Below are 113,156 nucleotides of genomic sequence, written 5' to 3'. Positions count from 1 at the left end.
CAACAACTGGCAATTCCTTTACGGACGTCGATGTGTCGGCGTACCCATCTCGTAACTCTTCGACACCTAGGGAGAACGCGATGGGTTTGAGACGAACGCGTGCGGTGGTGGCGCTGGCTGGTGCGGCCGTGCTGACGGCAGCCCTCGGCGCCTGCGGTGGTGACGACTCCGGTGACGGCGGCGGCAAGACCCTCAACGTGCTGATCGGCGCCAACACGCAGTACCCGGCGGAACAGCAGGCCTGGCAGAAGTCCATCAGCGAGAAGTTCAAGGCGCAGACCGGCGCCGAGGTGAAGTTCGAGACGTTCGCCAGCGCGAGCGACGAGCTGACGAAGATCCAGACCTCGGTGGTCGCCGGCAGCGGCCCGGACGTGTACGCGATCGGCACGACCCTGACCCCGACGGCGTACTCGACCAAGGCGTTCGTGACCCTGGGCGACGAGGAGTGGAAGAAGATCGGCGGCCGGGAGAAGTTCGTCCCGTCGTCGCTGGGCATCTCCGGGCCGGACGAGAAGAACCAGATCGGCATCCCGTGGGTGGGCCGGCCGTTCGTCATGGTCTACAACACCGAGCTGCTGAAGGCGGCCGGCATCGACAAACCCGCAACGACCTGGGACGAGCTGACCGCGCAGGCGAAGCAGCTGACCAAGGGAGACCAGTACGGCCTCGCGGTGGCCTACAAGGACAACTTCGACCCGTGGAAGTTCATCTGGGGCATGTCGGTGCAGGCGGGCAACCCCATCGTCGACGGCAAGACGGCACGCATCACCGATCCCGCGACCAAGAAGGCGTACCAGACGTTCTTCGGCTGGATCGGCACCGACAAGGTGGTGGATCCCGCGGCTGTCGGCTGGACGAACTCGCAGGCGCTGGCCGCGTTCGCCAAGGGCAAGACCGGTTACTTCGCGCTGACCTCGGCGCTGGCCGCCAAGGCCCTCGATGACGGCGCGGTCAAGGGCAAGTGGGCGTTCACGCTGCTGCCGACCGTCCCGCCGGGCGCGACGACCCGCCCCGCGAACGGCGTGGAGGCCGCGAGCATCCTCTCCGGTGACAACCTGCTGGTCGCGGACTACTCCAAGAACAAGGACCTGGCGTTCCAGTTCGTCAAGCTGATCACCGATCAGGAGGCGCAGCTCGACATCTACAAGGCCCTGGGACAGCTGCCCGCGAACGCCGCGGCCGCGCAGACCCTGACGGCGGACCCGAAGCTGAAGGCGGTCGTCGAGGCACAAGGCAAGTCGGTGGCGACACCGTTCAGCGGGGCCTGGGCCGACGTCCAGCTGGCGCTGACCAACGCGGTGGTCCAGTCGATCCCGGACCTGGCCGGTGGTTCGATGACCGACGCGAAGATCGACGAACGCCTCGCCGCGGCGCAGAAGGCCGCACAGTCCTCGCTGGACCGGGTGAAGTAGCCCGTCATGGCCGACGACCGGACGGCAACACCGACACTGGGCGAGCCGGCCCCCGCCGAACCCGCAGGCGACGGGCCGGCCCCGGACAGCACCGGGCGGCGGCGCCGCGGCGTCACCGAGCGGCAGCGCCCCCTGTGGCTGCTCGCACCGGGCGGACTGCTGATGACTCTCGTCATCGGTCTCCCGCTCCTGGTGGCGGTGTACATCGCGCTGATCGACCTGGACCAGTACACGCTGCGCCGGTGGCTCCAGGCGCCGTTCGTCGGCCTGGACAACTTCGTCGAGGCGTTCGAGTCGGGGCTGCTGCACTCGATCTGGATCAGCGTGTCGTTCGCCGTCATCGCGACCGTCGCGACCGTCCCGCTGGGGGTGGCGGCCGCGGTCGTCACCCAGAACGCCTACCGTGGCCGCGCCTTCGTGCGGGCGGTCTTCCTGATCCCGTACGTGCTGCCGTCGTTCGTCGTGGCGACCGTGTGGCGGACCATGCTGCAGCCCGACGGCATCGTCAACACGACACTGGAGAAGGTGGGTGTCTCCGGCGGGCTGTGGCTCAGCGGGCCGAAGTCGTACTGGACGCTGATCCTGGTGGAGATCTGGGCGGCCTGGCCGTTCATCTACCTGATGGCCCTGGCGGCACTGCAGAGCGTCGACAACGAGGTCCACGAGGCGTCCGCCATCGACGGCGCGGACTGGTGGCCGAAGCTGACGCGCGTGATCCTGCCGTACCTGCGGGGGCCGGTGCTGCTGGCCTGCCTACTGGCCACCCTCAACCACATCAACAACTTCACGCTGCCGTTCGTGCTCTTCGGTGCGCCCGCACCGGACGACGTCAACGTCATGCCGATGGTCGTCTACGTCACGAGCTTCCAGAGCCTGCGCTTCGGGCTCAGCGCGGCGATGGCGATCGTGTCCCTGCTGCTGATCGCCGTTCCGCTCTTCGCCTATCTGCGGGCGGTCCGGCTGGACGTGCACGAGGAAGGAGGCCGGAGATGACGGCCGCCGTCGAGTCCCACCGGCTCCTGCCCCGGCCCCTGCTGGTGATCATCACCGTCGCGTTGTGCGCCGCGGTGCTGGTCCCGGTCCTCTACATCCTGCTCGCCTCGCTGAACACCGATGTCGGTGTCGCCGAGGGGCAGTTCTGGCCGGGCTCGTTCTCCGGGGAGAGCTACACGAAGATCTGGACCACGGCCGATCTGACCACCGGCATCGGCAACAGCCTACTGGTGTGCGGGCTCGTGGCGGTCGCGTCGGCGCTGCTCGGCACGATCACCGCGTACGTGCTCGTGCGGTACACGTTCTTCGGGCGGCTCACGATCCTGCGGGGTCTGGTCGGCCTGCAGAGTGTGCCCGGCACGCTGATGCTGCTGCCGGTGTTCGTGCTGTTCTCGTCGGCGGGCAACTACCTCGGCCTGACCGTGATCGGCACCCGGTGGGGACTGTTCCTCGCGTACCTGACCTTCGCCCTGCCGTTCTCGACCTGGGTGATGGTCACCTACCTGCGCGGGCTGCCGCGGGAGCTGGAGGAGGCGGCACGCACGGACGGCGCCTCCACCCTGGTGATCCTGTTCCGGATCATCGTCCCGCTGAGCCTGCCGGCGATCGTGGTGTCGGGCATCTTCGCGTTCCTGCTCGGCTGGAACGACGTGCTCTTCGCCTCGGTGCTGACCCGGCCCGAGACGCACACGGCTGCGGTTGCCCTGCAGATCTTCGGCACCACGCAGGAGGGTGGCGCCCTGCCGGTGTACTCGCAGATGATGGCGGCGGCGCTGATCTGCGCCGCACCCGTCGTGCTGCTGTACCTGGTGTTCCAGCGTTATCTGGTCGGCGGCCTGACCGCCGGAGGCGTCAAGTGACCAGAGCTGCCCTCATCGGCTGCGGGGACGTGTCGGTCGTGCACCTGGAGGCGATCGCCGAGCTCCCCGGCGTCGAGCTCGCCGGTGTCTGCGACACCGATCCCGGCCGGGCCCGGGCCGCTTCAGAACGGTACGGCGTCCCGGCGTTCACCGATCACCACGAGCTCCTGACCGCCGTACGCCCGGAGGTCGTGCACGTCACCACCCCGCACCACCAGCACGTCGATGTGGCGATCGACTGCCTCGACGCCGGCGCCGGCATCCTCGTCGAGAAACCCGTCGCCCACACCGTCGAGGAGGCCGACCGGCTCGTCGCGGCCACCCGGTCCCGTCCCGAGCTGCGGGCCGGCATCTGCCTGCAGAACAGGTACAACACGACGAGCCGGGCCGCGCACGACCTGCTGGCGTCCGGGGAGCTGGGCACGGTCCTCGGCGCCTCGGCCACCGTGCTGTGGCACCGCGAGGCGGCGTACTACGCGGCCCGTCCGTGGCGCGGCCAGGTCCGCAACAGCGGCGGCGGTGTCCTGATCAACCAGGCGATCCACACGCTCGACCTGCTGCAATGGCTGCTCGGGGACGTCGTCGGCGTCCGCGGCCACAGCGGCCGCTACCTGCTGAAGGACATCGACGTCGAGGACACCGCGCACGCGGTGCTCGAGCACGCCGGCGGCGCCCGGAGCACCTTCTTCGCCACGGTCACGCACGTCACCGACTCGCCGGTCACCATCGAGATCGTCACCGAACGCGCCGTGCTGCTGATCCGCGGCGACCTGACCGTCACGTACGCGGACGGGCGTGTCGAGACGGTCGCCGAACGGCCGCCCGGCAGCGGTGGACGCGCGTACTGGGGAGCGTCGCACGAGCTGCTCATCGCCGACTTCTACCGGACCCTGGCCGGACCGGCACCGTTCTGGATCTCACCGCAGGAGGGGGCCGGGTCGCTGCGCCTGGTCCACCGGATCTACCACCAGCCCCGCTGACGCACGAAAGGACACCGCCGATGTGGACCCTGTCCGGATTCATCGACGAGATCTCGCCGGACTTCACCGAGCAGTGCCGCACCGCCGCGGACCTGGGCCTGAAGTACGTGGAGCTGCGCAGCGCCTGGGAGGTCAACATCCTCGACCTCGAGCCCGCGCGGCTCGGCGTGATGAAGGAGACGCTGGAGGCGTACGACCTGGAGGTGTCCAGCATCGGGTCGCCGATCGGCAAGATCTTCATCGACGAGGACTTCCCGGCGCACCTCGACCGGATGCGGCACGCCGCGGACGTCGCGCACCTCTTCGGTGCGCCGTACATCAGGATCTTCTCCTTTTTTCTGCGCCCGGGGGCAGATCCGGCCGCGCACCGCGACGAGGTGATCCGGCGGATGCGCGCGCTGGCCCGGGTCGCGGAGGAGTCCGACCTCGTCCTGCTGCACGAGAACGAGAAGGAGATCTACGGCGACGTGCCGAGCCGATGCCTGGACATCGTGCGGTCGGTCGACTCCCCGCACCTGCGGCTCGCCTGGGACCCGGCGAACTTCGTCCAGGTCGGCGTCCAGCCTTACTCCGAGGGGTACGCCGTGCTGCGCCCGCACGTCGAGTACATCCAGATCAAGGACGCGCGCGCCGCCGACGGCAGTGTCGTACCGGCGGGTGAGGGTGACGGCGAGGTCGCCCGCACGATGCGCGCTCTGCACCACGACGGCTTCGACGGGTTCTTCTCCCTCGAACCGCACCTGAGCGCCGGGACCGCCGCCGGCGGCTTCTCCGGCCCGGACCTGTTCCGCACCGCGTGGCAGGCCTTCACCGACCTGCTCAAGGCCGAGGGGATCGAGTACGCATGAGCACCATCCGCAGGATCGCCGTGGTCGGCGCCGGGGTCATCGGCACGCACCACGGGCTCGTCATCAGTCAGCTGGCGGACCGGGCCGAGCTGGTGGCCGTGGCCGACGTCGAGCTCGGCCGGGCCGAACGCCTCGCCACCGAGCGTGGTGGCCGGGCCTTCACCACGCTGAGCGAGGCGCTGGCCGCCGTGGACGTCGACATCGTCGTGGTCTGCACCCCGACCGGCCGGCACGCCGAGGTGGCGATCGAGGCCCTCGCCGCCGGCAAGCACGTCATCGTCGAGAAGCCGGCCGACATCACCGTCGAACGCACCGACGACATCATCGAGGCCCGGGACAAGGCGGGCACCCTGATCACCGTCATCTCGCAGCACCGTTTCGACCCGGCCACCGAGACGACCCTGGCGGCCATCGCGAACGGCGAGCTGGGCCGGGTCACCTCCGGCATCGCCTCGATCGACTGGTGGCGCGGGCAGACGTACTACGACTCCGGCGACTGGCGTGGCACCTGGGCCCTCGACGGCGGCGGTGCGCTGATGAACCAGGGTGTGCACACCGTCGACCTGCTGGTGGCGGCGCTGGGCCGGCCCGTGGAGGTGTTCGCCTACACCGGCACGCTGGCGCACGAACGGATCGAGGTCGAGGACGTCGCGACGGGTGTCGTACGGTTCGAGAGCGGCGCGCTGGGTGTCCTGCACGCCACGACGGCCGCGTACCCGGGGCTGAGCGCGCGGTTGCAGGTCCACGGTGACCGGGGCTCGGCGGTGATCGACAACGACCAGCTGTCGTTCCTGCACACCACCGCACCCGGTGCCGAGCCCGACGACCGGCTGATGGGCGTCACCGCGCAGCGGGAGATGCCGACCGCCGGCAGCAACCCCGGGATGCTCTCCGACGCGCACCGCCTGCAGTACCTCAACTTCCTCGGCGCCCTCGACGGCACCGAGGAGCTGCGGGTCGACCTGGAGACCAACCGCCGGTCGATCGCGGTGATCACCGGCGCCTACGAGTCCGCGCGGACGGGGAAGCCGGTGGCCCTGTGAACCGCATCGCTGCCAACCCGATCCCGTACTGGAGCCGGGCGGGCAAGACCCGTGAGGTGTTCGACGAGGCGTTCCGCGACTTCCAGGAGATCGGCTTCACCGCGGTCAAGGCGGACGTCCCCGACGGCATGACCCCGTCCGAGTACGCCGGGTGGATCGCGGGTTACGGCCTCGCGCCCGCGCTCAGCCTCTTCAGCTCACCGTTCGACGAGACCGTCGAGCTGGCCGAGGAGATCGAGCGGGCCAAGGTCTTCGCGGCCGGCCAGGTGGCGCTCGGGCTCGACCGTACGATGATCTCCTCGATGGCCGTGCCCGCCCGGATGGCGCAACCGGCGGTCGGAGCCGATTTTGACGCCGGCCGGCTGGACCGGGCGATCGACAACTGCGGCACGGTCTGCCGGGTTCTGCAGGCCGAAGGGCTGCGGCCGCTGCACCACTCGCACGTCGGCGGCGTCTTCGAGACCGAGGACGAGATCGTCCGGCTGCTCGACGACCTCGGCGCCGGCGTGATCGGCTTCGGGCCCGACACCGGCCACCTGCGCTGGGCCGGGATCGACCCGGCCCCGTTCATCACCCGGTACGCCGACCGGCTCGGCGGCATCCACCTCAAGGACTGCTTCCCCGACTACCTGAGCCCCGCGAGCCGCCACGGAATGAGCTACCACGAGGTGCAGGCGACCAAGCGGCTGTGGGCCGAGCCCGGTCGTGGTGTGATCGACCTCGACGCCGTGCTGGCGGCCGTCCCGGCCGGTTACGACGGCGACTTCATGATCGAGGTGGACGAGCCCAGCATGGACTCGAAGAAGGAGTCCCACCGGATCTCCCTCGAGTGGGCCAAGGGGGCACTCTCATGAGCGCACGCATCGGCGGCGCCGACCGCATCCTCACCGAGGACGAGGTCCGGCAGTTCGTCACCGACCAGCTCGGAGGCCTCGACCTCGACGGTCGCAGCGTCTGCGTCCTGGTCCCCGACGGTACGCGTGTCTGCCCGCTCCCCCTGCTCGTCGGCGCGGTCCACGGGGCCCTGCACGGCCGGGTGTCCCGCCTCACCGTGCTGATCGCCCTGGGCACCCACGCGCCGATGAACGACGAGGCGCTGGCGGTGCACCTCGGCTACGCCGGGCGTGAGCTGGGAGAGATCTATCCGGGCACGACTGTCCTCAACCACGAGTGGTGGCTGCCGGAGACGTTCGCGCACCTCGGCACCGTCCCCTCGGCCCGGCTCGAGGAGCTGTCCGAGGGCCGGATGAGCGGCGACGTGGAGGTCCTGCTCAACCGGGCCGTCGTCGACCACGACGTCGCGCTGGTCGTGGGCCCGGTGCTGCCGCACGAGGTGGTGGGCATGTCCGGCGGCAACAAGTACTTCTTCCCCGGCGTCGCCGGCCAGCGGATCATCGACGTGTCGCACTGGCTGGGCGCGCTGATCACCTCCGCGGAGATCATCGGGACCACCGATCTGACCCCGGTGCGCGCGCTGATCAACGACGGCGCGGCCCTGATCCCCGCCGACACGTACGCCCTGTGCGTCGTGACCGCCGAACCGGCCGGGCTGCACTCGGTGTCCTTCGGCGACTGCATCTCGTCGTGGGAGAGCGCGGCCGAGATCAGCGCCGCCACGCACGTCACCTACCTCGACGCCCCCGTACGCCGGGTCCTCTCGCTGATCCCGGCCATGTACGACGAGATCTGGACCGGCGCCAAGGGGTTCTACAAGGTGGAGCCCGTGGTGGCCGACGGCGGCGAGGTCATCCTCTACGCCCCGCACATCACCGAGATCGCCACCAGCCACCCGCAGATCCACGAGATCGGCTACCACTGCCGCGACTACTTCGTGAAGCAGTGGGACACCTTCAGCGGCATCCACTGGGGTGTGCTCGCCCACTCCACGCACCTGCGCGGCGCCGGCACGTACGACGCGGCGACCGGCGAGGAGCGGCTGCGGGTGAACGTCACCCTGGCCACCGGCATCCCCGAGGAAGTCTGCCGGTCGGTCAACCTGGGCTATCGCGACCCGGGGACGATCGACGTCGCGGCCTTCGAGGCGGATCCCGACACGCTCGTCGTGCCGCGCGCCGGGGAGGTCCTCTTCCGTCTGCACTGACCGGTCGACTGCCGGATGACCAGCCGGACGGGCAGCACCAGCGGCGCGCCCCGGGAGCGGGCACCCTGGGCGACCGCGATGCAGTTCTGCACGCCGGTGAAGCCCATGCGGTAGAGCGGCGAGGCGATCGTGGTCAGGGCCGGCTCGACCAGCTCGTCGAAGATGATGTTGTCGAAGCCGACCACGCTGACCTCGTCCGGCACGGCGACACCGAGCTTGCGCAGGCCCTTCATCACACCGATGGCCACCGCGTCGTTGTACGCCAGCACCGCGGTCGCCCCGGCCTGCGCCACCCGCCGGGCCGCGCTCAGACCGGCCAGGACGGTGGGCTCGTTCGGGCCGATGCGCCGCACCTCGAGCTCCAGCTCGGCCGCGGCCTCGCGCAACGCCCGCCAGCGCATGCCGTCCGACCAGCTGGTCTCCGGACCGGCGACGTAGAAGATCCGCTCGTGGCCCAGCGACCCGAGGTGCTCCGCGGCCCGCCGGATGCCGCGGTCGATGTCGTTCACCACGCAGCTCGCCTCGGGGATGATCCGGTTGAGCAGGACCACCGGCTTCTGCTTGATCACCATGCGCAGGGACGAGTCGGTCATCCGCGAGCTGGCGATGACGATGCCGTCGACCTGCTCCAGCTCCCGCTCGATGGTCTGCCGCTCGACCTCCGGCGACTCGTTCGTGTGGGAGAGGATCAGCTGGTAACCGGCCTCCCGGGCGGCCTCGTAACCACCCTTGATGATCTCGCCGTAGAACGGGTTGGTGACGTCGGCGATGACCAGCGCGATCGACTCCTGCGCGATCCGGTCGCCGGGACGCTGACCGCCGCCCCGGCCGGTGCGGTACCCGAGGCGTTCGGCCGCCTCGAAGATCTTCTGCGCGGTCTCGGCGTTGACCCGGCCCGGCCGCGCGTAGGCCCGGGACACGGTGGAGGCCGCCACCCCCGCTTCCAGGGCGACGTCGTAGATCGTCGGGCGCCGATCCATGTCCCGCATGTTACGTGCTGTTTGCCGAAGTGGGACCCCACCGCGGCCGGTGAGGACAGTACGCAGGGCTGAGATCACCTAGGGTGAGATATCGCCAGGTTCTGCGAGACAGCACACGGACCGGCCCCGCGGCGGCCCCGAGGGTGGAGTGAGTTGCGTAGGATTCCGGCCGCACGCCTGCACCCGAGATGATCCGAGGAGCACGATGCCGTTAACGCCGGCCGACATCCACAACATGGCCTTCAAGAAGCCGCCGATAGGGAAGCGCGGGTACGACGAGGAAGAGGTCGACGCCTTCCTGGACGAGCTCGAGCAGGAGCTGATCCGTCTCCTCGAGGAGAACAACGCCCTGCACGGCCAGGTCCAGCGCGGCGGCGCCGGTGGCCCGTCCGGCCCGGCTCCCTCGTCGATGGCCCTCAACGCCGAGTTCTCCGACCTCAGCGCCCAGCTGGAGCGCATGCAGGAGGCCCGCGCCCGGGCCGAGCAGAACGCCCGCAGCATCCAGGCCCGCCTCGAGCAGGCCCGCAACGCCACCCCGGCCGCCCCGGTGTCCTCGCCCGACAGCGACGACCGCAACGCGCGGGTCCTGATGATGGCGCAGCGCACGGCCGACGACCACATGCGCGACGCGCGGATGGAGTCGGACGCCCTGCTCAACGACGCCCGGGACAAGTCCGACCAGATCACCAGCGACGCCCAGCTCAAGGCCGGGACGATCGAGGGTGACGCCCGTCGCAACCACAGTGAGGCGATGAACAGCCTGGGCACCAAGCGCGCGGCGCTGCTGGACGAGATCGAGCGGCTCGGACAGCTCGCGCAGAGTTACCAGTCCGCGCTGAACAGCCACCTGACGCAGCAGCTGCAGGATCTCGACAGCGTCTCGTCCTCGACCTGAGACCGTGCACCATGGTTGAGAGCTCCGGTGCATCGCCACCCGCGATCGACAGCACGGTCCCGCACACCGCGCGCATCTGGAACTACTGGCTCGGCGGCAAGGACAACTTCGCCGCCGACCGCGCCGTCGGTGATCAGGTCCAGCGGTTCCTGCCCGACATCGTGACCTCGGCGCGGGCCGACCGCGCGTTCCTCCAGCGCGCCGTCCGCGTCCTGGTCGGTGCCGGCATCCGTCAGTTCCTCGACATCGGTACGGGTCTGCCCACCGCGAACAACACCCACGAGGTGGCGCAGGCGCTCGCACCCGACAGCCGGATCGTCTACGCCGACAACGACCCGATGGTGCTCGCGTACGCCCGGGCGTTGCTGACCAGCACCGACGAGGGCGCGACCGACTATCTCGACGCGGACGCCCGGGACACCACCGCCATCCTGGACGGTGCGGCGAGGACACTCGACCTGACGCAGCCGGTCGCCGTCATGCTGCTCGGCGTCCTCAACTTCGTGGGCGACGACGACGAGGCCCGCGCCGTCGTCCGGAACGTCATGGCGGCCGTGCCGTCCGGCAGCTATCTGGCGCTCGCGCACCCGACCACGGAGATCCGGCCGGAGGAGTCGGCGGTCGCGGCCCGCCAGTGGAACGAGACCGCCAAGCCGCCGATCACCCTGCGGAGCAAGGCCGGCCTCCTGGAGTACTTCGAGGGTCTCGACCTCCTGGAGCCGGGGGTGGTGACCTGCACGAAGTGGCGTCCCGAGCCCGGCGACCCGACCGCCGGCACCGACGTCTACCAGTTCTGCGGGCTCGCCCGGAAGCCCTGAAACAGGTCCACCCGGCGGGTCTGATCAGGCCTGCTCGAGTGCCTCCTCGGCGCGTTCCGGGCTGCCCTCGGCCAGACCACGGTCGATGCTCCGACGGTAGGCGAGCCACAGCACGGCCCCGGCGACCAGCACAGCGCCCTCGGTGACGGTGAGCGCCCAGATGATGCCCGGCAGCCCGAACCAGAGGTTGCCGAGGAGCACCACCGGGATGAAAAGGACACCCTGGGTCACCGACATCACGGTCGCCGCCATCGCCAGGCCGGCCGCCTGGAAGAGCGACGTGATCAGACCCGTGAAGCCGTTCGCGATCATCGCCACCAGCTGCGCCGTCATGATGGTGACGCCGATCGAGAGGACCGAGGGATCCGCCACGAAGGCGGAGAACAGCTGCTCCCGGAAGACGAACACCACCACCGAGAAGATCAGCGCGATGCCACCGACCGTGACCGCCGAGCCCCGCAGCGCCGCCGCGAGACGGCCGCCGTCCCCCTTGCCGTACGAGTAGGCGAGCAGCGGCAGGACACCGAACGTGACCCCCATGATCAGGAACTCCGGCACCTGGGCGATGCGGACCGCAACACCCATCGCCGCCAGCGGTCCGTCACCGTAGGCCGCCGCGAGGTTGTTGAGCACCAGCGACGTGACGATCAGGAAGGCCGACTGGAGCAGCGTGCCGACACCGACACCGAGCACGGGCTTGAGCACGGCCGGCGACAGCGTGAACCAGCGCGGCGCGAGCCTGATGTGCTCGCTGTTGCGCTGCAGCCAGAAGGCGAAGTAGCCGATGACGACCAGGTTCGCGAGACCGGTCGCCAGCGCCGCGCCGGCGACACCCCAGTGCAGGACCAGGATGAACAGCACGTCGAGGACGAGGTTCGCCACGGTCGAGGCGATCAGACCGATCATCACCTGCCGGGCGGCACCCTCGGCCCGGACGAGCTGCTCGAGACACACCGACGCGGCGAGCACCGGGACGAAGGCCAGCATGACGCCGACAAAGGCGTTCGTCGCGGGCACGGCGGCGGCATCCGCGCCGAGCAGCGCCACCAGCGGGTGCAGCAGGAGCAGGCCGGCACCGCCGATCACCACCCCGACCAGCACCGAACCCCAGAAGGCGAACGACGAGACGTGCTTGATCTCCCCGGCCCGCGCCGGGTCGTGCTCCGCCGCGCCGAGCAGCCGCGACACGAGCGCGCCGCCACCGACACCGAAGACGTTGCCGACCGCCATGACCAGTCCGAGGATCGGGGCACCCAGGGTGACCGCGGCCAGCAGCGCGGTGTCGTGCAGCGAGCCGATGAAACCCGCGTTGATCAGGTTGTAGACGGCGCCGACGATCATCGCAGCGGCCATCGGCAAACAGAGGTGCACAAGGGCACGGGTGATCGGGGCGGCCGAGAGGTACCAGCGGTTGGTGCCGACGGCCGCGGCTGTCGCCGGGTTGTCCAGGTTCGCAGTGCTCATGACTGCTCCTTCGTGTGGGCAGGACCGAGCGCACGACGGCATCCACCGGCGCGTCCGGGCAGGTTCGAGGGCACGCCGACGGTGTCCGCAGGCGCGTTCAAGGCGGGATTCGGGGCACGCCGACGCTCTCCGTGGGCGCGTTCAAGGCAGGTTCGAGCACGCGCCGCGGTTGCGGGCGCGTTCATGGCAGGGTCGAGCGTGCGCCGCGGTCGGCGCGCCTCCAGGCAGGGTCGAGCGCGCGCCGCGGTTGCCGGCGCGTTCATGGCAGGGTCAGGCGCGCGCCGCGGTTGGAGGCGCTTTCAGGCAGGGTCGGGCGTGCGCCGGTGTCGCCGGCGCGTTCCGGGCTGGTGGGTTACCGGGACGGTTGCGGGAGCTGCGCGGTGATCTTGTTCAGGAGGGTCTGCAGGGTGGCCCGCTCGGTCTCGTCCAGCGGGGCCAGGATCGTCTCGTCGGCGGCGGCCATCGCCGACTCGAACCCGGCGATGAGCTCGGCGCCGGCCGCTGTCGCGTGGACGCGTTTGCTGCGCTCGTTGCCGGGCTCGGTGCGGCGTTCGACCAGGTCACGGCGCTCGAGGCCCTGGAGCAGGCTGGAGACGCTCGCGGCGCTGGTGCGGCTGACCTCGGCGATGTCGCGCTGGATCGCACCAGGGTTCCGCACCAGATAGCCCAGCACGAAGGCCTGCTCGTGACTGAGCTCGCGGGCGCGGATCCAGTCCTCCCCGGCCTTGCGCTGCGCCCACCCGATCCAGCGGACCAGTTCGAGTGCGGTGGTCATCCTCGGTGCTTCCATGGTCAGAACACTAACCGTTAGAGCCCTAACTGTCAACGCTCAAACTGTCAGGGGTCGACGATCCCGGTGCGCACCGCGTGCAGAGCGGCCTGAGTGCGGTCCTGCACACCGAGCTTGGTCAGGATCGCGCTGACGTGGGTCTTCACCGTCTTCTCGGCCAGGCCGAGCTCGCGGGCGATCTCCCGGTTGGCCCGGCCACGCGCGATCGCGGCCAGCACCTCGTGCTCGCGAGCGGTCAGCCGCGTCTCGGTCCGGCGCTGCTCCCCCTGCGCCAGCATCCGCGCCATGTCGGGATCGAGTAGGACGTGACCCGCATGCACCGCGCGGATCGCCGAGGCCAGCGCGGGCGGGTCGATGTCCTTGGAGACACAACCGTGCGCACCGGCCCGCAGCGCGGGCAGCACCGTCGCCGGCTCGGTGAAGCTCGTGATGATCAGGACCCGGGCCGGGTTGCCGGAGGCGCGCAGCCCGCGCAGCGCCGTCAGCCCGTCCGATCCGGGCATCCACAGATCGAGCAGAACCACGTCCGGGCGCAGCTCCTCCGCCACGGCCACCGCCGTCGTCCCGTCGGCCGCCTCGCCCACGACGCTCAGGTCGTCCTGCAGGTCCAGGAACGTGCGCAGACCCTGCCGCACCACCGGATGATCGTCGACCACCAGCACCCGGATCGGCTCACTCAAGGGGCACCTCCAGACGCACGGTGGTGCCCTCTCCCGGCCGCGACAGCACGTCGAGCCGGCCGCCCGCGCCCCGGGCCCGCTCGCGCATCGAGGCCAGGCCGAACTGACGCGACGCCTCCCGCGGGTCGAAACCCCGGCCGTCGTCGCCGACCTCGAGCACCACCGAGCCGCCGGCGGCCCGCAGCGTCACGGTCACCACCCCGGGCCCGGCGTGCCGCAAGGCGTTGTGCAACGCCTCCTGGGCGATCCTGAACGCCGCTTCCTCGCGGACGGCCGGCAGGCGTGGCACCGCAGCGCCGGCAAAACGGACCGCGGGCGCATGGACACGGTCGAGCAGGTCGGCCTGTTTGCGCAGCGCCACGTCGAGGCCGTCCCCCGCCAGCTCGGCCGGGCGCAGACCCACCACGATCGCGCGCAACTCCTCGGTGGCCTCGGCGGCCAGGCGGCGGACGGTGTCGAGCTCCGCGAGCGCCCTCGTGGCATCCCGGGTGACGAGGGTCGCCGCGGCGTCGGCGGTCAGCCGGAGACTGAACAGCTTCTGGGCCACCGCGTCGTGCAGCTCCCGGGCGATGCGGTTGCGCTCGGCCACGATGGACAGTTCGCGACTCTGCTCGTACAGCCGGGCGTTGACCAGGGCGATCGCCGCGTGGGCGGCGAGCAGGCGCAGCAGCTCCTCGTCATCGGCGGTGAAACCGCCCGGCCTGGTCTTGTTGGCCAGGAAGATGCTGCCGAGGATCTCGTCGCCGTGCAGGATCGGCACGCCGAGGAAGTCGGTCAGCTCCGGATGGGCGGCGGGCCACCAGCCGAACCGCGGATGCGACCGCACGTCGGTCAGCCGGACCGGCTCCGGGTCGCGCAGCATCGCCCCGAGCAGGCCGTGCCGGCGTGGGAGCGGGCCGATCGCCCGCCACTGCTCGTCGCTGATGCCGTCGGTCAGGAACTCCGCGAAGGTGTCCGCCGGACCGGGCACACCCAGAGCGGCATATCGAGCATCGAGCAGGCGGCGGGCCGACGCGACGATCGTCTGCAGGACGTCGCGGACCGACAGGCGGGCGGTGACGGCGAGCACGGCCTCACTCACCTCCCGGAGCTCGGCGCGGTCGCAGGCGGTCATGGGATGAACCGTACTCAGCCCGGGCCCGGGCGGGATCGGACCAAGGGCGTAGTTCCATGGTCTGACGCCGGGTGAGTCTCCAGGCTGATGGCAAAGAACCCGGACGGCCCTAGCGTCGGCGGCATGAGATCCGACAACCCAGTAGCGATCATCACCGGGGCGTCCCGGGGGCTCGGCCTTGCCCTCACCGCCGGTCTGGCCGGCGCCGGCTGGCGGCTGGTCGTCGACGCCCGCGGCGCCGCGGACCTGACCGCCGCGATCGCGGAGCTCGGCGCCGGGGACCGCGTCGTCGCCATACCCGGGGACGTCACCGACGCCGCGCACCGCCGGGCGCTGATCGAGGCGGCCGACCGGCTCGGCGGGCCCGACCTGCTGGTCAACAACGCCGGCATCCTCGGACCGAGCCCGCTGCCGTCACTCGCCGATCACCCGCTCGACGCGTTCCGGGAGGTTCACGAGGTCAACGTCGTCGCGCCGCTGGCTTTGATCCAGCTCGCCCTGCCCGCACTGCGGTCCAGGGACGGCGCGATCGTGACCGTCACCTCCGACGCGGCGGTCGAGGCGTACCCGGGCTGGGGCGGGTACGCCTCGGCCAAGGCCGCCGCCGAGCAGGTCACCAGCGTGCTGTCCGTCGAGGAGCCGACCCTGCGTGTGTGGTCGGTCGACCCGGGTGATCTGCGCACCCGCATGCACCAGGAGGCGTTCCCGGGCACCGACATCAGCGACCGGCCACTGCCGGAGACGGTGGTTCCAGCCTTCCTGAAGCTGCTCGCCGACGCACCGCCGTCGGGGCGGTTCCGCCTCGCCGACCTGCTCACCGGGGCCAGCCGATGATGATCGACTTCGCGCTGCCACCGGCGCTGGAGGCCGACCGGCCGCCGCCCGCGCGCGACGGTGTGCGGATGCTGGTCGGCGAGCGATCGAGCGGCCGGGTCACGCATCACCGGTTCACCGACCTACCGGACCTGTTGAGGCCCGGCGACGTCCTGGTGGTCAACACCTCGGCCACGCTGCCCGCGGCGGTGCCGGTGACCGACAGCCCGCTGACCGTCCACTTCTCGACCGAGTGCGACGACGGCTCCTGGCTCGTCGAGCTGCGCCGCAACCGCGGCAAGGCCACCGAACCGTTCCCCGAGGGCTCCAGCGGCCGGCGTTATCCGCTTCCCGGCGGCGGGGCAGTCGTCCTGGGGGAGCCGTGGTCGGCCGGACGCCTGTGGCGGGCCGAGGTCGTGACCGGCGGCGCCCGCTCCGTGCAGGCCTTCCTGTACGCCCACGGCCGACCCATCCGGTACGGCTATGTGCGGCGGAGGTGGCCACTGGCGGCGTACCAGACGGTTTTCGGGGTCAGTCCCGGCAGCGCCGAGATGCCGAGTGCGGGGCGGCCGTTCACCGACGTGCTGGTCACCCGGCTCGTCACCGCGGGCGTTCTGTTCGCCCCCGTGCTGCTGCACACCGGTGTGGCGTCGCCGGAGGCGCACGAGCGGCCGTACCCGGAAAGATTTGTGGTGCCCCCGGCCAGCAGACGGCTGGTCGCGCGGGCCCGGGCCGACGGTGGCCGGATCATCGCGGTCGGCACGACCGCGGTCCGGGCGCTGGAGACCGCCTGGGACGGCCCGGCGCAGGGCTGGACCGAGCTCGTGATCACCCCGGACCGTGGCTTGCGCGCGGTCGACGGGCTGCTCACCGGCTTTCACGAGCCGCGTGCTTCACACCTCGACATGCTGGCGGCCGTCGCGGGGACACCGCTGCTCGAACGCTGTTACGCGGAGGCGCTCGACGCCCGCTACCTGTGGCACGAGTTCGGCGACGTCAACCTGCTCCTGCCGTGACACCGTGCTCAGAGCAGGACCGCGACCATCAGCAGGAGCAGCGGGAGCCCAGCGGCGAAGAGCCCGAGCCGGACCACGGCCGGGTCGGAGAGGATCTCCCGCAGCGGGCCCGCGCCCCGAACGCTCGTGTGGCTTGCCATCGTCGTGTCTCCCTCGTGTCGTCAGCGGCCGGTGCCGCGATGAGGACGACTATGTCGCCCGGACGGCCGGTGCCGCATCGACGCTCAGCGGGGTTTCGAGCAGCGCGGATCTACAACTTTTGGCAGAGAGATGACATCATTGTTGTCATGTCACAGCGCCGCGGAGTCGCGCTCTACGAGGTCCTCCGGCACGTCCGGCCGCTCGTGCTCAACTCGGCGCGGGTGGTCGAGGCGACCCTGCGCCCCCAAGGGCTGACCGTCGGCATGCGAGCCGTACTGGAGGTCCTCACCGAGCACGGCCCGGCCACGGCGCCGGCGCTCGGCGAGCTCCTGGACCTGCCCCGGCAGGGTGTCCAGCGGCACGTCAACGACCTGATCGACCGAGGCCACGCCGAGAGGAGGGTGAACCCGGCCCACCGGCGTTCGGTCCTGATCGCCCTCACCCCCACGGGCACCGCGGTGATCACCAAGATCCGCGACGACGAACTGCACCGGCTCGCCGCACTGGCACCGGAGTGCACCCTGGCGGAGATCACCACCGCCGCCAAGGTCCTCGGTGCTCTCAGCCGTGACGTCCGCCGCCAGTCATGACTTCCGACGTCTTCGGCCTGACCAGCGCCAACCGCCGCATGATCGCCGACTTCCTGGAGACGCTCGACGACGACCAGTGGGCCGCACCCACGCTGTGCGAGGGCTGGACCGTGCACCACCTGGCCGCCCACCTGGTCCAGCCGATGCTGGTCGGCTTCGGACGGTTCTTCCTCACCGCGCTGCGCTACCGCGGTGACACCGCCCGGACCGTCGACCACTTCACCCGGCGGCTCGCCGCACGGCCCCGCGCGGAGCTGATCGCCCTCCTGCGCGAGCACGCCGCCGACCGGGTCGATCCGCCGCGTGTCGGACCGTTCGGCCCCTTCGCCGAGACCTGCATCCACCTGCGCGACATCGCGCGCCCGCTGGGGCTGGCGGCGGACGTGCCGGCCGAGCACTGGCGCCTCCTGCTCGACCATCTGACCTCACCCGGCGTGGCCCCGGCCCTCGTGCCGCCCGGCCGACTCGACGGCCTCCGGCTCGAAGCCACCGCCTTCCTCACCGACTCGGGCCCCAACACCGGCTCGGGCCCCAACACCAACTCCGACCACAACACCAGCCCTGGTCACGGCACCGGCTGGGGTCCGGGTGCCGGCGCCCTGATCAGCGGGCCGCTCGAGGCGTTGGGCCTGGCTGTCACGGGACGTCGGGCCGCCTTGGCCGACCTGCACGGCCCCGGCCTCGCCACCCTCCAGGCCCGGCTGTGAACCGCGGTCCAGCAGCAACGACACCCAGGTCCACCCGGCCTGCCCCGACCACTGAGCAGCTCTCCCCGTACCCGAGAAGGTTTCGGTGAGGCTGCGAAGGCCGCTACCGATCGGGCCCAGGCCTCGTTGCCGACCGGCAACCTGTTTGAAGCTGGGGCCGGCCACGTCCACCGGCTGTCCGGGCTCCCGGCCCGGACCGGCAGGATGATCGGATGAACAGACGCCGGCGCCGCCTTCTGATCACCCTCGGCGTCGTCCTGCTGACCACCGCGGGGCTCTTCACCGCGAACAGCTCCGCGTTGTGGGGCGACGACGACGGCCGCCCTCTACTCCTCGCTCACCGGGGCATCGCGCAGACCTTCCCGCTCGACGGAGTGGACAACAACACCTGTACGGCCGCGCGCATCCACCCGCCGGATCACGCGTACCTGGAGAACACCCTCGCGTCGATGCGGGCGGCGTTCGAGGCCGGTGCGGACATGCTGGAGTTCGACGTGCAGGTCACCGCCGACGATCGCCTGGTGGTGTTCCACGACTCCACGCTGGAGTGCCGGACCGACGGCTCCGGCCGGATCCGCGACCACACCCTCGCGGAGCTGCGGCGGCTCGACCTCGGCCACGGGTACACCGCGGACGGCGGTGCCACGTACCCGTTGCGGGGTAAGGGATCCGGTCTGCTGGTGACCGTCGAGGAGGTGGTTGCCGCTTTCCCGGACCGGGAGCTGCTCATCGACCTCAAGAACGACGAGGCGGACGAGGGTGAACGCCTGGCCGCCTACCTCGCCACCCTGCCCGCGGAGCGGCTCGCCACCATCGGCGTCTACGGCGGCGACGCGCCGGTCGAGGTTGTCAGGAGCCGCCTTCCGCAGGTGCGCGCCACCTCACGGAAGATCATGAAGTCCTGCCTGACCGGGTACCTCGCGCTCGGCTGGAGCGGCCACGTCCCCGGCGCCTGCCGGCACACCGAGCTGCATCTGCCGGAACGCTACGGCCGCCTCATGTGGGGCTGGCCGCTCCTCTTCGCCGACCGCATGCGCGAGGCGGACACCCGCGTGATCCTCGTGGCCGGTGACGGGCCCTGGTCGGCCGGGTTCGACCGGCCTGAGGACCTCGAGACGATGCCCGCGGGCTGGTCCGGGTGGCTCTGGACCAACCGCACCGACCGGATCTCCCCCGTCCTGCGTCCGTGACCGCCAGAAAATCTCCCGTACGCGGGGCAACCGGACCGTGGCGCACCCTGTCTAGTACGGGTGAGAGCTCAAGCCGGCAGAGGGAGCGTCCGTGGTCACGGACATCGAGACCGAGTTGCAGTCGTTCGTCGAGGCGAGATATCTGCACCTGCGCCGCACTGCCTACCTGCTGTGCGGTGACTGGCACCGGGCCGAGGACCTGGTGCAGACCGCCCTGGCCAAGGTGGTCGTCGCGGCGCGGCGCCGCACGATCGACAGCCTCGACGCGTACGCCCGGACGGTTCTGACCAGGGTCTACCTCGACCATCGGCGCCGCCATCCGTGGCAGCGCGAGCGCCCGCTGGCGGAGCTGCACGAACAACCGGTGGCCGACGGCGACCGGGCACTCTCCCTGACAGTCCTCGCCGCTCTCCGCGCGTTGCCGCCCCGGCAGCGTGCGGCGGTGGTGCTGCGCTATTGGGAGGACCGGAGCACGGAGGAGACGGCGGAGGCACTGGGCGTCTCCACCGGCACCGTCAAGAGCCAGTGCGCGAAGGCCATGGCCACGCTGCGCGGATCCCTCGCCGGGGTCCGGCCGGAGCTGTCGCTGAACGGAGGAGGCGGAAAATGACCGGAGAGCACCACCTCAGGGATCTGCTGGAGCACGCGACCACCCACGAGCCACCGCCCGGGGCGGGAACGGCCGAGGTGTTCAGCCGGGCCCGTTCGATCCAGCGGCGGCGGCGCGCCGGGGTCGGACTCGCTGGTGCGGCCACGCTGGGCGTGCTGGTGGCCGCCGGAGTGACCTGGTCCGGGCCTGCGGCCACCCCCGAGCCGACCGACGGCGTGGCCCCGGCGACGGCGGCGCCCGCCGGCACACCGTCGGCACAGGCCCGGACGCCCCTCACGGCGACAACGGCTCTCGACACCCTGCGGACGTTGCTGCCGAAGGGCAGCCGGGTCAGCAACGAGGTGGCCCGTAAGGGGTTCGCGAGTCTGGTGGTCAAGGACGCCGGTGGCCGCACCACCGTCGAGGTGAACGTCGATCCTGAGTTCTCCACCGACGCGGGGAAGGCCTCTCCGGCGGATCTCCTCGACCGGTACGACTGCGCCAAGCGGACGGATCCGCAGGGCACCGAGTGCACCGCGGCGACCCGGGACGACAGGACGCGGATCGTGTCCATCGACGGTCCGGCCGACGAGCCGGGCGCCTCGGAAATCGTCCGGCGGCAGGTGGACGTGCTCGGGCCTGACGGGCAGCGGGTGGTCGTCACCGTCTGGAACGCCGTGGACGTCTCCTCCGGCGAGGTGACGCGGCCGGCGCCCGCGCTGACCGGTGCGCAGCTTCAGGAGATCGCCACGAGCAAGCGGTGGAACACGGCACCGACCGGCGAGGGCGGCGCCCCGAACTAGATCGCCACTATCGGACGAAAGTGGCGATCCACTAATCGTCCGGTCCAATGTGGATCTATGGTGGCCGCTTTCTGAGATCAACAACTCGCCGGGTGACCGAATAGCAGGACAGTGTCAAAAGATTTACCGAAGCCGCTCCACACACCGTGTGTATTTGACGCCGTCGAATCAGCGTTCACAAGGCTGTGACATGCGGCATTCAGCGCGTTACCCGGTTTTGCATGATCGATGAGCATTACACGCCGTGACCGGACTGCCGGGAATGCATTTCTTCCGCGCCGGAAGGGACAGCGAAGAGATTGGCCGACAACTATGCTCGCCTTTGGATTGATCCAATGATCGGGAACCGTGCCGACCTTTGATCACAGTCAGCCGGTCCTGATCACAGTCAGGTGGGTGGCCGCGGCGGCCAGGCCGCGACCACCCAGTTGTCCTCGCTCATCGACCAAAGGAGTCAACATGAGGACAGGAAGCAGGGTACTCCGTCACCTGGGTCTCGCATCCCGGGCCGGATTCGCCGCAGCTCTCGTCGGAGCGGGCATGGTGGCCCTCTCGGCCAGCCCGGCCGCTGCCACAACCGCCAGCAGCAACTGCAGCGCCACCTCGTTCGGCCCGATGTGTTACTACTTCCAGTCGTCCTACCGGGGCTCGCGCGCAGCGATCAACGGCTGGGTCAACGACCTCTACGCCTACGAGTTCAGCAACACCGGCGCGGGCGCCTATCAGGACGTCGCCAACAACGCCGGCTCCGGCGTCAACGCCGACACCCGGTGCGTCGCCCGGATCTGGGAGCACGGCACCCAGACCGGCCGCGTCAAGGAACTGAACTGGAACGGCTACGTCGGCGACCGCGATTCGACCCTGGACGAGCTGAACAACAACAACCGCTCGCAGAGCTGGCGTTCCTGCACCTAGGAACGACGCGCAGTAAATATCATCGACCCGGGAGGCCGGCGTTACTTCGTCACGGCCTCCCGGGCCCTGCCGCGCGCCTTTGCTGTATTCCGCAAAGGACACGATCGCGCGCTTTCCGTATTCCGCATGAATCGTCGCGCTGCCCCTTTTTCTCCGATGATGAGAGGACCACCATGAACAGGTACACCACGCCGGTCCGGCTGGCGGCCGCCCTCGCGCTGTGCCTCGTCGCGGCGGGCTGCAGCGACGACAAGCAGCCCGGCGCCGCCTCGGACGCGCTGACCGTCAACTCCCCGCCCGTGGTCGGGGCCGCGCCCCAGCTCGACCTGCTGGACGGCAAGGTCTTCCCCGTCGAGGCCTACAAGCTGACACCCGAGAAGACCCGCCAGCTCAACAACGCCCAGACGGTGCTGGCCAACAAGTGCCTCGCCCGCTTCGGCTTCCCGCCGTCGCTGCGGGAGGTCCCGGCGTCACAGCCGATGGACGCTTCCAACAGCCGCCGGTACGGCATCACCGACGGAGCGGTGGCAGCGAAGTACGGCTATCACCAGCCGGGTGGCAGCGACGGGCAGACCAGTCGCCCACCTGCCGAGCCGGTCACCAAGGAGCTGAGCCTGGTGCTCTACGGCGCTCCCGACCCGACCGGCACCGGCAAGCAGACGGGCACCGCCGCCAACGGCGCCGAGATCCCCGCCGGCGGCTGCATGGGCGAGAGCAAAAGCAAGCTCAGCGCGGACGCGTACGAGCGGGTCGACCCGGGGCAGTTCGCCAGCGACATCGAGCTGGCCGCGGGCAAGCAGGCCGACGCGGACCGCCGTGTCACCGGCAAGTTCGCCGAGTGGTCCGCGTGCATGAAAACGGACGGCTTCGATTACAGCGACCCGTTCCAGCCGCTCGACGGCGAGATCCTCAAGAGCAGCCTCGCCCAGCCGGTGCCCAGCGCGCTGGAGATCCGGACAGCCGTCGCCGACGTCGAGTGCAAACAGAAGGTCAACCTCGTCGGCGTCTGGTTCACCGTCGAGGCGGCGTACGAGGAGAAGTTGATCGAAAAGAACCAGGAGCGGCTCGCCGACATCAAGAAGGCGATCGACGCGATGCTCCAGTCGGCCGCCGGCGTGACCGGTTGAGCAGCGACAACAGCCGCCGACGGAGGTAGTGATGTTCGGGTTCGCCTGGGACAGGCCCGACGGGGAGCAGATTCTCGAGGAGCCGGCTGCCGCTCCGGCGCCGGCGCCCCGGGAGGACGGTCCCGTCCGGCGGAACGGCCGGCGGCGGTGGGCGTTGCTCATGGCCGGCGGGGCGACGCTGTTGTCGCTCGGCGGGCTCATCGGGGCGTCGTTCGTGCAGTCGCCCGAGCAGCAGCGCGCCTCGGCGCTGCCGCCGGCTCCGAGCGTGCTCACCGCCACCGTGGAGGAACGGCTGCTGGCGTCGACGGTGGTGACCCGCGGCGAGGTCGGTGCGGACAGGCAGGTCGAGGTCACCCCGGCGAGTGCGCAGGGTGCCGAGGTCACCGTCGTGACCGCCGTCCGTACCAGGGTGGGCGCCAAGATCAAGCCTGGTGACGTCGTGCTGACCGTCTCGGGCCGGCCCCTGATGATCCTGCCGGGTGCCATCCCGGCTTACCGCGACCTGAAGCCGGGCGACGAGGGTGACGACATCGCGCAGTTGCAGTCGGCGCTGCGTCGGCTCGGCCACTACGACTCGGGTGATCGCCGCGGCTGGTTCGGGCCGTCGACCAAGGCCGCGGTCCGCCGCCTCTACGCCGACATCGGGTACGAGGTGCCCGACACGGGCGGGCCCGGCGGCCAGGAGGACCGCGAGCCCTTGCGGGCCGCGGACGATGCGGTCGGCGCGGCCCGCTCGGCCGTCACCTCGCTGAAGGCCCGGCTGGCCGCGGCGACCCCGCCGCCGTCCGCCCCTGGCGAGCCGACCCTCAAGGACCAGCTCAAGGCGGCCAAGCGCACCTTGGCCCGCGCCGAGCAGGACCGCAGGGACCTGGTCGCACGCACCGGTCCGATGGTGCCGCTGGCCGAGGCGGCGTTCCTGACGACGTTCCCGGCCACCGTGGTCGCGGTCGGCCGCAAGGTCGGCGACCCCGTAGAGGCCCCGCTGATCACCTTCGCCACGGGCCGGCTCACCGTCACCGCCAAGCTCCAGCCGGAGCAGGCATCGCTGCTGCGGCCCGGGATGCCGGTCGAGATCCTCTCCGAGACCCTGCGGGAGAAGGCCACCGGTGTGGTCGGCACGGTCGGCAAGCTGACCACCGACCGGTCCGGCGGCGACGGCGAGGAAGGTCAGGCGGCGGGCCTCCCCTACGTCCCCGTCACGGTGACGACCAAAAAGGCGCTCGGCAACCAGTGGAACAATCTCGACGTCCGGCTCACCGTGACCGCGGCGCAGACCAGCGGCAAGGTCCTGGTCGTGCCGGTCTCCGCGGTGAGCGCCTCCGCCGACGGCACCACCACCGTCAGCGTGTCCCGACCTTCAGGCGACCTGGTACGCGTCAGCGTCGAACCGGGCGTGTCCGGGGACGGATTCATCGCGGTGACCCCGGCCGCCGACGCCACCCTCGCCGCCGGTGACCGCGTGGTGGTCGGCCGATGACCGCGCCGGTCGTCCGCTTCGACGCCGTCGCCAAGACGTACCCCGGCCCGCCGCCGGTCCACGCCCTGCACGCGGCCGACCTCACCATCGAACGCGGTGAGTACGTGGCGGTCGTCGGCCCGTCCGGCTCGGGCAAGTCGACGTTCCTCAACCTCGTCGGGCTGCTCGACCGGCCGTCGAGCGGATGTTACGAGCTCGACGGCATCAACGTCGGCAGCCTCCGCGAGTCGGACCGCTCGGCCGTGCGGGGCCGCCGCGTCGGCTTCGTCTTCCAGTCGTTCCACCTGCTCCCCTATCGCAGCGCGGTCGAGAACGTCGCCCTGGCGCAGCTCTACACCGGACCCCCGGGCCCGGAACGCCGGCAGACCGCACTCGCCGTGCTGGACCGCGTCGGGCTCGCGCACCGGGCCGAAGCCCTGCCGACCATGCTGTCCGGTGGTGAACGGCAGCGGGTCGCCATCGCCCGCGCCCTCGCCAACCAGCCCAGCCTGCTGCTCTGCGACGAGCCCACCGGCAACCTCGACAGCGAGACAGCCGCAACGGTCCTCGCCCTGCTCGACGAGGTGCACGCCGCCGGCTTCACGGTCATCGTGATCACCCACGACGCGGAGGTCGCCGCCCGCAGCCCGCGCCGCATCACCATCCGCGACGGGGTGCTGCATGGATGAGCGTTCCCGGCTGTCGCTCAGAGACCTGGTGGGCGAGGCCGTCTCCGGCATCCTCCAACGCCCGGGCCGCTCGACCCTGACGATGCTCGGCACCGTGCTCGGCATCGGCGCGATGGTCGCCATCCTCGGCCTCACCACCACCGCGGGCGGCCAGATCGACCGCCGCTTCACCGCCCTGGCCGCCACCGAGGTGACGGTCGAGGACGTCGGCGCCGACCAGGTCAGCCACGAGATGAGCTTCCCCGCCGACGCCGGCAGCCGCATCCGCCAGATCAACGGCGTGGTCCGCGGCGGTGTCCTCTGGCCTCTCCCCCTGCGCAAAGCCACCATCAGCGGCGTCCCCGAGGTGAGCGGCGAGAGCAGCGGCCTGGCCCTCTACGCCGCCGAACCGGACGCCCTCGCCACGCTGCACCCCGTGATCACCACCGGCCGCACGTTCGACGCCTTCCACGTCAGCCGCCGCGAACGCGTTGCGGTGCTCGGGATCGGCGCGGCGAACCGCCTCGGCATCACACGGCTCGACGCATACCCGGCGGTGTTCATCAACGGGTCCCCGTACACCGTCATCGGCATCATCTCCGAGCTGGAACGCCAGCCCGAACTCCTGCTCGGCGTCATCCTGCCGTCGTCGACGGCGCTGACCGCGTACGGGCCACCCGTCGACCAACCGGCCAAAATGATCGTCGAAACCCGCCTGGGCGCGGCCCGCGTCGTCGCGCAGCAGGCACCGCTCGCCCTGCGCCCGGACGCCCCGGACCGCTTCCGGGCGATCGCCCCACCGGACCCCCAGTCCCTCCGGGGCAGCGTCACCTCCGACCTCAACGTCCTCTTTGTCGTCCTGGCCGCCATCACCCTGATCATCGGCGGCGTGAGCATCGCCAACACCACCTTCGTCGCCGTCCTGGAACGCACCGGCGAAATCGGCCTCCGCCGCTCCCTGGGCGCCCGCCGCCGCCACATCGCAGCCCACTTCCTGGCCGAATCCGCCGCCCTCGGCACACTCGGCGGTCTGGTCGGCACGAGCCTCGGCGTGGTCGTGGTCGTGGTGGTCGCTCTGATCCAGGACTGGACGGCGGTGCTCCAACCCTGGACGGTGCTGCCCTCGCCCGCGGCGGGAACGCTGGTCGGGGTCGCCGCCGGGCTCTTCCCCGCCATCCGCGCCGCCAAGATCGAGCCGGTCGAGGCCCTGCGCCGCTGAATTTCAAGGAAGCCGGAGCCCACGGAGACCCCAACTTCAACGAAGTCGGGGCGTCCGCGACCCCGCGAGGGCCCAGGTCCAAAGAAGTTGAGGGCTTGTGGCCCACGCAGACCCCAACTTCAACGAAATTGGGGCGTCCGCGACCCGCGAGCGCCCAAGCCCAAGGAAGTCGAGGCCTCATGGCCCACGAAGACCCCAACTTCAACGAAGTCGGGGGCGTCCACGATCCGCGAGCGCCCAAATCCAAGGAAGTTGGAGCCTCCACCGTCCGCAGGGGCCCCGATCGAGCCGGTCCGGGCCGGCAGGCCGCTGAGATCAAACCGGCCAAGTGCCGCAGCCCACTCGGATGGGCCGGTCCAGGCACGCACGGCGCTGAGATTGAGACGGTCCAGGCCCACACGAAGCCGAGACTGAGCCGGTACAGGCCGGCACGTCGCTGAGATTGAGACGGTCCTGGACCGCGAGCTGGGCGGCCTCAGAGGGCGAAGGTTTTGGGCCGGTGACACCGGCCCGGAGCGGGGCAGAAATTGACGGGGTCCGATGCTAGCGTCGGCTGGTCGTCAACGGGGGGAACGTTCATGGCAAACAAATTGAGCCGCACTCTGTCCATTGTCGCCGGCTTCGCACTGGTCACCGCCGTCCAGGCCGCTCCGGCTCAAGCCGCTGCACGGCCGACCGGTGTGCTTCTGCTGTCCGGTGGTGGGGCGACACATGCGGTCGACGTTCGCAGCGGCCGCGTGATCGCCGAGGTGGGTGATGGGTTCGACGCCGCTGTGTCGCGGCGGGCGAGTGTGGCCTACGGACGGGATGTCGATCCTTGTCATCCCGACGTCGAGGGTTGTTTCGGGGCGGCCGACCTGCTGACATCGTCGGTGGCCGGCACCGGAGAGCGACTTCTTGTGCACAATCCTGAGGCGCAGGGCGGTGTTTCCGATCCTGACTGGTCGCCTGACGGGGCGCTGATCGTCTACTCCTGGCACACGCCCGGGGAGCGGGGGCTCAATCTGGTTCGTGCGGATGGTTCCGGGAACGAGCAGATCGTTTCGTTCAGTGGGCCCGGGACCTTTGCGCCCAGTGGGCGGAGCGTCGCCTTTGTCAAGGACGGCAACCTGCAGGTCATTGATCTGGGGACGCGGCAGGTTCGGCAGGTGACCAGTGACGGGCTGGCTGCGTGGTCGGCGCCGGACTGGTCGCCGGACGGGCGGTTCCTGGTCTATGCGGGCGAGTCGACGTTCTTCGTCGTTCCCGCCGCTGGTGGCACACCGGTGGCCGCCGCGTGGCCGGCGATGATGCACTCGGTCGGGTCACCGGTGTTCTCACCTGACGGCCGCAGCGTCGCCTTCACCGCGACCGAGAGCTTCCCGGACCCGGATCAGCCCTGGGTGCGGCGCGTCTTCACGGCGGCGGTGGACGGTTCGCGGCTGACGCCGGTCAAGGACACCTACGACGAGGCCACCGACTGGTTCGGGCTCTGATCGGCCGTTGTCACCGTGCCGGCCGCGCCGTCGACGGTGATCAGCTGGCCGTCGGTGATGCGGGTGGTGGCGGCGGGTACGCAGATGACCGCGGGGATGCCGTATTCGCGGGCGACGGTGGGGCCGTGCGCCATGATGGCGCCGGTTTCGGTCACCAGACCGGCCGCTGTGAGGAACAGCGGTGTCCAGCCGGGGTCTGTGGTGCTCGTGACGAGGATGTCCCCGGGTTCCAGGTGAGCGGTGGCCGGGTCGAGCACGACCCGCGCTCGGCCGGTCGCCCGCCCGGCTGACGCACCTACGCCTCGCAGAGCGTCGTCGGGTGCCGGGCCGGCGGTGAGCAGGGACTCGATGTCGGTGCCGTCGGATAGCAGGGCGACGGGGACCGTGCGGCGGCGCAGTTCGCGCTGGTGCACCGCTTTGCGGGTCGTGATGACGGCGCGGAGGTCGAGGTTGTCGTGGACGGCGGCGTGGACCTCGCCCAGGGTTGCGAACACGATGTCGTCCCGGTCGGCGAGGCGGCCGGCGGTGGCGAGGTCGGCGCCGATGAGGAGGAGCTGGCGGCGCATCTCGCGGAGGGAGTAGAGGCCCGCGAACTTGCCGGACTCACGGAGGCCGGCCAGTGCTCGGGCGCGGCGCAGGAGGAAGCCGGTGAGGCGTCCGCGTACCGGTCGGCGGCGGCGGGCCCGGGCAACCAGGTCGTCGAGGGTTGCTTCGGCGGTGGTGGCGGCGCGGGCGAAGCGGACATCCGGTGCCTGCTCCGGATCCTGCACCCGGAGGTAGTTGGCGATCATCGCGAGGACCGGTGCCGGGTTCTCGTCCCAGCGCGGCACGCCCAGGTCCACCTCGGCGGCGCCACGGTGGCCGTACCGGGTGAGGAAGGCGGTGAGGCCGATCTCCGGGAGTGTTCCGGCCAGAAAGCGCTCGGCGAGCTCGGTGGGGGGCGTGGTGAGCACGAGGTCGCGGTGCTCGCCGACCTGCTGTGAGAGCCTCCACAGCGCGAGGTCCATCTCGATGGTGACGTTGTGCGGCATCCCCGCCAGGACGGCGTGGATCTCGTCCGGTCCGGCGAGACCCTTGAGGAGCTGCTCCGGCGCGGCGGCGGCAAGCATCCCGGCCACGATCGTCCAGGTGATGGCATCGGCACCATCCGGCGCATCCTGCCGCCGCACGAACCGCAACCGTTCCGCAGCCACCTCCAAACCACCGGGCACCGCCGCCGCCAGCCCGCGAGCACCGGAAACCGCCGCCGCCAGCCCGCGAGCACCAGAAACCGCCGGCGACAGACCGCGAGCATCGGACACCGCCGGCGACAGACCCCGATCACCGGGAACCGCCGGCGGCAACTCGCGGGTACCGGACACCGCCGGCAGCAGACCGTCGGCGCCCGAAGCAGCAGGCAAGGGTTGTAGGTGGTCGGGCGGCGCCGAGGCGAGGCGGAGGTTCTCGACGGCTTGGAGCAGGCGGCGGCGCGCCTTCTCCGGCCGGGCCAGGGCACCCACCACCCCGCTCACGCCGCGAGCCGCGGTGGCGAGCGACGGCATCGTGGCACCCGGCCGGGCGGCCGCAGCGTCCGGGGCGAAGCGAGGATCCTGAAGGACCCATTCCATCGCCGCCTGGGCGCGCGGCCCGAAGTCGACGGCCATGAGCTTGATCAGGCGTTTGCGGGTCGCGGGGTGGCGGGCCAGGTCGGTCAGGTCGCCGTAGAGGCGGCCGCCGATGTCGACGATCTCCGCGCGGACACCCAGGGCCGCGAGCATCGCCGCGATCCGGTCGGACAGGGTCGACAGGCCGAGGGGCGTGACCGGCTGGAGCATGCCCTGCACGTGCCCGAACTCGAAGTACACGCGCAGATCAGGTGTCGCCGGCGGCAGCGGGAACAGCGTGGTGATCGGCCGCGACTGCAGCAGCCACAACGTCCCCGAGCGGTCGAAGGCCCACTCCACGTCGACCTCGCCCGGCAGGCGCTCCCCCACGGCCTGCAGCTCGGCCAGCTGCTCGGGTGACAGGCATCCACCGGCCGGGGTGGCGGACGCACCGAGGACGTAGTGGTCGGCCTGCACCGTTCCGTCGACGACCGCGCTGCCCGGGCCCGGGGCGGCGTCGACGACCATCTCCGTGCGGCTGCCGGTCAGCGGGTTCGCCGTGAAGAGGACGCCGGCGACCGAGGCGTCGATCATGCGCTGGACGACGACTGCCATGCGTACCGTGTCGGTCTGAAGGTCGTGGGCTTTGCGGTAGGCGGTGGCGCGAGGGCTGTGCAGCGACTCCCAGCAGCGGGTGATCGCGGCGAGCAGGGCGCCGGGGCCGGTGACGTCGAGGATCGTGTCGTGCTGCCCGGCAAAGCTGGCGTCCGGCTGGTCCTCGGTGGTCGCGCTCGAGCGGACCGCGACCGGCCCGCCGCCGAGCTTCCCGTACGCGGCCAGGATCTCCGCCTCCGGCAGGACACCCTTCCGGTACGCCTCCGTGGTCACGCAGAAGCCCGGTGGCACCCGGAAGCCCTGCTCGATCAACGCGCCGAGACCGGCCGCCTTACCCCCGACGAGACCGACGACGCCCCCGGTGAGGCCGGTCACGCCTCCGGGGAGGGCGGTGACAGCCGTCACGTCGGCCAGTGCGAGCACCTGCATCGGACCCCTCCTCGTTGCAATACGACTGCAATGTAACCCACACTATCCGGCCGGCGCCACGACGGCAATGCCTGATTGGACCCGAGAAGTCGGAAGAAACGCTGGTCGTTCACACCCCTGAAATGCTCCCCGTAAACATTGCCGGCGTGTTTCTATTCGCGCCAATGACAATCGCCTTTAGGGGAGGGTGACCGTGTCATATCGGCGCAGCCTGTCCGCGTTCGCCGCGGCCGCCTTGATCGCAGCCTCGTTTTTCGTGATCGAATCCGCCACGCCCGCGGCCGCCGCCGTATTGCCTTCCGGATTTCGCGAGCAGATCGTGCTCACCGGCCTTGACCAGCCGATAAACGTCGAATTTGCGCCCGACGGGCGGGTCTTCGTCGCGGAGAAAGCGGGACGGATCAAGGTATTCGACTCTATCGCGGATCCGACACCGACGCTTTTTGCCGATCTTTCCGCCAATGTGCACAACCAAAATGATCGAGGACTTCTCGGACTGGCCCTACCGCCCGACTTTCCTGTCCGACCGTACGTTTATGTGCTCTATACGTACGATGCGCCACCGGGACAAACGGCGCCGGTCTGGAACGACAACTGCACCTCGGTCGGCGGCACGAATGGTGGCCGGTGCATCGTCACCGGCCGGTTGTCGCGCCTGCAGGCCGCCGGCAACGTCATGACCGGGCCCGAGCAAGTGCTGGTGCAGGACTGGTGTCAGCAGTTCTCGTCGCACTCGATCGGTGACCTGCACTTCGGCGGTGACGGCATGCTCTACGCCAGCGCCGGTGACGGCGCCAGCTTCAACGTCGCCGACTACGGCCAGCTCGGCACCCCGATCAACCCGTGCGCCGACCCGCCCGGCGGCACGATGACACCGCCGGCGGCCCAGGGTGGCGCGTTGCGGTCCCAGGACGTGCGCACGACGGGCGACCCGGCCGGCCTCGACGGGACGATCCTGCGCCTCGATCCCCTCACCGGTGCGGCGGCCGCCGGCAACCCCGCCATCGGGTCGGCCGACCTGAACACGCGGCGGATCGTCGCGAGCGGCCTGCGGAACCCGTACAGGTTCGCGATGCGGCCGGGTACGAACGAGGTCTGGATCGGTGACGTCGGCTGGAACACCTGGGAGGAGATCAACCGCCTGAGCAACCCGACGGCCGGGGTCGCCAACTTCGGCTGGCCCTGTTTCGAGGGCACCGGGCGTCAGGGCGGGTACGACGGCGCGAACCTCGACATGTGCGAGAACCTCTACAGCGCAGGCGGGCAGACGGCGCCGTTCTACACGTACCAGCACACCGAGAAGGTGGTGAGCGGCGAGACCTGCCCGACGGGTGGGTCGAGCACCTCCGGCATGGCGTTCTACCCCACTTCGGGCGGTGACTATCCGGCCGCGTACCAGGGTGCGGTGTTCTTCTCGGACTACACCCGCGACTGCATCTGGGCGATGCGCCCGGCCTCCCCGGGCGGTGTGCCCGTCGCGGCGAACAGGATCACCTTCGCCGCCTCGGCCGCCAACCCCGTGGATCTGGCGATCGGGCCGGGCGGCGACCTGTACTACGTCGACGCCGGTGGCACGATCCGCCGCGTGCGGTACTTCGCGGGCAACCAGCCGCCGAACGCCGTGCTCGTCGCGGCCCCGACGACCGGCCCCGGCCCGCTGACGGTGTCGTTCGACGCCACCGCCTCCGACGACCCGGATCCCGCCGACGAGGGCCTGCTGCGGTACGAGTGGGACTTCACCGACGACGGCACCGTGGACGCCCGGACGGCGACCGCGACCTTCACCTATCCCCCGGGTGGGCCCTACACCGCACGCCTGCGGGTGATCGACACGCTGGACGTGGCCGACACGCAGACCGTGGCGATCCAGGCCGGCAACACTCCGCCGGAGGCCGTCATCGACACCCCGGAGGCGGGCACCACGTTCGCCGTCGGCCAGAACCTCACCTTCACCGGTCACGCCACCGACCCGGAGCTCGGTGACCTGCCTGCATCCGCGCTGCGCTGGCGGCTGCTGCAGCACCACTGCTTCACCCTGGACAGCTGCCACATCCACACCGCGCAGGAGTGGAACGGTGTGGCCGGCGCGTCGTTCCCTGCGCCCGACCACGAATATCCGTCCTATCTGGAGCTCGTGCTGACCGCGACCGACTCCGGTGGCCTGTCGTCGACGACCACCCGCCGCATCGACCCGCGCACCGTCGACCTGACGTTCACCAGCAACCCGTCCGGGATGATGGTCGCGGTCGGCAGCACCGCGCAGGCCACGCCGTTCACGCGCACGGTCATCCAGGGCTCGGAGAACTCGGTCAGCGGTGTCACGCCGCAGAGCGCCGCGGGCACACCGCAGATCTACGCCGCCTGGTCCGACGGGGGCGCGCAGACCCACGTCATCGTCGCTCCTTCGACCCCCAAGACCTACACCGCCACCTTTGTACGCCAGCGCGTGACGCAGTCGCAGATGCGCGTACGGTCGGTGGACAGTCAGGAGACCGCCGGGCAGGACGGACGCGGTCTGAACGTGCTGGACGGCAACCCGGCGACGATGTGGCACACCCAGTGGCAGGCCGCCGATCCGCCGCACCCGCATCAGATCCAGCTGGATCTCGGCGCCACCTACAGCGTCACCAACCTGTACTACCTGCCCCGCCAGAACAGCGCGAACGGCCGCATCGCCCGCTTCGAGATCTCGGTTTCGACGGACGGCACGACGTGGGGCACCCCGGTCGCCACCGGCACGTGGCCCAGCACCACCGCCGAGCAGACGGTCACCTTCGCCGGGAAGACCGGCCGGTACGTGCGTCTCCGCTCGCTCTCGGAAGTGGGCGGCCGTGCCTGGGCCTCGGCCGCCGAGCTGAACGTGGGTGTCGCCCCGCGCGTCCCCCGGGTGACGATGAAGGTCCGTTCCGTCGACAGCCAGGAGACAGCCGGCGAGGACGGCCGCGGCGTGAACGCGCTGGACGGCAACAATGCGACCTACTGGCACACGCAGTGGCAGGCCGCCAGCCCGCCCCACCCCCACGAGATCCAGCTCGATCTGGGCCGTGCGGGCTCGGTCAGCTGCGTCTACTACCGCCCCCGCCAGAACAGCCCTCGCGGCCGGATCGCCACCTTCGAGGTCCACACGTCGACCGACGGCACCAACTGGGGAACGGCCGCCGCCACCGGCACCTGGCTCGACACCGTGAACGAGCAGAACGCCTGCTTCAGCGCCCGGACCGCCCGCTACCTCCGCCTCCGCGCCCTGTCCGAAGTGGCCGGCAACCCGTGGACGTCGGCCGCGGAGGTCGGGGTGATCGGCCGTTGAGAAACCGCCATAGGCGGACATAACTCCCGTTACGCTCACTGCATGATCAACCCACGATGGCTGCGAGCGGCCGTCGCCGGCATCATCCTGACCGGCGCGGCCGCCTGTGGTGAGGACAGGCCCGCGGATCCGATGTCCGCAATCGTCGAGGCGTCCGAAGTGTTCCTGGCCACGCTGGACGCCACGGAAAAGACGAAGGTGCCCCTCGGGATCAAGCTCGGCGACCTCGACACCGAGGAACTCGCCGCCGCGAAGTCGGTCCTGAGAACGGCCCTTGGCACCGGCTTCGACCGCGTCACCCAGATCCTCCAGGCCGCCGACCAACTCCCGGGTGGAAGCGGTTCCTACTCACTGACATTTCTCGGTACGCCCACCGCGGCCGGTTCCTGGGAGCTGCACTTCCGCGGGCGCCTCCTGGCCGTCACCCGGACGTACCGGGCCGGTGCGGTCGCCGGCGCCTCGCCGTTCTTCGTGGCGTCCGAGCCGGCCAAGTGGACCAGTGCCGACGGCGAGACCCACGCGCCCCTCGACGACATGAGGAAGGCAGTGCTGGCGATGACCGGCAGCCTGAGCGGGGCGCAGCAGGCGAAGGCCAAGCTCCGGAAGACGTACTCGGATGTGCTGGCCGGGCCGTTCCCGCGGACCAAACAAGGGCTCGCGGTGAGTGCCCTCTCCGCGGAGCAGCAGAAACTGGTCCTCGCCGCGGTCCAGCCGTGGGTGGCCGGCGAGAGGCTCCTGAGCACCTACGCGGCCGAGCTGGACGGAACCTTCATCGGCTGGTCCGGCACACCGGGGCTGACGAACCACGCCGACTACGTCCGCATCGACGGCCCACGCGTGTGGGTCGAATTTGTCTGCCAGGACGGCAAGATCCTCCGCGACAAGATCAGCTACCGCACGGTCTACCGCGACCGCTCCCCTCCTTGAGGGACTCGGCGCGCAGGTACCCGTCGACCAGCTCGACGCGCGCTTCCAGCGTCCCGGCGGGAACGTCCACCAGCTCGAACCCGTACTCCCGGTACGCCTCCTCGTGAAACCTCTCGAACCTGACCGAGTCCGCCAGCCCGATCCGCCGCGCCGCCGTCGGCGTGATGAACCCCAGCAGCCGTACGAAGAACACCCGCCGCTGATAGATCCCCTGCGCGACCACCCGCTCGACCTCGGCCGCCAGCCCGGCGGTCACCGGCCGATCGCTGTACCGCGCCAGCGCCAGCGTGCAGATCGGCGACCGATCGAACACCTGAACCACACCGGTCGCCTGCTGCTGCCGCTCCCGCTGCACCCGCGCCACCGCATCGACAAACCCGGCACCCCGCCACGGCTCGTCGTCCCCACCCGCCTGCCCCCACGCGATGACATCGGTCGCCGCCTCGTCGACAACGGCATATCCGAGCTTGCGCAGGGCCCTCACCAACACGGTCTTTCCAGCCCCCGGCGCCCCGGACACGATGTACCTGAGCATGATTTCCTCCTGTGGTCCGGATCCGGCCCGGGCACGACAAACCGACGGCCGGGGCCGCGACGAAGAAGTGGTGAGTCGGCCCGCTTCGCTCGCGAAGAACGCGGCGGCGGGGGTCACGACCGTGGCCGGGCTGCTTCTGCCCGCCGATCAGCGACCTGCCCCGACAGACTACGCGCAGGCCGCGCGGGTGGTCCTACGCTGGGCGGATGGATCGTCGACGGTTGAGCAGCATCGCGCATACGCATCATCCGATTGCGGCGCCGGTTTTCGGGGTGAATGTCAATCGGTTGTTGCGGAGGACCGGGCGGGAGCCGTCCGCGCGGATTCTTGACCTCGGGTGCGGGGAGGGCGCTTGGGTGTTGCAGGCGCTCACGCATTTTCCGGACGGGCATGCGGATGGTGTGGACCTGGACCCGTACGGCTTGGAACGGGCGCAGGCCGCCGCCGGGGAGCGGGGGCTGGCCGACCGGCTGACGGTGCACGAGCGGGACGCGCGGACCTATGTGGCCGACGGCGATTACGACCTGGTGTTGTGTGTCGGGTCGACGCATGCGTTCGGGGGGTTCGCCGAGACGCTGGAGCTGGCCGGGCAGCACGTCAACCCGCACGGCGTTCTGCTGGTCGGTGAGTGTTTCTGGTCGGTGCCGCCGACGGCGGCGGCCCTGGAGGCGCTCGACGCCAAGGCGGACGACTACACCGACCTGGCCGGGCTCGCCGACGTCGCGGCCCGCGCGGGGTGGGCGCCCGTTTACGCCCATGTCAGTGACCTCGCCGAGTGGGACGACTACGAGTGGTCGTGGACGGGGTCGCTCACGGAGTGGGCGCTGGACAACCCGGGCCATCCCGACGCCGCGGACGCGCTCGCCGTCGCCCAGGAGCACCGCGAGCAGTGGCTTCGCGGGTACCGCGGTGTCCTGGGCTTCGTGACGCTGGTGCTACGCCGCCTGGGGTGAGGCGGGATCGGACGGGTCGGGGTCGGTGTCGGGGACGACCTCCTCGGGCGGGGCCGGGTCGCTGAGCTGTTCGCGGATGTAGTTCCAGACGACCGCGATCAGCGCGGCGACCGGGACGGCGAGCAGGCTGCCCACGATGCCGGCCAGGCCACCGCCGAGGGTGACCGCCAGCAGGACGACCGCCGCGTGCAGGCCGAGGCCGCGGCTCTGGATCATGGGCTGGAAGACGTTTCCCTCGAGCTGCTGGACCGCGACGATGATGCCCAGCACGATCAGGGCGTCCGTCGGGCCGTTCGAGACGAGGGCGATCAGGACCGCGACGAAGCCGGCGAAGAGCGCGCCGACGATCGGGATGAACGCCGTGACGAAGGTCAGGACGGCGAGCGGGAGGACGAGCGGGACGCCGACGATCCACAGGCCGACGCCGATGAACACCGCGTCGAGCAGGCCGACGAACGCCTGGGAGCGGACGAACGCGCCCAGGGTGTCCCAGCCGCGCGAGGTCACGATCGGGATGTCGACGGCGAGGCGGCCGGGGAGCTGACGGGTCAGCCACGGCAGGAAACGCGGGCCGTCCTTGAGGAAGAAGAACATCAGGAAGAGCGCCAGCACGGTGGTGACGACGCCGTTGACCACGGTGCCGACACCGGTCAGGGTGACCGTGATGATGCTGCCGACGCTGTCCTGCACCCGCTGGATCCCCGTGTCGAATGCCTGGGTCACCTGGTCGTCGCCGATGTTGAGCGGCGGGCCGGACGCCCATTCGCGGACCTGCTGGATGCCGTCGATGACACCGGTGACGAGCTGACCGGACTGCGAGGCGACCGGAACGGCGATCAGCACGATGATGCCCGCCGCGACGAGCAGGAAACCGACCGTCACCGTCGAGGCGGCGAGGGCGGGGTGCCAGCCGTGGCGGCGCAGGAAACGGGCCACCGGCCAGGTCAGCGTGGTCAGCAGCAGCGCGATGACCAGCGGCCAGATCACCGACCAGGTCCGGCCGAGAATCCACAGGGCCACCCACGCCATCAGCAGGACGAGCAGCGACTGCGCGGAGATGCGTGCCGACGTACGCAGTGCGGCTTGCGTTTTCCTGGAGCTCAAGGAGGCGGACATGGGGATCACCTTAGGGATCACCCCACCACGTCCGCAGCGCGAACCGCCCACGTACGCCGGCACACCGGCCTCAGGTCACTTGCGACCGTCCCGCATCGCCTTGTAGATCCAGGGGGTGATGTTGTCGACACGCGCTGCGTTCTCGACGCTGCCGTGCGGGCACGACGGGCCGTTGCTCACGACCGCCACGAGCGCCGGGCCGCGCTTGCCCTCCAGGAAGAAGGGGCCACCCGAGTCGTACGGGCACGGTGTCGTGTCCGGCTCCGGGGCGTGACCGGTGAGGCCCGTGACGGAGTCGGCCAGGGAGACGACGCTCATCTGGCCGGTGCGCAGCCGCGTCTCCGGCACCGGGTTGGCGCTCTGGGTCGACCCGTAGCCGGTCAGCCGGACGACAGCGCCGATCTCGGGCGCCCGGTTGCTGAGGCGGATCGGGCGGACGGTTCGGATCGGGGTGTCGAGTTTGGCCAGCGACACGTCGGCGGTCGTCGACTGGCGCACGGCGACGACCTTGACCTCGCGGCCGCCGGTGCCGGTCAGGTCGGTACGCCCGACCGTCGCGGTGGTCAGGTCGGCCACGGGCCGCTCGACGCGGACACCGTCGGCGTCCCGGAAGCAGTGCCCCGCGGTGATCACCCATTGTGGGGCGATCAGGGCGCCCGAGCAGGCGCTGTTGCGCTTGCCACCGGTCGCCGTGGGGATGCCGGTCATGGTGAGCTTGACGGAGAAGCTGTACTTCCCGTCGGGGACGGGTTCGCCGTTGGCGATCGCGTTCGCCGTGCCGGTGAAGGCGTAGGCCGTGACAGCGGCCACGACCGGGATGAGTAGACCGGCAGCCAGCTTGGTCTTGGTGCTGCGTCGCACGCTCGGAGCTCCTCTGCGGTGGTCGGCACGGCCGCACCGGCGGCCGCGATGTCCACCGGACATTGATCCATGTCGGCGCAAGGGCCGCAAATCAGCGGATCAGGTCTGCCTCGTTGTGAGCCGGACGGCGGTGTAAGCGCGCAACACGAAGGTCGGCCGCTGCACCGGCTCCGCGGCGAGGGCCAGGGCGGGCAGGTCGAGCAGCGCGGCCAGACCGGCCTGCAGCTCGATGCGGGCCAGCGGAGCTCCGAGGCAGAAGTGCAGGCCGGCACCGAAGCCCAGGTGCGGGTTGGGGTCCCGGCCGACGTCGAACGTGTCCGGTTCGGCGAAGACGGCCGGGTCGCGGTTGGCCGCGCCGAGCAGCGCGGCGACCTCGGCACCGGCCGGGATCGTCACCCCTTCGACCTGCACGTCGGCGGCGGCGATCCGGACGAACATGTGCAGCGGCGGGTCGTAGCGGATCATCTCCTCCCCCGCGGCGGGGATCAGGCCGCGGTCGGCGCGGAGCCGGGCGAGCTGGTCCGGGTGCCGCAGCAGGGCCACCACACCCCCGCCGAGGGCGTTGACCGAGGCCTCGTGACCGGCGTTGAGCAGCAGGATCGCCGAGGCGACGAGCTCGTCGGCAGAGAGCTTGTCGGTGCCGTCGCGGACCGTCACCAGGTGGCTGACGAGGTCGTCGCGCGGTTCGGCCCGGCGGCGGTCGGCCAGGTCGCGCAGGTAATCGGCGAACTCGGCTGCGGCGGTCAGCGCGGCCGCCTCCACCTCGGGGGTCCGCGTCACCTCGTACATCCGCACGATCGCGGCCGACCAGGGGCGCAGCCGGTGCCGGTCGGCCACGGGCACTCCGAGCAGCTCGGCGATGACCGTGACGGCGAGCGGCTCGGCGACGTCGGCGAGCAGGTCGAACTCCGGCCCGGCGGCCCGCAGCAGCGCGCCGGCCTCGGCGGCGACGGCCGGGCGCAGCCGCTCGACGTGACCGCGGACGAAGGCCTTGGCGACCAGCGACCGCAGGCGGGTGTGCACCGGCGGCTCGTTCTCCATCATCTGGTGGCGGTGCAGCAGGTTGAACGGCTCGTAGACCTCGGCCGGCTCCCGGTCCTGCCAGAACCGGCCCAGCCGCCGGTCGCGCAGCACCGCGTTCGCCGCGGCGTGACTCGCCGCCAGCCACCGGCCGGTCGGTTCGTGCCGGCTCACCGGCGCTTGCTCCCGGAGCAGACCGAGCACCGGGTACGGGTCCCGCACGAACCCGGGATCAGCGAAGTCGACCTCCATCCCCGCACGGTAGCGGCCGGACCGCCGGATGGGGCAGCACCACGTGCCCGCCCGGCGCACGGGTGCGGATCGCTGGCCCAGGGGGCTTATGCTCGTCCGTGCTCGACCATCGAGGTAGCGAAAGGTCCAGCTTGTCTGCCATGTACCCGGCTCCGCCGCCGATGGAGCGGCCGACCACCCTGCGGGTGTCGTCCGCCCTGCTGTTCGGCGTGGCCGCGCTCGCCCTGGTGGGCGCGGTGATCGAGCTGCTGTTCGTCAACACCGGCCTGAGCGTCTACCGCGACACCTGGACCGGCGAGACCGGCTCGGGTTTCGGGAGCATCTTCGGCGCGACCCTCGACATCTTCTTCGCCGCCGGGCTCAGCATCCTGGCCATCCTCAACGGCCACGGCCGGCGCAACGCCCGCGTCGTGACGCTCGTCCTCGGCGGTCTCTTCTTCTTCTGCGGCGGTTTTGCCACTCTGGCCGATCGGCCCGACGGCGCTTCCCGGACGACGGGAGACGGCACTCTCGGTGACATCCTGCCCACGGCGTACGGGATCACGGTCGCCGGTCTGGACGTGCTGATCACGCTCGGGATCCTGGGCGCCCTGGTGCTGCTGGTGCTGCCGCCGTCCAACCGGTTCTTCATCAACGCGCAGCTCATCAGGGACATGCCGCCACCGCCGGTGGTCGTCTACCTGCCGCAGCCGGTCGTGCCCGCACCCCGGGGCCCCGAGCCGCCGCCGCACACGGGCAGCATCCCGGCGATCGACCCGTGGGCCTCTCAGCAGGACCGGCACCAGCAGTAATCAGGCCTGGGGTGTGCGGCCGGCGTAACGGCCGCTGGGGCGGAAGCGGCTCGGCTGGTCGGCGTACTCCTCGAGAGCGTGGGCGATCCAGCCGGCGGTCCGGGCGACCGCGAAGATGACTTCTCCGGCGTCGGCGCCCAGGCCGTGCAGCAGCGCGAAGGCGGCCAGGGCGAAGTCGATGTTCGGCGCGGTGCCGGAGTGGTCGGCCATGGCCGTGACCAGGGCGTCCAGCACTTCCCGGGACGGCCCGTCCGCGGGGAGGCGATCGAGCAGCGCGGTCGCCCGGGGGTCGCCGCCGGGGTAGAGCAGGTGCCCGAAGCCGGGCACCCAGCCGTCGGCGCGGAGCCGGTCCGAGATCGCGCCGACCACGTCCCCGGTCCGCACAGCCTCCGACACCAGGGCGTACGCCAGGGTGCTCGCCGCCCCGTGCAGCGGACCGTCCAGAGCGGCCAGTCCGGCGCCGACCACGGCGTACGGGTGCGCCCGGGTGGAGGCGGCGACCCGGGCGGCGAAGGTCGAGGCGGCGAGGTCGTGGTCGGCCAGCAGCACCAGAGCGGCGTTGAGCCCGGCCGCCGCCGCCGGCGCAGGCGCACGGTCGCTGAGCCGTGACCACAGAACCTCCGCGAGGCCCGTCCCGGACACGGCGGAGCGTTCGGGCAGGGCCGCGACCATCGTCCCGAGCAGGGTGCGGGCGGTGGTGACGACCGCGGCGGGTGTCGTGTCGAAGCGCATCCGGTCCGCCGAGCCGGCCGCGGCGACGACGACTCGCAGCCGGTCGGCCGGGCGGGTGTCCGGCGGCAACGGCGCGGAGACGGCCTCGGCGAGGGCCAGCACCCCGGCGGTGGGCACGAGTGGTACGTGCTCCAGGTGTCCGGTCCAGAGCAGCGTCGCGACGGACTCGTAGGACGCCTCGGCGGCCAGGTCGCGGGCGCGCCGCCCGCGGTAGAACAGCTCGTCGCCGGTGATCAGCGTCAGTCCGGTGTGGATCTCCGCGACGGGACCCTGACGACGGCGTCCGGCCGCGAACGCCGCCACGTCGGGCTCGGCGAAGAGGCTCTCCTTGCCGTCCGCGTTGCGCCGGCTGGCCAGCAGTCCCCGGCTGACATACGCGTACACGGTGGCCTTCTTGACGCCGAGCCGGCGGGCGACCTCGTCTGTGGTGAGCAGGCGTTCGGAGGTCATGTGGTCATCTTCTCATGTTGACTGGATCAATGTTGACAGGTGGATGACTGCGCCCGACATTGGAGGCATGCTGACTGTGAAACCCGGGCTCGCCGACGTGGTCGCCTTCGACACCCAGATCGCCGAGCCGGACCGCTCCGGCGGCTCCCTGCGCTACCGCGGGATCAACATCGAGACCCTGATCGGCCGGGCGAGTTTCGCCGACGTGTGGGGCCTGCTGGTCGACGGCGACTTCCGCCGGGCGCTGCCGGCCGCCGAGCCGTTCGCCGTGCCCGTGCACTCCGGCGACATCCGGGTCGACGTGCAGGCGGCGACGGCGATGCTGACGCCCTACTGGGGGCTGCGGCCGCTGATCGACATCGACGAGGCGCAGGCGCGCGAGGACCTTGCGCGTACCTCGGTCATGGTCCTGTCTTTTGTCGCCCAGGCCGCGCGCGGCGTGGGCCGGCCGGCCGTGCCGCAGCGCCGGGTCGACGAGGGCCGCACCGCCACCGAGCGGTTCATGATCCGCTGGCAGGGTGACCCGGACCCGCGTCACGTCGAGGCGATCGACCGCTACTGGGTCTGCGCCGCCGAGCACGGCATGAACGCGTCGACCTTCACCGGCCGGGTCGTGGCCAGCACGGGCACCGACGTGGCCGCCTGCCTGTCCGCCGCGGTCGCGTCCCTGTCCGGTCCGCTGCACGGCGGCGCACCCGCCCGGGCGCTCGGCATGGTCGAGGCCGTCGAGCGCGGTGGCGACGCCCGCGCCTACGTCAAGCAGGTGCTCGACAGCGGCCGGCGGCTGATGGGCTTCGGCCATCCCGTCTACCGGGCCGAGGACCCTCGCGCGCGCATCCTGCGGGCCGCGGCCCGGGAGCTCGGCGCTCCCCGGTACGAGGTGGCGCTCGCCCTGGAGAACGCCGCCCTGGCCGAGCTGCGCGAACGCAAACCGGACCGGGTGCTGGAGACCAACGTGGAGTTCTGGGCGGCGGTCGTCCTCGACTTCGCCGGCGTGCCGGCGGAGCTCTTCACACCGCTGTTCACCTGCGCGCGGACGGCGGGCTGGAGCGCGCACATCATCGAGCAGAAACGCCTCGGGAAGATCATCCGGCCGTCCGCCGACTATGTCGGACCGGCCGGCCGCTCCCCGGAGTCGCTGCCCGGCTGGGACCGGCTCTCTGTGACGATGGGGGCATGATCCTGCTGGTACCCGCCGACGCCCTGCGCCCCCGCCGCCCGGACGAGCACTTCGCCCCCGAGGCGGCGGCGGCCCGCGAGTCCGGCCTGGACGTCGCCGTGATCGACCACGACGCTCTCGCCCGCGGCGACGACCCGGCCGCCGCGGTCGCCCGGGTGCCCTCCGGCGGGACCGCGGTCTACCGGGGCTGGATGCTGCACTCGCCGCAGTACGCCGCCCTGGCCTCGGCCCTGGCCGCGCGCGACGTCGTGCTGCGCACCAGCGCCGACCAGTACCGCCGGGCGCACGAGCTCCCCGGCTGGTACGACGCACTCGCCGCGGTCACGCCGGAGTCGGCCTGGACGACCGGTGACGACCGGGACGCGTTCGAGCACGCCTGCGACACCCTGAGGAGTGGCGCGGCGGTCCTGCGGGACTACACCAAGTCGATGAAGCACTACTGGCACGAGGCCGCGTACATCCCGGACATCAGCGATCGGGAGGCGGCTTGGAGGGTGGCGAGCCGCTTCCGGGAGCTGCGCGGCGACGACTTCACGGGCGGTTTTGTGCTGCGCCGCTTCGAGACCTTCACCGGCGGCGCGGAAGCGCGGACGTGGTGGGTCGACGGAGTCTGCCGTCTGGTCACCGCTCACCCGGACACCCCGGACACCGTTCCGCCGGCCGACCTGCACGAGGTCACTCCCCTGGTCACCGCTCTGGGCCTGCCCTTCGTCACGGTCGACCTCGCCCAGCGCGACGACGGCCGCTGGCGGGTCATCGAGCTCGGCGACGCCCAGGTCAGCGACCGCCCCACCACGACCAGCCCCGGGGAACTGATCGCAGCAGCCGTCCACAGCGAATGACATGGAGCCCGAAGCCGGATTCGAACCGGCGTGAACCGCTTTGCAGGCGGACCCCTGGCCACTCGGGCATTCGGGCAGGGTCGTGCCCTCGGCTGGAATCGAACCAGCGACGACCAGGTTCGGAACCTGGCGCTCTGTCCGCTGAGCTACGAGGGCCTGGGGTGATCACGGGGAGTCGAACCCACGCCTTCCAGGACCACAACCTGGTGTGCACACCGGTACACCATGATCACCGTGCCCGCGGAGGGAGTTGAACCCCCGGCATCCGGTTTGTAGGACCGGCGCTCTTCCAGTTGAGCTACACGGGCTTGTTGCCGCTCCGGCGGAAGGATTCGAACCTTCACCTGTACGCAGTAACAGTGCGCTGCCCTGCCGTTGGGCGACGCCGGAATGAGGTGCGCGGAGGAGAGGCGGGTCGAACGCCTACGGGCAGATGCCCCAACGGTTTTCGGGACCGCGGCCGTCGCCAACTGTCGGCTGGCTCCTCCCTGGTGATACCTGTTCGTGCCCCGAGCAGGATTCGAACCTGCGACCTCCTGATCCGTAATCAGGCGCGCTCTCCGCTGCGCCATCGGGGCCCTGCACCCGCCGCGTGCCGGCGGGGTGGTGCGGAAGAGGCGGGATTCGAACCCGCGGACGCTTGCGCGTCTCTCCCTTAGCAAGGGAGCGCCTTGGGCCTCTCAGCCACCCTTCCTCCCGGCGTCCCGTACGGGGGACGCTCGTACCCGGAGCGCGATTCGAACGCGCACTGTGCTGGTTCTGGGCCAGCCGCCTCCTGCCGTTGGGCTACCCGGGCTTGTTGCTCTGCGAGCCAGCGGGCGGACTCGAACCGCCTGCCTCCGGATTACGAAACCGGTGCACGACCTGTCGTGCTGCACTGGCGTGAGCGGCTGCCGGGATTCGAACCCGGGACCTCGACGTTGGCAACGTCGCGCTCTGACCTGACTGAGCTACAACCGCATGCGCAGGCCGTGCCGGGGTCGAACCGGCGGTCTCCTGGTTGAGAACCAGGCGAGTTGACCACTACTCCAACGGCCCATCGGTCCGGAGCCCGGGGATCGAACCCGGCGTGTCCTGCTCCCGAAGCAGGCGGGTTACCCAGCTCCCTCGCTCCGGCTGAAAAATTGCATGTGTCATTCGCTGTGGAATTGTCAAAGACCATTGCATGGGCGGCAGGAATCGAACCCGCAACACACGGCTTTGGAGACCGTTGCTCTACCGGATTGAGCTACGCCCATAAGAGGTGTAGACAAAAAGAAAGCCGCCGTTCCCGGTGGGGACGGCGGCGCCGAGGCGGCTGGTCTGCCGCGTCAGTCGTGCCGTCCTGCCAGGTGGAGCCGATTACGCTCGCGACTGTGCGGTCGCACCTCGACGGAGCCACACAGCTCAGAACCACACAGCTCGGAACCACACAGCGAACCTCGCTGCGAGCTGGTCCACGACTGCGTGTTCATCGGGTGCTCCTTGTCTGATCGGTCTTACTCCGGTAGGTCTTGGCGACAAGGACAACAGTACGGCCGCGCTCAACCCCGGGCAAGGTATTTACCGCGCCTATTTTCGCAGTGACAAAGAATGGCTCAGCCGCGCGTGCGAGTGCGGCGCAACAGCCAGAGGAAATAGGGCGCACCGATCAGGGCGGTCACGAGTCCGGCGGCGATCTGCGCGGGAGCGAAAACCGTCCGGCCGAGGGTGTCGGCCACGCTGACCAGCAGCGCCCCGAGCCCGGCGGAGACGGGCAGCGCCCACCTGTGCCGTGCCCCGACGAGCGCCCGCGCCGCGTGCGGGGCGACGAGCCCGACAAACGCCAGGGCACCGACCGCACACGCGGCGGCTGCGGTCAGGACGGCGGCCAGCGTCAGGTGGAGCAGCCGGGTGCGGTCGAGGGGCACACCGAGGACCCGCGGCACGTCCTCGTCGATCGCGACCAGGTCGAGCGTCCGGGCGCCGGCCACGGCCAGCGGCAGGCCCACCAGCAGCGCGACCGCCACCGGCACCAGTTGGCCGGAGGTACGCCCGTACGTGGATCCGGACAGCCAGGTGAGTGCCAGGTTGGTGTTCCACGGCGAGGCGACGAGCACGATGAGCGTGGTGACGGCGAGGGCTGCCGCGCTGACACCGATACCGATGAGGACGAGCCGGTCGGAGCCGGCGCCCCGCCCCGCCGCGAGCCGGTAGACCAGGGCGAACGTCCCGAGCGCGGCCAGGGTCGCGGCGCCCATGACCGGCCAGACGCCGATCCCGGGGAACAGCAGCACCACGGCCACCGCGCCGACACCGGCGCCGGGTGTGACACCCAGCAGACCGGGCTCGGCGAGGGGGTTGCGGCTCACGCTCTGCACGACCGCACCGGCGAGCGCCAGGGCGGCCCCGCCGAGCAGGGCCGCCAGCACCCGGGGCCAGCGCTGGTCGAGGACAAACGTCACCTCACGGCCGGCGGCGCCCCGCCACCAGTTGGTGACGTCGCCCAGCAGGACCAGGCGGTCGCCGAGCAGCAGCGCGGCGACGAACGCACCGGCGAGCGCGACCACGAGCACCACGGCGACCGCCGTGACCCAGAACCGGGAGCGGACGGTGCCGTGGCTGCCCCGGGCGGGGCCGGAGGCCTGGCCGCCCACCGGGATCCGCCGGGCGAGATGGACGAGCAGGGCCGCACCGGCCAGCGTGGTGACCACACCGGTCGGCACGGAGATCGAGGCGGCCGCGGGCAGCACGAGGCGCAGCAGCACGTCCGCGCCGACGATGATCAGGGCACCGAGCAGGGCGGCGAACGGCAGCACCAGCAGGTGCCGGCCGAGCCCGGGCACGCGGCGGGCGACCAGACGGGCGACGACCGGACCGGCGAGGCCGACAAAGCCGATCGGCCCGGTGATGGTGACCGCGGTCGCCGCGAGCAGGACGGCGAGCACCACGGCGAGCACCCGGGTACGCCGGACGTCGACGCCCAGCACCCGGGCCGGGTCGTCGCCGAGGCCGAGCACGTCGAGGCGGTGCGCCAGCAGCAGTGTGCCCAGGACTCCGACGGCGACCAGTGGTGCGCCCAGGGCGACCTGGCCCAGGCCGGACTGCACGGTCGAGCCGCTCCCCCACGCGAACAACCCCACGGTGTTCTGCTGGAAGAGCATGAGCAGCACGGAGGTCAGTGCGTTGAGGGCCAGCGCGACGGCGGAGCCCGCCAGCACGAGCCGCGCCGGGCCCGCCGCGCCGCCGCGGGCGACGAGCAGCACCAGCCCGGACGCGGCCAGTCCGCCGAGGAAGGCGACCAGCCCGCCGACGACAAACGGCACGGCGATCCCGAACGCGGCGACGGCCACGACGGTGACGTACGCACCGGCGTTGACGGCCAGCGTGTCGGGGCTGGCCAGCGGGTTGCGGGCCACCGACTGCAGCACACCGCCGGAGATGCCGACGGCAACACCGACGAGCAGGGCGGCCAGCAGCCGGGGCAGCCGGCTGGCGACGAGCACGGCCACCGTCTGCGCCCGGCTGTCGTCGGCGGCGGCCCACGGCGTGACCGCGCGGAGCAGTTCCCCGAGACTCAGTGCGGCGGTGCCCTGCGTGAGGTGCACTGCCGAGAGGACCAGCAGCAGCACCAGGGCCGCCCCGAACGCGATCAGCAGACCGCGCTTCGAGGTCCCCGGTACGGTCGCCGGGTCACGGGGCGGTGCGGCGACCGTACCGATGGTGCCGGTCATCGTCAGCCGGTGAACGCGGCGACGACGGCGTCGACGTAGGCACCGGCCGACGGCGGTCCGCCGAACATCCAGATGCCGTCCGGGATGCGGTGGAGGTTCTCCGCCTTGGTGAACGGCAGCTGCTTCCACACGGCGTTGCCGGTGAGCGCCTTGACGAAGGCGGGGCCACCGTCCGCGTCGTTGGCGACGTACAGGAAGGTGGTCTCCGGGTTGGTGATCTTCGTCAGGCCCTCGATGTCGGTCTGCGCGAGGCCGTAGTCCTTGTCACCGCCGGTGGTCCACTGGTTCTCCAGGCCGAGCTCAGCCGCGACACCGCCGAAGAAGGATCCGGGCGTGTACATGCGGACCGAGACGGTGCCAGAGTCGATCCAGCCGTCGGACATCGTGAACGGCGCGTTCTTCTTGCCCGCCTTGGCCAGCGCGTCCTTGCCTGCGGTGATCTTGGCGTCGAAGTCGGCGATCAGCTTCTCGCCCTGGGCCTGCGTACCGGTGGCCTGGGCGAGGGTCTGGACCGTGCGCTTCATGTAGCCGATCGGGTCGGTCCCGTCGGAGCCGCGCAGCGCGATCACGGGGACCTGGCCGGCCAGCGACGCGATGACGTTCTCGGGCAGGTCGGTGGTCGTGACGACCAGATCCGGCTTGAGCGCGACGATCGCGTCGACGCTGGGCTCACCGCGCGTGCCGACGTCGGGTGTCGACGCGTCGATCGGCGCCACGGTGTCGTAGTTGTTGTAACCCTTGACGTCGGCCTGGCCGACCGGCTTCACACCGAGGGCGACGAGACCCTCCGTGAGTCCCCACTCGAGGGACACGACCGCCTTGGCCGGCGCGTCGAGGTGCACCTTGCCGCGCTCGTCGGTGAGGTCGACCGGGCCGGACGACACGCCCGTCGACGGGCCCGCGGTGTCCGCCGGGTTTTCGGTGGTGCCGCAGGCGGCGAGCAGCAGCGCCGACACGGCGGCCGCGGCCACGAGCGTCCGGCGGGGAAGGGTGATGCGCATGGTTTTCCTTCGGGGGGTCGGGCACCGGCCGGTGCCGTGATCAGGCGGGAGACAGACCGCGGAAACGGGTGGTGTGCCGGCCGACCGGCTGGGTGCGGACACGCCCGTCGTCGTCGACGTGGACGTCGATGCGCACGCCGTAGACCTCGGTCAGCACGTCGGCGACGAGCACGTCGGCGGCGCGCCCGGTGGAGCGGATCCGGCCCTGGTGCAGCAGGATCACGTGGTCGGCGACGGCGGCGGCCTGGTCGAGGTCGTGCAGGACCACCCCGACGGCGACGCCGTGCTCGTCGGCCAGATCGCGCACGATGTCGAGGGTCTCGATCTGGTAGCGCACGTCGAGGAACGTGGTGGGCTCGTCGAGCAGCACCACACCGGTGTCCTGCGCGAGGCAGGTGGCGAGCCAGACCCGCTGCAGCTCACCGCCGGACAGCTCGTCGACGGGACGCTCGGCCATGCCGGTCACGCCGGTCAGCCGCATGGCCCGGTCGATGACCGCGGACCCGTCGGCGTCACCGGATCCGAAGCGGCCACGGTACGGGTGCCGCCCGTACGCGACGACCTCCCGGACCCGGACGCCACCGGGAGTGGGGTGCGACTGGGTGAGCAGGGTGACCCGGCGGGCGAAGTCCCTCGGCCGCAGGGCGAGCGCGTCGGTGCCGCCGCCGAGCGTGACCGAACCGGACTGCGGGGTGTGCAGCCGCGCGAGCGACCGCAGCAGCGTCGACTTGCCGGAGCCGTTGGGCCCGACCAGCGCGACAACCTCGCCGGCGCGCAGCGTGATGGCCGCCTCGTGGACCACGGTGCAGCCGTCGTAGGCCAGCGTCAGCCCTTCGCCCGTCAGGTTCATTAGGGCAGGCTAACCTAAGGTCGAAGCCGCTGGTGCGGCGGCCGGTCAGTCCTCGGTGCCGAACGCGGCTCCCAGGCCGGTGAGGTCGACCGGGCGGCGGGCGCTCTCCGGCACGTGTTCCAGCAGCGGGCGCATCGCCTCGAGGGCCGTGAGGATCTGGCGGGCGACACGTTCGACCGGCTGCATGGCGTCGACCGAGACGAGGATGCCGCGTTCGGCGTACCAGGCGACGATCGGGTGGGTGACCTCGTGGTAGAGCGCGAGCCGGCGCCGGATCACGGGTTCGGTGTCATCGGTGCGGTGCTCCAGGGCGGCGCGGGCCAGCAGCCGGCGGATGAGCTCGTCGTCACCGGCCTTGAGGTGCAGCGCCACGTTCGCGGTCATCCCGAGACCCAGGGCGATCTTGTAGAGCGTGCGCGCCTGGGCCATGTTGCGGGGCATGCCGTCGAGGACGTACCCGCCACCGTTCTCCTTGGCCGCCGCGAAGGCGTCCGTCACCATGTCGAGGACGATCTCGTCGGGGACGAGCTCACCGCGGTCGAGATGGTGACGGACGGCCCGGCCCAGCTCGGTCTGCTTGGCCACGTGCTCCCGGAGCAGGTCGCCGGTCGCGATGTGCGCGATGTTGAAGTGCGCGGCGATCACCGCGCCCTGGGTTCCCTTGCCCGCGCCCGGTGGCGCGACCATCAACACCCGCATGAGTCGTCCTCTCCCGGCCGCCGGCACCCGCGCGACGAACGATCAAGGCTGACATCCGGCAGGCCGGTTGTCACGGACCCGCGCACCGGGTCTTTCCGGGCGCGGGTCCGTGACGCTCAGTCGACGGTGAGTTCGGTGCGCAGCTTGGCCAGGGTGGTGCTCAGGATCCGGGAGATGTGCATCTGCGAGACGCCCACCTTCTCGGCGATGACCGACTGCGTCTGGTTGCCCCAGAACCGCATGGCCAGGATCTGCCGCTCGCGGGCGGTGAGCCGGGCCAGCGCCGGGCCGAGGGCCAGCTGGATCTCGACCAGGTCGTAGCCGTGCTCCTCCTCGGCCAGCGTGTCGGCCAGCACGACCGTGGCGTCGGCGGCGACCGGCGTGGACAGCGAGGTCGCCCGGTAGGCCCGGCCACCCTCGAGTCCTTCGAGCACGTCCTCCTCGCTGACACCGAGGTGCTGCGAGATGTCGGCGACGGTGGGCAGCCGGTTGAGCTTGTGGAAGAGCGTCGCGTTGGCCTCGTTGATGGCCAGCCGCATCTCCTGCACCTTGCGGGGCACCCGCATCGACCAGGTGCGGTCGCGGAAGTGACGCCGGAGCTCACCGAGGATGGTGGGAACCGCGAACCCGACGAAGTCGTCACCGCGTTCGGCGTCGAACCGGTCGACCGATTTGATCAGTCCGACCATGGCGACCTGCTGCAGGTCGTCGAGGTTCTCGCCGCGCCCGGCGTAACGACGGCCCAGCCGCTGCGCCATCGGCAGCCAGGCCTCGATGGTCCGGCGGCGCAGGGCGGCCCGGCGAGGATCGTCCGGAGCCATGGCCGCGAGGGCGATGACCATCTCGTTGGCACGCTTGTCGGCGTCGGTGGGCGGGAATTGGCCGGACCTGCGGGGCTGGTGTGTGCGGCAGGCGTCGGCAACCGATGCATTCATGGTGGTTCCTCTCGAACGCAGCGCGCTCCGGAGGACCCCCAGGGCGCGCCACAGCACGAGCGCGAGGAACGGTACTCAGAGTGTCGGGCCGGCACCGTCCTGCGGCGTCGTACTGCACGTCAGGACTCGGCACCTGGCTTGACCGATGACTGGACGCTAGCCGAAAGGATGATGTCGGGCAAGCCGAAAGGACCAAGCATCACCGGACGTTTTCCGCCGGGACGGTCTCCTCCGCCCCGCGGCGGCCGAGGCTCCCGGCGTCTGCCGGTCCTCTATGCTGGCCGTCTGTGGCCGGTACCCCGGAAGGCGCCGGCGAGCCCAGCGTCAAAAAGCGGCGCAGGTCCCGGACAACCCACTCGGTCCGGTGGGGGCATTCCTGCAGTGACCTGCGCACGTCCGCGGCCGACGCCTGCGGTGTGCCCGCTCGAGGGGAATCCGCCGTGACCGACCAGGAGCCGATCGACCCTACCGAGGCCTTCGCCGAGCTCGGCCGGATCAAGCTCACCGAGACCAGCCTCGACGATGTCCTGCAGAAGGTCGCCGAGCTGGCGAAGCGGACCATTCCCGGCGCCGCGGAGGTGTCGGTGACCCTGATCCGGGACAGCGTCCCGCACACCGCGGCGTTCACCGGTGACGTGGCGCTCCAGCTCGACGAGCGGCAGTACGAGCTCGGCACCGGCCCCTGCCTCGACGCGGCGGCGACCACCTCCACGGTCTCCCTGCCCGATCTCGCTCAGGAGGACCGCTGGCCGGACTACCGGAAGCGGGCGCTGGAGGCGGGAGTACACAGTGCCCTGTCGGTCGGACTGCCGGTGGCGCAGCGGGTCACGGGCGCCCTCAACATCTACGGCACCGAGCCGGACGCGTTCGACGAGGACGCGGTCGTGCTGGCGCGGACGTTCTCCGGTTATGCGGCCGTGGCGCTGGCCAACGCCCACCTCTACGACGTCACCGCGACCCTGGCCGAGCAGATGCAGGCTGCAATGGAGAGCCGCGCGGTGATCGAGCAGGCCAAGGGCATCATCATGGGCGAACGGCGGTGCTCTCCCGACGAGGCGTTCCGCATCCTGAGCAAGCTGTCCCAGGACTCCAACCGGAAGCTTCGCGACGTCGCGCAGGCACTGGTGGCCACCGCGGTGCGGGACGGAAACTGACGCTTCCCCGGTCTCACGGCGCCCGGACCCTCGGGTAATATGACAACTCTGCAACTGATGGGCCCATGGTCCGTCAGGGAACCAGCGTCAAGCAGCGGCGCGGGTCCGGAGGACATCGATCCTCCGGGCAGCAATCCGCCCGTTCCGCACATTTGCCCGGCTGTGGCGCTGTGCCCGCTGCGAGGTTTCTGGACGTACATGGCGCAGGATCCCACCGATCCGGGTTCCGTCTTCGCGGAGCTCGGCCGCATCAAACTCTCCGACACCGACCTCGACGGCGTCCTGGACCGCGTCGCCGGTCTGGCCAAGGCCAAGCTGCCGGGGGCCGCCGAGGTCTCGATCACCCTGGTGCCCCGCACCGGCCCGCACACCGCCGCGTTCACCGGCGACACCGCCCTGCAGCTCGACGAGGTGCAGTACCGGAAAGGGACCGGCCCCTGCCTGGACGCCGCCGCCGGCCAGGCCACCGTCTCCGTCCCGGACACCACGGACGACGACCGGTGGGACGGCTGGGCGGCGCACGCCTCGGCGGCCGGGATCGGCAGCAGCCTCTCGGTCGGCCTGCCGATCCTCGACACCATCGACGGTGCGGTGAACATCTACGGGCGGCGCCGGCACGCCTTCGACGACGCCACGATCCGGCTGGCCCGGACGTTCGCGGGTTATGCGGGCACCGCCCTGGCCAACGCCCACCTGTACGACAGCACGGCCAGCCTGGCCCAGCACATGCAGGCCGCCATGGAGAACCGTGCGGTGATCGAGCAGGCCAAGGGCATCATCATGGGCGAACGGCGGTGCACCGCCGACGAGGCGTTCGCGATCCTCACGAGGGCCTCGCAGGACTCCAACCGCAAGGTCCGGGAGGTCGCCGCGGCGCTGGTCGCGGCGACCCAGTCCCCGAACTACCAGCCCCCGGGTGGCGCCTCGAGGTGAACAGCCTTGAGGACGGTCAGCTCGTCGAGCAGCTCCGGGCCGTACCCGAAACCGTCGCCGCTGGCGCGGCGCGGTTGCGCGGCACCGCCCGGAGCTCCACCGAAGACGGCGTTGATCTTGACCGTGCCGGCCGCCAGCTCCCGCCAGGCGCGCTGGGCGTGACTCATCGAGGCCGTCAGCACGGTCGCGGCCAGGCCGTAGCTTGAGTCCGCGGCCCGTTCGAGGGCCACGTCGAACGAGTCCACCGTCACCACCGCCGCGACCGGGCCGAAGGTCTCCTCGCGCACGACCGCCATGTCGTCGGTGCAGCCGGTGAGCACCGTCGGCGGGTAGTGGGCGCCGGGACCCTCCGGCACCGACCCACCGGTCAGGATCCGGGCGCCCGCCCCGGCTGCGGCCTGCACCTGGGCATGCACCGCGTCGCGCAGCCGGGTGTCGACCAGCGGGCCGATCTCACCGGCCCACTTCTCCGCCTCGGTGACCAGCGCCGCCGAGAACGCCTCGGCCTGATCGGCGTGCACGTAGATCCGCTCCACAGAGGTGCAGATCTGGCCGGAGTTCGCAAAAGCTCCCAGAGCGGCCTGCCCCGCCGCCCAGACGGGGTCGACGTCGGCGTCGACGACGAGCGGGTCACTGCCGCCGTTCTCCAGCAGCGCCTTGGCGCCGGTGCGGGCACAGGCCGCCGCGATGGCCCGCCCGGTCGCGGTCGACCCCACGTGGGCGACCACGTCGACCGGGGCGCCGCTGAGTGCCGCACCGGTCTCGCCGTCACCGCTGAGCAGCGAGAGGACCGCGTCCGGGAAGTGGGGTGCGAGCAGCTCGGCCAGCCGGTGACCGGTCGCCGGGGTGCGCTCGCTGGGCTTGTGCACCACGGTGTTCCCGGTGACCAGGGCCGCTCCGATGAGGCCGCACGACACCGCGACGGGATCGTTCCACGGCGTGATCACGGCGACGACACCCCGCGGGCCGTACGCCATCAGGTCGATCGCGTCGTCGTTGCCGGCCAGCGCCTTGCCCCGATGAGTGGGTCCGAGCTCGGCGTACTGGCGCAGGGTGCCGACACCCGCGGCGATCGAGTCGGCCGCTCCCCCGACCGGCTTGCCCATCTCGGCGGACATGATCGCGGCGAGTTCCCCGGTCGCGGCCTCCACGGCGTTCGCGGCCGCGTGCAACGCCGCCGCGCGGGCACCGGGAGACGTCCGCGCCCAGCCGGGCGCCGCGGCCCGGGCGGCGTCGACGGCGGCACCGACCTCGGCCGGTCCGGCGATCGCGCACCGGGTGACCGGGGAGCCGTCGGCCGGGTCGAGCACGGTCAGATGACGGGAGGAATCACCGGTCGTCCAGGCGCCGGCGATCAGATGTCGGGTCTCGTACATGGTCGCCGCATGCCCGGCGGCGAATCCCTCAAACGGTCACCGCACGACTATCAGTGCAGGTCCGGAAGGGAGAAATATTTTCCCGAGAAGTCGATGATCAAGAGAATAGGTGGTAGATCGCCGGGTACGCCGCCCACCCATGCGAGTCCTGGGCATCAACGCGATCTTCCATGACCCGGCCGCCGCCCTGGTCGTCGACGGACGGACGGTGGCCGCCGCGGAGGAGGAACGGTTCAGCCGGCGTAAGCACGGCAAGCGACCCGTTCCCTTCTCCGCCTGGGAACTACCCGAGCTGTCCGCCGCCTGGTGCCTGGAGTCGGCGGGCCTGCGTCCGGACGACCTCGACGCGGTCGTCTACTCCTTCGACCCGGCCCTGAGCCGCGACGCGGCCGAGCTCGGCCTCAACGACCCGTGGGACCACCTGCGCGTCGACTACGCCCGCCGGGCACCACAGTTCCTCGCCGCGGCACTGCCCGGCCTCGACCCCGATCGGGTCCGTTTTGTTCCGCACCACGTCGCCCACGCGGCGTCGGCCGGTCTCGCCCTCGGCGACGACACCGCCGTGCTCGTGCTCGACGGCCGGGGCGAGACCGCAAGTCACCTCGCCGGCGTCTACCGCAGCGGGTCGCTCGACGTCCTGGCCGCCCAGCAGCTCCCCCACTCCCTCGGGCTGCTCTACGAGGACCTCACCCGTCATCTGGGCTTCCAGCACTCCAGCGACGAGTACAAGGTGATGGCGCTCGCGTCGTACGGGACCCCGCGTTTCCTGGGGCTGCTGCGTGAGCTCGTGCACGCGAACGACGACGGTGGCTTCACTGTGGAGCGCATCGACTGGTCCGCCCTGGCCAAGCCCCGGACCGCCGACGCGGAGATGGGCGAGACCCACGCCGACCTCGCCGCCAGCGTCCAGGCCCGCCTCGAAGAAGTGCTGCTGGACCTCGCCCGCTGGACGTACGACGCGGCGGGCGGGCCGTCCACCCTGGCCCTGGCCGGTGGCACCGCGCTGAACTGCGTGGCGAACGCCCGGATCGCGGCCGAGGGACCGTACGACCGGGTGTGGGTGCAGCCGGCGGCGGGCGACTCCGGCACCGCGCTGGGCGCCGCGCTCACGGTCGCCCGCGACGCCGGTCCGCTCGTACCCTTCACCGGCGCCGACCTGGGCCGCGGCTGGAGTGACCAGGAGCTGGAGGAGGAACTGCGCCGGGCCGCGCTGCCCTACACCCGGCCCGCCTCCATCGCCGCCGAGGCCGCGCGGGTCCTGGCCGGCAACGGCATCGTCGCCTGGTACCAGGGCCGCAGCGAGTACGGGCCCCGCGCACTGGGTCACCGGTCGCTGCTGGCCCACCCCGGTGACGCCGACACCACGACGCGGATGAACAACGTGAAGGGCCGGGAGCAGTTCCGCCCGATCGCGCCGATGGTCCGGGCCGAACGGTTCAGCGAGATCTTCGACGGGGTCTATCCCAGCCCCTACATGCTCTTCGTGCACCGGGTGAAGAGCGAGTGGCGGGACCGGATCCCCGCCGTCGTGCACGTCGACGGCACCGCCCGCGTCCAGACGGTGCACACGGAGACCGAACCGCTGGTGGCCGAGCTGCTCGCCGAGTTCGACAAGCTCACCGGTCTGCCCGTGGTCGTCAACACCTCGCTCAACACCGCGGGACGGCCGATGGTCGACACCCCGCGCGAGGCGATGGAGCTCTTCGGGTCGGCGCCCGTCGACCTGCTGGCTCTGGGCCCGTTCGCAGTTCACAGGGCCACCACCTTCGGCGGCGCCCGGTGACCGGACCCGGTGTCTCGATCGTGGTGCCGACGGTGGGGAGGCCCAGTCTGACCGCACTGCTGGAAGCCCTCTCCGCGGGTGCACCCTGTCCACTGCCGACAGAGTTGATCCTGGTCGACGACCGGCCGTCGGCGCGGACACCGCTGTCACTGCCGCCGGGGATCGAGGCACGGATCATCGCGGGGCGGGCCGCCGGTCCCGCCGCCGCCCGCAACCTCGGCTGGCGCGCCGCCCGGCACGCCTGGGTGGCGTTCCTCGACGACGACGTGCTGCCCGGCCCGGACTGGGCGGTCCGCCTGGCCGAGGACCTGACCGGCACCGGCGCCGCCGGTGTCCAGGGCCGTCTGCACGTCCCGCTGCCCGCTGACCGGCGTCCGACCGACTGGGAACGGGTCACCGCCGCCCTCGCCGACGGCGCGTGGATCACGGCGGACATGGCCTACCGGCGTGAGGCGCTCGAGGCGGCCGGCGGCTTCGACGAGCGGCTCCCCCGCGCCTTCCGCGAGGACGCCGAGCTGGCCCACCGGGTCCGGCAGGCGGGCGGGCGCCTGGTCCGCGGGACCAGGACAGTGACCCATCCGGTACGCCCGGAGAGCCGCTGGGTCAGCGTCCGCACCCAGCGGGGCAACGCCGACGACGCCCTGCTGCGCCGCCTCTACGGCCCGTCCTGGCGGGAGCTCCTCGAGATCCCGCCCGGACGCCGGAGCCGGCACGCTGTCATCACGGCGGCCGCGGTGACGGCACTCGGGTGCACGGTCCTGGCCGCCCGCACCGCTCGACCCGGCTGGACGGCCGCGGCCGGGCTGGCCGCTCTGGTCTGGGCCGGCGCGACCGCCGAGTTCGCCGCCGCCCGCATCGCACCCGGTCCGCGTGACCGTCGCGAGGTCTCCACCATGCTCGCCACCAGCGCCGTCATCCCGCCGGTTGCGGTGGCGCACTGGCTGCGCGGCTGGCTGGCCTGGCGCGGCGCCCGCCCGCAGGTGCTCCGGGTGCCGGGCCGTGAGCCGGTGGCCGCCCGGTGACGGCCCTCCACGACGCCGTCCTGTTCGACCGGGACGGCACGCTCATCGCGGACGTCCCCTACAACGGCGATCCGGCCCTGGTCACGCCCATGCCCGGCGCCCGGGCCGCGCTCGACCGCCTGCGTGCCGCCGGGCTGCGCCTCGGGGTGGTCACCAATCAGTCCGGGCTGGCCCGTGGTCTGTTCACGCCGGAGCAGCTCGCCGCCGTCAACGCCCGCGTGGAGGATCTGCTCGGGCCGTTCGACACCTGGCAGGTGTGCCCGCACGACGACACGGCCGGCTGTCGCTGCCGTAAACCCGCCCCCGGGCTGGTCACCGCCGCGGCGGCGGCCCTGGGCACCACACCCGCGCGGTGCGTCGTGGTCGGTGACATCGGCCGGGACATGGCCGCTGCTGCCGCCGCGGGTGCGGCCGGTGTCCTGGTGCCCACTCCTGTCACGCTGCCGGACGAGGTCGCGGCGGCACCCGCAGTCGTCGCCGATCTGACGGCGGCGGCCGACCTGATCCTCGAGCGTCAGGCTCTGGTCACAGCCACGCCCCGGCCCCGGGCCGGCACGGTCCTCGTCGTCCGGTCCGACTCCGCGGGTGACGTGCTGCTGACCGGGCCCGCGATCCGCGCGGTCGCGGCCGGCGCCCGCCGGGTCGTGCTGTTGTGCGGTCCGCGGGGGCGGGCGGCGGCCGAGCTGCTGCCCGGGGTCGACGCCATCATCGAGGAACGTCTGCCCTGGATCGACCCGCAGCCTCAGCCCGTCGACGCCGGCACCCTGCGACGGCTGACCGGCAAACTTGCGGCGGTGCAGGCCGACGAGGCTGTCGTCTTCACCTCGTTCCACCAGTCCGCTCTGCCCCTCGCGCTGCTGCTGCGCGCCGCCGGTACGCCCCGGATCACCGCGATCAGCGAGGACTACCCCGGCTCGCTGCTGGACGTTCGTCACCGCGTACCGGACGGGCTGCCGGAGGCCGAACGGGCCCGCAGCGTCGCCGCCGCAGCGGGTTTCGGGCTGCCGGCCGGCGACGACGGCCGCCTGCGGGTGGCCGTCGAGCCGCAGGAGCGGGGTGGCTACCTGGTGGTGCATCCGGGTGCGTCGGTGACCGCCCGCGCCTGCCCGCCGGAGGTCGTCCGGCGCATCGTCGACGCGCTGACCGCCGCCGGTCATCGGGTGATCGTGACCGCCGGGCCCGGCGAACAGGGCCTCGCCGACCAGGTCGGTGGTGAGCCGGCCGGTCCGACCACCCTGGCCGGGCTGGCCCGCCTCATCGCCGGCGCGGACTGCCTGGTGTCCGCCAACACCGGCCCGGCGCACCTCGCCGCCGCGGTCGGCACACCGGTCGTCAGCCTCTACGCCCCCACCGTCCCGTTCGGGCAGTGGGGTCCCTACCGGGTGCCGCACGTGCGCCTCGGTGACGCCGCGGCACCCTGCCGGAACACCCGGGCCACGATCTGCCCGGTGCCCGGGCACCCGTGCCTGAGCGGCGTCGCCCCGAGTGACGTGGTTGCCGCGGTGCGCCTGCTCGGCGTGCCCGCACCTGCCTTATCCGAGGAGATCGCCGCGTGAACATCCTGCTGTGGCACGTGCACGGCTCCTGGACGACCTCGTTCGTCCAGGGCAAACACCGCTATCTGGTCCCGGTCAACGCCGAACGCGACGCCTGGGGGCGTGGACGGGCCCGGACCTTCGACTGGCCCGACACCGTCGAGGAGGTCGACCTGGCCGAGGTGACGGACGTCGACGTGGTGATCCTGCAGCGGCCCGAGGAGGTCGAGCGGGTCGCCGGCATCCGCGCGCCGAAGATCTACGTGGAGCACAACACCCCCAAGGGCGACGTCCCGGAGACGCGGCACCCGCTGGCCGACCGCGACGACCTGATCATCGCGCACGTCACGCACTTCAACGAGCTGTTCTGGGACACCGGGGCGACCCGCACCACCGTCATCGAGCACGGCATCGTCGAGCCGGCCGTGCGGTGGACCGGCGACCTGGACCGGCTCGCCGTCGTCACCAACGAGCCCGTACGCCGGGGCCGCGTCACCGGCACCGACCTGTTCCCCCGCTTCGCCGCCGTCGCACCCCTGGACGTCTTCGGCATGGGCGTGGCCGGCCTGACCGGGGACGGCATCACCGCCTTCGACGATCCACCCCAGGCCGAGATGCACGCGGCCGTCGCCCGGCGGCGTGCCTACCTGCACCTCTGCCGCTGGACCTCCCTCGGCCTGAGCCTGATCGAGGCCATGCAGATGGGCATGCCCGTGCTCGCCCTGGCCACCACCGAGGCGGTCGCGGCCGTCCCGGACGACGCCGGTGTGCTCGCCACCCGGGTCGACACGCTCGTCGAGGCCGCCCGGTGGCTGATCGAGGAACCCGAAGCAGCCCGCCGCTTCGGTGACCGGGCCCGCCAGGTCTCCCTGATCCGGTACGGCCTCGACCGGTTCCTCGCGGACTGGGACCGCCTACTGCTGGAGGAAACGTGCGCATAGCGATGATCTCCGAACACGCCAGCCCGCTGGCCGCCCTGGGCGGCACCGACGCGGGCGGCCAGAACGCCCACGTCGCCGAACTGTGCGCCACCCTCGCGGACCAGGGTCACGAGGTGCAGGTCTACACCCGCCGCGACGATCCCCGCACCCCGGAACGTGTGGAGGCGGACGGGTACACGGTCGTCCACGTGCCGGCCGGGCCCGCGACGGTGCTCCCCAAGGACGAGTTGCTGCCGCACATGGGCACGTTCGGGGCCTGGCTCGCCGCCGACTGGGACGACAACGGCCCGCCGGACGTGGCTCACGCGCACTTCTGGATGAGCGGGCTGGCCGCCGTCACCGCCACCCGTGACACCCCGGTGCCGGTGGTGCAGACGTTCCACGCCCTCGGCTCCGTGAAACGAAGGCACCAGGGCAGCGCCGACACGAGCCCGCCGCGGCGGATCGCGTACGAGCGGCAGCTGGGCCGCATCGTCGACCGGATCGTGGTGCAGTGCCAGGACGAGATCCAGGAGCTGCTGCTGCTCGGTGTCCCCCGTTCCCGGATGACGCTGATCCCCTCGGGGGTGAACACCAGCCGTTTCCGTCCCGACGGGCCGGCCGAGACGCGTACCGCCCGTCGGCGGATCCTCAGCGTGGGCCGGCTCGTGGAGCGCAAGGGCTTCGCCGATCTGATCCGGGCGATGCGGTTCGTCGGGGACGCCGAGCTGGTGATCGTCGGTGGTGACCCCGGCGAGCCGTACGCCCGGGACCTGCGCGCCCTCGCAGCCGACTGCGGTGTCGGCGACCGGGTCCGGCTGGTCCCCGCGGTCCCGGCACAGGAGATGCCCCGGTGGTACAGGTCCGCCGACGTGCTCGCCGCCACCCCCTGGTACGAGCCGTTCGGCCTGACGCCGCTGGAGGCGATGGCGTGCGGGATACCGGTCGTGGCCACCGCCGTGGGCGGGCTCACCGACACCGTCGTCGACGGCATCACCGGCGATCTGGTGCCCAGCCACGATCCGCGGGCCCTGGGCCTGACCCTGCGGCGGCTGCTCGCCGACGACCTGCGGCGGCAGGGTTACGCGGCCGCCGCCGCCGACCGGGCGGGCCACTCGTACTCGTGGCGGCGAGTCGCCACTCAGCTCACCGCGCTCTACACCGATGTCGCCGGTCTCCCCGTGGCCGGCGAACCGACCCGTGAGGCTGTTTCATGACCGATACGTTCTCTCCGCTGGACAGTCATCTGGACGCGCTGGCGTCGGCCCTGGACCCGTACCGTGCCACCGCCCGGCAGCTCGCCCGCTGGGGTCGCGAGCTGGCCTGGCATCTCGGCCGGGGCGGACGGCTGCTCGTCGCCGGCAACGGCGGCAGCGCGGCCGAGGCCCAGCATCTGGCGGCCGAGCTGGTCGGGCGTCTGCGCGACGAGCGCATCCCGCTCTCCGCGATCGCTCTCACCCCGGATTCCTCCGCGGTCACGGCCATTGCCAACGACTACGGCTTCGAGGAGGTCTTCGCCCGCCAGGTCCGCGCGCACGGCCGCCGCGGCGACATCCTGCTCGTGCTCTCCACCAGCGGCCGCAGCCCGAACCTGGTCGCCGCGGTGAAGGCCGCCCGGGAGACCGGCGTACGGACCTGGGCGATGGTCGGCGCCGGGCACAGCCCCCTGGCCGCCGTCTCCGAGGAGGCGCTGTGCTGCCCGTCGGACGACAGCCAGGTGGTGCAGGAGCTCCACCTGGTCTCGGTGCACGTCCTCTGCGAGTACGTCGACCGGGAGCTGCCGGCCGTCCTGGGAAAAGTTCCGGAGTCCCTGGAGGTGCTGACGTGAGCCGCAAACTGCTGGTCGTGGTCGGCGACACGCTGCTGGACCGCGACGTCGACGGCCACGTGCGCCGGGTCGCCCCGGACGCACCCGCACCGGTGCTCGACGAGGACAGCCGCCACGACCGGGCGGGCGGCGCCGGTCTGGCCGCGGTGCTCGCCGCCGCCGGTGGTGAGCACGACGTCGCCCTGATCACCGCCCTGGCCGGGGACGCGGGTGGCGCGCGGCTCAGCGAGCTGCTCACCGCGGCCGGCATCGAGGTCTACGCCCTGGACCTGCCCGGCGCCACCCCGGAGAAGGTACGGCTGCGCGCCGGCGGCCAGGTCCTGTTGCGACTCGACCGTGGCGGCGCACCGTCCCCACCGTCCGGTGACCTGCCGCAGGCCGCCCGCGACGTGCTGGCCCGCGCCTCGGCCATCCTGGTCAGCGATTACGGCCGTGGCGTCGCCCGGCACCCGCAACTGCGGGCCGCGCTGGAACAGGCGTCCGCACCCGTGGTCTGGGACCCGCACCCGAACGGGCCGGCGCCGGTCCCGGGTGTCCGGCTCGTCACCCCGAACGAGGCCGAGGTGCGCAAGCTCGCCGACGACGCCGGTGAGGGCTCGGCGCTGAGCACCGCCCAGCGGGCCGGCCACCTGCTGCGTACGCGGTGGCGGGCCGGTGCTGTGGCGGTCACCTGCGGCTCGCGCGGTGCGGTGCTGTGTCATGCCGGACCGACCCCGCTGGTGGTGCCGGCCCCGTCCACCGCCGACGGCGACACCTGCGGCGCGGGCGACCGTTTTGCTGCCGGTGCTGCACTCGCGCTGGCGGACGGCGCCCTGGTGTCCGAGGCGGTTCAGCAAGCGGTTGCCGGTGCCACCGCCTTCGTGGCCGCGGGTGGCCTGGCCGCGGCGGCGAGGTCCGGGCCCGAGCCGGCCCCGGGTGGTCTCGGCCGCCCGGTCGACGAGGTGCTCGCCGAGGTACGGGCGCGCAACGGCATCGTGGTCGCCACCGGCGGCTGCTTCGACCTGCTGCACGTCGGCCACCTCGCCACGCTCCGCGCCGCCCGCAGCCTCGGCGACTGCCTGATCGTCTGCCTCAACTCCGACGACTCGGTGCGCAGGCTCAAAGGCCCCGACCGGCCCCTGAACGCCGAACGGGACCGCAGCCGGATCCTCGAGGCACTCGACTGCGTCGACGCCGTCGTGGTGTTCGACGAGCCGACCCCGGAAGCCGTGCTCACCTGGCTGCGCCCCGACGTCTGGGTCAAGGGCGGCGACTACGCCGACGGCGGTCCCGGCCTGCCCGAGGCGGAGATCGTGCACCGCTGGGGCGGCCAGACCGTGATCGTGCCGTACCTGGACGGCCGTTCCACCACCAGGACGATCGCCGCCGCGCGCGGCAGGACGGAAGGAAAAGTATGAACGTGCTCGTCACCGGAGGATCGAGCGGTCTGGGTGCCGCCGTCGTCGACGCCGTCGCGAAGGCCGGCGGAACCCCGTACGTCATCGACCGGCAGGCCCCCGCGGACGGCGTCGACTGGGTCGAGTGCGATCTGGCCGACACCCGGGCCGCCGAGGCTGCCACGCGTACCGTGATCGAGCGGGCCGGAAGCCTGGACGGCGTGGTCACCGCGGCCGGGATGGACGTGCCCGGCGCGCTCGCCGACATCCCCGCCGAGACGTGGGAACGGATCGTCACCATCGACCTGTTCGCGACCGCGGCCGTGATCCGGGCCGCGCTGCCCGCGCTGGTCGAGTCGCACGGCACCGCCGTCACCGTCGCCTCGACGCTGGGTGTCAAGGCGGTCGGTGACGCCACCGCCTACTGCGCCGCGAAGTTCGGCGTGGTGGGCTTCACGCGCTCGCTGGCCGCGGAACTCGCCGGGAAGGTCGGCGTGACGCTGATCGTGCCGGGCGGCATGCGGACGAAGTTCTTCGACGACCGCGACGAGCAGTACAAGCCCGGACCGGACGCCATCCTCAACGACCCCGCCAACGTCGCCGCGGCCATCATGTTCGCGCTCAACCAGCCCGCCGGCTGCGCTGTCCGTGAGCTGGTCGTCGCGGCCGAGACGGAGACCTCGTACCCGTGATCCTGGTCCTGCGTGCCCTCGGGGTCGGCGACCTGGCCACCGCGGTCCCGGCCCTGCGGGCGGTCCAGCGGGCGGCGCGGCCGGGCGAACGTGTCGCCCTGGCCGCGCCGGCCTGGCTCTCCCCGCTGGTCGAGCTGGTCGGCGGTCTCGACCTCGTGCCCACCGCCGGTCTCACCGGCGTGACCTGGGACCTCCCGGCTCCCCGGCTCGCGGTCAACCTCCACGGCTGCGGCCCCGAGTCGCACCGGTTGCTGGCGTCCGCGCACCCCGGCGTGCTGTGGGCCTTCGCGAACGCCGGGGCCGGCCACCCCGGCGGCCCGGCCTGGTCGGAGGAGGACCACGAGGTGCACCGGTGGTGCCGGCTGACCGGGCACTACGGCGCCCCTGCCGACCCGGCGGACCTGGCGCTCACCGTGCCGTCGCCGGTGGCCGCGACCGGGCTGACCATCGTTCACCCCGGCGCGAAGTCACCCACCCGTCGCTGGCCGGCCCGCCGGTACGCCGAAGTGGCACGAAGTCTCGTCGCCCGCGGTCACGACGTGGTCGTCACCGGCTCGGACGACGAAGCCGCGGCCGCCACGTGGATCGCCGGGGAAGCCGGGCTGGCACCCGGTGCTGTGCTCGCCGGACGCACGGGTGTCGGCGAGCTGGCCGCGCTCGTCGCCCACGCCCGCCTCGTGATCAGCGGCGACACCGGCATCGCCCACCTGGCTTCCGCGTACGCGACACCGTCGGTCGTCCTGTTCGGGCCGATGTCGCCGGGCCGGTGGGGGCCGCCGCCGCGTGCGTACCATCGGGCGATCTGGCACGGCACCCGGGCCGAGCCGGGCGACGCGCCCGGACCGGATCCCCACCCGGCCCTGCTCCGGATCACGGCCCGCGAGGTGCTGGAGGCAGCGGACGCCGCGGTCAGCCTTCGCTGTCCATGAGGAGCCGCGCCGAGGCGGCGAACAGCGTGTCGCCGCTCGCCTCGGCCAGCGTGCACAACGTCCGGTAGGCCACGTCGGCGCCGCACCGGTCGATCCCCATGATCGTGCCGAGCCCCCGCTGGATCACCGCCCGCACCTCCAGCGCGGCCGTCAGACCGGCGACCAGTTCGGTCCCGCCCTCCCCGATCGTGTCGAGGGCGTTCACGGGCGGATCGCTGTCGTAGGCCGACCACACGGACGTCGTCAAGGCCGCCATGGCATCGGGGTCGTGGCTGTAGAGGTTCAGTGCGGCGACGGTCCGGCCGGACCCGGCCACCAGCGGGATCGACAGCGACGAGGCCAGTCCCATGCCGACCGCGGCGTCGCGGAACCCCGGCCAGGTGATCGTCGTGGCGATGTCCGGCACCGCCGCGGGATAACCGCCGTCCAGGGCCTCGAGGCAGGGACCGGCATCGTCGGCGTACTGGGCGGCGTCGACGGCCAGCGCGACGTCACTGCTGGTCGCGACCGTGGCATAGGCACCGCCGCGCCGGCTGGTGACCGAGGCGTAGTCGACGGCCTTGACCCGGCTCGCCACGAGCTGCGCGATAACGATGAGATCGATCTCGACCGACGCCGCACTGTCCGGCATGCCGGCCAGCCCGACCAGCCGGTCGTGCAACGGCCCGGGGGAATCCTGGGCTCCAGGTGGCAAGATCGCCACGTCCCCTCCTCGAGACAACGGAGATAGACGGGCACCTGGCTTGACCCGGACCCAAGTTTAACCGGTTGCTCTCCGGCGCTGCGGCACGGTGGTGGAGCCGCGGACGACGAGCTCGGGGCGGAACGGTGGCAGGTCGGCGGGCGAGCCGTCCAGCAGTCCGGTGAGCTGACTGACCGCACCCTCCACGATGGCGTCCTCGTCCCAGGCCAGCGTGGTCAGGCCCGGGTCGACCAGCACTGCGAGCTGGTGATCGTCGTACCCGATGACCGACAGGTCCGCCGGGATCCGCAGGCCGGCCTCGCGGGCGGCCCGGTAGACCGCGAACGCCAGCGAGTCGCTGAGGCAGAACACCGCGGTCGGCCGGTCCCCGACCGCCAGCAGCTCGGCGGCCACCGCCACGGCGTCGGTCGTCGCCGCGGGCGCGTCGATCACGATCAGGTCGATGCCCAGGTCGGTGGCGATGCGGCCGGCGAGGACCCGGGCGGGGCGGCCGGGGTGGAGGGCAGCGACGGGGCGAGCAGTCCCACCCGCCGGTGGCCGAGCCCGGCCAGGTGCGTCAGGGCCGTCTCGACGCCGTGCTGGTTGTCGAAGACGACACTGCCCGAGCCGGGCCGGCCGGTCAGGGCGTCGCCGATGGAGACCACGGCGACCTCCGGGCCGAGCAGCCGCCAGTACCCGGCCGACGGGTCGACCGGTGACACCAGGGCGCCGTCGACACGCTGGGCGGCGAACTGCTCGACGATCAGGCGTTCCTGCTCGGGGTCGGCATCGGCGTCGGCGATCGTCGCGTACTTCCCCCGCCGGCGCAGGGCACGGGTCAGCAGCACGGAGAGGTCCTGCTGCCACAGGTCCCGGAGCGAGCCACTGACACCGACCGAGCCCGTACGCCCGCTGGCCAGCGCGCGGGCGATGGGGTCGACGGTGTAGCCGAGCTCCTCGGCCAGGGCCCGGACCCGCTCGATGGTGGCCGGGGATCCCCGCACGCCGCGCAGGGCGTAGGAGGTGGCTGCCAGCGACAGTCCCGCGGTGGTCGCCAGGTCCTGCAGGGTCCGCCGCGGTTGGGGCATCGCCCGAGGGTAACACCCGTTCCGGTGACTGGGATCACCTTTCCACCGACGGGAGGGAAGCGCTTCACTTCTCGGTATGTGAAGCGCTTCCCTCCCCGCCGATCCGGAAGGAGCCAGCATGCGGATCGACTGCCACCAGCACCTGTGGCCGGCCCGGTTCGTCGACGCGCTCCGCCGCCGCGACAGCTACCCCTACCTGCGGGACTGGACGCTGCACCTGGCGGGCGAGGCGCCGTACTCCGTCGTCGCGGCCGACCACGACGTCGACGCCCGGCGGGCGCGAGAGCTCGCCGACGGCAGCGGCCGGGTGCTCGTCTCGCTGTCCAGCCCGCTCGGCATCGAGTACCTGCCCGGTGACGAGGGCGCCGAGCTGGTCGCGCTCTGGCACGCGAGCGCCCTGGAGCTGGGCGACCCGTTCGGCGTCTGGGCCGCGGCGCAGGTCCTCGACCCGGACCCGGAGGGCCTGGCCAAGGTGCTGCGGGAGGACCGCGTCGCCGGCCTGCAGCTGCCCGCCACCGCGCTGGCCGACCCGGCCGCGATCGAGCACCTCGCGCCACTGCTGCAGGAGGCCGAACGCGCGGACAAGCCCCTGCTCGTGCACCCGGGACCGGCACCGGCCGACACCGCGGACGTCCCGGCGTGGTGGCCGGCGCTCGTGCCGTACGTGTCCCAGCAGCACCGGGCCTGGCTGGCGTGGCACGTCGCCGGGCGGCGGCAGCACCCGCGGCTGCGCATCGCCTTCGTGGCCCTGGCCGGTCTCGCGCCGCTGCACCACGAACGCCTCGCCGCCCGGGGTGGTGCGCTCGGACCGCTGGATCCGTTCGTCTACTACGAGACCTCGTCCTACGGCACCCGGGCGATCGACGCGCTGGTCCGGGTCGTGGGCGTCGACCCGATCGTGCACGGCTCCGACCGGCCCTACGCGCAGCCGTGCGACCCGGGGCTCGGTGACGCCTTCACCCGGGCCCTGTTCACCACCAATCCCCGCCACCTGCTGACTGGAGAACCGCGATGACGATGGCCGTCGGCACGGCCCTGCCGGCCCTGCCGGGACGTGTGCTCAGCCCCCGGGAGCTGCAGCTCTGGGTGGCCGAGCTGGCGACACGGACCGAGGTGTGGGAGCCGCTCACCGGCCACGACCCGGCCCGCCGGCACTACGCCTCCCTGTACCGCGACAGCGACATCGACGTCTGGGTGCTCAGCTGGAAGGTCGAGGACGACACGGGCTGGCACGACCACGACGTGTCCTCGGGTGCCGTGGCGGTGACCCGCGGCGCGGTCACCGAGTCCAACCCGCGCATGGGCGGCGACCCCGTCACGCGGGTCGTGCCCGCCGGGCGCTCGTTCGCCTTCGGCCCCGACCACATCCACCGGATGGGCGGCGCGGTCGACGGCTCGGTGTCGATCCACGCGTACTCGCCGCCGCTGTGGCGGATGGGCCAGTACTCGATCAGTCCCGCCGGGGTGCTGCGCCGCCACGCGGTCAGCTACGCCGACGAGCTACGCCCCCTGGAAGCCGTCGCCGACGAGTAGGGGCAGGACCTTCGCGGCCCGCTCGAGGTCCGTCCCGAGCGGGCGGTCGCTCGTGCCGTCGTCCAGGACCTCCGCGGCGATCTCGAAGGCGCGCCGGGCCGTGCCGCCGGTGAGCCGTTCCGGCACCATCCGCAGGGCCCGGACGGCCGCCACGAGTTCGGCGGCCAGCAGGACGGGTGCGAGCCCGGCCATCGTCCGCAGCGACCGGGCGCCCTGGGTGGCGAAGCTCGCGTGCTCCTCGAGACCCAGAGAGATGCTCAGCGTGCCGGGCAGGACGGGCGGCACGATCACCCGGATCTCGGCCAGCACGTCCTGCACCACGTACTCGCTGATCATGAGGCCGGAGCTGCCTGCCGGACCGGCCGCGAGGAAGGCCCGCAGCCCGGTCAGGTCGGGCCGCATCAGCAGGCCGAGCCGGGCGACCGACAGCGACAGCGCCGGGAAGTAGGCGCCCCGCACGGCGTCGAGCCCGGCGGACAGCGTCGCGGTGTGGAACTGCCCGTGGTGCCGGACGCCTTCGGTGGTGACGAGGGGGTTCTCGGCGGCGGCGTTGAGCTCGGTCGTCAGCACCCGCCGCAGCTCGTGGACCGCGTGCAGCGCGGGCGCGGTCACCTGCGGCACGACCCGCAGCCCGAACGGATCCTGGATGCGGGCGGGCGTGGAGCAGCCGGCCACCAGCTCCCGCAGCAGCGCGGCCACTTCGGACTGCGACGGATGGGTCCGGCCCGCGTGCACCACGGCGTCGTACGCCTCCGGATTGCCGCGCAGGGCCAGGAACGACAGCGCCGCCACAACCGTGGACGCGCGCAGCTGCTGGTGCACCTCCGTGAGGGCCAGCGCGGCGGTCGCCACCGTCAGCGCGCTGGAGCTGATCATCGGTAGCGCGTCGGTCGCGTCGATGGTGGTCACCGGTCCGGCGCCGGACCGCCACGGCCGCTCCCCCGCCAGCGTCAGCCCCAGCTCGGCCAGGGCGGCGAGGTCGGCCGTGCCGATGGCGCCCCATCGGTGCAGCGCAGGCACGGCACCGGACCGCAGCGCGGCGACGAGGGCCTCGGTGACCCGCAGCGAGATGCCCGACCCGCCGGCGAGGATCTGGTTGAGCCGCACCGCCATCGCCGCGCGGGCGGTGCTGTTGTCCTCCACCGGCCCGCTCCCGGCGCAGTGACTCCTGAGCAGGCGCAGGCCGTGATCGACGACGTCCGGCGTGCCGGCGGTCTCGTGGCGGTTGGCGCCCACACCGGTGTTGGCGCCGTAGACCGTTCCCCGCTCGCGCGCGTCGCGCATGACGGCGTGCCGGGCCTCGACCAGTCGCAGCGCCGCGGGATCCACCGCGATGCCCGCGTGGCCGGAGGCGATCGCCGTCAGGCCCTCGGGTGTCAGCGTACGGCCGTCGAGCCGAACCTCGTCCCCCTGCATGGCCCCTCCCGGACGCGTGTTCCTGCACCCTAGAAGCTCACCCGGGCCGGCGGTCCGGCATTCGCGAACCGAGCAGCCACAGGGCCACTCCGGCGTACGGGATCGCCAGCAGGGCGAACGCGCCGCCGTGACCGGACAGACCGGTGAGCGCGGCGTAGAGACCGAAAACGCCGATGGTCGCCAGGTCGGTGACCATGCCCGCGACCGACGTGACCGTGGCGCGGGCCGGGCCGGTCACGGCCTGTTGCAGGCGGGCACCGACGACCACGTCGGCGGCCTGGAACGCCCCGAAGGCCAGCGCGACCAGGACGATGCCGCCGGGATGACCGCTGAGGGCCCCGGCAGCCATCGCCGCTGCGGCCAGCACGAGCAGCACCGCGAACCACGGGGTGCGCAGCCGTTCCGCCGGTCCCGTCGCGAGGCCGCCGACGGCGACCGCTGCCCAGATCAGCAGGAGCAGCAGCGGCACGGTCGCGTCCGCCACACCGGTCGAGCTGATCAGCAGCGGGGTGTACTCGTCCAGCGAGCCCCACACCGCGGTGACCAGCACGACCAGGATCAGAGCCGTCCGGACCGGGCGGTGGTGGCGGGCCTCGCCGAGACCGGCGCGCAGGGTCGCCGCCCAGCCCAGTTCGTCGTCCTCGTCGGCGCCGGTGCGGCAATCGCGGTGCTCCGGAAAGGTGGCGGCCACCGCGGCCGTCACCAGGCACGCGACCACGCTGGCCGCACCCACCGCCGGATAACCGCCGGCCGCCAGCACGGGCGAGGCGATCGCGATGGCCAGCACCACACCGACCGTTCCGGCCGCCTTGGCGCGGCCCATGATCTGCGCGTACCGGCCGGCGGCCCCGGCGCGGTCGAGCTCCTCGTAGACCAGGGCCTCGAGGGCGCCGGAGGTCAGCGCGCCCTTCGCGCCCCAGAGCACAAACCCGAGCGCGAACGCCCAGTACGAGGGCGCAGCGACCCACAGGCCGAAACCGGCGGCGGTGAGCAGCGGGCCGATCCACAGCAGCAGACGCCGCGACACGACGTCGGCGAGCGCACCCGACGGCACCTCGAGGATCAGGCTGCTCGCCGACCACACCGCGAACAACGTGGAGATCTGCCAGACCGACAGGCCGGTCTCGCTGAACAGCAGGGCATACACCGGATAGAGCAGAACAAGATCGTCCAGAAACGCGTACGCGTACAGGGTCACGGCGACGCGGCGGCTCGGTGTCATGGGGCCTCTCGTGGGTGCCGGAGTGATGTGCGGGGAAACGCGACATCACCGGCGGCCCACGAGAGCGGGCCCCGTTACGTGCGGTGCGGCGGCAGGATCAACATCGCCAGGTCATGCCGCCACGATAGCGTCACGGCCTGACGGCCAGCGAGCCCTTTGCCAGCTCGTACGCGGGCAGCAGCGACCGGTGGTCCTCGTCGCTGAGACCACCGACCTCCAGCACCACGACCCCGGCCGGAGTCCGCACAGCAAACGCGCGACGCTTGAGATTCTCCTCCAGCAACTCCTGGTACTGCTCGTAGCTGACGTCGACGGCCTGCGCCCCGCCCACCGTCACGGGCGTGTACTTGACGTTGCGGTTCTTCTTGCCCTCCAGGAACGGCTCGACAGCCGCCCGCGGCTCGGCACTCGGGGACGGATCGATCCACACCCGCAGGAAGCCGAGCAGCCCGGCGGGCTTGGCGTCGATCTCGCAGGCCATCTGCAGCGGCCCGCGGCGCGTCAGCTCGGCGAGCGGGTCGTTCTCCTCGACCTCGACGGCCTTCGGCTTCCACCCGTCGGCCACCTTGAACGTCACCGGCAGCTCGCAGGCGCTGCCCGCCGCGCCGACGGTCCCGTCGCCGGGGCCGGCCGGCGCCGCCGAGGACGACGGGCCGCCGCTCGGGCAGTGCTTCTCCAGCTTGCCGATCGCCGCCTGCAGACCCGTGGTGCCGGCCGCGGCCGGCTCGGGAGCGGTCGCGACCTTGTCCGCCTCGGCCGCGATATCCGTCAGCGTCGCGGCCAGCTCCGGGTCGGTGGCCTTCGCCGCGTGCTCGGTGAGCTGTTTGCCCAGCTCGGAGAAGGTCTGCTGGTAGATCTTGTTGAGATCGGCCGGCGTCGGCTCGGTGTCACCCTTCGCGGCCTCGGCCACCTTGGTGAAGAGGTCCACGACGACCTGACGGGCCGCCGTTCCACCGGACGCGCAGATCTCGGCGGTGTTGCCGGTCGCGACGGGCGCCGCCGACGGTCCGCCGGCACCGTCCCCGGAGGAATTACAGGCGGCGGTGAAGGCCAGCGTGACACCGAGAGCAACGGTGGCGGCGGGCCGGGAGCGAGAGAATTTCAGGATCACAAGGCGGAGACGGTACGCGAGCAGCCGCCCGCCCGCAGTCCCGTTCTCACCGCCACATGTGCAGGCGGATGCTCGTGCCCTGGGCTGCGGTGTGCATGCGGAACAGGTCACACAGGTGATTGGCCGGCAGCAGTCCCCGGCCGCCTTCGTCCTGGGACGGCCGGGTCAGCCGCCCGGCGAGCGGGTCGGCCAGATGACCCTCGTCGTCGACCTGGCACACGACCATTCCGGGCTCGGCCCAGATGCTCACCCGGCCACCGGCGGCGGTGTGCTCGACGGTGTTGGCCGCGAGCTCGTTCACCGCCACCACCAGGTCGTCCACCCGGTCCTCGCCCAGCCCGGCGGCAGAGGCGTTCCGGGCGGTGGGCCGCACAGGCCGGATATTCGATCGCGGTGCGCTCCGGCCAGATCGGCTCGCCGACGATCGACACCCGCCGGCCGCGGTCCGCGGCGGCGAAGGCCAGCAGCACCCCGGGAATGATGTGGCCCGGATTGCGGCCGGCCACGGCCATGTCGGCGAACGTCACCCGGTCGGCGACGTCGGCGAGATCGCCGGTCAGCGCAGTGAGGTTCGGCTCCGGCACGGCCACGAGCACCGCATCGCCGGACGCCAGTGCGGAACGGACGAACTCGGTGACGGCCTCGAAGTATTCGGTGGTGTTGCGGTACAGCAGGCCCGGGTGCTCGAAGCCACCGCGCCCGGCCTCAGGCCGGCTGACCAGGGAAGCGGTCATGCGGCAGCCTCCACGGTCAGCCCGGGAACGGTCGCCGAGCCGTGGAAGGCGGTGTCCTCCGGCAGGTGCTCGAGGAGCGCCCGCAGCGCGCGGCGGTTGGAGAGATCCGCCTCGCCGACCAGTCGTAGACCGGCAGGGCCCTCGGTCCGGACGGCCCGCAGCAGCGGCGCCGGGTCGCCCGGGGGATCCCTCCCTGCGGGCCTGCTCCGACTCCGTCCGCCAGGCCTCGATCGTGGCGTCCGGGTCAAAAGCGCCGGAGGCCAGGTAGGTCGATTCGGCGGTCGCCGCGGTACCCCGTCCGGTGTACTCCCGGATCGGTTGCCGGCTGTTCATTGTGTTTCCGCGGCATTGCGCCGCCGGTTACGGATAGTGACACCGTGATGGGCTGGAACGTGAATGGCGCAGCGCGGTGCTCACATATGTGCGGGAAACTGCGTCCACTCCCCTGTCACGGAACGAAACGGCGATTAATCCCCGACCGATCGGCCGACCCCGCAAGAGAACGGTGAACCTGCGAAGAACGTCATTTGTGTACCGATTCCGTGTGATCGACTACTGCTGCCGGGCCCGGCCACGGTGATCGCTGCGCCGCTGCGCGGTCCGGTTCCGTCACCATATTCGGAAGGCTTTGTCGGTGGTAGTCGAACAGATTCGACAGGAAAAAGTCTCGCGGTCCGTCACCGGTCCGCCGACAGTGGTGGATTATGTGCCGCTGCCGCCGAACGACAAGGAGAAATATCTCTATTACGGACGCCAGGGCCGCTGGATCTTCTGCGTGTTCCTGCTCGCCTTCGCGGGTGTCATGTTCGGTATGGCCCGGCTGGCGGCCAACTCGATGTGGACCAGCCTGCTCTACGAATTGATCGCTCTCCAGGTGGCGGCAGTGTTCATCAGCCTGCTGTCCAGCACGCGCAAACGACGTGGTTCCCGGGCCGGGCACGAGGCGCTGATCGCCGCGTACCGGCCCGTTGTGCATCCGTCGGTCGATGTGTTCCTGCCGTCGGCCGGGGAACCGCTGAGCATCCTCACCAATACCTATCGGCACGTCGCCGCATTGGAGTGGCCCGGACCACTCACCGTTTACGTGCTCGACGACTCCGGGCGCGATTCTGTCGCCGCACTCGCGCACGATCACGGCTTTCACTATCTGTCCCGGCCCAACCGGGGAGAGCTCAAAAAGGCGGGCAACCTCCGGTACGGCTATGAGCACTCCACCGGTGACCTGATCCACGTGTTCGACGCCGACTTCGCACCGCGTGCCGACATGACCCGTGAGCTCGCGCCGTACTTCGAGGATCCGGCCGTCGGTATCGTCCAGTCGCCGCAATTCTTCGATGTTCAGCAGGATCACTTCAATTGGCTGCAACGGTCGGCCGGCGCCACGCAGGAGATGTTCTACCGGTGGATCCAGCCGGCCCGGGACGCCGTCGACGCCGCGATCTGTGTCGGTACCAATGCTGTTTATCGCCGGAGTGCGTTGCAGGCCGCGGGCGGGTTTGCGCAGATCGGGCACAGCGAGGACGTCCACACCGGGGTGAACATGGCGAAGGCCGGGTTCCGGACCCGGTACGTGCCGGTGAACCTGGCCAAGGGTGTCTGCCCGGACAACTTCGACGGCTTTGCCAACCAGCAGTACCGCTGGTGCACGGGCAGCATGAGTCTGCTCTCCGACCCGGGCTTCCACCGGTCGCGGCTGACCGTCAAGCAGAAGCTCTGCTTCTGGACCGGCTTCCTGTACTACATCACCACGGCCATCGCCGCCTTCACGAGCCAGCTCCCGGCCTTCCTGATGTTGTGGTTCTTCCCCGACCAGATCCGGCCGCTGAACTACCTGCCGCTGATCGGCACGATCTTCGTCTGGTCGACGCTGATGCCCCGGGTCACCGATTACCGCTGGTCACCCGCGGTCGTCCGCGTCCAGATGCTCATCGGCTTCTGCCACGCGCTGGCGTTGCTGGACTTCCTGCGGGGCCGTACCGCCGCCTGGGTGCCGACGGGCGCCGCCAAGCGGACGCCGACCGCCAAGCGGGTGCTGCGCCTGCTGCGGGTCTGGCTCATCACGACCCAGGTCCTGACCTGGACGGGGATCGTCCTGGCCGTCCGGAGCCACGGCCTGGACCTGCTCTGGGCGACGATCCTGTTCGCCGGTCCGATGATCTACTTCGTCTGGCCGCTGCTGCTCGGCGGTCGCGCCACCCCCGAACGCCGTCCGGCCGCCCGCCCGGCGATCCCCGGCGCCCGCACGTCGGCGGTGGTGTCATGAGCACCTCGACGATGACGTACGCCGCCGCCACTGCTCTGCCGCCGCCGATGCAGGCTGCACCCCCGGAGGCACCCGTGTTCCGCCGGGACGTCGCCGGTCTGCGGGCCGTCGCCGTGCTCCTGCTGGTCGCCGGTCAGGCCGGCACCGGCCTCGCGGGTGGCGGCGTCGGGATCGACGTCTTCTTCGTCATCTCCGGGTTTCTCCTCACCGGCGGGATCGTCCGGGAGCTCGAGCGAACCGGGCGCCTCTCGCTGCGCCGCTTCTACGCCCGGCGGATGACGCGGCTACTGCCCGCCTCCGCGGTGGTCGTGGCCGGCACGCTCGCCGCCTGCTGGCACTGGATGCCCGCAGCGGTACGCCCGGCGATCTCCTGGGACTCCGCCGCCGCGCTGACGTCCACGATGAACGTCCGGCTGGTCCTGCAGGACGGCGGCGTGGCAGATCCGGCACCGCTGCAGCACTTCTGGTCGCTGGCCCTGGCCGCGCAGTTCTCTCTGGTCTGGCCCCTGCTGCTGGTCGTGGTCGCGCTGAGCTGGGCCCGCCGCGGCCGGCCGAGCCGGGTCTCGGTGGCCGTCGTGCTGGTGGCGCTGACGGGCGCCTCCTTCGGCCTGTGCGTGTGGCAGGCGGCCACCGGTCAGCTCTGGGCGTTCTACGGTCTGCCCGCGCGGGCCTGGGAGTTCGGGCTCGGCGCGCTGGTCGCCCTCGGCGCGGTCCGGCTCGCACGGCTCGGCTCCCGGACGGCCGCCGTGCTGACCTGGCTGGGACTCGCGGTTGTCGGTGTCGCGGTGGCCACCTACGACGACGCGCCCGTCCCCGGTGTGTACGCGGCACTGCTCGCGGTCGCGGGCTCGGCGCTGCTGATCGGGGGAGGCTGTGCCCGCCCGGCACTCGGCGCCCGGCGGTTGCTGCGACTGCGGCCGGTGCAGGAGCTGGGCCGCGTGTCGTTCGCCTGGTACCTGTGGCACTGGCCGGTCCTGGTGCTCGCGCCGTACGTGCTCGGGCACCCGCTCTCCGTGCCGGAACGGCTGGCCCTGGTGGCCGGGGCCCTGGTGCCGGCGGCGATGTCGACGGCCGCGGTGGAGAACAGGATCCGCCTCAACAGCGTTCTGCGGGCCCGGCCCGGCAGCACCCTGGTCCTCGGCGGCGTGCTGACCGCGGTGACCGCCGGTCTGGCCGTGGTCCTGGCCGCGCTGCCCGTCCCCGCGCCGCCGGCGCCGAAGGCCGCGGCGTTCGACCCGGTGCGGGTGCTGGCGTCCGGTCAGGTCGGCCTGGCGCAGTTGCAGCGGATCATCCGCGCCGACAGCACCCGGCGGACCCTGCCGGCCACCCTCACGCCGTCCCTGGACGAGGCGGTGACAAGCGTTCCGCGGGACGGTGGTTGCCTGGCGTCGCTCAAGGAGGAGCTGGTGTCCCCGGCGATCGCCCGCGGCTGCGAGAAGCTCGGCGTCGCGGACGGCGGCAAGCTGGTTGTCCTCTTCGGCGACTCGCACGCCCAGCAGTGGTTCGGTGCGCTCGACGTGGTGGCACGCAAGCACGGGTGGCGGCTCGCGGTGTTCACCAAGACCGATTGCGGGCCCGCCCGGGGCACGGTCGGCGGGGTGAACCGCGTCGGGCCGTACACGGAATGTGACCGGTGGCGGGAGCGGGCGCTGGCCCGGATCCGGCAGCTGCGGCCGGCGATGGTGGTCATGTCGGGCCGCAACCGTGAGGCGAGCCCGCTCGACGTGAAGGTCACCGCGGGTCCGGACCAGGACTGGGCCGAGGCGTGGGCGTCGACCGTCCTGCGGGTGCGGGAGAGCGGCGCGCTGCCGGTCGTCGTGCAGGACACGCCGGTCGCGCACTTCGACGTCCCCGGGTGCCTGGCCACCCGGCGGGTCGCCGCCGACTGCCACCTCGAGGTGCTCAAGTCGCTGCTGCTGTCGCGGCAGCGGTTCGTCCGGGCGCTGGTCCAGGTCCACGGCGCGAAGGTCGTCGACACGGCCGCCTGGTTCTGCACCCCGTGGATCTGCCCGTCGGTCATCGGCGGCACCGTCGTCTACCGCGACGACAACCACCTGACCTCCGTGTACGCGAAGCGCCTCGCCGGGCTGCTGGACGAGCAGCTCGCCACCGAAGGGAAGAACGTTGACTGACACACAGGTGCTCTCCCGTCCCGTCCCCCCTGTCGTCGCGCAGCAGGCCGAGCCCCCACCACGCCGCTGGTCGCTGCTGAGCACCGTGCTGCTGGCCCTGCCACCGGCGGCGCTCGCCCTGACCCTCTCGGTCCTCGGCATCGGCTCCCGCAGCATGTGGAACGACGAGTACGCCACCTGGTACGCCTCGACGCTCAGCTTCCGTGACCTGTCGAAGCTGCTGGTCAACGTCGACGCGGTGGTGGCGCCGTACTACGTGGTGATGCACTACTGGATCGTGCTGTTCGGTGACTCCGAGACGAGCCTGCGGCTGCCCTCCGCGCTGGCGATGGCCGGGACCGCCGCACTCACCGCCCTGCTCGGGCGCCGCCTCTTCGACACGGGGACGGGTCTGGCGGCGGGGCTGATCCTGGGCGGGCTGCCCTCCGTCACCCGGTACGGCCAGGAGGCCCGCCCGTACGCGTTCGCGATCGGTTTTGCCGTGCTGGCCACGCTGTTGCTGCTGCGGGCGATGGAACGCCCGGACTGGCGGCGGTGGCTGCTCTACGCCGCCGGTCTGATCCTGGCCGGGCTGGTCCACATCGTGACCCTGACCGTGCTGCTCGCGCACGCGGCGTTCATGGCCCGGGCGTTCCGGGTCAGCGGTGATCTGCGGCTGCTGCGGTGGATCGCCGGGGCGTCCCTGGCGGTGACCGCGGCGCTGCCGCTGGCGGCCAAGGGCTCGGACCAGGCGAGTGTCATCGCCTGGATCAAGGCCGACGGCGCCGCGGTGACGGGACTGCCCGAGCGCATCTTCGGCTCCTGGCAGGTGGCGCTGGTGGTCACGGCGGCAGCCCTGCTGGCGACGGTCCTGCTCGGCGCCCGGCACCGGGGTTCGCTGGTGCTGCTGCTGTCGTGGGCGATCTTCCCGCCGGTCTTCTGTTACGTCACCTTCCCGCTGTTCCACCTGTTCCTGCACCGTTACCTGCTCTTCACGCTGCCGGCCTGGGCCCTGCTCGCGGCCGCCGTGGGCTACTCGCTGGTGCGGTTCACGGGAAGACTCTCGTCGAAGGTGCCGGTGTCGCTGAGCGCGCTGCTGGTGCTGGCCGCGATGCTTCTTGTCAGCGGTCCCGGGCAGCGCGCGGCCCGGCACAGCCCGGTCTACGGCGAGCCCGACTTCCGGGGCGCCGCCGCTGCCGTGCTGGCCGCCGCCCGGCCCGGTGACGGCATCGCCTACGCGGGTTCCACCCGTAACGGCCGCCGGGCCTTCGACTACGAGGCCCGGGACGCCGCGATGCCGCGCGACGTGCTGGTCCACCGCACCTCCCAGGCCAACGGCACGTTCGGCGCCGAGGAGTGCGCGGACCCGGGCCTCTGCGTCGGCGACACCGGGCGCATCTGGCTGGTGTCGACCACGCAGTCGAACCTGTCGCCGATGGACGGCATGCCCGGTGCCACGCAGGGCTTCCTGCTGACCGCGTACACCGTCGTCCCGTACCGGACCTTCGAGAACGTCCGGATCTTCGCGCTCGACCGCAAGGACGTGAAATGACGCTTCCCCGCCTGACCTTCGTCGGCACCGGCTATCTGGGTGCCACCTACGCCGTCTGCTTCGCCGAGCTGGGCTACGAGGTGCTCGGCTTCGACGTCGACACCGCCAAGATCGCGGCGCTGTCCGACGGTGTGGTCCCCTTCCACGAGCCGGGTCTCGGCGTGCTGCTGCGCCGCAACCTCGCCGCGGGCCGCTTGCGCTTCACCACCTCGTACGCCGAGACGGCCGACTTCGGCGACATCCACTTCGTGTGCGTGGGGACACCACAACGCGCCGACGACACCGGCGCCGACCTGTCCTACGTGGAGTCGGCGGTCACCGGGCTGGCCCGCCGGCTCACCCGCAAGGCGCTGATCGTGGGCAAGTCCACCGTTCCGGTCGGTACGGCCGAGTGGGTGCAACGCCTCGTCGACAAGCACGCACCGGCCGGGCTCGGGGCCGAGGTCGCCTGGTCGCCGGAGTTCCTCCAGGAGGGCTTCGCCGTGCAGGACGTCCTGCGCCCGACCCGCATCGTCGCCGGTGTGCGCAGCGACTGGGCCGCCACGATGCTGTCCGCGGCGCACCGGGGTGTCCTCGATCTGGCCGCCCGCGAACAGCGCGAGGTTCCGGTGGTGGTGACCGATTTTGCGACCGCCGAGCTGGTCAAGGTGGCTGCCAACGCGTTCCTCGCCACCAAGATCTCCTTCATCAACGCGATGGCGGAGGTCTGCGAGGCCGCCGGGGCCGATGTCGACCAGCTGGCCCGGGCGATCGGGCACGATCCGCGCATCGGCAGCCGCTTCCTGCGCGCCGGGGCGGGCTTCGGCGGTGGCTGCCTGCCCAAGGACCTGCGGGCGTTCCAGGCCCGGGCGCAGGAACTGGGTGTCGGTGAGTCGCTGCGGTTCCTGCACGAGGTCGACCTGATCAATCAGCGCAGCCGCAGCCGGGTGCTGCGCCGCGCCGCCGAGCTGCTCGACTGCCCCACCGGGCCGGCCGGTCCGGACTTCGGCAACACCCGCGTGGCGGTGCTCGGGGCGACCTTCAAACCCCATTCCGACGACGTACGGGACTCCCCCGCGCTGGCGATCGCGGCCGCCCTGTCCGCGTCCGGTGCCGATGTCCACGTCTACGACCCCGAGGGCATGGGCAACGCCGCCCGCGTACACCCGAACCTGATCTTCGAACCGGGTCTGGAGGAGGCGGTCCGGGGCTCGGAGCTGGTCTGCGTGCTGACGGAGTGGCCGGAGTTCAGCGCGGCCGACCCGGTGCACCTGGGCCGGCTCGCCGCAGGCCGGCTGGTCGTCGACGGCCGCAACTGCCTCGACGTGGCGGCGTGGACCGCCGCGGGCTGGCGCTACCGCGGCATGGGCCGCCACGCCGAGCCCGCGACGGACCTGCGGCCCCGCCCGGTGCGCCCCGCCATCCCCCGCCCCGCGAACCGGTCGGTTGCGGCTGGGTAGCCATCACGCGGTACCCCGAAGTCGCTTCCGCGCCGGGTCGAACAGGTGTCCGTGAGGGCATTTCCGAAGACTCCTGTCAGCCGCCGCCGTGTCCTGGGCGGTGCCGCCGGCGTGACCGCCGCCGTGGCTGTGCCGGCCGCGGCCGCCGACGCCGCCACGGTCCGTCCGGGCAGCTACTACGTCAGCACCGATCAGCAGTTGCACCTGCTGCGCCGGGCCACCTACGGTCCGACCCCGGCCTCGCTCGCCGAGATCCGTGAGCTCGGCACCGCGGCCTGGCTCGACCGGCAGCTCGACCCGTCCGGCATCGCCGACGCGGACTGCGACGCGCTGCTGACGCGTTTCCCGCTGACCGCGCTGTCGATCAGCGAGCTGCGGTCCCGCGTCGCGGCCGGCACCCAGCGGTACGGCTGGGACACCATGCTCCAGCTGGGCTTCGCCACCACCAGCCGGGCCATCTGGAGCGAGCGCCAGCTCTTCGAGGTCATGGTCGACTTCTGGTCGAACCACCTCAACGTGACCAACCCGTCCGCCGACGTCTGGGACAACCGGCACGACTACGACCGGGCCGTGATCCGCCCGTACGCCCTGGGCCGCTTCGCCGACATGCTCAAGGCCAGTGCCCGGCACCCGGCGATGCTGACCTACCTCGACAACCGCTTCTCCACGCGTGCCGCGCCGAACGAGAACTACGGCCGGGAGCTGCTCGAGCTGCACACGGTCGGGCTGGGCTACTCGGAGTCCGACGTCAGGAACGCCGCCCGGATGCTCACCGGCCTGACCGTCGACTGGGACACCGGCCTCTACAAGTTCAGCCCCAACTCCCACGCCACCGGGCCGGTCACCGTGCTGAAGTTCCGGCACGCGAACGTGACCGCCGCGGGTGGTGAGGCGGCGGCGCTGGAGCTGCTGGACTACCTGGCCCTGCACCCGGCGACCGCACGGCACCTCGCCACCAAACTGGTCGTGCGCTTCGTCGCCGACACCCCGCCCGCCTCGCTCGTGACCAGGCTGGCGAAGGTCTATCTCGACCACGGCTCGGCGATCGCGCCGGTGCTGCGGGCGCTGTTCACCTCGGCCGAGTTCCGCGAGTCCGTCGGCAAGAAGATCCGCACGCCGTACGAGGACATCGTCGCCACGGTCCGCACGGTCGGCTACGGGCCGGACGCGTCCGGGACCGCCGGCATCGAGTCGCTGTACTGGCTGATCGGCTCGCTCGGGCACGCCCCGATGTCCTGGGCGCCGCCGAACGGCTTTCCCGACGTCGCCTCGGCCTGGACCTCACCCGGTGGCCTGCTCGCCAAGTGGAACGCGCACCTCAACATCGTCGCCGGGTACCGCCCCAAGGAGTTCCAGCGGCCGGCGAACCTGGCGCAGGAGCTCATCGGTGAGCTGCCCGCGACCTACGGCGCGCTGATCGACGCCCTGGCACGACGGTTGCTCGGCCGGACATTGCCCGCCGCGCACACGACGGCGCTGGCGGCGTTCTTCGGGAAGACCTCAGCCACGGTCCTGAAGCCGGCCGACGCCGCCGTCGGCTGGCGGCTGCCCCAGCTCGTGGCCCTGATCCTGAACTCCCCCTTCTTCGCGGTGAGGTGACGACGATGACCCGTACCGATTGCGACTGCCCGCCGACCGTGACCCGCCGCGGGATCCTGGGCGCGGCGGCCGCCGGCGCTCTGGCCGGCCTCGCCGGTGACCAGCTCTCCACCCAGCTGGCCTTCGCGGCCGGCAAGTACACCGGTGACACGATCGTCCTGCTGTCGCTGCGCGGAGGCTTCGACGGTCTCTCGGCCATCGTGCCCGCCGGCGACCCCGGCTACTACGCCGCGCGACCCGACATCGCCGTCGCCAAGTCCCGCCTGATCGGCGGTGACACCCGCTTCGGCCTGCACCCCGCGCTCGCGCCGCTGCTGCCGTTCTGGAAGGCCCGGACGTTCGGCGCGGTCCAGGCCGTCGGCCAGCCCGCTCCCAACCGGTCCCACTTCTCCGCGATGGAGGAGCTGGAACGCGCCGCGCCCGGCACCTCGCTGCGGACGGGCTGGCTCGACCGGATGCTCGGCGGCCTCGGTGCGGCGAGCCCCTTCAACGGGGTGTCGCTCGGCAGCCCGATGCCCGCCCGGGTGATGGCTGGTCCCGCCCCCGCGCTGGGCATGCGCAGCCTCGACGACTTCAGCCTGTTCGGCGACCAGGACAACCAGCCGATGGCGGCGACCCTGTCGGCGCTCTACGCGGGTGCGCCTGCCGTCCTGAGCCAGGCGGCGGGTCAGGTCACGTCGTCGCTCGCCACCACGAAGGCGCTGGCGGCCAAGGCGTACCAGCCGGCGAACGGCGCGAAGTACCCCGACGACACCCTCGGCAAGGCGCTGCGGGACGTCGCCCGCCTGATCAAGGGCAAGGCCGGCCTGATGAGCGCGTGCATCGACTCGGGTGACTGGGACATGCACGAGAACGTCGGCCTGGCCGTACCCGGCAAGCGCATGCACGACAAGCTGGCCCAGCTCGCCGCCGCCCTCGCCGCGTTCGCCACCGACCTCGGCAAGACGGGGATGCAGCGGGTCACGGTCGTGACGGTCAGCGAGTTCGGCCGCCGCGTCCGCCAGAACGGCTCCGGCGGGCTCGACCACGGTTACGGCAACGCGATGCTGCTGCTCGGCGGGGGCGTGGCCGGTGGCAAGGTGCACGGCCGCTGGCCCGGTCTGGGCGAACGCCACCTTGTCGACGGCGACCTCGCGGTGACCACCGACTACCGCGCGGTCATCGGCGAGATCCTGCAGAAACGCTGCGGCCTGAAGAACACCCGCTCGGTCTTCCCGAACGTCCGCAACACCACCTCCGGGGTGGTCCGCGCCCGCTGACCGGCAGTGACCTGAGCGCCGCGGAGTCGTTGATCAGGGACGTGGGCCGTCTCAGTGTCACCACGCCGGTCCGGTGGACAGGCCTCCTGGTCACGGTGCTGGCCGCCGCGATCGCCGGAGTGCTGGCCCTGCCGGAAAGCTCGTCCGACCGCTCGGCCGACACCGTGTACCCGTTGATGATGCTGCCGGCGCTCGTCACGATCGGTGTCGCGGGTCTGGTGGCCGCCTGCCGTCCCACCGCTGCCGGTGTCGCCGCGGTGATCGGCGGGGTCAACGGCCTCCAGGTGACCGGCATCGCGGTGGTGGCCTCGCACGACTGGCGCAACTTCGCCGGTGTCGACTACTCCAGCTGGGAACGCGGGTACGCCGGCTCACGGCTGGCCCTGCTGATCGCCGTCCTCGGCACCGGTGTGATCGTGGCGAGCGCGGTGCTCTACCGCCACGCCACCTGCCGGAACCAGCGGCTGCGCTCGCAGCCGGTCGCACTGGTCGCCGGGGCCGCGGTCGCGATCCTGCTCCCCGCCCTGCTGCGCGCCAACCTGCACCTGTCCGGGCTGCCGGCCATCGGGCAGTTCGCGCTGTGGTGGTCGCTGCCCTGGGCGGCCGGTGTGGTGGCCGTCGGGGCGGCACCGACACGAGGACTGCGCCGGGCCGCGCTGGCGAGCGTGGTGGTCTCCGTGGCGCTCACGCTGGTCTGCGTGGCACTGGAGCCCTTCCACGGCTTCGGGTTGCGACTGCCGGAACAGTGACGCCGGCCGCCCTCCCGCTCGGGGTGGACAGCCGGCGTCCGGGATCCGTCAGGCCACCGCGACGCTGTAGATCACGACGTTGTGGTCCGAGTAGGCCGAGTCGCCCACCGCGCACCAGCGCTTGGTCTCGGTGCTGAAGATGTAGTCGATCTTGGTGCCGGTGACCGGGTCGCCGATGGTGGGGCGGCCGTCGCGCACGTCGCCCTCCTGGTCGCACTCGCGGTAACCGGCGTTGTAGGGGCCGTCGCGCCAGACCCAGGCACGGGCGTTACCGGGCTTGTCGGGCGGCGAGACGTTGAAGTCACCACCCATGACCAGCGTCGGGTAGCCCGCCACGATCGCCGCGATGTCGGTCATCTGGTCGTCCGCATAGTCCCAGTCGGGGTGGTCGGGGTTGTTGCCCTTCGGCGAGAGGTGCACGTTGCACAGGCGGGCACCCCAGTACGTCGCGGTCGCGCAGTGGAACGGCCGGGCCTGACCGGTCCAGGACTGCTCGATCTCGTACGCCCGCGCGTCCGCCAGCCCCGCCTTGATCACGATGGCCGTGCCGATCCGGTCGGTCCGCGTTCCGCCGCAGGTGTTGTTGCGGCGGACACCGTCCGACGAGTACTGGTACGGCTGGAACGCCTTGCTCCACCCGCTGCCGAGCTGGCTCATCAGGGCCGTGAGGTCGTTCTCGCAGACCTCCTGCAGCAGCGCGGCCTGCACGAAGTTGGTCTCGACGTGGTACTTCACCACATTGATCTTGTCCTGCGGCCCGCCGTGGGTCGCGCACCCCCAGCTCGGATTCTGGGAGCCGCACATGTTCCACGACATGACCTGCAGATTTTTCGGCTCGGCCGCCCGGGCCGCCGAAGCGGGCACCAGAGCGGCGAGCAGTGCGGCGGCCATCAGGCCGGCCAGTTTGCGCATGAAACATCCCCGTTGCAGTCGATTCACGTATCGACGAGTCTAAACAGGAACGATCAATCGGTGGGGGCAGCGGAAACCGTGACGGTCAGCGGCGCAGCTCGGCCGGCTCGGGCGGGAGGTCGCTGACGCCGGTGGCCACGGCCTGCTCGTGCCGGCGGCGGGCCGAGGGCAGGGCCAGGGAGGCGGCGACGGCCAGGACGGCGACCGCGGCGCACACCCAGAACCCGTACGTGAAGGCCTTGTCGGTCGGGAGGCCCTGGGGTGTGCTCTGCGAGGAGATCACGGCCGCGACCACCGCGGTGCCGATGCTGCTGCCGATGGTGCGGGCGATGGTGTTGACGCCGCTGGCCTCGCCGGTCTGCGCCGCCGGGACACTTTCGATGATGGCGTTCGACATGGCCGCGAAGGCGAGGCCGATGCCCGCGCCGGTGAGGACGCCCGACGCCAGGACCTGCCAGATCGCGCCGTGGCCGAGGGCCGGCAGGGCGAAGGCCACGACCACCGAGACCGCGCCGAGAAACATCGGCACCTTGGGGCCGTAGCGGCGGTCGAGGAGACCGGCGAGCGGGCCGAAGACGACCATCATCAGGACCGTGGGCAGCAGGAAGAGCCCGGCCTGCGACACCGACTTGCCGAAACCGTACCCGGTTGCCGCCGGCAGCTGCAGCAGGGTCGGTACCAGCAGGAACGTGCCGAACATGGCGAAGCCGAGGATCAGGGCGACCACGTCGGTGGCCCACACACCGCGGATCTTCATCAGGCGCATGTCGATCAGCGGCTCCTTGACCCGCAGCTCGACCGCGACGAACACGATCATGGCGAGCGCGCCGACCGCGAGCAGGCTGACGGTCCTGGTGTCGCCCCAGCCCCACGACTGGCCCTTGCTGATCGCCAGCAGCAGCGAGACCAGCGAGATCGACAGGATGCCGGCGCCCAGGACGTCGAGGCGGCCCGGCGTGCGCACCGGGGACTCCTTCATGCCGAAGATCGCGCCGAGCAGGGCGACGACCACGAGGACCAGCGGCAGCCAGAAGAGCCAGTGCCACGAGAGGTGCTCGACGATCGGGCCGGCGGAGACGATGCCGACACCGGCGCCGACACCGAAGATCGCGGACAGCAGGCCGACGGTGACGCCGACCCGTTCGCGGGGCAGCGAGTCCCGGACGATGCCGATCGACAGCGGCAGGATCGCACCGGCGGCGCCCTGCAGCGCCCGGGCGACGATCAGGACCGCGAGGTTCGGGGCCAGGGCGGCGAGCAGGGTGCCCGCGGCCAGCACGGCCAGGACGCCGATCAGGACCCGGCGCTTGCCGACCATGTCGCCGAGCCGGCCGAGGATCGGGGTCAGGACCGAGGCCGACAGCAGGTACGCGGTGAGGATCCAGCTGATGTCACCGGTCGTCGCGTTCAGGTCGCGCGCGATCGTCGACATCGCGGGCGCCACCAGCGACTGGAGCACGGCGAAGGCCAGGCCGCCCAGCGACAGGTACACCACCAGAAGGCTGCCGCCCGACTTGAATTCGGGCCGGACCGGCTCGGTGCCCGGCCCCTGGAGGGTCTGTGTCATGGAGTTCCCCGCACGGCTTGTAAACGTTTGCTGACTTGACTCATTGTCCGCCGGGCCGAGGCTAAGTCAACGGTTGTTTACGTCACACGAGCGGACCGTTACCCTGGTGACGGACCGAGAGGAAGCCATGACGACAAGTACGTCCGGGCCGCGGCGCCGGGACGCGGCCGGCACCCGGCGGCTCCTGCTCGACGCCGCACAGCACCGCTTCGCCCGCAACGGGTACACCGCCACCACCGTCCGCGACATCGCCGACGACGCCGGGGTCAACGTCGCGCTGATCAGCCGCTACTTCACCTCGAAGGAAGGGCTGTTCGAGGCGTGCCTGCTCGGAGCAGTCGACGAGCTGGGCCGGACCGTCACCGAGGACGTCACGCTCGACCAGGTGCCGCACACCATCGCCGCGCAGCTCGCCGGCCCGCACACCGGGCAGTTCCCGAACCGGCTCCTGCTGCTCCTGCGCTCGTCCGGTGACGAACGTGCCGACCGGATCCGGCTCGACATCCTGCAGTCGTTCTCCGAGCGCCTGGCGGCCGCCGCCGGTCTGCGCGCCGGGGACCCCGACCGCGAGGAACTCGTCCTGCGGGCACAGGTCACGCTGGCCGCCAGCTTCGGCATCGCCCTGCTGCGCGCGTCGACGGCCCTCGAACCCCTGTCGTCGGCCGGCCGCGACGACCTCCTCGGACCTTTGCAGGATCTTGTGGGCGGCCTCCTGCGCCGCCCTTAGGCTGGAAGCATGCGCCTGGCTCACCTCACCGACCTGCACTTCGGCGCCGAGGTGCCGGAGGTCGTGGCCGCACTCCGGGACGACCTGGCCGGCCGGGACCTCGACCACGTGCTGGTCAGCGGCGACCTGACGATGCGGGCGCGGGCCGGGCAGTTCCGGGCCGCCCGGGAGCTGCTGGAGTCGATCGGGCACCCGTGGACGAGTGTGCCCGGCAACCACGACCTGCCCCTGTTCCGCGTGCTGACGAGGGCTTTCCGGCCACTGTCCGCGTACCGGAAAGGGGTCGGACGCCGGGCCGAACCGGAGCTCGGGAGCGGGGGCCTGCAGGTGCTGGGGTTGAGCTCGCCGAAGCGGTACCTGTCGAGGAACGGGCGGATCGACGCGGCGCAGGTGGCCCGGATCGGCACGGCTTTCACCGGGCCGGCCGGGCTGCGGGTGCTGATGCTGCACCACCCGGTCTTCCGGCCTGCGCAGCGACCGGGCCAGCCTCTGGTGCGCGGTGCGGAGCAGGCACTGCGCGCCGCGGCCCGCGCGGGTGTCGACGTGATCCTGTGCGGACACGACCATGTGCAGGCGCAGGCGGACCTGGCGCTGACCTGGCCGGGCCTCGGGCGGCACATGATCGCCGTGGCGAGCGGGACGGCGTGCTCCCGCCGGACCCGGGCCGGTGAGAGCCAGTCCTACACCCTGCTGGAGCTCACCGGCGACACCCTGTCGGTGCACGTCAGACATTGGAACGACGGTCGTTTCGAGACGCTCTCGGAGACCACCTGGCAGCGGGGAGCGGACGGCTGGCTGCCCGCCCGCGCGGCCTGCCGGTCCTGACCGGAGGCAGTCACGACTGCCTCCGGCCCCGGGATCAGCAGGCCGGTCCGTGCAGGAAGTTGTTCAGCACGAAGTCGGCCGGGCCGACCTGGAAATAGCCCGCACCCTGTCGGATCGGGTGCCCGGTGAAGAGCTCCACCCGCGAACCTTTCCGGACCAGGTACGCCGGCTCGCCGTCGGTGTTGTGGATCAGGGCACCACGGCGGCCGTAGATGCCCTCCAGCTCGGTCCAGGTCATACCGACCGAGGCACCGGCCGGTGACCGGGGCGGCACGGTCGCGGTGCCGACCTCGGCCAGCCGCCCGTCACGGAACGCCAGCAGGATCACGCCGGCCCAGTCACCGGTCGCGCCCGCGTTCACGATCGGGCAACCGGGCCGCTCGTCGACCCAGCTCACCAGCCCGGCCGCGGCCAGGGACTGCCGGCTCGCCCCGATCCGGTACGGGCCGGCGCCCTGAACGCTCAGGACCTCGGTGGTGCCGGCCGGGGCCGCAGCGGTCGCCGTGGCCGGCGCCGCGGAGGTGCCGAGCGTGGCCAGGGCCAGCGCTCCGGCGGCGAGAAAACGGAACAACATCGGACGACGCATGGTGGTTCTCCTTCTTGTCGGGAGCCTTCACCTTGTTCGTCCCGCCGCGGCCGGGTTTTGTTCAGCCGCGATCGCCGTCTTCTCCGGCCCGGTCGTTGAGGCGTGAATGACGGCGGCTGTAGGTCAGGTAGACGATCAGGCCGAGCACGAACCAGACGGCGAACCGCAGCCAGGTCACCGGGGTCAGGAACGTGATCAGCCAGATGGAGAAGACCACACCGAGCGCCGGGATCACCGGCATGCCGGGCAGCCGGAACGTGCGCGGCAGCTCCGGCCGCCGGTACCGCAGCACGATCACCGCGACACAGACGACGACGAAGGCCAGCAGGATGCCGATGTTGGTCAGCTCGGCGGCCTCGCGGATCGGCAGGAAACCCGCGATCACCGCGGAGGCGCCACCGGCGATCCAGGTCACGCGGCTCGGCACCCGCCGGACCGGGTGCAGCTTGGCGAACCAGGTCGGCAGCAGACCGTCGCGGCTCATGGCGTACCAGACCCGGGTCACGCCGAGCATGAAGGTGAACATCACGGTGAGGATGCCGATGATCGCGCCGATCGCGATGACGTCGGCCAGCCCGGACAGCCCGACGGCCGCGAACGCCGAGGAGAAGCCGCTCTCCGGGTCGATCTCCCGGTAGTCCTGCATGCCGGTCAGGACCAGGGTCGCCAGCACGTAGAGCACCATCGAGACGGCCAGCGAGTAGATGATCGCCTTGGGCAGGTGCCGCTTGGCGTCCTTGGACTCCTCGGCAGCCGTGCTCATCGCGTCGTAGCCGAACACCGCGAAGAACACCGTGGCGGCGCCCGTGATCGCGCCGCCCCAGCCGAACGGGAAGAACGGCTGGTAGTTCTCACTGCGGACGTGGAAGAAGCCCACCACGACGACCAGCAGAACCACCGCGATCTTGATGACGACCACGACCGTCTCGGTCCGGGCCGCGGCCCGGATCCCGCGGTTGAGCAGGTACGCGATGAGCAGGCACAGAATCACCGCGAAGAGGTCCACGACGTGCCCGTCACCGGTGCCGGGCGCGCCCAGCATCCACTTCGGCAGGTCGACACCGATGTCGGCCATCAGGAACGAGAAGTAGCCCGAGATGCCGATCGCCACCACCGCCACGATGGCGATGTACTCCAGCAGCAGGTCCCAGCCGATGAACCAGCCGACGATCTCCCCCAGCACCACGTAGCCGTACGTGTAGGCCGAGCCCGCCTTGGGGATCATCCCGGCGAACTCCGCGTAGGACAGCGCCGCGGCGGCACTGGCGATGCCGGCGATGAGGAACGAGAACAGCACCGCCGGACCGGCTGTCTCGTTGGCCACCGCTCCGGCGAGCGCGAAGATGCCGGCGCCGATGATGCCGCCGATGCCGATGGCGGTCAGCTGCCACAGCCCGAGCGATCGGGAGAGGTCGGTGTCCCGCTCGTCGGCGATGTCGTCGATCGGCTTGCGCCGGAACATCCCCGAACCGCGGCCGAACCGTTCCGGTGTCGATGTCATGTAATCGGAGTACCACGCCGGCCGCGTTCGCGCATCCATCAATGTCGATATTCGTGGTGGACGGGCACGCACGCATCGGCGGGCGGCGATAGAGTGCGGTCGCCAATCTGTTCACGACCTCTGCGGGGAGAGGCCATGTTCCGCATTCTCAAAGCTGCCCTGGTGACGGCCGTCGTCGGCCTGAGCACCTGCCTGGTCACGGCCGCACCGGCCGCCGCGGCCGGCGTCCAGACCATCTACATGAACGCCGCCGGGTCCGACACCCAGACCGGCGGCACTCCCGGTACGGCGGTGAAGACGCTCGCCCGGGTGCAGCAGCTCGTCGCGGCCGGACCGCTCGACCAGGACGTCGAGGTCCGGGTCCACGCCGGGACCTACATCGCCCAGGGCATCGTCTGGACGACGTACCGGCCCGGGCACACCATCTCGTTCATGCCGGACGACTACGAGTACGGCGAGGGCCTCGACGGCATCGCCGCCCTGCCCGTCTTCCAGAACGCCCGGGCCAGCCAGTCCAACCGGTACATCACCGGGCCCTGGTTCTTCGCCTGCCCCGGCGGCCCCGGGCAGCCGCTGGAGGACGGCGGCGTCTCCGGCCTGCGGTTCTACTACCTCAAGGTCACCTACTACGCCAACGCCGGCATCTCGCTGGACGGCTCCGGGGGCAGCACCTGCGGCGGCAAGTACGCCGCCACCTCCGGCCCCGGCCAGCCGTCCGCCCGCGGCCTCGACGGCAACACGATCTTCGGTGTCCGGTTCAACAACATCGGCAACCTCTACACCGGCGGCACCTGCGCCGACCCGGACTTCACCCGCTGCGGTTACGGCGGCATCGTCCTGACCGAGTCGTCGGGCAACCGCATCGCCAACAACCAGTTCGTCAACCTGCGCAACTCCGAGCTCAGCTACATCCACGCGATCTACGTGACGCACAAGAGCTCGCACAACCAGTTCACCGCGAACCAGGTCACGAACGTCAGCAGCGACCCGGTGAAGATCCGCGACGCCAGCAACTACAACTCGTTCGAGAACAACATCTTCGGCGCCAACGGCTTCGTCCGCTCGTCGACCCCGCCGGCCGTGCACTACCTCGACGAGGTCAGCACGACCGAGGGTGAGTGCTCGTCGTTCCACAACCGGTTCGCGTACAACGACCTGGGCACCTACCTCGTCGGCAGCACCGAGAACCTCCCGGTCTGGTACCTCAGCCCCGGTGGCGCCACCTGGCCGGGCAGCACCGGTTGCCCCGCCCTCCCGGCCGGCGAAACCCGCCTGATCACCGCCGGCAACACGTACTGAGTCCTCGGATCGATCAGCGCGTCCGGCTCGGCGCTCCGCCGGGCCGGACGCGGGCAACACCTGTCAGGTCAGGGCGCGATCAGGGCCTCGATCCGCTCCAGCTCGGGGTCACGCAGGCCGACCGTGTCAGTGGTCCAGAACGCCTCGGGATAGATCAGCCGGCCGACCATCCACGGCTGGTACGACGACAGCAGCGCCACCTGGAACCCCGGGTCCGGTATGCGCGTCGAGGGCCGGTCGAACCCCAGGGCTGAGGCGCGCCTGAACCCGCGGCGTCCGTAGTATTCCGGGCTGCCCTCGAGGAAAACGGCCGGCGTGCCACGATCTTCGGAGGCCTCCAGCGCCGCCGCGACCAGCGCGGTGCCGACGCCGCGGCCCTGAAGGTCGGGACGTACCGACAGCGGGGAGAGCACCACCACCTCGACGAGCTCCCGCCGGGCATCCACCCAGGCGCGGGAAAGACCGACGTGCCCGGCCGGCTCCCCCTCCGCCACGGCGACCAGGCTCGCCCGAGCTGCTCCCCCGGCCCGCAGAGCCCGCATCATCTGCACCACACGCCCGTCCGGCGCCTCGCCGAACGCCGCCGCGACGACCGCCTCGGCAGCCCCCTCCTCGGCCGGCAAAACCTCACGGATCTCCATGGCGCGACCGTAGTGTCACCGGCCGACCGGCGCACCGGGTTTTCCTTGCACTCTCGATCGAAGTCTGTCTATTGACAGCCCGACCTTCGATGGCGACGCTGTGAACGGTAACAACAGCGCTGGGAGTGTCGCGTGAAGATCTTCGCCGTGGTCGGGATGGTTGTCGCCCTGGTGGCCGGCTTGGCGCCGCCGGCAGCCGCGCAGTTTGTCGTGGTCGGCAATCCGGTGGTGCGGCAGCGGGCCGACACGGCCATCTACAAGCACACCGACGGCTACTACTACATGACGGCGTCGGTGCCGGACTACAAGCGGGTCGAACTGCGGCGATCCGCCACCGTGCAAGGGCTGGCGACCGCGCCGACGGTCAACGCGTTCACGGCGCCGTCCAGTGGTTCTCTGAGCGGGTGGATCTGGGCGCCGGACATCCGGTTCTACGACGGCGCCTGGTACCTGTACTTCTCGGCGTCGCCCGGGTCGGCGGTCTTCGACCAGCGGCTCTACTGGATCCGGAACACCTGCGCCGACCCGACGACCTGCGCGTGGAGTGCTCCGCAGCGGTTCACCACCGGGTGGGAGTCGTTCCAGCTCGATCCGGCGTCGTTCGTCAATCGTGGGGTGCGCTACTTCGTGTGGGCGCAGGACAGCCCGAACACCAACTACAACAGCCACATGTACATCGCCCGGATGAACGGCGCGACGGGGATCAGCGGGACGGTCACCGAGATCGCGCGACCCACGTACGCGTGGGAGATGGAAGGTGTCGCCGGTGTTGTCGAGGGTCCGTCGCCGCTCATCAGGAACGGACGGGTCTACATCGCTTACTCGGCGTCGGCGACCGACTCCCGCTACAAGCTCGGCCTGTTGTCCTCGTGGGACGACGCCGACCTGCTCGACCCGGCCTCCTGGTACAAGCACCCGGACCCGGTCTTCCGGACGGCGAATGGCGTCTACGGGCCCGGGCACGGCAGTTTCACCGTCGCCGAGGACAACACGACGGACCTGCTCGTCTACCACGCCCGGGACTACGCCACGCCGACACCGGACGCGCTGACGGATCCGAACAGGCACACGCGTGTCCAGCAGCTCTACTGGCGGGAGAACGGTGACCCGTTCTTCGGGCAGCCGATCCCCAGCACGGTCCGGGCGCCCGGCATCCGCGGGCAGCACAGCTCCAAGTGCGTGGACAACTACAACTTCGACACCACACCCGGCGCCCTCGTACGCCTGTGGGACTGCAGCGGCAACACGGCGCAAGAGTTCGAGTTCACCTACCGGGGTGCGAGCGGCTACGAGATCCGTAACCGCAACACCGGCACCTGCCTCGACGACCTCGGCCACAACACCGCCGCGAACGCCGACGTCGGCCTCTACCCGTGCAACGGCTCGACCGCCCAGCAGTGGACGATCCAGGACCGCGGCAACGGCTGGTTCTCCCTGCGCAACCTCGCCGGGAACATGTGCCTCGACAACGACGGCTGGAACACCGCGAACGGCGCCCGCCTCTCGCTCTACCCCTGCACCGGCGTCGGCGCCCAGCTCTGGCGCCGGGGGTAGGAGTGCGATCATCGGTGGCATGACGAGGCCGGTGGTGGGTGTGGGGTTGATCGTGGTCGACGCGGAGGGGCGGGTGCTGCTCGGTCGCCGCATCAAGGCGGGTGAGGACCCGTCGTGGTGTCTGCCCGGCGGTCACGTCGAGGCCGGTGAGACGATCGAGCAGGCCGCGGCCCGCGAGGCCGAGGAAGAGGCCGGGATCGACGGTACGAAGCCAGAGGTGTTCGCGATCGGGGTGCAGACGACGGGCAGCGGTGTGACCGCCGGGGCCGTCGCCACCTGGCCGGGTACGCCGCCGGAGGTCCGCGAGCCGGACGTTCTGGAGTCCTGGGGCTGGTACGACCCCGCCGCGCTGCCCGAGCCGCTCTATCCGCCCTCGGCGATGAGCCTGGCCACCTGGCGCGGCCTTCCGCCACCGGCGGGCTGGCGCGTCTATCCGGTTGCTGCCTCGTGACGCTGCCGCTCGAGCTGGTCACCGATCCGGCCGGGGCCGAGTTCCGCAGCCTGCTCAATCGGCTCGGCCGCCGGGGCGCGATCCGGGTGGCCCGGGCGGACCTCGGCACGCTGGCGGACTACCTCGACCAGCGCTTCGGGCTGCCCCCGGCGGGCACCGTCGAGGAGCGGCTGAGTGCGGCGATCCAGGTGATGGCCGACCGCGAGGAGATCCAGGCGCGGTACCTCAGCAATCACGATCATCTCGCCACGTACTGCGAGCGGGCCGGGATCACCTACGAGCGGATCTGGTTCGACGGCGAGCGGTGGCTGCTGTCGCATCGCTGCGTTCCGTTGTTCCGGTCCGTCGAACCCAACGGCTTCCTGCGGACGCTGACGGCTGTCCTGCCCCGGCTCGGGTCCCGCAGCGAGGACTTCCGGCTCGTCGAGAGCTTCTCCGACCCGGCCACCGCACACCCCGACGACATCTACACCGCGTACGGGCACACGGTGTGGCAGGCGTACGAGGACTTCGGGCCGGTGGCGGATCTGCTCGAGGCCCGTTTCGGGCTGCCGCACCGCGAGCACGTCGACGACCGGGCCGCGACGATCCTCACCGGTCTGGCCGAGCGGGGTGAGCTCGGCCCGGACCTGCCGCCCGGCGCGAACGGCCGGCGGTTCGCGGACTGGTGCCGGGAGGCCGGCGCCCGGCCCCGCCTCGACGGGCGGACGCGCACACACGTGCTCCGCACCGGTGAACCGGTCCTGGAGGTGGCGTTCTGGCCGCACTTCGGCCCGAGCCCGTTCGTCCGCTTCACCGAGGCGTACCGCACCGGCGACCTGCGCCACGGCGGCACCCAGTATCACGTCGATGCGCCCCTCGACGACCTTCCGCGCCTGGTCGAGGAGTTCGAACGCCGCCTCGGGCTGGAACCGGCGACCGGGCGGGCCGACGACCGGTTCATCGCTTGCCTCGAGGTGCTCGTCGCGCGGATCGGACTCCTTTCCCGGCAGGGCAGTCGCGCCCTGGTGGCGGAGTGGATCACCGCCTCCGGGGTCACCCCGACCGTGACGGGGTTCGCCCGGACCGAGCAGCTGGTGCACGTCCACCGCTCGTCGACGGACTGCATCTACGAGCTGGTGCTGACCATGGACGCCACCGCGGAGATCACCTTCGCCGAGAAGTACGAGTACCTGCCGCAGGCCGGTGACGCCGGACGGGAGTACAGCTACGGCGTCCGGACGCCGTACGCGTCGCTGGCCGCGCTGGTCGCGTACCTGGGCGGGGGTGCGGGTGAGGAGGGCCTGACCCGGGGTTTCCGGGCGCTCGTCGCGGACGGGACGCTGACCGCCGAGCTCGGGCTGGAGGAGGCGCGCGACCGGGTGGCGGAGGTGTTCCGGCGGGCCGGTGTGCCCGCCGAGCTCACCGACTCGCACTGGATCAACAGCGACTGACGGACTCCGCGATGGTGTACTCGTCGACGGCGGGCCGGGCCAGGAAGCGGATCAGCACCAGCCAGGACAGCACGACGGTCGCGCCGGAGGCGATGATCGCCCAGCGGATGCCGTAGGCCGAGGCGATCGCGCCGGACCCCAGAGCGCCCACCGGCAGCGCACCCCAGCACACCACGCGGTGCACGCCCAGGACCCGGCCGAGCATCTCCGTGGGCACCTTGGACTGCCGCAGCGAGGACGCGTGCACACGGAAGACGCTGATCGTGATGCCGAAGGCGATGAACATCGCGAAGGTCACCACACGGTCGGGAAACAGTCCGATGAGGACAAAGCAGGTGCCGTTGACGGGCGCTGTCCAGAGGATCGCCGTCCGCCGCGCCCGGGCGGTCACCACCCGCTCGGCCAGCAGCCCGCCGGCGAACGATCCGATGGCACCGACCGCGATGAGCAGGCCGTAACCCGCCGGCCCGAGGCCGAGATGGTTGCGGGCGAAGAGCACCAGCACCGCCTCGAGGCCGCCCGAGCCGAGGTTGATGCAGGTCGTCAGCACGGTGATGGACCGGATCAGCGGCGACCGCAGGAACCAGCGGACACCGTCCTTCAGCTGTTGCGAGACAGGCTCCGGGACGACCGTCTCCCTCGGCTTGCCCTTGAGCCGGGCCATCGACTTGACCGCCATCGAGCCGAGCAGGGCCGCCGAGGCGAGGAGCGTGACGGTGTCGACGGCGACCGGCAGGCTCGCGGCGACCGCGAACAGCACACCGCCCAGCGCCGGACCGGCGAACTCCAGCACCACGGCCTCGGTCGAGACGAGCCGGCTGTTCGCCCACTGGAGACGGTCGGCCGGCACGAGCTCCGGCAGGACCGCCTGGCTCGCCATGTCGTAACCGACCTCGCAGGTACCCATGACAAAGGCGATCACCGCGAGCTCGGCGACGGTGAGCCGCCCGGTGACCACTCCGACCGCGGCCGCGGTGCCGGCGGCAGCCCGGACCAGCTGCAGCACCACCATCAGCGGCAGGCGCGGCACCCGGTCGACCAGGACACCGGCGTGCAGGCCGAACAGGAGCCAGGGCACGGTGGCGGCCGCCGAGACGACCGCCACCAGGCCCGGATCCGTGGTCAGCGACACCGCCAGCAGGGGGAAGGCGGTCAGTCTGATCCCGTCACCGAGATAGGAGACGAACACCGACGCCCAGTAGCAGTGGAACAGGCCGGAACCCCGTGTCGCTGCCACGGGCGTGTCATCGGCCGGCGGTGGCCGGCCGGGACAGTGCGGTGAGAGCGGCGGCGGAATCCCAGCCGTGCGAGATCAGGACCGCCAGGATCCCCGTGATCTGCGGTGCGGCGAACGACGTGCCGGTCCAGGCCGCCCACGGGCTGTGCTGCTCGACCAGCGCCACACCGGTGTCCCGGACGCCCGTGGTGAGGTCGCTGACGATGCCGTCGGCCGCCACCGTGCAGTCCACCCACCAGCCGTGGTTCGAGTACGCCGACGGCGTACCCACGGCGAGCACCGACTTGAACGCCGCCGGGAACGCCGGTGTGCTGCTCGCGGTGTTGCCGGCCGCGGCCACCACGATCGTGCCGGGGTGACGGTCCTTCAGCTCCCGCACCGCCGCGTCGAGACCGATCGGCACGGGCTCGCCGGCCGGGCCGAGCGCGACGAAGGAGAGGTTGACGAGCTGCGGCGCCTCGGCCTCGGCCGCCAGGGCGAAGAGCGCGGCGGCGGCGGTGAACTCGGTGCCGGTGCCGGTGTCGTCCAGCACCTCGATCGTCGTGATCGCGGCGGCCGGTGCGACCTGACGCACGATTCCCGCCACGAACGTGCCGTGACCGGCGGCTCCGGGAAGCACACCGTCGACCGGCCGGCCGGGGCCGCTGTCCAGCACCGCGACACGGACACCCGCTCCGGCCGTACTCCCCGCCGGGCCGGCCGGCCGCAGCGCGGTCGGGCTCGGGGCGGTGGCACCGCGGCCCTTGCCCACGGCCGCGGCCACCGGGCTCGGCGCGGCAGCACCACGGCCCTTGCTGACGGCGGCCGCCACGATCACGTGGTTGGGCGCGGCGACCAGGCCGAGCACGCGCAGGTCGGCGCAGGTGCCCGCGACGTCGGCCGACGGGTGACGCCACAGGGCGACGGAGCCGGCCTCGGCCACCAGGTCGAACCCGCGGGCTGTCAGGATCCCGGCCGCGGTGTCGCGGGCGGGACCGGTGACCAGAAGCTCCCCGGCCACGGTTGCGGTCTGCGGAGCATCCGAGGCGGTCAGAGCGGCCGATTGCCGCGTCGCCGCGGCCTGGTCGAATCGCAGGGCGGTCATCATTTCGACATCGATATGAAACGTCATCTGCTGTTCCTATCCGTGGCTTTCGACAGATTTCTGCGGAGAACCGGATGCAGGCAAACGCAGGTGGAGAAAGGCGTGGGCGCGGCGGTACCACCAGCGGAAACGCCTGAGAGCGCAAATGATCCCCGTTGAGCATCGGCGCAAAGGAACGATGCGTGTAGAGCCACGGGCCTCGACGTGAAGGAGGCATTATCGTGGACCCGACAAGCATGCTCGCGTGCCCCATTGCTGTCAAGAACGGATCCGGTGTGAACAGTCGCAGGAAATTCGCATACAACTTTTACGCCGGCGCGGCCGTCTAAGGCTCATGAAGAAATCGGACGCCGACTACGTGGCGTACGTCCAGGGGCGGTTACCCGCCCTGAGACGCCTGGCGTACCACCTCGCCGGGGACTCCCATCACGCCGACGACCTGGTCCAGGAGACGATCGCCAAGCTGTACGCGGTCTGGGGCCGGATCAGCGGGTCGGACGGGCTCGACGCGTACACCCGCACGATGCTGGTCCGCGCGTTCCTCGACGAGAAGCGCCGGGGCTGGTGGCGGGTGCGCCTCTTCGACGCCGTACCGGAAAGTGCGGGGCAACCGCCGCCCGGCGTCGAGGAGCGGCTGCTGCTGGTGGCCGCGTTGAAGCGGGTGCCCCCGAAGCAGCAGGCCACACTGGTGCTGCGGTTCCTGCACGACCTGCCGATCGCGGAGGTCGCCACGATCCTCGGCTGCTCCGAGGGCACGGTGAAGAGTCAGACGACCCACGGCCTGGCGACGCTGCGGCGCCTGCTGACCAAGTGGTCGTCCCCGTCCGCGACTGCCGTCCGATGAGGAGGGACAACGCTGTGTCCTTTGACGAGAAGAGTCCCACGGAACTCCTCGAGCCGATGAACGTCGACCCCGACCAGCCGTCCCGGGTGGACATCGCCGCGGCGATGCGGACCGGACGGCGGCGTAAACGCTTCACGATCACCGGTGCGGGTGCGGCGATCGCCGCGCTCGTCGGTGGTGTGGCGATCGGTGGCAACCTGGCCTTCGGCGGCGCCGACCCGGCTCCCCTGCCACCGCTGCCGGACTGCGTCGGCATCCCGTTGCCCATGGCCGGCTACGAGACCGTCGAGGTCACCGGCGCCGACCCCACGGGCCGCTGGATCGCCGGCCAGGCCAACCCCATAGCGGGGACGGTCTCGGCTGCGGTCGTGTGGCACGACGACAAGGTCGTCGAGGTTCTGAAGAAGCCCGGCATCGCGCTGCACGACCTCACCTCCACCGGGGTCGGTGTCGCCTCCGGATACGGGAAGGGGTCCTACCTGTATCGGAACGGCGAACTCACCCCGCTCGAGGGCGGCAAGTGGCTGTCGGCCCGGAGCATCAACGAGAACGGGGTCATCGCCGGCGAGTCCGGCAAGCGCAGCGTTCGCTGGGCCTCCGCCACCGCCGAGCCCGAAGTGCTGCCCCTGCCTGCGGGCGCAACCGGGAGCATGATCGTCGATCTCGCCGAGGACGGGACGATCCTGGGCCAGGTCGCCGACGCCCACCATGATCTGACCGGATACCTGTGGTTCCCGGACGGCACCGGGCGTGCCATACCCGTGCCCCGGGACGGAGACAGGGAAGCAACCAGATACCGGGCCGAACAGATCCGTGGAGGGTGGGTCTACGGCCGGGCCGAAGTCCCAGCCGTGGTCAGCGTTGCTCCGTCCGACGGCAGCACCACCGGAACGCTCTACGACGTCTCCAAGGAGGCGCCGTTCCGCTACGAGATCGCCACCGGCAAAAGCGAGCGGCTGGCGTATCCCTCCAACCTGTCCGAGCCCTTCCTCCACCTCGGCAATCGGCTGGTGGTCCTGCCGGTGGATCGCGCGAGGCCGGCCGGATACCGCGCAATCACGGTCGGAGCGGACGGTCTGACCGCGGCGGGCCACGGCAATCCCGGCACGTCCGCGCCGTTCTATCCCATGAGTTGGCGATGCAAGTGACAGCCAGCGCCATTGATATACGGTCGTCGATATGTTGTCACGGATGCGTATCGCAGCGACGCTCGCGCTGATCGCCGGCGCCGTCCTCGTCACCCCCGCGGCCGCCGGTGCCGCGGGGGTCGACCACACCCCTCCGACCCGGCCCGGACCACTGGTCTTCGACCTCACCTCCGGGCTGACGATCAGCTGGGCGCCCTCGACGGACGACCGCGGCCCGGTCACCTACGAGGTCTACGAGAGCAACAGCCTCCGCACCACGACCACCGGCACCAGCTACGTCTATTCGACCGGCGGGACCCTGCCGCCCCGCATCTTCATCTTCGCGGTGCGTGCGGTGGATCCGGCCGGGAACCCCTCTCCGTACGTCTACCGGACGGTGGGTCAGATCTGGAGCGGCACCGAGATCCCGGCCGCCCCGACCGATCTGCGCGTGGAAGCGCAATCGCGCCGCCTGCTGAAACTGTCGTGGACCGGCCCGGCCGAGACGTCGCCGTTCGTGCAGCCGCCCGTCGCCGGGTACGAGGTCTTCCTGGACGGTGTGCCGATCGGCGAGACCGGCGCCACCTCGCTCGTCGTCGCACGGCCGCGGCCCGGTGCCCACACCTACGGCGTCCGCACGATCAACGCCGTCGACCAGCGCTCCCCCGTCACAGCTGAACGATCTGGCCGACCCTAGGCGGTGTGCCACCGGCGAGCACTTCGAGCCAGGCCGCCTGGAGGGCCTCGGGGCCGGTGCTCACGCGGATGTCGATCCAGCCCTCGACGACCGCGGCAAAGCGTTGCCAGGCCTCGGCGAAGCGGTCGTCGAGGCCTTCGCGGCCCCAGTCCTCGCTGCGTTTGCGCATCTGGGTCGGTGCGAAGAACACCTCGCCGGCGTCCGCGGCGTTCGGGACCTGGTTGGTGAGGCCGATCGCGACGTCGCGGACGAGGTGGTCACCGAGGCGTTCCTTGAGAGCGGTGCGGGTGGCGGCGGCACCGGAGAGGTCCAGGTACGCGGTCGGGACGACGTCGAGGCCGTCGACGGCGTCGTAGGCGCGGACCTCGTCGTAACAGCCGAGCGAGCGGGTGAACTCCACGTTGCCCGGCGAGGTGAGCCCGATCAGGCGCGGGCCGCGGCCCCGGAGCTCGAACGCGGCGGCGTACGCCGTCTTGCTGGAGGCCGACGAGAGCACCAGGGCGGACGCGCCGTAGTAGTTGTTGTCGGCGACCTGGTCGGCCAGCATGAACGAGGTGAAGAACAGCGGCCGGAACAGGATCAGCAGGTCCTCCTGGTCCTTGCGGTAGGCCGCGTCGTTCCCGGTCGACCGGTACGCGTTGTACGGCGACGGGAGCGCGGCCCGGTGCTCACTCGCGTCGCGGAAGCCGGAGGCGTCCACCCGGTCCGGCCGCACCACGAGGTGACCGGCGGGCGGCAGGTAGCCGTAGACGCGCAGGCCGGTCTCGACCCCGGGCACGGTCGACTCGGCCACCTCCGCGAAGCCCCACAGCGGCGGGAGTCCCCACTCACCGGTGAGGCCGCGGGGCTCCGGCGGGAAGAACTGCCAGTAGCGCATGACCTCGCCGAGCACCGCGTACGTGACGTTGTTGGCGGTCAGACCGACCCGGTCCACCCGCAGCAGCACCTCCCCGTCGGCCAGGGCCAGTGTCTCGCCCTCGGTCAGGGTGGTCCGGCCGAGGTCGTCACGGGCGACGGCAAACGTCCAGGAAGCAGGCATGGTGTGACGCTAGACAGCACCGGCGGGCCAGACAAGTGCACTCTGGGTGCATAATCCCACTGACGGCGCGGTTGACATCGGACCGGCCGGGACCGCCAGTAAGGTCACTCGGCATGAAGGTGCGCGAGAACGAGGTTCAGGTGGCGTCGCCGGGCGGGGACATCCGCTCGATCGTGATCAGCCCGGTGGGTGACGGCCCCTGGCCCGGCCTGCTGCTCTACACCGACATCTTCCAGCTGACCGAGTCGACGCTGCGCACCGCACGCCGCCTGGCCGCCTCCGGTTTTGTCGTCTGCGTGCCCGAGATCTACCCGCACGGCGAGCTGGCCGGGGTCGCGCTCGAGTTCGACGACGCCGGCAAGCAGGCGGGCCTCGGAGGTGCGGCCGCCACCACGGCCGCGCAGTTCGACGCCGACCGTGTCGCGGTGCTCGACTTCATGGAGCAGCGCAGCGACATCACCACGCTGTTCGCGACCGGCTTCTGCATCGGCGGGCACCTGGCCTTCCGGGCCGCCTTCGATCCCCGGGTCGCGGCGACCGTGTGCTTCTACCCGACCGGGGTGCACAACGGCGCGCTCGGCGCCGATGCCGACGCGGGGTCGCTGGCCCGCGCGGCCGACATCCGGGGCCGGCTGATGATCGTCTTCGGCTCGCAGGACCCGCACGTCCCCGCCGACGCACGTCTGCAGATCCTGTCGGCCCTCTACGCCGCGGGCCACGACGACCTCGAGCTGCACGTCTACTCCGGCGGCGAGCACGCGTTCATGCGCGACGTCGGGGCGCGGCACGACCCGGAACTCACCGACCTGGCCCTGACCGAAGCGGTCTCGTTCCTGCACGGTCGCTGACACCCGCGATCAGGCGACGCCCTGGGCGACCAGGTTCCCGTCGACGAAGGCGTAGACCGGCTGGGGGCGGAAGCCGGCGAACAACACCTCGCGGTGCTTCTCGATGCGCACGTGGTGCTGCTCCTGCGTACCGACCACGAAGTCGTACGCCTTCACCCGGTCGACGGAGGCCAGGCGCACCGTCCGCACGACGTTGACGCCGTCCACCTTGATGGACAGGGCACCCCAGAACTTGTCGAAGGAGAACACGACCTGGTGGCGCTCGTTCACGCCGACATCGAACGTCAATTTCATCGGCACACTGTAGGGCGGGTACCGCGGTAGCGTGGGGGCAGCCTGTTGCCTCGACGAGGGAGACGCGCCATGCGGAACAAGAACTGGTGATCCGAGGGTTCCTCACCGGTCGGCGGCGGACAACGCGATCGCGCACACCGCGCACAGCAGCACGCCGATCGCACCGGCCACGGTGATCGCCGTGGCCGGTCCCCATGTGTCCGCAAGCAGCCCACCGGCGAGCACGGCCAGACCCTGGGCCGCGATGATGCCGGAGGCCGCGACACCGATGGCGCGACCGCGTTCGTCCGGTGGCGTGGCGCGGACAAAACCCGCCTGCGTCTGCAGCAGGTAGGCGGTGCTCAGCAGGCCGGACAGGCTCCACAGCACCGCCGACAGCAGGATCCCCGGCCGGAGGGCACACAGCAGCAGCGGCACTCCCGCGCCGACGGCCAGCACACCGACCAGCCGGTCGCGCAGCTCGCCGGGTACGAACCGCACGAAGAGCCAGGCGCCCACGATGCTGCCGAGCGGGTCCGCGGCCATGAGCAGGCCGACCGCCGCGGGTCCGGCGCCCAGCTGGGTCGCGTAGGGCGCGGCGAGCGCTTCCGGCACGACGTACCAGCCGATCAGCCAGGCGAGGGCCATCAGCGCACGCCGCCGTGGATCGGCGAGGATGCCGCGCAGGGCATGCGCAGTGCTCGAGGTGCCGGTCTCCACCGAGGAGGGCCGGGGCCGCTCCCGCCGCGCGAGGCCGAGACGGATCAGCAGCGCCGAGACCACGAAGGTGGCGGCGTTGCCGAGCAGCGCCGGGCCGGGGTCGACGGCCGCCACGAGCAGGCCACCGGTGGCAAACCCGGCCAGCTGCGCGGTCTGGCCGGTGATCTGCCGGACGGCGAGCCCCCGCTCGTACCGGTCGCCGGGCAGGATCTCAGGCAGCAGCGCGCCCTGCGCCGCGGTGAACGGCGAGCCGAGCAGCACCACGACCACCAGCAGCGCGGCGAGCAGGGGCAGCGGCAGCCGCGGGATCGCCATCACCGCGACCAGCAGGGCACGCAGGACGTCCGCGACCACCATGACCTCGCGGCGGCTGTAGCGGTCGGCCAGACCCGAGAGCAGCACACCACCGGCCAGGGCGGGCAGGAACGTCAGGGCGTAGACCCCGGCCGCCCAGACCGCTGATCCGGTACGCCCGTAGACCAGCACCGCGAGCGCCACCCGAGCGAGCTGGTCGCCGGCGATCGACAGCACCTCGGCGGCCCACAGGAACCGGAACTCGCGGATCCGGAACACGTCGGCCAATCCCGTACCCGGCATCAGGGCACGGTCGCGCACTCCACCGAGGACGGCAACACCGATGGCCGGAAGGTGTCAGGTGAGCAGGGCGCGGACGGCTGCGGCGTCGGGCAGGTCGAGGGCCCGGGCGGAGTCGAGGGCGGCACGGTCCAGGGTGGTGGCCCGGACGGCTTCCTTGATCGCGGGCACGGCCGGCGGGGCGACACTCAACTCGCGGACACCGAGACCGGTCAGCAGCGGCACAGCGGCCTCGTCCCCGGCGAGTTCGCCGCAGACCGCCACGGTGACCCTGGTCCCGGCGCCGCGGCAGACCGCGTCGATCAGGCGCAGGACACCCGGGTCCAGACCGTCGGCGAGGCCGGCCAGGGCGGCATTGCCCCGTTCTGCGGCCAGGGCGTACTGCGTGAGGTCGTTGGTGCCGATGCTGACGAAGTCGACGTGCGGGGCGAAGGCCGCTGTCTTGAGGGCGGCGGCCGGGATCTCGACCATGATGCCGACACGGAGACCGGACGGCCGTCCGCCACCGTCGCGCCGGATGACCTCATCCAGCAACTGCCGGGCGCGGACCAGCTCGGGAACCACGGCGACCATCGGGAACATGATGCTGACCGGCACCTCGTGCGCCACGCGGACGATCGCCAGCAGCTGCTCCTCGAACAGCGCCGGATGGGCGAGGGAGTGCCGGAGTCCGCGTACACCGAGGAAGGGGTTGTCCTCCGCGGCCGCAGGCGCGTACCGGAGGGGTTTGTCGCCACCGACGTCGAGCGTGCGCAGGGTGAGCCGCCGCCCGCCGAGGGCGTCGGCGATCTCCCGGTAGGCGGTCAGCTGCTCCGCGGCGGTCGGTGCCGTGTCGCGGTCGAGGAAGAGGAACTCGGTGCGGACGAGCCCGGCCTCGTCGGCGCCGGCGGCCGCGGCGGCACGCGCGTCCGCCGCCGATCCGACGTTCGCGGCCACGGTCACCGCCACGCCCTCCCGGGTCACCGCGGGGGTCGAGGCCCGTGCGCCCGCCCGCGCCCGGCGGGCCTCCAGCTCGACGGCCCTGTCCCGGTACGCCGCCAGCACCGCCTCGGACGGCGCCACCTCGACCTCGCCGGTGCTGCCGTCGACGGCGACCGTCGTGCCCTCTCCGATGTCCAGCACCCCGGGACCCTGCGCGACAACCGCGGGAATGCCGCGCGTCCGCGCCAGGATCGCCGCATGTGACGTGCGGCTTCCGGAGGCGAGCACCACGGCCGCCACCCGCGCCGGATCGAGCCCGGACGCCTGCGCCGGGGTGAGGTCCGGCGCGATGATGACCCCCGACTCCGGCACGGTCGCCTCGGGCAGACCCAGGAGAGCCCGCAGGACCTGGTCGGCGACCGCGCGGACATCGGCCGCCCGGCCCTTCAGGTACGGGTCCGCGAGCGCTGCGAACTCCGCCGCGATCCGCCCGGTGGCCGCCGACCAGGCCTGGGGCGCGGCCAGGCCCCCGGCCAGGCGGGCACGGACGTCGTCGAGCAGGACGGTGTCGTCGAGCAGGAGCAGGTGCGCGTCGAAGATGGCGGCGGCCTCGCCGGTGGCACGGATCTTCCGCAGGTCACGGCGGACAGTGGCCAGGGCTTCCTCGATCCGGCCCAGCTCGGCCTCCGGGCCCTGCGACGCCACGTCCGGAAGCTCCGGGTCCGGCACCCGCAGGTGACGCGCGGGACCGATCCCGATCCCGGGTGATGCCGCCCGACCCGCCGTCTCAGCACCTGCGGCCGGCGCCTTCTCAGAGGCCAGGGCGACGATCGCCGCGGTGGCCTGCTCGGCCTGCGGACCCGAGGCGCGGACCTCGATCGTGTGGCCCGGCAGCGCGCCGAGGGTCGCCACCCGGGAGAGGCTGGACGCCGGCACCCACGCCGATCCGGTGCTGCTGTTGCGGAGCTCCACCCGGGCGTCGTGGGCACGGGCCTCCGCGACCAGCCGGGCGGCGGGACGGGCGTGCAGGCCGTGCGGGTCGGTCACCGTGAACGTGGTGGACGGGGCTGTGAGCGTACCGGGAGAAGGGTCGGGTGTCGGGGCGCCGAGCTGGGACTCTTTGCCGGCCGAACCGCCGGCTGCCTCCCCGGCGACCTCGTGGCGGTCGGCGCCGGAGGCAGCAGTGACCGCGGCGGCGACCAGGCCCTCCACGAACGGCGCCGGGCACAGGATCACACGGGCGCGGGTGTCGTCGTCGAGCAACTCGAGCGCCAGCTCGGCGGAGAGCACGGCGCTGCCGAGATCCATCAGGACGACCACACCGTCGCCCTGGTCGGCGGTGGTGACGGCGGTCATGATGGCCACCGCGTCGGTGCCGAACGTCGTCTTGTCGAGGCCGGCGGCGATCTCGATCGGGACCGGCGGCCCGTGGACCATCTCCGTCGCCAGGGCCACCGCGGCGAGGGCCAGCGCACGGCTGTGGGAGACGACCACGAGCCCGACCATCGGCCTCAGCCCTCGCCGGACAGCGTCGTCGCGGCGGCGGTGAACAGCATGGTCATCGAGGTGGCGCCCGGATCCTGGTGCCCGGCGCTGCGCTCGCCGAGGTAACTGGCCCGGCCCTTGCGGGCGACCATCGGGATGGTCGCCGCTGTGCCCTCCTCGGCGGCCTTCACCGCCGCGGCAAGCGCGTCCCCCAGCGACTTCCCGGCGGCGAGCGCGGCGTCGAGCGCGTCGACCGCGGGGGCCAGCGCGTCGTACATCGTCTTGTCGCCGGCAACCGCCTTGCCGCGCGCCACCACACCCTCCAGGGCGGCCCGCAGCACCTGGGCGAACTCCGGCGGATCGAGCGAACTGCCCGCACCGGCCGCGGCCGCCATCCGCAGAAACGCCGTGCCGTAGAGCGGGCCGCTGGCCCCGCCGACCGTGCTGACCAGCGTCATCCCGGTGCGTTTGAAGAGCTGCCCCGGCGTGTCCGGAGCCTCGGCGTCCAGCATCGCGACCACGGCGGTCAGGCCGCGGTCCAGGTTGGAGCCGTGGTCGGCGTCGCCGATGGCGGAATCCAGCTCGGTCAGCCTTTCCTTGGCTTCCGCGATCAGCCGGGCGAACTCCCGGATCCAGGCGGTCAGGGCGGCGTTCTCCACCGCGGTCACCACCGCAGCGCCGGCGTCCGCACCGGTGCGTCCCACAGCCGCAGCAGGTCGTCGTCGGCCTTGAGGAGGGTGACCGAGCAACCGGCCATGTCGAGGCTGGTGATGTAGGAGCCGACCAGCGTCCGGGCGACCGTGATCCCGGCCTTGGCGAGGATCGCCGCGACCTCGTGGAACATCACGTACAGCTCGATCTGCGGGGTGGCGCCCATGCCGTTGACAAAGGCGATCACGCCGTCGCCGCCGGTGAAGTCCAGGTCGGCCAGGATCGGGCCGAGCAGCAGGTCGGCCACCTCGGCGGCCGGCGCGATCGGCACCCGGCGGCGCCCGGGCTCGCCGTGGATCCCGATGCCGACCTCCATCTGACCGTCGGGCAGGTCGAAGGTGGGCTTGCCGGCGGCGGGGACCGTGCACGAGGTGAGCGCGACACCCATGCTGCGGCCGTTCGCGTTGACCTTGCGGGCGACGTCGGCGACCTCGGCGAGGGACCGGCCCTGCTCCGCGGCGGCACCGGCGATCTTCTCCACCAGGACGGTCACGCCGACACCCCGGCGCCCGGCGGTGTAGAGGCTGTCCTGCACGGCCACGTCGTCGTCGGTCACCACCGCGACGACCTCCACACTGGCCTCGGCCGCGGCCAGCTCGGCCGCCATCTCGAAGTTCATGACGTCGCCGGTGTAGTTCTTGACGATGTGCAGCACCCCGGCGCCACCGTCCACCGCCGTGGTGGCCGCGGCCATCTGGTCCGGCACGGGCGAGGTGAAGATCTCGCCGGCACAGGCGGCGTCGAGCATGCCCGGACCGACAAACCCGGCGTGCAGGGGCTCGTGCCCCGACCCACCGCCGGAGATCAGCCCGACCTTGCCCCGGACGGGCGCGCCGGCTCGGTAGACGATGCGGTTCTCGTGGTCGACACGCAGCTCCGGATGGGCCTCGGCCATGCCGCGGAGCGCGTCGGATACGACATTTGCCGGTTCGTTGATGAGCTTGTTCATCTCAGGCTCCTCGCTGGATGATGCCGACCTCCTCAAGCTACGCCGACACCGGCCGAACATTCCCGGTGCATTTCGGGCCGGTTACGTCTCAGCCCGCCCACAGCCGGAAGCAATCAGACTGCCGGGCATGACCACCGTCCGGGACCGCCCCGCCGCCCTGCTCCTCGCCGTGTCCCGGCCGTGGTTCTGGCCGGTGTCCTGGGTGCCCGCCTACCTGGGCACGGTTCTGGCCGGCCACGCCTGGCTGCCCGCCCGCGCCGACACACCCCGCGCGCTGGTCGCCCTGCTCGTCCTCGGCCCGCTCATCTGGGGTGCGGTCCTGGCCCAGAACGACCTGTACGACCTGAGCAGCGACCGTGCCAACCCCCGCAAGGCCACGGCCCCGCTGGTCACCGGCGCGGTGTCCGCCGCCCGGCTGCGCAGCTGGTACCGCGTGATCGCCGCCGCCTCACTCGCGTGCGCACTGTTCGTGGGCCCACTCTTCGTGCTCGGCGTCCTGGGTGTGCTGGTGCTCGGGTGGGCGTACAGCGTCCCGCCGCTGCGCCTCAAGACCCGGCCGGGCTGGGACGTCGTGGTCAACGCCGTTGTTGTCGGTGTGGTGTCGCCGGCCGCGGGCTGGTCGATCACCCGGGCGCCGTGGGACTTCCCGTGGCAGTTCGGGCTGATCGGACTGCTCTTCGCGGCGGCGCTCTACCTGCCGACCACGGTCACCGACCTGGCCGCCGACACCGGTGCGGGCGACACGACGTTCGCTGTCCGATTCGGATCGCGTCTCGCCTATGTGATCGGCATCGTGCTGTGGGGTGCGGCGCTGGCGATCTCGCTCGTCTGCGCCTCGCTCGACGTCCTGGTCCCCCGCTCCACCCTGGCGGCGCAACTGGTGATGGTGCCGGTGCTGCTGGCCGCGTACGCGATCCTCACGCTGCGCCCGACCATCACCAAGCTGGCCCTGCTGTCCGTGGTCTTCGGGGTGCCGACCGCGGGCTTCGCCCTGGCCTACATCGGCTGACCGCCGGAAGTTTCGGACCTCCGGCATCCATCGATTGACAGCTATGAATGCTTGCTCAACACTCATGGGAGCGCTTCCATGCGTGCTGTCATCCGATAGTTTCGGAAGGAGGTCCCAGTGACCACCAGCTCGGGCCGCCCCAGGATCCATCCCCTGATCGTCATGCTCGTGGCCGGAACGCTCACGGTCGCCGGCGCGACGACGCTCCTACCGGTCACCGCTCCCGCCGAGGCCGCCGTCCTGGCCGCCGGCGTGGAGGACGAAGGTGCCGGCTGCGCCGTTCCGGCTCTTCCCGAGGCCGGCGCGCTGCCGAGCATCACCAAGCTCCCCGACCCGTTCCTGCGGCTGAACGGCACACGGATCACCTCGGCCACCGACTGGCAGTGCCGGCGGGCGGAGATCAAGAAGCTGGCCGAGAAGTTCGTCTACGGCGAGAAGCCCGCCAAGCCCGCGAGTGTCAGCGGGACGGTCTCGAGCAGCAGCATCTCCGTGAACGTGGCGCACAACGGAAAGAGCTCCAGCTTCTCCGCCCGGGTCGAACTGCCCAGCGGGACCGGGCCGTTCCCGGCCGTGGTCGTCCTGGGCGGATTCGGCGCCGACACCGCCGCCATCAAGGCCGCCGGGGCCGCGGTCATCAACTACGACCCGTACGCGGTGGGCAAGGAAGGCACGCCGCGGAACAACAAACAGGGCGCGTTCTACAGCATCTACGGCGCTTCCAGCAGCACCGGGCTGCTCATGGCCTGGGCCTGGGGCGTCAGCCGGATCATCGACGTCATCGAGCAGTCGAACGGCAGCATCCTGAAGGCGGACGCCACCGGTGTCACCGGGTGCTCGCGGTTCGGCAAGGGCGCCTTTGTCACCGGCGCCTTCGACCAGCGGATCGCCCTGACCATGCCGATCGAGTCCGGCAGCGCCGGCGCGCCGATCTTCCGCGGGATCCCGGGCGAGGGCGCACAGAGCCTGAGCAGCGCGTACGGGGAACAGCCGTGGCTGGGTGACGCGTTCGGCACCTTCACCGGCAGTCCGGCACGGCTGCCCGTGGACACCCACGAGACGGTGGCGATGGTCGCGCCGCGCGGACTGTTCGTCATGGACAACCCGCACATCGCGAACCTGGGCCCGAAGTCCGCGAGTGTGGCGGCACTGGGCGGTGCGGAGGTCTACCGGGCCCTCGGCGCCGGGTCGAACATCACCTACTGGTCGGACGTCACGGACGGCACGCACTGTGCCAGCCGGGCCGAGTGGCGAACGCCGCTGCAGCAGCACATCCAGAAGTACCTGCTGGGGACGGGAAACGCGGCCGGCACGATGCGGATCTCCAGCCGGGCAGCCGGGAACCTGGCCGAGTGGCGTGACTGGCCGACGCCGGTGCTCGGCTCGACGCCCCCTCCGGCTTCGAGCGGCCCGCCGCCTTCCAGTGGCCCGCCGCCGGCCTCCGGAGGTTGCGTGGCCACGGTTTCGGTCAACGCGTGGACCGGCGGCTTCGTGGCCACGGTCCAGGTCACGGCCGGCGCGGCCGGGACCAGCGCCTGGACCGTCGGCCTGACGCTGCCCTCCGGCGCCACCATCACCGGCATCTGGAACGCGAACCGGACCGGCACCAGCGGCGCGGTCCAGTTCACGAACGTCACCCACAACGGCCGGCTCGGCGGCGGGCAGGCGACCGAGTTCGGTTTCCAGGCCACCGGCAGCAGCGGTGGGCTGACACCCACCTGCAGCTCGACCTGAGCTGTCAGCCGAACGCGCGCACCGAGACGTCCTGCCAGTCGTTCCAGGTCTGCAGGCGGCTGCGGTAGTCCTCGGTCACCATGGCCAGGGACTTGCCGAGCAGGAGGCGCAGCGGTGGCTTCTCGGCGTCCACCAGGGCCAGGATCGCGGCCCTGGTGGCGCGGGGGTCACCAAGATCCCAGTCGCTCTTCAGCCCGGCCCGGACGGGCTGGTAGTCCGGGTTCTCGGCGCTGTGCCGGGCACCGCCGGGGAGCCAGTCCGTCGCGTACGGGCCGGGTTCGAGGTCGGTGACGTGGATGCCGAACGCGCCGACCTCCTGGTACAGCGACTGGGTCAGCCCTTCGAGCGCCCACTTCGACGCGTGGTACGCGCCGATACCGGGGTAGGCGATCACGCCGCCCTCGCTGGTGACCTGGATCAGGTGCCCCGACCGCTGCGCCCGCATGATCGGCAGTGCCGCCTGGGTGACCCACAGCGCCCCGAAGAAGTTGGTCTCCATCTGCGCGCGGATGTCGTCCTCGCTCAGCTCCTCGACCATGCCGAAGTGGCCGTAGCCCGCGTTGTTGACCACGACGTCGAGCCGGCCGAAGTGGTCCGCGGCGGTGCGCACGGCCTCGAAGGCACGCGTGCGGTCGGTGACGTCCAGCTCGATCGGGAGCACAGCTTCGCCGTACCGTGCGGTCAGGTCCTTGATCTGGGTCGTGTCCCGCGCTGTCGCGGCGACCCTGTCCCCGCGGTCGAGCGCGGCCTCGGCCCATTCGCGGCCGAAGCCCTTCGACGTTCCGGTGATGAACCAAACCTTTGTCATGTCTCCACCCTGCGCCGGTCGAGCCAGCACGACAAGCGATGGTTAATCATGTTTGCCATGCGCTCTGCTCATGCCTAGGTTGACGGGATGGCAGACTTCACGCTGGTCGGGCTGCGGGTGATCCGGGAGGTTGCGGCCACCGGCTCGTTCACCGCCGCCGCGGAATCGCTGGGCTACACGCAGTCGGCGATCTCCCGCCAGGTGGGGGTGATGGAGGACGCCGCGGGCAGCCCGCTCTTCGACCGTCACGCCCGTGGTGTGGTCCCGAGCCCGGCCGGTGCCGTCCTGGTCCGGCACGCGACCACGGTGCTGGCGCGGATCGAAGCCGCCGAGCAGGAGCTCGCCGGTCTCCGTGACCGTCTTGCGGGTCGCCTGTCGATCGGCGGCTTCCCGACGGCGGCGGCGGTGCTGCTCCCCCGGGCGATCGCCCACCTCGCCCGCGACCACCCCGGCCTCGCCGTCGCCCTGCACGAGGGTTCCACCCCGGCCCTGCTGTCGAGGCTCCGGTCGGGCCGCCTCGAGGTCGCGGTGATCGGCGTCGGCCACGGCCTCCAGGACTACGACCTGACCGGCCTGCGCCGGCACCGCCTCCTCGACGACGACCTCCGCATCGCCGTCGCCGCCAACCACCGCCTGGCCCGTCGGCGCCGCGTCACGGTCGCCGACCTCCGATCAGAAACCTGGATCATCGGTACGGGCGCACAGGGTGATCCGCAGTTCGGGGCGTGGCCGACCCTCCGCGACGCCCGCACCGGCCACGCCGTCCGCGAATGGCCGACCCGTCTCGGCCTGGTCGCGGCCGGGCTGGGCATCACGCTGCTGCCGGGGATCGCTGCTGCGTCCGTACCGGAGGGGGTGAAGGTGGTGAAGGTCGACGATCCGGACTGGGGCGGCCGGTCCTGCGCCGCCGTCACCGCCCAGGACCCGTCCCCGGCGGCGGCCGCGATGGTCCGCGCGCTGCACGACGAGGCGGCCGTTCTGGCGGATAATCAACCGGCATGACGGACTTCCTGGTCACCCGCCGCCGCCTCCTCCTCTCCGCCGGCGCCGGCGTCCTCGGCGTCACCGTGCTCAACACCGTCACGGGATGCACCTCCGACTCGCCCGCCACTCCCCCTGCCTCCGCTTCCCCGCCGTCCTCGCTGGACTGGAAGCGGGTCGATCTCACCTTCGTCTCGGCCTACCTGCTGATCCGCGGCCGTGAGGTGGCGATCGTGGACCTCGGCACCGGCGGCTCGGCCGATGCGATCGAAGCCGCCCTGAAAGGCGCCGGCAGCAGCTGGGACGCCGTCCGCCACATCGTCCTCACCCACCAGCACCCCGACCACGCCGGCGGCCTGGCCGGCGTTCCCCCCAAGGTCGGCGCCACCCTGTACGCCGGTGCGGCCGACGTCGCCGCCATCACCTCGGACAAGCCCCTGAAGCCGCTGAACGACGGCGACGAGGTCTTCGGCCTCCAGATCATCGGCACGCCGGGGCACACGAGCGGCCACATCTCGGTCTTCGATCCGTCGACCGGCGTGCTGGTGGCCGGTGACGCGCTGCGCACCTCGGACGGCCTGGCGGGGTCCGACCCTCGCTACACAGCGGACGAAGGGCAGGCGGCAGCGTCGATCCGCAAACTGGCCGCCCTGCCGGTCAAGACGGTCCTTCCCGGCCACGGCGACCCCCTGACCAGCGGCGCCGCCGACCAGTTGCGAAAACTCGCGGCCTCGTTACCGTCCTGACCACACGTACGGGTTAATCCGAGCGGTTCCGGATAACCACGCTGCGGGCGATTGACGCATTCCCGCGCCGCGGCGGAGGATTTCCGTACGGGCCGCCACACCATATTTGTCCATTCCCGGCGCCGTCTGATGAATTTGTTTCGCGGTGCGGTGAAAGGGCGGAGACGGTTGGCGGCGCTGGTCACGGGTCCCGGCCGGACAAATCTGCTGATTCTCGCAGGACTTCTGTGGGCGTGCGGAATGGTGACGGTCGCGATTACCGGCCGGTTGCGCCGACGGGCCGGAATGCGGGAAAGAATCGCGTTCTACGGTCCGCCCGCGCTCATCGCCGGCGGTTTCCTCCTCAGTGGATCACTCAACGGCCCGTGGCTCGCCGTCACCTCGGCCCTGCTGGTGCTCCTGGCCCACCTCGGCCGTGGTCTGCTGCGCCGGTCGTCCCCCGGGCCGCACCCGGGCACCATCGCCGGTCCCGCGTCGGGTGTGCTGCTGGCGACCCTGGTCCTCCTCGAGGTCGGCTCGCTGCTGGCCGTACGCCTGGTGATCGTCGCCGAGCCGGACGCGCCGGTGAGCGCGGCGTTCGCGGAGAACGCCGTACGCGCGGGTTTCTGGTCCCTGCTGGTGCCGCTCGGCGGTGTCGCCGCTGTGCTGGCCGTGCTGGGCCGGGACACCACCTGGGCGCGCGGCCGGTGGGACCGGCTCGTCGTGCGCGCCCGCGGCATCCGCGCCAACCGGACGCTCGCCGCCGTCGTCCTGGCCGTCGTGGCGGTCCCGTTCCTGCTGCCGCTGGCCGACCGTGGTGACCAGGCGACCCCGCTCGTCTTCCTGGGCGTCGCCACCCCGGAGTACGGCAAGCTGCTGTTGCTGGCGGTGGTCGCCGGTCTGGTCGCGGCCGATCGGGACTTCTTCGACAGCAGCCTGATCCGGCGGCCCGCGACGCGACCGTGGCACCGGCCGGCGCTGCACTCCACCACCATGGTGATGGCCAAGCCACTCGCCCTGCTCAGCGTGATCGTCGTGGCCAGCGGGCTGCGCAGCGACTTCGGCACACTGGTCGCCGCGTTCGCCGTGACACTGGGCGTGACGTGGGCCGCGA

The 113,156-nt window shown here is 71.6% G+C and carries 103 protein-coding genes, 13 tRNA genes and 2 pseudogenes (1 of these 118 cut by a window edge); 64 read left to right on the top strand and 54 right to left on the bottom strand.

Annotated features, from left to right (window positions below):
* Positions 1 to 80 precede the first annotated feature (80 nt).
* From AFR_RS16990 to AFR_RS16955, 8 genes are read left to right on the top strand one after another with little or no spacing between them, the layout of a single operon-like run.
* Complete coding sequence (locus AFR_RS16990; RefSeq protein ID WP_041840925.1) at positions 81 to 1,412, top strand: ABC transporter substrate-binding protein; 1,332 nt, start codon at positions 81 to 83, stop codon at positions 1,410 to 1,412.
* Between the two features lie 6 nt (positions 1,413 to 1,418).
* Positions 1,419 to 2,405, top strand: a complete 987-nt coding sequence (locus tag AFR_RS16985) for a carbohydrate ABC transporter permease (RefSeq protein ID WP_023361770.1) — start codon at positions 1,419 to 1,421, stop codon at positions 2,403 to 2,405.
* Positions 2,402 to 3,265 (top strand): carbohydrate ABC transporter permease, encoded by an 864-nt coding sequence (locus tag AFR_RS16980; RefSeq protein WP_023361768.1) that lies wholly within the window; start codon positions 2,402 to 2,404, stop codon positions 3,263 to 3,265. Before AFR_RS16985 ends, AFR_RS16980 begins: the two co-directional genes overlap by 4 nt.
* A complete protein-coding gene (locus AFR_RS16975) occupies positions 3,262 to 4,245 on the top strand; it encodes a Gfo/Idh/MocA family protein (RefSeq protein WP_023361766.1) in 984 nt (327 codons plus the stop codon). Before AFR_RS16980 ends, AFR_RS16975 begins: the two co-directional genes overlap by 4 nt.
* Before the next feature lie 20 nt (positions 4,246 to 4,265).
* The gene (locus tag AFR_RS16970) at positions 4,266 to 5,093 is read left to right on the top strand and encodes a sugar phosphate isomerase/epimerase family protein (RefSeq protein ID WP_023361763.1); all 828 of its coding nucleotides are present in this window, start codon (positions 4,266 to 4,268) and stop codon (positions 5,091 to 5,093) included.
* On the top strand, positions 5,090 to 6,136 hold the full coding sequence (locus tag AFR_RS16965; RefSeq protein WP_023361761.1) for a Gfo/Idh/MocA family protein: 1,047 nt from the start codon (positions 5,090 to 5,092) through the stop codon (positions 6,134 to 6,136). The genes AFR_RS16970 and AFR_RS16965 overlap by 4 nt, the downstream gene beginning before the upstream one ends.
* Positions 6,133 to 6,990, top strand: a complete 858-nt coding sequence (locus tag AFR_RS16960; RefSeq protein WP_023361759.1) for a sugar phosphate isomerase/epimerase family protein — start codon at positions 6,133 to 6,135, stop codon at positions 6,988 to 6,990. The genes AFR_RS16965 and AFR_RS16960 overlap by 4 nt, the downstream gene beginning before the upstream one ends.
* Positions 6,987 to 8,237: a lactate racemase domain-containing protein gene (locus tag AFR_RS16955; RefSeq protein ID WP_023361757.1), complete on the top strand. Its 1,251-nt coding sequence runs from the start codon at positions 6,987 to 6,989 to the stop codon at positions 8,235 to 8,237. Before AFR_RS16960 ends, AFR_RS16955 begins: the two co-directional genes overlap by 4 nt.
* On the opposite strand, the gene AFR_RS16950 is transcribed toward AFR_RS16955, so the two are convergent.
* Entirely contained in the window at positions 8,138 to 9,217 is a 1,080-nt protein-coding gene (locus tag AFR_RS16950) for a LacI family DNA-binding transcriptional regulator (protein WP_023361755.1), read from the bottom strand. The genes AFR_RS16955 and AFR_RS16950 overlap by 100 nt on opposite strands.
* 205 nt (positions 9,218 to 9,422) lie before the next feature.
* On the opposite strand from AFR_RS16950, the gene AFR_RS16945 reads away from it, so the two are divergent.
* Entirely contained in the window at positions 9,423 to 10,112 is a 690-nt protein-coding gene (locus tag AFR_RS16945) for a DivIVA domain-containing protein (protein ID WP_023361753.1), read from the top strand.
* 11 nt (positions 10,113 to 10,123) lie between these two features.
* Positions 10,124 to 10,930, top strand: a complete 807-nt coding sequence (locus AFR_RS16940; RefSeq protein WP_023361751.1) for an SAM-dependent methyltransferase — start codon at positions 10,124 to 10,126, stop codon at positions 10,928 to 10,930.
* A gap of 24 nt (positions 10,931 to 10,954) precedes the next feature.
* On the opposite strand, the gene AFR_RS16935 is transcribed toward AFR_RS16940, so the two are convergent.
* The 4 genes from AFR_RS16935 to AFR_RS16920 form a co-directional block, all read right to left on the bottom strand.
* The gene (locus AFR_RS16935) at positions 10,955 to 12,394 is read right to left on the bottom strand and encodes an MATE family efflux transporter (protein WP_023361749.1); all 1,440 of its coding nucleotides are present in this window, start codon (positions 12,392 to 12,394) and stop codon (positions 10,955 to 10,957) included.
* A 352-nt stretch (positions 12,395 to 12,746) separates the two neighbouring features.
* Positions 12,747 to 13,184, bottom strand: a complete 438-nt coding sequence (locus tag AFR_RS16930; RefSeq protein ID WP_041840924.1) for a MarR family winged helix-turn-helix transcriptional regulator — start codon at positions 13,182 to 13,184, stop codon at positions 12,747 to 12,749.
* Between the two features lie 47 nt (positions 13,185 to 13,231).
* Positions 13,232 to 13,864: a response regulator gene (locus tag AFR_RS16925; RefSeq protein WP_023361745.1), complete on the bottom strand. Its 633-nt coding sequence runs from the start codon at positions 13,862 to 13,864 to the stop codon at positions 13,232 to 13,234.
* Complete coding sequence (locus AFR_RS16920; RefSeq protein WP_023361743.1) at positions 13,857 to 14,978, bottom strand: GAF domain-containing sensor histidine kinase; 1,122 nt, start codon at positions 14,976 to 14,978, stop codon at positions 13,857 to 13,859. Before AFR_RS16920 ends, AFR_RS16925 begins: the two co-directional genes overlap by 8 nt.
* Before the next feature lie 123 nt (positions 14,979 to 15,101).
* On the opposite strand from AFR_RS16920, the gene AFR_RS16915 reads away from it, so the two are divergent.
* Both AFR_RS16915 and AFR_RS16910 read left to right on the top strand, forming a co-directional pair.
* Entirely contained in the window at positions 15,102 to 15,812 is a 711-nt protein-coding gene (locus AFR_RS16915; RefSeq protein WP_023361741.1) for an SDR family NAD(P)-dependent oxidoreductase, read from the top strand.
* On the top strand, positions 15,809 to 16,807 hold the full coding sequence (locus AFR_RS16910; protein ID WP_041840923.1) for an S-adenosylmethionine:tRNA ribosyltransferase-isomerase: 999 nt from the start codon (positions 15,809 to 15,811) through the stop codon (positions 16,805 to 16,807). The genes AFR_RS16915 and AFR_RS16910 overlap by 4 nt, the downstream gene beginning before the upstream one ends.
* Positions 16,808 to 16,815: 8 nt before the next feature.
* Here AFR_RS16910 and AFR_RS48400 read toward each other — a convergent pair whose 3' ends face one another.
* On the bottom strand, positions 16,816 to 16,947 hold the full coding sequence (locus tag AFR_RS48400; protein WP_274519519.1) for a hypothetical protein: 132 nt from the start codon (positions 16,945 to 16,947) through the stop codon (positions 16,816 to 16,818).
* 147 nt (positions 16,948 to 17,094) lie between these two features.
* Between AFR_RS48400 and AFR_RS16905 the strand changes: the two genes are divergently transcribed.
* From AFR_RS16905 to AFR_RS16855, 11 genes are all read left to right on the top strand, one after another.
* Positions 17,095 to 17,538: a MarR family winged helix-turn-helix transcriptional regulator gene (locus AFR_RS16905; RefSeq protein WP_023361737.1), complete on the top strand. Its 444-nt coding sequence runs from the start codon at positions 17,095 to 17,097 to the stop codon at positions 17,536 to 17,538.
* A complete protein-coding gene (locus AFR_RS16900) occupies positions 17,535 to 18,245 on the top strand; it encodes a maleylpyruvate isomerase family mycothiol-dependent enzyme (RefSeq protein ID WP_023361735.1) in 711 nt (236 codons plus the stop codon). Before AFR_RS16905 ends, AFR_RS16900 begins: the two co-directional genes overlap by 4 nt.
* A gap of 212 nt (positions 18,246 to 18,457) precedes the next feature.
* Entirely contained in the window at positions 18,458 to 19,435 is a 978-nt protein-coding gene (locus AFR_RS16895) for a glycerophosphodiester phosphodiesterase family protein (RefSeq protein ID WP_023361733.1), read from the top strand.
* Between the two features lie 91 nt (positions 19,436 to 19,526).
* Entirely contained in the window at positions 19,527 to 20,045 is a 519-nt protein-coding gene (locus AFR_RS16890) for a SigE family RNA polymerase sigma factor (protein WP_023361731.1), read from the top strand.
* Complete coding sequence (locus AFR_RS16885) at positions 20,042 to 20,827, top strand: hypothetical protein (RefSeq protein WP_023361729.1); 786 nt, start codon at positions 20,042 to 20,044, stop codon at positions 20,825 to 20,827. The genes AFR_RS16890 and AFR_RS16885 overlap by 4 nt, the downstream gene beginning before the upstream one ends.
* A gap of 540 nt (positions 20,828 to 21,367) precedes the next feature.
* Complete coding sequence (locus AFR_RS16880) at positions 21,368 to 21,742, top strand: hypothetical protein (protein ID WP_023361727.1); 375 nt, start codon at positions 21,368 to 21,370, stop codon at positions 21,740 to 21,742.
* Positions 21,743 to 21,915: 173 nt separating this feature from the next.
* Positions 21,916 to 22,869, top strand: coding sequence for a hypothetical protein (locus tag AFR_RS16875; RefSeq protein ID WP_023361725.1), 954 nt, complete (start codon positions 21,916 to 21,918; stop codon positions 22,867 to 22,869).
* A gap of 31 nt (positions 22,870 to 22,900) precedes the next feature.
* The gene (locus AFR_RS16870; RefSeq protein ID WP_023361723.1) at positions 22,901 to 24,346 is read left to right on the top strand and encodes a peptidoglycan-binding protein; all 1,446 of its coding nucleotides are present in this window, start codon (positions 22,901 to 22,903) and stop codon (positions 24,344 to 24,346) included.
* Positions 24,343 to 25,014 (top strand): ABC transporter ATP-binding protein, encoded by a 672-nt coding sequence (locus AFR_RS16865; RefSeq protein ID WP_023361721.1) that lies wholly within the window; start codon positions 24,343 to 24,345, stop codon positions 25,012 to 25,014. The genes AFR_RS16870 and AFR_RS16865 overlap by 4 nt, the downstream gene beginning before the upstream one ends.
* Positions 25,007 to 26,212: an ABC transporter permease gene (locus AFR_RS16860; protein ID WP_023361719.1), complete on the top strand. Its 1,206-nt coding sequence runs from the start codon at positions 25,007 to 25,009 to the stop codon at positions 26,210 to 26,212. Before AFR_RS16865 ends, AFR_RS16860 begins: the two co-directional genes overlap by 8 nt.
* A gap of 578 nt (positions 26,213 to 26,790) precedes the next feature.
* Positions 26,791 to 27,687 carry a DPP IV N-terminal domain-containing protein gene (locus tag AFR_RS16855; RefSeq protein ID WP_023361717.1) on the top strand — a complete coding sequence of 299 codons (897 nt, stop codon included), beginning with the start codon at positions 26,791 to 26,793 and terminating at the stop codon, positions 27,685 to 27,687.
* On the opposite strand, the gene AFR_RS45115 is transcribed toward AFR_RS16855, so the two are convergent.
* Together AFR_RS45115 and AFR_RS47865 are read right to left on the bottom strand one after the other, a co-directional pair.
* The gene (locus tag AFR_RS45115) at positions 27,654 to 30,314 is read right to left on the bottom strand and encodes a PEP/pyruvate-binding domain-containing protein (RefSeq protein WP_023361715.1); all 2,661 of its coding nucleotides are present in this window, start codon (positions 30,312 to 30,314) and stop codon (positions 27,654 to 27,656) included. The genes AFR_RS16855 and AFR_RS45115 overlap by 34 nt on opposite strands.
* A 177-nt stretch (positions 30,315 to 30,491) precedes the next feature.
* Complete coding sequence (locus AFR_RS47865) at positions 30,492 to 30,719, bottom strand: hypothetical protein (RefSeq protein ID WP_238547440.1); 228 nt, start codon at positions 30,717 to 30,719, stop codon at positions 30,492 to 30,494.
* Between AFR_RS47865 and AFR_RS16845 the strand changes: the two genes are divergently transcribed.
* Both AFR_RS16845 and AFR_RS16840 read left to right on the top strand, forming a co-directional pair.
* Positions 30,634 to 33,621 (top strand): discoidin domain-containing protein, encoded by a 2,988-nt coding sequence (locus tag AFR_RS16845; protein WP_238547368.1) that lies wholly within the window; start codon positions 30,634 to 30,636, stop codon positions 33,619 to 33,621. The genes AFR_RS47865 and AFR_RS16845 overlap by 86 nt on opposite strands.
* Before the next feature lie 42 nt (positions 33,622 to 33,663).
* The gene (locus AFR_RS16840) at positions 33,664 to 34,548 is read left to right on the top strand and encodes a DUF3500 domain-containing protein (RefSeq protein ID WP_023361711.1); all 885 of its coding nucleotides are present in this window, start codon (positions 33,664 to 33,666) and stop codon (positions 34,546 to 34,548) included.
* On the opposite strand, the gene AFR_RS16835 is transcribed toward AFR_RS16840, so the two are convergent.
* Positions 34,508 to 35,083 carry an AAA family ATPase gene (locus tag AFR_RS16835; RefSeq protein ID WP_023361710.1) on the bottom strand — a complete coding sequence of 192 codons (576 nt, stop codon included), beginning with the start codon at positions 35,081 to 35,083 and terminating at the stop codon, positions 34,508 to 34,510. The genes AFR_RS16840 and AFR_RS16835 overlap by 41 nt on opposite strands.
* Before the next feature lie 206 nt (positions 35,084 to 35,289).
* Between AFR_RS16835 and AFR_RS16830 the strand changes: the two genes are divergently transcribed.
* Positions 35,290 to 36,036 (top strand): SAM-dependent methyltransferase, encoded by a 747-nt coding sequence (locus tag AFR_RS16830; protein WP_041840922.1) that lies wholly within the window; start codon positions 35,290 to 35,292, stop codon positions 36,034 to 36,036.
* Here AFR_RS16830 and AFR_RS16825 read toward each other — a convergent pair.
* From AFR_RS16825 to AFR_RS16815, 3 genes are all read right to left on the bottom strand, one after another.
* Positions 36,019 to 37,152: an AI-2E family transporter gene (locus AFR_RS16825; protein ID WP_023361706.1), complete on the bottom strand. Its 1,134-nt coding sequence runs from the start codon at positions 37,150 to 37,152 to the stop codon at positions 36,019 to 36,021. The two genes, AFR_RS16830 and AFR_RS16825, sit on opposite strands and share 18 nt — an antisense overlap.
* A gap of 75 nt (positions 37,153 to 37,227) precedes the next feature.
* Positions 37,228 to 38,013: a S1 family peptidase gene (locus AFR_RS16820; RefSeq protein WP_023361704.1), complete on the bottom strand. Its 786-nt coding sequence runs from the start codon at positions 38,011 to 38,013 to the stop codon at positions 37,228 to 37,230.
* 99 nt (positions 38,014 to 38,112) lie between these two features.
* On the bottom strand, positions 38,113 to 39,285 hold the full coding sequence (locus tag AFR_RS16815; protein WP_023361702.1) for a cytochrome P450: 1,173 nt from the start codon (positions 39,283 to 39,285) through the stop codon (positions 38,113 to 38,115).
* Between the two features lie 140 nt (positions 39,286 to 39,425).
* Between AFR_RS16815 and AFR_RS16810 the strand changes: the two genes are divergently transcribed.
* The gene (locus AFR_RS16810) at positions 39,426 to 40,076 is read left to right on the top strand and encodes a hypothetical protein (RefSeq protein ID WP_023361700.1); all 651 of its coding nucleotides are present in this window, start codon (positions 39,426 to 39,428) and stop codon (positions 40,074 to 40,076) included.
* On the opposite strand, the gene AFR_RS16805 is transcribed toward AFR_RS16810, so the two are convergent.
* Positions 40,077 to 41,258, bottom strand: a complete 1,182-nt coding sequence (locus AFR_RS16805) for a citrate synthase family protein (RefSeq protein WP_023361698.1) — start codon at positions 41,256 to 41,258, stop codon at positions 40,077 to 40,079. It lies immediately after the preceding gene.
* Positions 41,259 to 41,325: 67 nt separating this feature from the next.
* Between AFR_RS16805 and AFR_RS16800 the strand changes: the two genes are divergently transcribed.
* Together AFR_RS16800 and AFR_RS16795 are read left to right on the top strand one after the other, a co-directional pair.
* Entirely contained in the window at positions 41,326 to 42,438 is a 1,113-nt protein-coding gene (locus AFR_RS16800; RefSeq protein ID WP_023361696.1) for a citrate synthase 2, read from the top strand.
* Positions 42,435 to 43,280 carry an ATP-grasp domain-containing protein gene (locus tag AFR_RS16795; protein WP_023361694.1) on the top strand — a complete coding sequence of 282 codons (846 nt, stop codon included), beginning with the start codon at positions 42,435 to 42,437 and terminating at the stop codon, positions 43,278 to 43,280. The genes AFR_RS16800 and AFR_RS16795 overlap by 4 nt, the downstream gene beginning before the upstream one ends.
* A 2-nt stretch (positions 43,281 to 43,282) precedes the next feature.
* Here the strand turns inward: AFR_RS16795 and AFR_RS16790 are convergent.
* From AFR_RS16790 to AFR_RS16710, 18 genes are all read right to left on the bottom strand, one after another.
* Positions 43,283 to 43,356, bottom strand: a tRNA-Cys gene (locus AFR_RS16790).
* A 7-nt stretch (positions 43,357 to 43,363) separates the two neighbouring features.
* Positions 43,364 to 43,436 (bottom strand) — tRNA-Arg (locus tag AFR_RS16785).
* A gap of 1 nt (position 43,437) precedes the next feature.
* Positions 43,438 to 43,513: transfer RNA gene (locus AFR_RS16780), tRNA-His, on the bottom strand.
* A 2-nt stretch (positions 43,514 to 43,515) separates the two neighbouring features.
* A tRNA-Val gene (locus AFR_RS16775) sits at positions 43,516 to 43,588 on the bottom strand.
* A gap of 9 nt (positions 43,589 to 43,597) precedes the next feature.
* Positions 43,598 to 43,670 (bottom strand) — tRNA-Asn (locus AFR_RS16770).
* Positions 43,671 to 43,785: 115 nt separating this feature from the next.
* Positions 43,786 to 43,858: transfer RNA gene (locus tag AFR_RS16765), tRNA-Arg, on the bottom strand.
* Positions 43,859 to 43,889: 31 nt separating this feature from the next.
* Positions 43,890 to 43,974, bottom strand: a tRNA-Ser gene (locus tag AFR_RS16760).
* Positions 43,975 to 44,002: 28 nt separating this feature from the next.
* Positions 44,003 to 44,076, bottom strand: a tRNA-Leu gene (locus tag AFR_RS16755).
* 13 nt (positions 44,077 to 44,089) lie between these two features.
* Positions 44,090 to 44,162, bottom strand: a tRNA-Thr gene (locus AFR_RS16750).
* A 3-nt stretch (positions 44,163 to 44,165) separates the two neighbouring features.
* Positions 44,166 to 44,240: transfer RNA gene (locus AFR_RS16745), tRNA-Gly, on the bottom strand.
* Positions 44,241 to 44,245: 5 nt separating this feature from the next.
* Positions 44,246 to 44,318: transfer RNA gene (locus tag AFR_RS16740), tRNA-Glu, on the bottom strand.
* Between the two features lie 5 nt (positions 44,319 to 44,323).
* Positions 44,324 to 44,396: transfer RNA gene (locus tag AFR_RS46105), tRNA-Pro, on the bottom strand.
* 48 nt (positions 44,397 to 44,444) lie between these two features.
* A tRNA-Trp gene (locus tag AFR_RS16735) sits at positions 44,445 to 44,518 on the bottom strand.
* Between the two features lie 339 nt (positions 44,519 to 44,857).
* Positions 44,858 to 46,972 carry an iron ABC transporter permease gene (locus AFR_RS16730; protein ID WP_023361692.1) on the bottom strand — a complete coding sequence of 705 codons (2,115 nt, stop codon included), beginning with the start codon at positions 46,970 to 46,972 and terminating at the stop codon, positions 44,858 to 44,860.
* Positions 46,973 to 46,974: 2 nt separating this feature from the next.
* Entirely contained in the window at positions 46,975 to 47,973 is a 999-nt protein-coding gene (locus AFR_RS16725) for an ABC transporter substrate-binding protein (RefSeq protein ID WP_023361690.1), read from the bottom strand.
* Positions 47,974 to 48,013: 40 nt separating this feature from the next.
* Positions 48,014 to 48,823 (bottom strand): ABC transporter ATP-binding protein, encoded by an 810-nt coding sequence (locus AFR_RS16720; RefSeq protein ID WP_023361688.1) that lies wholly within the window; start codon positions 48,821 to 48,823, stop codon positions 48,014 to 48,016.
* Positions 48,824 to 48,868: 45 nt separating this feature from the next.
* Positions 48,869 to 49,522 carry an adenylate kinase gene (locus AFR_RS16715; protein ID WP_023361686.1) on the bottom strand — a complete coding sequence of 218 codons (654 nt, stop codon included), beginning with the start codon at positions 49,520 to 49,522 and terminating at the stop codon, positions 48,869 to 48,871.
* A gap of 116 nt (positions 49,523 to 49,638) precedes the next feature.
* Positions 49,639 to 50,457: a SigB/SigF/SigG family RNA polymerase sigma factor gene (locus tag AFR_RS16710; RefSeq protein WP_023361684.1), complete on the bottom strand. Its 819-nt coding sequence runs from the start codon at positions 50,455 to 50,457 to the stop codon at positions 49,639 to 49,641.
* A gap of 440 nt (positions 50,458 to 50,897) precedes the next feature.
* Here AFR_RS16710 and AFR_RS16705 point away from each other — a divergent pair, with 440 nt between their 5' ends.
* On the top strand, positions 50,898 to 51,611 hold the full coding sequence (locus tag AFR_RS16705) for a GAF and ANTAR domain-containing protein (protein WP_023361682.1): 714 nt from the start codon (positions 50,898 to 50,900) through the stop codon (positions 51,609 to 51,611).
* Between the two features lie 198 nt (positions 51,612 to 51,809).
* On the top strand, positions 51,810 to 52,544 hold the full coding sequence (locus AFR_RS16700; RefSeq protein WP_023361680.1) for a GAF and ANTAR domain-containing protein: 735 nt from the start codon (positions 51,810 to 51,812) through the stop codon (positions 52,542 to 52,544).
* On the opposite strand, the gene AFR_RS16695 is transcribed toward AFR_RS16700, so the two are convergent.
* The gene (locus AFR_RS16695) at positions 52,514 to 53,920 is read right to left on the bottom strand and encodes an aldehyde dehydrogenase family protein (protein WP_023361678.1); all 1,407 of its coding nucleotides are present in this window, start codon (positions 53,918 to 53,920) and stop codon (positions 52,514 to 52,516) included. The genes AFR_RS16700 and AFR_RS16695 overlap by 31 nt on opposite strands.
* 139 nt (positions 53,921 to 54,059) lie before the next feature.
* Between AFR_RS16695 and AFR_RS16690 the strand changes: the two genes are divergently transcribed.
* The 9 genes from AFR_RS16690 to AFR_RS16650 are packed head-to-tail and all read left to right on the top strand — an operon-like array spanning position 54,060 to position 64,005.
* Entirely contained in the window at positions 54,060 to 55,703 is a 1,644-nt protein-coding gene (locus tag AFR_RS16690) for a carbamoyltransferase family protein (protein WP_023361676.1), read from the top strand.
* Positions 55,704 to 55,735: 32 nt separating this feature from the next.
* The gene (locus AFR_RS16685; protein WP_238547292.1) at positions 55,736 to 56,725 is read left to right on the top strand and encodes a glycosyltransferase family 2 protein; all 990 of its coding nucleotides are present in this window, start codon (positions 55,736 to 55,738) and stop codon (positions 56,723 to 56,725) included.
* Positions 56,722 to 58,281: an HAD-IIIA family hydrolase gene (locus AFR_RS16680; RefSeq protein ID WP_023361674.1), complete on the top strand. Its 1,560-nt coding sequence runs from the start codon at positions 56,722 to 56,724 to the stop codon at positions 58,279 to 58,281. Before AFR_RS16685 ends, AFR_RS16680 begins: the two co-directional genes overlap by 4 nt.
* On the top strand, positions 58,278 to 59,201 hold the full coding sequence (locus AFR_RS16675; RefSeq protein WP_023361673.1) for a glycosyltransferase: 924 nt from the start codon (positions 58,278 to 58,280) through the stop codon (positions 59,199 to 59,201). The genes AFR_RS16680 and AFR_RS16675 overlap by 4 nt, the downstream gene beginning before the upstream one ends.
* Positions 59,192 to 60,397, top strand: coding sequence for a glycosyltransferase (locus AFR_RS16670; protein ID WP_041840920.1), 1,206 nt, complete (start codon positions 59,192 to 59,194; stop codon positions 60,395 to 60,397). The genes AFR_RS16675 and AFR_RS16670 overlap by 10 nt, the downstream gene beginning before the upstream one ends.
* The gene (locus AFR_RS47860; protein WP_023361671.1) at positions 60,394 to 61,008 is read left to right on the top strand and encodes a D-sedoheptulose-7-phosphate isomerase; all 615 of its coding nucleotides are present in this window, start codon (positions 60,394 to 60,396) and stop codon (positions 61,006 to 61,008) included. The genes AFR_RS16670 and AFR_RS47860 overlap by 4 nt, the downstream gene beginning before the upstream one ends.
* On the top strand, positions 61,005 to 62,405 hold the full coding sequence (locus AFR_RS16660; RefSeq protein WP_023361670.1) for a PfkB family carbohydrate kinase: 1,401 nt from the start codon (positions 61,005 to 61,007) through the stop codon (positions 62,403 to 62,405). The genes AFR_RS47860 and AFR_RS16660 overlap by 4 nt, the downstream gene beginning before the upstream one ends.
* Positions 62,402 to 63,076: an SDR family oxidoreductase gene (locus AFR_RS16655; protein ID WP_023361669.1), complete on the top strand. Its 675-nt coding sequence runs from the start codon at positions 62,402 to 62,404 to the stop codon at positions 63,074 to 63,076. Before AFR_RS16660 ends, AFR_RS16655 begins: the two co-directional genes overlap by 4 nt.
* Positions 63,073 to 64,005, top strand: a complete 933-nt coding sequence (locus tag AFR_RS16650; RefSeq protein WP_023361668.1) for a glycosyltransferase family 9 protein — start codon at positions 63,073 to 63,075, stop codon at positions 64,003 to 64,005. Before AFR_RS16655 ends, AFR_RS16650 begins: the two co-directional genes overlap by 4 nt.
* Here the strand turns inward: AFR_RS16650 and AFR_RS16645 are convergent.
* From AFR_RS16645 to AFR_RS47850, 3 genes are read right to left on the bottom strand one after another with little or no spacing between them, the layout of a single operon-like run.
* Positions 63,986 to 64,708, bottom strand: a complete 723-nt coding sequence (locus AFR_RS16645) for a GAF and ANTAR domain-containing protein (RefSeq protein ID WP_148307982.1) — start codon at positions 64,706 to 64,708, stop codon at positions 63,986 to 63,988. The genes AFR_RS16650 and AFR_RS16645 overlap by 20 nt on opposite strands.
* Positions 64,709 to 64,765: 57 nt before the next feature.
* Positions 64,766 to 65,140, bottom strand: coding sequence for a substrate-binding domain-containing protein (locus tag AFR_RS47855; protein ID WP_238547291.1), 375 nt, complete (start codon positions 65,138 to 65,140; stop codon positions 64,766 to 64,768).
* Between the two features lie 2 nt (positions 65,141 to 65,142).
* Positions 65,143 to 65,775, bottom strand: coding sequence for a LacI family DNA-binding transcriptional regulator (locus AFR_RS47850; protein ID WP_238547290.1), 633 nt, complete (start codon positions 65,773 to 65,775; stop codon positions 65,143 to 65,145).
* Between the two features lie 118 nt (positions 65,776 to 65,893).
* Here AFR_RS47850 and AFR_RS16635 point away from each other — a divergent pair, with 118 nt between their 5' ends.
* On the top strand, positions 65,894 to 66,790 hold the full coding sequence (locus AFR_RS16635) for an amidohydrolase family protein (RefSeq protein ID WP_023361666.1): 897 nt from the start codon (positions 65,894 to 65,896) through the stop codon (positions 66,788 to 66,790).
* Positions 66,787 to 67,308: a cysteine dioxygenase gene (locus tag AFR_RS16630; protein WP_023361665.1), complete on the top strand. Its 522-nt coding sequence runs from the start codon at positions 66,787 to 66,789 to the stop codon at positions 67,306 to 67,308. The genes AFR_RS16635 and AFR_RS16630 overlap by 4 nt, the downstream gene beginning before the upstream one ends.
* Here the strand turns inward: AFR_RS16630 and AFR_RS16625 are convergent.
* From AFR_RS16625 to AFR_RS47840, 5 genes and pseudogenes are all read right to left on the bottom strand, one after another.
* The gene (locus tag AFR_RS16625) at positions 67,276 to 68,724 is read right to left on the bottom strand and encodes an aromatic amino acid ammonia-lyase (RefSeq protein WP_023361664.1); all 1,449 of its coding nucleotides are present in this window, start codon (positions 68,722 to 68,724) and stop codon (positions 67,276 to 67,278) included. The two genes, AFR_RS16630 and AFR_RS16625, sit on opposite strands and share 33 nt — an antisense overlap.
* Before the next feature lie 37 nt (positions 68,725 to 68,761).
* Positions 68,762 to 69,946: an MFS transporter gene (locus AFR_RS16620; protein WP_023361663.1), complete on the bottom strand. Its 1,185-nt coding sequence runs from the start codon at positions 69,944 to 69,946 to the stop codon at positions 68,762 to 68,764.
* Positions 69,947 to 70,076: 130 nt separating this feature from the next.
* Positions 70,077 to 71,057, bottom strand: coding sequence for a lipoprotein (locus AFR_RS47445; protein WP_023361662.1), 981 nt, complete (start codon positions 71,055 to 71,057; stop codon positions 70,077 to 70,079).
* A gap of 46 nt (positions 71,058 to 71,103) precedes the next feature.
* Positions 71,104 to 71,430 carry an ATP-binding protein gene (locus tag AFR_RS47845; protein WP_041840919.1) on the bottom strand — a complete coding sequence of 109 codons (327 nt, stop codon included), beginning with the start codon at positions 71,428 to 71,430 and terminating at the stop codon, positions 71,104 to 71,106.
* Between the two features lie 49 nt (positions 71,431 to 71,479).
* Positions 71,480 to 71,791, bottom strand: a pseudogene (locus AFR_RS47840) (MEDS domain-containing protein); the annotation flags it as partial.
* A gap of 706 nt (positions 71,792 to 72,497) precedes the next feature.
* On the opposite strand from AFR_RS47840, the gene AFR_RS16605 reads away from it, so the two are divergent.
* The 7 genes and pseudogenes from AFR_RS16605 to AFR_RS16575 all read left to right on the top strand — a co-directional run bounded on the left by AFR_RS16605 (position 72,498) and on the right by AFR_RS16575 (position 82,763).
* Entirely contained in the window at positions 72,498 to 74,054 is a 1,557-nt protein-coding gene (locus tag AFR_RS16605; RefSeq protein WP_023361661.1) for a glycosyltransferase family 2 protein, read from the top strand.
* The gene (locus AFR_RS16600) at positions 74,051 to 76,186 is read left to right on the top strand and encodes an acyltransferase family protein (protein ID WP_023361660.1); all 2,136 of its coding nucleotides are present in this window, start codon (positions 74,051 to 74,053) and stop codon (positions 76,184 to 76,186) included. The genes AFR_RS16605 and AFR_RS16600 overlap by 4 nt, the downstream gene beginning before the upstream one ends.
* Complete coding sequence (locus tag AFR_RS16595) at positions 76,179 to 77,717, top strand: glycosyltransferase family 39 protein (RefSeq protein WP_148307981.1); 1,539 nt, start codon at positions 76,179 to 76,181, stop codon at positions 77,715 to 77,717. Before AFR_RS16600 ends, AFR_RS16595 begins: the two co-directional genes overlap by 8 nt.
* Positions 77,714 to 79,069 (top strand): annotated as a pseudogene (locus AFR_RS16590) (UDP-glucose dehydrogenase family protein); the annotation flags it as partial. The gene AFR_RS16595 and the pseudogene AFR_RS16590, both read left to right, overlap by 4 nt.
* Before the next feature lie 138 nt (positions 79,070 to 79,207).
* Complete coding sequence (locus AFR_RS16585; protein WP_238547289.1) at positions 79,208 to 80,755, top strand: DUF1800 domain-containing protein; 1,548 nt, start codon at positions 79,208 to 79,210, stop codon at positions 80,753 to 80,755.
* Positions 80,756 to 80,760: 5 nt separating this feature from the next.
* On the top strand, positions 80,761 to 82,014 hold the full coding sequence (locus tag AFR_RS16580; protein ID WP_023361656.1) for a DUF1501 domain-containing protein: 1,254 nt from the start codon (positions 80,761 to 80,763) through the stop codon (positions 82,012 to 82,014).
* Positions 82,015 to 82,055: 41 nt separating this feature from the next.
* Positions 82,056 to 82,763 (top strand): hypothetical protein, encoded by a 708-nt coding sequence (locus tag AFR_RS16575; RefSeq protein ID WP_023361655.1) that lies wholly within the window; start codon positions 82,056 to 82,058, stop codon positions 82,761 to 82,763.
* Between the two features lie 48 nt (positions 82,764 to 82,811).
* Here the strand turns inward: AFR_RS16575 and AFR_RS16570 are convergent, their stop codons facing one another.
* Positions 82,812 to 83,675, bottom strand: a complete 864-nt coding sequence (locus tag AFR_RS16570) for an endonuclease/exonuclease/phosphatase family protein (RefSeq protein ID WP_023361654.1) — start codon at positions 83,673 to 83,675, stop codon at positions 82,812 to 82,814.
* A gap of 85 nt (positions 83,676 to 83,760) precedes the next feature.
* Positions 83,761 to 85,242 carry an MFS transporter gene (locus tag AFR_RS16565; protein ID WP_023361653.1) on the bottom strand — a complete coding sequence of 494 codons (1,482 nt, stop codon included), beginning with the start codon at positions 85,240 to 85,242 and terminating at the stop codon, positions 83,761 to 83,763.
* A gap of 127 nt (positions 85,243 to 85,369) precedes the next feature.
* On the opposite strand from AFR_RS16565, the gene AFR_RS16560 reads away from it, so the two are divergent.
* Positions 85,370 to 85,969 (top strand): TetR/AcrR family transcriptional regulator, encoded by a 600-nt coding sequence (locus tag AFR_RS16560; protein ID WP_023361652.1) that lies wholly within the window; start codon positions 85,370 to 85,372, stop codon positions 85,967 to 85,969.
* Positions 85,970 to 85,978: 9 nt separating this feature from the next.
* Positions 85,979 to 86,794 carry a metallophosphoesterase family protein gene (locus AFR_RS16555; RefSeq protein WP_023361651.1) on the top strand — a complete coding sequence of 272 codons (816 nt, stop codon included), beginning with the start codon at positions 85,979 to 85,981 and terminating at the stop codon, positions 86,792 to 86,794.
* A gap of 34 nt (positions 86,795 to 86,828) precedes the next feature.
* On the opposite strand, the gene AFR_RS16550 is transcribed toward AFR_RS16555, so the two are convergent.
* Positions 86,829 to 87,380 carry a hypothetical protein gene (locus AFR_RS16550; protein WP_041840917.1) on the bottom strand — a complete coding sequence of 184 codons (552 nt, stop codon included), beginning with the start codon at positions 87,378 to 87,380 and terminating at the stop codon, positions 86,829 to 86,831.
* Between the two features lie 61 nt (positions 87,381 to 87,441).
* Positions 87,442 to 88,881, bottom strand: coding sequence for an amino acid permease (locus AFR_RS16545; protein ID WP_041840916.1), 1,440 nt, complete (start codon positions 88,879 to 88,881; stop codon positions 87,442 to 87,444).
* 135 nt (positions 88,882 to 89,016) lie between these two features.
* Between AFR_RS16545 and AFR_RS16540 the strand changes: the two genes are divergently transcribed.
* Complete coding sequence (locus AFR_RS16540; protein WP_023361648.1) at positions 89,017 to 90,180, top strand: right-handed parallel beta-helix repeat-containing protein; 1,164 nt, start codon at positions 89,017 to 89,019, stop codon at positions 90,178 to 90,180.
* 68 nt (positions 90,181 to 90,248) lie between these two features.
* Here AFR_RS16540 and AFR_RS16535 read toward each other — a convergent pair whose 3' ends face one another.
* On the bottom strand, positions 90,249 to 90,821 hold the full coding sequence (locus AFR_RS16535; RefSeq protein ID WP_023361647.1) for a GNAT family N-acetyltransferase: 573 nt from the start codon (positions 90,819 to 90,821) through the stop codon (positions 90,249 to 90,251).
* A 132-nt stretch (positions 90,822 to 90,953) separates the two neighbouring features.
* On the opposite strand from AFR_RS16535, the gene AFR_RS16530 reads away from it, so the two are divergent.
* From AFR_RS16530 to AFR_RS16520, 3 genes are read left to right on the top strand one after another with little or no spacing between them, the layout of a single operon-like run.
* Positions 90,954 to 92,375 (top strand): family 43 glycosylhydrolase, encoded by a 1,422-nt coding sequence (locus AFR_RS16530; RefSeq protein WP_023361646.1) that lies wholly within the window; start codon positions 90,954 to 90,956, stop codon positions 92,373 to 92,375.
* 19 nt (positions 92,376 to 92,394) lie between these two features.
* On the top strand, positions 92,395 to 92,826 hold the full coding sequence (locus AFR_RS16525; protein ID WP_052359401.1) for an NUDIX domain-containing protein: 432 nt from the start codon (positions 92,395 to 92,397) through the stop codon (positions 92,824 to 92,826).
* On the top strand, positions 92,823 to 94,259 hold the full coding sequence (locus tag AFR_RS16520) for a hypothetical protein (protein WP_023361644.1): 1,437 nt from the start codon (positions 92,823 to 92,825) through the stop codon (positions 94,257 to 94,259). Before AFR_RS16525 ends, AFR_RS16520 begins: the two co-directional genes overlap by 4 nt.
* Here AFR_RS16520 and AFR_RS16515 read toward each other — a convergent pair.
* Together AFR_RS16515 and AFR_RS43685 are read right to left on the bottom strand one after the other, a co-directional pair.
* Positions 94,246 to 95,496, bottom strand: a complete 1,251-nt coding sequence (locus tag AFR_RS16515) for an MFS transporter (RefSeq protein WP_023361643.1) — start codon at positions 95,494 to 95,496, stop codon at positions 94,246 to 94,248. The two genes, AFR_RS16520 and AFR_RS16515, sit on opposite strands and share 14 nt — an antisense overlap.
* Before the next feature lie 7 nt (positions 95,497 to 95,503).
* Positions 95,504 to 96,607: a S8 family serine peptidase gene (locus AFR_RS43685; protein ID WP_084298055.1), complete on the bottom strand. Its 1,104-nt coding sequence runs from the start codon at positions 96,605 to 96,607 to the stop codon at positions 95,504 to 95,506.
* A gap of 307 nt (positions 96,608 to 96,914) precedes the next feature.
* On the opposite strand from AFR_RS43685, the gene AFR_RS16505 reads away from it, so the two are divergent.
* From AFR_RS16505 to AFR_RS16495, 3 genes are read left to right on the top strand one after another with little or no spacing between them, the layout of a single operon-like run.
* Entirely contained in the window at positions 96,915 to 97,424 is a 510-nt protein-coding gene (locus tag AFR_RS16505) for a SigE family RNA polymerase sigma factor (RefSeq protein WP_023361641.1), read from the top strand.
* Between the two features lie 14 nt (positions 97,425 to 97,438).
* Positions 97,439 to 98,572, top strand: a complete 1,134-nt coding sequence (locus tag AFR_RS16500; protein ID WP_023361640.1) for a hypothetical protein — start codon at positions 97,439 to 97,441, stop codon at positions 98,570 to 98,572.
* A 43-nt stretch (positions 98,573 to 98,615) separates the two neighbouring features.
* Positions 98,616 to 99,248, top strand: a complete 633-nt coding sequence (locus AFR_RS16495) for a fibronectin type III domain-containing protein (protein ID WP_023361639.1) — start codon at positions 98,616 to 98,618, stop codon at positions 99,246 to 99,248.
* On the opposite strand, the gene AFR_RS16490 is transcribed toward AFR_RS16495, so the two are convergent.
* Positions 99,220 to 100,287, bottom strand: coding sequence for a DUF2855 family protein (locus tag AFR_RS16490; protein WP_023361638.1), 1,068 nt, complete (start codon positions 100,285 to 100,287; stop codon positions 99,220 to 99,222). The genes AFR_RS16495 and AFR_RS16490 overlap by 29 nt on opposite strands.
* 113 nt (positions 100,288 to 100,400) lie before the next feature.
* Between AFR_RS16490 and AFR_RS16485 the strand changes: the two genes are divergently transcribed.
* Positions 100,401 to 101,135, top strand: a complete 735-nt coding sequence (locus tag AFR_RS16485) for a dienelactone hydrolase family protein (protein WP_023361637.1) — start codon at positions 100,401 to 100,403, stop codon at positions 101,133 to 101,135.
* Between the two features lie 9 nt (positions 101,136 to 101,144).
* Here the strand turns inward: AFR_RS16485 and AFR_RS16480 are convergent, their stop codons facing one another.
* The 5 genes from AFR_RS16480 to dhaK all read right to left on the bottom strand — a co-directional run bounded on the left by AFR_RS16480 (position 101,145) and on the right by dhaK (position 106,788).
* Positions 101,145 to 101,429: a hypothetical protein gene (locus AFR_RS16480; RefSeq protein WP_041840915.1), complete on the bottom strand. Its 285-nt coding sequence runs from the start codon at positions 101,427 to 101,429 to the stop codon at positions 101,145 to 101,147.
* A gap of 102 nt (positions 101,430 to 101,531) precedes the next feature.
* Positions 101,532 to 102,743 carry an MFS transporter gene (locus AFR_RS16475; RefSeq protein WP_023361635.1) on the bottom strand — a complete coding sequence of 404 codons (1,212 nt, stop codon included), beginning with the start codon at positions 102,741 to 102,743 and terminating at the stop codon, positions 101,532 to 101,534.
* A 36-nt stretch (positions 102,744 to 102,779) separates the two neighbouring features.
* A complete protein-coding gene (ptsP, locus tag AFR_RS16470; RefSeq protein WP_023361634.1) occupies positions 102,780 to 105,149 on the bottom strand; it encodes a phosphoenolpyruvate--protein phosphotransferase in 2,370 nt (789 codons plus the stop codon).
* Positions 105,150 to 105,154: 5 nt separating this feature from the next.
* Positions 105,155 to 105,832, bottom strand: a complete 678-nt coding sequence (dhaL, locus tag AFR_RS16465) for a dihydroxyacetone kinase subunit DhaL (RefSeq protein WP_023361633.1) — start codon at positions 105,830 to 105,832, stop codon at positions 105,155 to 105,157.
* Positions 105,793 to 106,788 (bottom strand): dihydroxyacetone kinase subunit DhaK, encoded by a 996-nt coding sequence (dhaK, locus tag AFR_RS16460; RefSeq protein ID WP_023361632.1) that lies wholly within the window; start codon positions 106,786 to 106,788, stop codon positions 105,793 to 105,795. Before dhaK ends, dhaL begins: the two co-directional genes overlap by 40 nt.
* Positions 106,789 to 106,915: 127 nt before the next feature.
* Between dhaK and AFR_RS16455 the strand changes: the two genes are divergently transcribed.
* Complete coding sequence (locus tag AFR_RS16455) at positions 106,916 to 107,797, top strand: UbiA prenyltransferase family protein (protein WP_023361631.1); 882 nt, start codon at positions 106,916 to 106,918, stop codon at positions 107,795 to 107,797.
* Between the two features lie 117 nt (positions 107,798 to 107,914).
* Positions 107,915 to 109,528: a glucuronyl esterase domain-containing protein gene (locus AFR_RS16450; protein WP_023361630.1), complete on the top strand. Its 1,614-nt coding sequence runs from the start codon at positions 107,915 to 107,917 to the stop codon at positions 109,526 to 109,528.
* Between the two features lie 4 nt (positions 109,529 to 109,532).
* Here AFR_RS16450 and AFR_RS16445 read toward each other — a convergent pair whose 3' ends face one another.
* A complete protein-coding gene (locus AFR_RS16445; RefSeq protein WP_023361629.1) occupies positions 109,533 to 110,336 on the bottom strand; it encodes an SDR family NAD(P)-dependent oxidoreductase in 804 nt (267 codons plus the stop codon).
* 87 nt (positions 110,337 to 110,423) lie between these two features.
* Between AFR_RS16445 and AFR_RS16440 the strand changes: the two genes are divergently transcribed.
* The 3 genes from AFR_RS16440 to AFR_RS16430 form a co-directional block, all read left to right on the top strand.
* Positions 110,424 to 111,338: a LysR family transcriptional regulator gene (locus AFR_RS16440; protein WP_023361628.1), complete on the top strand. Its 915-nt coding sequence runs from the start codon at positions 110,424 to 110,426 to the stop codon at positions 111,336 to 111,338.
* Positions 111,335 to 112,063, top strand: coding sequence for an MBL fold metallo-hydrolase (locus tag AFR_RS16435; protein WP_023361627.1), 729 nt, complete (start codon positions 111,335 to 111,337; stop codon positions 112,061 to 112,063). Before AFR_RS16440 ends, AFR_RS16435 begins: the two co-directional genes overlap by 4 nt.
* A gap of 285 nt (positions 112,064 to 112,348) precedes the next feature.
* Positions 112,349 to 113,156 carry the beginning of a penicillin-binding transpeptidase domain-containing protein gene (locus AFR_RS16430; RefSeq protein ID WP_023361626.1) on the top strand. 2,549 nt of this gene lie beyond the right edge of the window, so only the first 808 of its 3,357 coding nucleotides appear in the window; the start codon lies at positions 112,349 to 112,351; the stop codon falls past the right edge of the window.

It is taken from the genome of Amorphoplanes friuliensis DSM 7358 (genome assembly GCF_000494755.1).
In the GTDB taxonomy this organism is placed as follows: Bacteria; Actinomycetota; Actinomycetes; order Mycobacteriales; family Micromonosporaceae; genus Actinoplanes; species Actinoplanes friuliensis.
The sequence above is the reverse complement of the archived record's forward strand: the minus strand, read 5'-3'. Positions and strand labels throughout refer to the sequence as shown.

Bases quoted from the DNA above. Each gene is read 5' to 3' on its own strand.
- AFR_RS16990 (WP_041840925.1), top strand. From the start codon at position 81: ATGGGTTTGAGACGAACGCGTGCGGTGGTGGCGCTGGCTGGTGCGGCC.
- AFR_RS16985 (WP_023361770.1), top strand. From the start codon at position 1,419: ATGGCCGACGACCGGACGGCAACACCGACACTGGGCGAGCCGGCCCCC.
- AFR_RS16980 (WP_023361768.1), top strand. From the start codon at position 2,402: ATGACGGCCGCCGTCGAGTCCCACCGGCTCCTGCCCCGGCCCCTGCTG.
- AFR_RS16970 (WP_023361763.1), top strand. From the start codon at position 4,266: ATGTGGACCCTGTCCGGATTCATCGACGAGATCTCGCCGGACTTCACC.
- AFR_RS16965 (WP_023361761.1), top strand. From the start codon at position 5,090: ATGAGCACCATCCGCAGGATCGCCGTGGTCGGCGCCGGGGTCATCGGC.
- AFR_RS16955 (WP_023361757.1), top strand. From the start codon at position 6,987: ATGAGCGCACGCATCGGCGGCGCCGACCGCATCCTCACCGAGGACGAG.
- AFR_RS16950 (WP_023361755.1), bottom strand. From the start codon at position 9,217: ATGGATCGGCGCCCGACGATCTACGACGTCGCCCTGGAAGCGGGGGTG.
- AFR_RS16945 (WP_023361753.1), top strand. From the start codon at position 9,423: ATGCCGTTAACGCCGGCCGACATCCACAACATGGCCTTCAAGAAGCCG.
- AFR_RS16940 (WP_023361751.1), top strand. From the start codon at position 10,124: ATGGTTGAGAGCTCCGGTGCATCGCCACCCGCGATCGACAGCACGGTC.
- AFR_RS16935 (WP_023361749.1), bottom strand. From the start codon at position 12,394: ATGAGCACTGCGAACCTGGACAACCCGGCGACAGCCGCGGCCGTCGGC.
- AFR_RS16930 (WP_041840924.1), bottom strand. From the start codon at position 13,184: ATGGAAGCACCGAGGATGACCACCGCACTCGAACTGGTCCGCTGGATC.
- AFR_RS16920 (WP_023361743.1), bottom strand. From the start codon at position 14,978: ATGACCGCCTGCGACCGCGCCGAGCTCCGGGAGGTGAGTGAGGCCGTG.
- AFR_RS16915 (WP_023361741.1), top strand. From the start codon at position 15,102: ATGAGATCCGACAACCCAGTAGCGATCATCACCGGGGCGTCCCGGGGG.
- AFR_RS16910 (WP_041840923.1), top strand. From the start codon at position 15,809: ATGATGATCGACTTCGCGCTGCCACCGGCGCTGGAGGCCGACCGGCCG.
- AFR_RS48400 (WP_274519519.1), bottom strand. From the start codon at position 16,947: ATGGCAAGCCACACGAGCGTTCGGGGCGCGGGCCCGCTGCGGGAGATC.
- AFR_RS16905 (WP_023361737.1), top strand. From the start codon at position 17,095: ATGTCACAGCGCCGCGGAGTCGCGCTCTACGAGGTCCTCCGGCACGTC.
- AFR_RS16900 (WP_023361735.1), top strand. From the start codon at position 17,535: ATGACTTCCGACGTCTTCGGCCTGACCAGCGCCAACCGCCGCATGATC.
- AFR_RS16895 (WP_023361733.1), top strand. From the start codon at position 18,458: ATGAACAGACGCCGGCGCCGCCTTCTGATCACCCTCGGCGTCGTCCTG.
- AFR_RS16885 (WP_023361729.1), top strand. From the start codon at position 20,042: ATGACCGGAGAGCACCACCTCAGGGATCTGCTGGAGCACGCGACCACC.
- AFR_RS16880 (WP_023361727.1), top strand. From the start codon at position 21,368: ATGGTGGCCCTCTCGGCCAGCCCGGCCGCTGCCACAACCGCCAGCAGC.
- AFR_RS16875 (WP_023361725.1), top strand. From the start codon at position 21,916: ATGAACAGGTACACCACGCCGGTCCGGCTGGCGGCCGCCCTCGCGCTG.
- AFR_RS16870 (WP_023361723.1), top strand. From the start codon at position 22,901: ATGTTCGGGTTCGCCTGGGACAGGCCCGACGGGGAGCAGATTCTCGAG.
- AFR_RS16865 (WP_023361721.1), top strand. From the start codon at position 24,343: ATGACCGCGCCGGTCGTCCGCTTCGACGCCGTCGCCAAGACGTACCCC.
- AFR_RS16860 (WP_023361719.1), top strand. From the start codon at position 25,007: ATGGATGAGCGTTCCCGGCTGTCGCTCAGAGACCTGGTGGGCGAGGCC.
- AFR_RS16855 (WP_023361717.1), top strand. From the start codon at position 26,791: ATGGCAAACAAATTGAGCCGCACTCTGTCCATTGTCGCCGGCTTCGCA.
- AFR_RS45115 (WP_023361715.1), bottom strand. From the start codon at position 30,314: ATGCAGGTGCTCGCACTGGCCGACGTGACGGCTGTCACCGCCCTCCCC.
- AFR_RS16840 (WP_023361711.1), top strand. From the start codon at position 33,664: ATGATCAACCCACGATGGCTGCGAGCGGCCGTCGCCGGCATCATCCTG.
- AFR_RS16835 (WP_023361710.1), bottom strand. From the start codon at position 35,083: ATGCTCAGGTACATCGTGTCCGGGGCGCCGGGGGCTGGAAAGACCGTG.
- AFR_RS16830 (WP_041840922.1), top strand. From the start codon at position 35,290: ATGGATCGTCGACGGTTGAGCAGCATCGCGCATACGCATCATCCGATT.
- AFR_RS16825 (WP_023361706.1), bottom strand. From the start codon at position 37,152: ATGTCCGCCTCCTTGAGCTCCAGGAAAACGCAAGCCGCACTGCGTACG.
- AFR_RS16815 (WP_023361702.1), bottom strand. From the start codon at position 39,285: ATGGAGGTCGACTTCGCTGATCCCGGGTTCGTGCGGGACCCGTACCCG.
- AFR_RS16810 (WP_023361700.1), top strand. From the start codon at position 39,426: ATGTACCCGGCTCCGCCGCCGATGGAGCGGCCGACCACCCTGCGGGTG.
- AFR_RS16805 (WP_023361698.1), bottom strand. From the start codon at position 41,258: ATGACCTCCGAACGCCTGCTCACCACAGACGAGGTCGCCCGCCGGCTC.
- AFR_RS16800 (WP_023361696.1), top strand. From the start codon at position 41,326: ATGCTGACTGTGAAACCCGGGCTCGCCGACGTGGTCGCCTTCGACACC.
- AFR_RS16795 (WP_023361694.1), top strand. From the start codon at position 42,435: ATGATCCTGCTGGTACCCGCCGACGCCCTGCGCCCCCGCCGCCCGGAC.
- AFR_RS16730 (WP_023361692.1), bottom strand. From the start codon at position 46,972: ATGACCGGCACCATCGGTACGGTCGCCGCACCGCCCCGTGACCCGGCG.
- AFR_RS16725 (WP_023361690.1), bottom strand. From the start codon at position 47,973: ATGCGCATCACCCTTCCCCGCCGGACGCTCGTGGCCGCGGCCGCCGTG.
- AFR_RS16720 (WP_023361688.1), bottom strand. From the start codon at position 48,823: ATGAACCTGACGGGCGAAGGGCTGACGCTGGCCTACGACGGCTGCACC.
- AFR_RS16715 (WP_023361686.1), bottom strand. From the start codon at position 49,522: ATGCGGGTGTTGATGGTCGCGCCACCGGGCGCGGGCAAGGGAACCCAG.
- AFR_RS16710 (WP_023361684.1), bottom strand. From the start codon at position 50,457: ATGAATGCATCGGTTGCCGACGCCTGCCGCACACACCAGCCCCGCAGG.
- AFR_RS16700 (WP_023361680.1), top strand. From the start codon at position 51,810: ATGGCGCAGGATCCCACCGATCCGGGTTCCGTCTTCGCGGAGCTCGGC.
- AFR_RS16695 (WP_023361678.1), bottom strand. From the start codon at position 53,920: ATGTACGAGACCCGACATCTGATCGCCGGCGCCTGGACGACCGGTGAT.
- AFR_RS16690 (WP_023361676.1), top strand. From the start codon at position 54,060: ATGCGAGTCCTGGGCATCAACGCGATCTTCCATGACCCGGCCGCCGCC.
- AFR_RS47860 (WP_023361671.1), top strand. From the start codon at position 60,394: ATGACCGATACGTTCTCTCCGCTGGACAGTCATCTGGACGCGCTGGCG.
- AFR_RS16655 (WP_023361669.1), top strand. From the start codon at position 62,402: ATGAACGTGCTCGTCACCGGAGGATCGAGCGGTCTGGGTGCCGCCGTC.
- AFR_RS47850 (WP_238547290.1), bottom strand. From the start codon at position 65,775: ATGCCCCAACCGCGGCGGACCCTGCAGGACCTGGCGACCACCGCGGGA.
- AFR_RS16635 (WP_023361666.1), top strand. From the start codon at position 65,894: ATGCGGATCGACTGCCACCAGCACCTGTGGCCGGCCCGGTTCGTCGAC.
- AFR_RS16630 (WP_023361665.1), top strand. From the start codon at position 66,787: ATGACGATGGCCGTCGGCACGGCCCTGCCGGCCCTGCCGGGACGTGTG.
- AFR_RS16625 (WP_023361664.1), bottom strand. From the start codon at position 68,724: ATGCAGGGGGACGAGGTTCGGCTCGACGGCCGTACGCTGACACCCGAG.
- AFR_RS16620 (WP_023361663.1), bottom strand. From the start codon at position 69,946: ATGACACCGAGCCGCCGCGTCGCCGTGACCCTGTACGCGTACGCGTTT.
- AFR_RS16600 (WP_023361660.1), top strand. From the start codon at position 74,051: ATGAGCACCTCGACGATGACGTACGCCGCCGCCACTGCTCTGCCGCCG.
- AFR_RS16580 (WP_023361656.1), top strand. From the start codon at position 80,761: ATGACCCGTACCGATTGCGACTGCCCGCCGACCGTGACCCGCCGCGGG.
- AFR_RS16570 (WP_023361654.1), bottom strand. From the start codon at position 83,675: ATGCGCAAACTGGCCGGCCTGATGGCCGCCGCACTGCTCGCCGCTCTG.
- AFR_RS16565 (WP_023361653.1), bottom strand. From the start codon at position 85,242: ATGACACAGACCCTCCAGGGGCCGGGCACCGAGCCGGTCCGGCCCGAA.
- AFR_RS16560 (WP_023361652.1), top strand. From the start codon at position 85,370: ATGACGACAAGTACGTCCGGGCCGCGGCGCCGGGACGCGGCCGGCACC.
- AFR_RS16555 (WP_023361651.1), top strand. From the start codon at position 85,979: ATGCGCCTGGCTCACCTCACCGACCTGCACTTCGGCGCCGAGGTGCCG.
- AFR_RS16550 (WP_041840917.1), bottom strand. From the start codon at position 87,380: ATGCGTCGTCCGATGTTGTTCCGTTTTCTCGCCGCCGGAGCGCTGGCC.
- AFR_RS16545 (WP_041840916.1), bottom strand. From the start codon at position 88,881: ATGACATCGACACCGGAACGGTTCGGCCGCGGTTCGGGGATGTTCCGG.
- AFR_RS16540 (WP_023361648.1), top strand. From the start codon at position 89,017: ATGTTCCGCATTCTCAAAGCTGCCCTGGTGACGGCCGTCGTCGGCCTG.
- AFR_RS16535 (WP_023361647.1), bottom strand. From the start codon at position 90,821: ATGGAGATCCGTGAGGTTTTGCCGGCCGAGGAGGGGGCTGCCGAGGCG.
- AFR_RS16525 (WP_052359401.1), top strand. From the start codon at position 92,395: ATGACGAGGCCGGTGGTGGGTGTGGGGTTGATCGTGGTCGACGCGGAG.
- AFR_RS43685 (WP_084298055.1), bottom strand. From the start codon at position 96,607: ATGACGTTTCATATCGATGTCGAAATGATGACCGCCCTGCGATTCGAC.
- AFR_RS16505 (WP_023361641.1), top strand. From the start codon at position 96,915: ATGAAGAAATCGGACGCCGACTACGTGGCGTACGTCCAGGGGCGGTTA.
- AFR_RS16495 (WP_023361639.1), top strand. From the start codon at position 98,616: ATGCGTATCGCAGCGACGCTCGCGCTGATCGCCGGCGCCGTCCTCGTC.
- AFR_RS16490 (WP_023361638.1), bottom strand. From the start codon at position 100,287: ATGCCTGCTTCCTGGACGTTTGCCGTCGCCCGTGACGACCTCGGCCGG.
- AFR_RS16485 (WP_023361637.1), top strand. From the start codon at position 100,401: ATGAAGGTGCGCGAGAACGAGGTTCAGGTGGCGTCGCCGGGCGGGGAC.
- AFR_RS16480 (WP_041840915.1), bottom strand. From the start codon at position 101,429: ATGAAATTGACGTTCGATGTCGGCGTGAACGAGCGCCACCAGGTCGTG.
- ptsP (WP_023361634.1), bottom strand. From the start codon at position 105,149: ATGGTCGGGCTCGTGGTCGTCTCCCACAGCCGTGCGCTGGCCCTCGCC.
- dhaK (WP_023361632.1), bottom strand. From the start codon at position 106,788: ATGAACAAGCTCATCAACGAACCGGCAAATGTCGTATCCGACGCGCTC.
- AFR_RS16455 (WP_023361631.1), top strand. From the start codon at position 106,916: ATGACCACCGTCCGGGACCGCCCCGCCGCCCTGCTCCTCGCCGTGTCC.
- AFR_RS16445 (WP_023361629.1), bottom strand. From the start codon at position 110,336: ATGACAAAGGTTTGGTTCATCACCGGAACGTCGAAGGGCTTCGGCCGC.
- AFR_RS16440 (WP_023361628.1), top strand. From the start codon at position 110,424: ATGGCAGACTTCACGCTGGTCGGGCTGCGGGTGATCCGGGAGGTTGCG.
- AFR_RS16435 (WP_023361627.1), top strand. From the start codon at position 111,335: ATGACGGACTTCCTGGTCACCCGCCGCCGCCTCCTCCTCTCCGCCGGC.